General features: G+C 46.2%; 86 protein-coding genes (1 of these 86 running past the window's edge). 55 read left to right on the top strand and 31 right to left on the bottom strand.

Going from position 1 to position 115,343, the window contains the following annotated elements; genetic code table 11:
• The 7 genes from H6629_00430 to H6629_00400 form a co-directional block, all read right to left on the bottom strand.
• Window positions 1–1,358, bottom strand: the 5' portion of a protein-coding gene (locus tag H6629_00430) for an HAD-IIIC family phosphatase (GenBank protein ID MCB9066260.1). 478 nt of this gene lie to the left of the window's left edge; only the first 1,358 of its 1,836 coding nucleotides appear in the window; it begins with the start codon at window positions 1,356–1,358; its stop codon lies beyond the left edge, outside the window.
• A gap of 18 nt (window positions 1,359–1,376) precedes the next feature.
• Complete coding sequence (locus H6629_00425; GenBank protein ID MCB9066259.1) at window positions 1,377–2,315, bottom strand: class I SAM-dependent methyltransferase; 939 nt, start codon at window positions 2,313–2,315, stop codon at window positions 1,377–1,379.
• A 77-nt stretch (window positions 2,316–2,392) separates the two neighbouring features.
• Window positions 2,393–3,610 (bottom strand): SDR family oxidoreductase, encoded by a 1,218-nt coding sequence (locus H6629_00420; protein MCB9066258.1) that lies wholly within the window; start codon window positions 3,608–3,610, stop codon window positions 2,393–2,395.
• Window positions 3,610–4,611: a ketoacyl-ACP synthase III gene (locus tag H6629_00415; protein ID MCB9066257.1), complete on the bottom strand. Its 1,002-nt coding sequence runs from the start codon at window positions 4,609–4,611 to the stop codon at window positions 3,610–3,612. The genes H6629_00420 and H6629_00415 overlap by 1 nt, the downstream gene beginning before the upstream one ends.
• 102 nt (window positions 4,612–4,713) lie before the next feature.
• Window positions 4,714–5,403, bottom strand: a complete 690-nt coding sequence (locus H6629_00410) for an MBL fold metallo-hydrolase (protein ID MCB9066256.1) — start codon at window positions 5,401–5,403, stop codon at window positions 4,714–4,716.
• 19 nt (window positions 5,404–5,422) lie between these two features.
• Window positions 5,423–6,130 carry an SDR family oxidoreductase gene (locus H6629_00405; protein MCB9066255.1) on the bottom strand — a complete coding sequence of 236 codons (708 nt, stop codon included), beginning with the start codon at window positions 6,128–6,130 and terminating at the stop codon, window positions 5,423–5,425.
• Complete coding sequence (locus H6629_00400; GenBank protein MCB9066254.1) at window positions 6,130–6,444, bottom strand: hypothetical protein; 315 nt, start codon at window positions 6,442–6,444, stop codon at window positions 6,130–6,132. Before H6629_00400 ends, H6629_00405 begins: the two co-directional genes overlap by 1 nt.
• Before the next feature lie 432 nt (window positions 6,445–6,876).
• Here H6629_00400 and H6629_00395 point away from each other — a divergent pair, with 432 nt between their 5' ends.
• From H6629_00395 to H6629_00370, 6 genes are all read left to right on the top strand, one after another.
• A complete protein-coding gene (locus H6629_00395; protein MCB9066253.1) occupies window positions 6,877–7,131 on the top strand; it encodes a MerR family transcriptional regulator in 255 nt (84 codons plus the stop codon).
• A 9-nt stretch (window positions 7,132–7,140) separates the two neighbouring features.
• Entirely contained in the window at window positions 7,141–7,608 is a 468-nt protein-coding gene (locus H6629_00390; GenBank protein MCB9066252.1) for a WxcM-like domain-containing protein, read from the top strand.
• Window positions 7,589–8,710 (top strand): DegT/DnrJ/EryC1/StrS family aminotransferase, encoded by a 1,122-nt coding sequence (locus H6629_00385; GenBank protein MCB9066251.1) that lies wholly within the window; start codon window positions 7,589–7,591, stop codon window positions 8,708–8,710. Before H6629_00390 ends, H6629_00385 begins: the two co-directional genes overlap by 20 nt.
• Window positions 8,711–8,724: 14 nt before the next feature.
• Complete coding sequence (locus H6629_00380) at window positions 8,725–12,960, top strand: glycosyltransferase (GenBank protein MCB9066250.1); 4,236 nt, start codon at window positions 8,725–8,727, stop codon at window positions 12,958–12,960.
• Window positions 12,961–13,122: 162 nt separating this feature from the next.
• Window positions 13,123–13,644: a UpxY family transcription antiterminator gene (locus H6629_00375; protein MCB9066249.1), complete on the top strand. Its 522-nt coding sequence runs from the start codon at window positions 13,123–13,125 to the stop codon at window positions 13,642–13,644.
• Between the two features lie 35 nt (window positions 13,645–13,679).
• Window positions 13,680–14,633, top strand: a complete 954-nt coding sequence (locus H6629_00370; GenBank protein ID MCB9066248.1) for an SDR family oxidoreductase — start codon at window positions 13,680–13,682, stop codon at window positions 14,631–14,633.
• A gap of 69 nt (window positions 14,634–14,702) precedes the next feature.
• Here the strand turns inward: H6629_00370 and H6629_00365 are convergent, their stop codons facing one another.
• From H6629_00365 to H6629_00330, 8 genes are all read right to left on the bottom strand, one after another.
• Window positions 14,703–15,638, bottom strand: a complete 936-nt coding sequence (locus tag H6629_00365; protein MCB9066247.1) for a DUF1684 domain-containing protein — start codon at window positions 15,636–15,638, stop codon at window positions 14,703–14,705.
• Window positions 15,638–16,462 carry a rhodanese-related sulfurtransferase gene (locus H6629_00360; protein MCB9066246.1) on the bottom strand — a complete coding sequence of 275 codons (825 nt, stop codon included), beginning with the start codon at window positions 16,460–16,462 and terminating at the stop codon, window positions 15,638–15,640. Before H6629_00360 ends, H6629_00365 begins: the two co-directional genes overlap by 1 nt.
• Before the next feature lie 64 nt (window positions 16,463–16,526).
• A complete protein-coding gene (locus tag H6629_00355; protein ID MCB9066245.1) occupies window positions 16,527–17,174 on the bottom strand; it encodes a spondin domain-containing protein in 648 nt (215 codons plus the stop codon).
• A 34-nt stretch (window positions 17,175–17,208) separates the two neighbouring features.
• Window positions 17,209–18,396, bottom strand: coding sequence for an argininosuccinate lyase (gene argH, locus H6629_00350; protein ID MCB9066244.1), 1,188 nt, complete (start codon window positions 18,394–18,396; stop codon window positions 17,209–17,211).
• A gap of 148 nt (window positions 18,397–18,544) precedes the next feature.
• Window positions 18,545–18,856, bottom strand: a complete 312-nt coding sequence (raiA, locus tag H6629_00345) for a ribosome-associated translation inhibitor RaiA (GenBank protein MCB9066243.1) — start codon at window positions 18,854–18,856, stop codon at window positions 18,545–18,547.
• Window positions 18,853–19,797, bottom strand: a complete 945-nt coding sequence (locus H6629_00340) for a tyrosine recombinase XerC (GenBank protein MCB9066242.1) — start codon at window positions 19,795–19,797, stop codon at window positions 18,853–18,855. Before H6629_00340 ends, raiA begins: the two co-directional genes overlap by 4 nt.
• Before the next feature lie 289 nt (window positions 19,798–20,086).
• The gene (topA, locus tag H6629_00335) at window positions 20,087–22,363 is read right to left on the bottom strand and encodes a type I DNA topoisomerase (protein ID MCB9066241.1); all 2,277 of its coding nucleotides are present in this window, start codon (window positions 22,361–22,363) and stop codon (window positions 20,087–20,089) included.
• 8 nt (window positions 22,364–22,371) lie between these two features.
• On the bottom strand, window positions 22,372–22,845 hold the full coding sequence (locus H6629_00330) for a DUF494 family protein (protein MCB9066240.1): 474 nt from the start codon (window positions 22,843–22,845) through the stop codon (window positions 22,372–22,374).
• A gap of 393 nt (window positions 22,846–23,238) precedes the next feature.
• On the opposite strand from H6629_00330, the gene H6629_00325 reads away from it, so the two are divergent.
• A complete protein-coding gene (locus tag H6629_00325) occupies window positions 23,239–23,613 on the top strand; it encodes a hypothetical protein (GenBank protein ID MCB9066239.1) in 375 nt (124 codons plus the stop codon).
• A gap of 412 nt (window positions 23,614–24,025) precedes the next feature.
• Here the strand turns inward: H6629_00325 and H6629_00320 are convergent, their stop codons facing one another.
• The gene (locus H6629_00320) at window positions 24,026–25,423 is read right to left on the bottom strand and encodes a class II fumarate hydratase (protein MCB9066238.1); all 1,398 of its coding nucleotides are present in this window, start codon (window positions 25,421–25,423) and stop codon (window positions 24,026–24,028) included.
• A 120-nt stretch (window positions 25,424–25,543) separates the two neighbouring features.
• The gene (locus H6629_00315) at window positions 25,544–27,244 is read right to left on the bottom strand and encodes a lamin tail domain-containing protein (protein ID MCB9066237.1); all 1,701 of its coding nucleotides are present in this window, start codon (window positions 27,242–27,244) and stop codon (window positions 25,544–25,546) included.
• A 182-nt stretch (window positions 27,245–27,426) separates the two neighbouring features.
• On the opposite strand from H6629_00315, the gene H6629_00310 reads away from it, so the two are divergent.
• Window positions 27,427–28,122 carry an HAD hydrolase-like protein gene (locus tag H6629_00310; GenBank protein ID MCB9066236.1) on the top strand — a complete coding sequence of 232 codons (696 nt, stop codon included), beginning with the start codon at window positions 27,427–27,429 and terminating at the stop codon, window positions 28,120–28,122.
• Between the two features lie 34 nt (window positions 28,123–28,156).
• On the opposite strand, the gene H6629_00305 is transcribed toward H6629_00310, so the two are convergent.
• Complete coding sequence (locus tag H6629_00305) at window positions 28,157–30,604, bottom strand: Cache 3/Cache 2 fusion domain-containing protein (GenBank protein MCB9066235.1); 2,448 nt, start codon at window positions 30,602–30,604, stop codon at window positions 28,157–28,159.
• A gap of 238 nt (window positions 30,605–30,842) precedes the next feature.
• Here H6629_00305 and acnA point away from each other — a divergent pair, with 238 nt between their 5' ends.
• Entirely contained in the window at window positions 30,843–33,581 is a 2,739-nt protein-coding gene (gene acnA / locus H6629_00300) for an aconitate hydratase AcnA (GenBank protein ID MCB9066234.1), read from the top strand.
• A gap of 110 nt (window positions 33,582–33,691) precedes the next feature.
• Here acnA and H6629_00295 read toward each other — a convergent pair whose 3' ends face one another.
• The 5 genes from H6629_00295 to H6629_00275 all read right to left on the bottom strand — a co-directional run bounded on the left by H6629_00295 (window position 33,692) and on the right by H6629_00275 (window position 39,085).
• Window positions 33,692–34,189 (bottom strand): cyclic nucleotide-binding domain-containing protein, encoded by a 498-nt coding sequence (locus tag H6629_00295; GenBank protein ID MCB9066233.1) that lies wholly within the window; start codon window positions 34,187–34,189, stop codon window positions 33,692–33,694.
• A 32-nt stretch (window positions 34,190–34,221) separates the two neighbouring features.
• Window positions 34,222–34,704, bottom strand: coding sequence for a cyclic nucleotide-binding domain-containing protein (locus H6629_00290; protein ID MCB9066232.1), 483 nt, complete (start codon window positions 34,702–34,704; stop codon window positions 34,222–34,224).
• Between the two features lie 133 nt (window positions 34,705–34,837).
• The gene (locus tag H6629_00285) at window positions 34,838–35,719 is read right to left on the bottom strand and encodes a universal stress protein (protein ID MCB9066231.1); all 882 of its coding nucleotides are present in this window, start codon (window positions 35,717–35,719) and stop codon (window positions 34,838–34,840) included.
• Between the two features lie 295 nt (window positions 35,720–36,014).
• Window positions 36,015–37,427 carry a sigma-54-dependent Fis family transcriptional regulator gene (locus H6629_00280; GenBank protein MCB9066230.1) on the bottom strand — a complete coding sequence of 471 codons (1,413 nt, stop codon included), beginning with the start codon at window positions 37,425–37,427 and terminating at the stop codon, window positions 36,015–36,017.
• A 17-nt stretch (window positions 37,428–37,444) separates the two neighbouring features.
• A complete protein-coding gene (locus H6629_00275; protein MCB9066229.1) occupies window positions 37,445–39,085 on the bottom strand; it encodes a PAS domain S-box protein in 1,641 nt (546 codons plus the stop codon).
• Between the two features lie 292 nt (window positions 39,086–39,377).
• On the opposite strand from H6629_00275, the gene H6629_00270 reads away from it, so the two are divergent.
• Together H6629_00270 and H6629_00265 are read left to right on the top strand one after the other, a co-directional pair.
• Window positions 39,378–39,857, top strand: a complete 480-nt coding sequence (locus H6629_00270; protein ID MCB9066228.1) for a peroxiredoxin — start codon at window positions 39,378–39,380, stop codon at window positions 39,855–39,857.
• A 142-nt stretch (window positions 39,858–39,999) separates the two neighbouring features.
• Window positions 40,000–40,395 carry a hypothetical protein gene (locus H6629_00265; GenBank protein ID MCB9066227.1) on the top strand — a complete coding sequence of 132 codons (396 nt, stop codon included), beginning with the start codon at window positions 40,000–40,002 and terminating at the stop codon, window positions 40,393–40,395.
• A gap of 229 nt (window positions 40,396–40,624) precedes the next feature.
• Here H6629_00265 and H6629_00260 read toward each other — a convergent pair whose 3' ends face one another.
• Window positions 40,625–42,970 (bottom strand): DNA polymerase II, encoded by a 2,346-nt coding sequence (locus H6629_00260; protein ID MCB9066226.1) that lies wholly within the window; start codon window positions 42,968–42,970, stop codon window positions 40,625–40,627.
• 240 nt (window positions 42,971–43,210) lie between these two features.
• Here H6629_00260 and H6629_00255 point away from each other — a divergent pair, with 240 nt between their 5' ends.
• The 24 genes from H6629_00255 (at window position 43,211) to H6629_00140 (ending at window position 76,245) form a co-directional block, all read left to right on the top strand.
• Window positions 43,211–45,214, top strand: a complete 2,004-nt coding sequence (locus H6629_00255; protein ID MCB9066225.1) for a pentapeptide repeat-containing protein — start codon at window positions 43,211–43,213, stop codon at window positions 45,212–45,214.
• 816 nt (window positions 45,215–46,030) lie between these two features.
• Window positions 46,031–46,930 (top strand): polysaccharide biosynthesis/export family protein, encoded by a 900-nt coding sequence (locus H6629_00250; protein MCB9066224.1) that lies wholly within the window; start codon window positions 46,031–46,033, stop codon window positions 46,928–46,930.
• Window positions 46,927–48,492 carry a hypothetical protein gene (locus H6629_00245; protein ID MCB9066223.1) on the top strand — a complete coding sequence of 522 codons (1,566 nt, stop codon included), beginning with the start codon at window positions 46,927–46,929 and terminating at the stop codon, window positions 48,490–48,492. Before H6629_00250 ends, H6629_00245 begins: the two co-directional genes overlap by 4 nt.
• Entirely contained in the window at window positions 48,489–49,184 is a 696-nt protein-coding gene (locus H6629_00240; protein ID MCB9066222.1) for a CpsD/CapB family tyrosine-protein kinase, read from the top strand. The genes H6629_00245 and H6629_00240 overlap by 4 nt, the downstream gene beginning before the upstream one ends.
• A gap of 43 nt (window positions 49,185–49,227) precedes the next feature.
• Window positions 49,228–50,436 (top strand): DegT/DnrJ/EryC1/StrS family aminotransferase, encoded by a 1,209-nt coding sequence (locus H6629_00235; protein ID MCB9066221.1) that lies wholly within the window; start codon window positions 49,228–49,230, stop codon window positions 50,434–50,436.
• Between the two features lie 81 nt (window positions 50,437–50,517).
• Window positions 50,518–51,126 carry a sugar transferase gene (locus H6629_00230; protein ID MCB9066220.1) on the top strand — a complete coding sequence of 203 codons (609 nt, stop codon included), beginning with the start codon at window positions 50,518–50,520 and terminating at the stop codon, window positions 51,124–51,126.
• A 21-nt stretch (window positions 51,127–51,147) separates the two neighbouring features.
• Window positions 51,148–51,810: a PIG-L family deacetylase gene (locus tag H6629_00225; protein ID MCB9066219.1), complete on the top strand. Its 663-nt coding sequence runs from the start codon at window positions 51,148–51,150 to the stop codon at window positions 51,808–51,810.
• Window positions 51,811–51,826: 16 nt separating this feature from the next.
• Window positions 51,827–52,828: a methionyl-tRNA formyltransferase gene (locus tag H6629_00220; GenBank protein MCB9066218.1), complete on the top strand. Its 1,002-nt coding sequence runs from the start codon at window positions 51,827–51,829 to the stop codon at window positions 52,826–52,828.
• Window positions 52,829–52,890: 62 nt separating this feature from the next.
• The gene (locus H6629_00215; protein MCB9066217.1) at window positions 52,891–55,428 is read left to right on the top strand and encodes a polysaccharide biosynthesis protein; all 2,538 of its coding nucleotides are present in this window, start codon (window positions 52,891–52,893) and stop codon (window positions 55,426–55,428) included.
• A 31-nt stretch (window positions 55,429–55,459) separates the two neighbouring features.
• Window positions 55,460–56,536 (top strand): polysaccharide deacetylase family protein, encoded by a 1,077-nt coding sequence (locus tag H6629_00210; protein ID MCB9066216.1) that lies wholly within the window; start codon window positions 55,460–55,462, stop codon window positions 56,534–56,536.
• A 53-nt stretch (window positions 56,537–56,589) separates the two neighbouring features.
• Window positions 56,590–57,798 carry a glycosyltransferase gene (locus H6629_00205; protein ID MCB9066215.1) on the top strand — a complete coding sequence of 403 codons (1,209 nt, stop codon included), beginning with the start codon at window positions 56,590–56,592 and terminating at the stop codon, window positions 57,796–57,798.
• A gap of 197 nt (window positions 57,799–57,995) precedes the next feature.
• Complete coding sequence (locus H6629_00200; protein ID MCB9066214.1) at window positions 57,996–59,408, top strand: sulfatase; 1,413 nt, start codon at window positions 57,996–57,998, stop codon at window positions 59,406–59,408.
• Between the two features lie 86 nt (window positions 59,409–59,494).
• On the top strand, window positions 59,495–60,700 hold the full coding sequence (locus tag H6629_00195) for a hypothetical protein (protein ID MCB9066213.1): 1,206 nt from the start codon (window positions 59,495–59,497) through the stop codon (window positions 60,698–60,700).
• Between the two features lie 74 nt (window positions 60,701–60,774).
• The gene (locus tag H6629_00190; protein ID MCB9066212.1) at window positions 60,775–62,241 is read left to right on the top strand and encodes an O-antigen ligase family protein; all 1,467 of its coding nucleotides are present in this window, start codon (window positions 60,775–60,777) and stop codon (window positions 62,239–62,241) included.
• A gap of 55 nt (window positions 62,242–62,296) precedes the next feature.
• Complete coding sequence (locus tag H6629_00185; GenBank protein MCB9066211.1) at window positions 62,297–63,889, top strand: MOP flippase family protein; 1,593 nt, start codon at window positions 62,297–62,299, stop codon at window positions 63,887–63,889.
• Between the two features lie 88 nt (window positions 63,890–63,977).
• A complete protein-coding gene (locus H6629_00180; protein MCB9066210.1) occupies window positions 63,978–65,537 on the top strand; it encodes a right-handed parallel beta-helix repeat-containing protein in 1,560 nt (519 codons plus the stop codon).
• A gap of 107 nt (window positions 65,538–65,644) precedes the next feature.
• The gene (locus H6629_00175) at window positions 65,645–67,102 is read left to right on the top strand and encodes a VanZ family protein (GenBank protein ID MCB9066209.1); all 1,458 of its coding nucleotides are present in this window, start codon (window positions 65,645–65,647) and stop codon (window positions 67,100–67,102) included.
• Between the two features lie 2 nt (window positions 67,103–67,104).
• Window positions 67,105–68,154 (top strand): glycosyltransferase, encoded by a 1,050-nt coding sequence (locus tag H6629_00170; protein ID MCB9066208.1) that lies wholly within the window; start codon window positions 67,105–67,107, stop codon window positions 68,152–68,154.
• Between the two features lie 32 nt (window positions 68,155–68,186).
• A complete protein-coding gene (asnB, locus tag H6629_00165; protein ID MCB9066207.1) occupies window positions 68,187–70,082 on the top strand; it encodes an asparagine synthase (glutamine-hydrolyzing) in 1,896 nt (631 codons plus the stop codon).
• Between the two features lie 4 nt (window positions 70,083–70,086).
• Window positions 70,087–71,361 carry a VanZ family protein gene (locus H6629_00160; protein MCB9066206.1) on the top strand — a complete coding sequence of 425 codons (1,275 nt, stop codon included), beginning with the start codon at window positions 70,087–70,089 and terminating at the stop codon, window positions 71,359–71,361.
• 154 nt (window positions 71,362–71,515) lie between these two features.
• Complete coding sequence (locus H6629_00155; GenBank protein MCB9066205.1) at window positions 71,516–72,673, top strand: glycosyltransferase family 4 protein; 1,158 nt, start codon at window positions 71,516–71,518, stop codon at window positions 72,671–72,673.
• Window positions 72,666–73,505 (top strand): polysaccharide deacetylase family protein, encoded by an 840-nt coding sequence (locus H6629_00150; GenBank protein ID MCB9066204.1) that lies wholly within the window; start codon window positions 72,666–72,668, stop codon window positions 73,503–73,505. Before H6629_00155 ends, H6629_00150 begins: the two co-directional genes overlap by 8 nt.
• Window positions 73,505–74,713, top strand: a complete 1,209-nt coding sequence (locus H6629_00145) for a glycosyltransferase (GenBank protein ID MCB9066203.1) — start codon at window positions 73,505–73,507, stop codon at window positions 74,711–74,713. The genes H6629_00150 and H6629_00145 overlap by 1 nt, the downstream gene beginning before the upstream one ends.
• Window positions 74,714–74,793: 80 nt before the next feature.
• Window positions 74,794–76,245: an alkaline phosphatase family protein gene (locus H6629_00140; GenBank protein MCB9066202.1), complete on the top strand. Its 1,452-nt coding sequence runs from the start codon at window positions 74,794–74,796 to the stop codon at window positions 76,243–76,245.
• 90 nt (window positions 76,246–76,335) lie between these two features.
• Here the strand turns inward: H6629_00140 and H6629_00135 are convergent, their stop codons facing one another.
• The gene (locus tag H6629_00135; protein MCB9066201.1) at window positions 76,336–77,604 is read right to left on the bottom strand and encodes a glycosyltransferase; all 1,269 of its coding nucleotides are present in this window, start codon (window positions 77,602–77,604) and stop codon (window positions 76,336–76,338) included.
• A 166-nt stretch (window positions 77,605–77,770) separates the two neighbouring features.
• On the opposite strand from H6629_00135, the gene H6629_00130 reads away from it, so the two are divergent.
• The 5 genes from H6629_00130 to H6629_00110 all read left to right on the top strand — a co-directional run bounded on the left by H6629_00130 (window position 77,771) and on the right by H6629_00110 (window position 82,608).
• Window positions 77,771–78,313 (top strand): hypothetical protein, encoded by a 543-nt coding sequence (locus tag H6629_00130; protein MCB9066200.1) that lies wholly within the window; start codon window positions 77,771–77,773, stop codon window positions 78,311–78,313.
• Window positions 78,314–78,702: 389 nt separating this feature from the next.
• Window positions 78,703–80,769 (top strand): TonB-dependent receptor, encoded by a 2,067-nt coding sequence (locus H6629_00125; protein MCB9066199.1) that lies wholly within the window; start codon window positions 78,703–78,705, stop codon window positions 80,767–80,769.
• 22 nt (window positions 80,770–80,791) lie between these two features.
• On the top strand, window positions 80,792–81,940 hold the full coding sequence (locus H6629_00120) for a hypothetical protein (GenBank protein MCB9066198.1): 1,149 nt from the start codon (window positions 80,792–80,794) through the stop codon (window positions 81,938–81,940).
• Window positions 81,937–82,413 carry a T9SS type A sorting domain-containing protein gene (locus H6629_00115; protein MCB9066197.1) on the top strand — a complete coding sequence of 159 codons (477 nt, stop codon included), beginning with the start codon at window positions 81,937–81,939 and terminating at the stop codon, window positions 82,411–82,413. The genes H6629_00120 and H6629_00115 overlap by 4 nt, the downstream gene beginning before the upstream one ends.
• Window positions 82,414–82,431: 18 nt before the next feature.
• Window positions 82,432–82,608, top strand: a complete 177-nt coding sequence (locus H6629_00110) for a hypothetical protein (GenBank protein MCB9066196.1) — start codon at window positions 82,432–82,434, stop codon at window positions 82,606–82,608.
• Window positions 82,609–82,685: 77 nt separating this feature from the next.
• Here the strand turns inward: H6629_00110 and H6629_00105 are convergent, their stop codons facing one another.
• Complete coding sequence (locus H6629_00105; protein ID MCB9066195.1) at window positions 82,686–83,120, bottom strand: DUF3299 domain-containing protein; 435 nt, start codon at window positions 83,118–83,120, stop codon at window positions 82,686–82,688.
• Between the two features lie 231 nt (window positions 83,121–83,351).
• On the opposite strand from H6629_00105, the gene H6629_00100 reads away from it, so the two are divergent.
• Complete coding sequence (locus H6629_00100; GenBank protein ID MCB9066194.1) at window positions 83,352–84,617, top strand: argininosuccinate synthase; 1,266 nt, start codon at window positions 83,352–83,354, stop codon at window positions 84,615–84,617.
• Here the strand turns inward: H6629_00100 and H6629_00095 are convergent.
• The 3 genes from H6629_00095 to H6629_00085 form a co-directional block, all read right to left on the bottom strand.
• Complete coding sequence (locus tag H6629_00095) at window positions 84,614–85,954, bottom strand: sigma-54-dependent Fis family transcriptional regulator (GenBank protein MCB9066193.1); 1,341 nt, start codon at window positions 85,952–85,954, stop codon at window positions 84,614–84,616. The genes H6629_00100 and H6629_00095 overlap by 4 nt on opposite strands.
• Before the next feature lie 150 nt (window positions 85,955–86,104).
• Complete coding sequence (locus tag H6629_00090; protein ID MCB9066192.1) at window positions 86,105–87,952, bottom strand: HAMP domain-containing protein; 1,848 nt, start codon at window positions 87,950–87,952, stop codon at window positions 86,105–86,107.
• Between the two features lie 9 nt (window positions 87,953–87,961).
• Window positions 87,962–88,327, bottom strand: a complete 366-nt coding sequence (locus H6629_00085; GenBank protein ID MCB9066191.1) for a cupin domain-containing protein — start codon at window positions 88,325–88,327, stop codon at window positions 87,962–87,964.
• Between the two features lie 855 nt (window positions 88,328–89,182).
• On the opposite strand from H6629_00085, the gene H6629_00080 reads away from it, so the two are divergent.
• Window positions 89,183–91,540 carry a hypothetical protein gene (locus H6629_00080; GenBank protein ID MCB9066190.1) on the top strand — a complete coding sequence of 786 codons (2,358 nt, stop codon included), beginning with the start codon at window positions 89,183–89,185 and terminating at the stop codon, window positions 91,538–91,540.
• Between the two features lie 48 nt (window positions 91,541–91,588).
• On the opposite strand, the gene H6629_00075 is transcribed toward H6629_00080, so the two are convergent.
• Complete coding sequence (locus H6629_00075) at window positions 91,589–93,724, bottom strand: response regulator (protein MCB9066189.1); 2,136 nt, start codon at window positions 93,722–93,724, stop codon at window positions 91,589–91,591.
• A gap of 411 nt (window positions 93,725–94,135) precedes the next feature.
• Here H6629_00075 and H6629_00070 point away from each other — a divergent pair, with 411 nt between their 5' ends.
• From H6629_00070 to H6629_00020, 11 genes are all read left to right on the top strand, one after another.
• On the top strand, window positions 94,136–95,674 hold the full coding sequence (locus H6629_00070) for a YifB family Mg chelatase-like AAA ATPase (protein MCB9066188.1): 1,539 nt from the start codon (window positions 94,136–94,138) through the stop codon (window positions 95,672–95,674).
• Between the two features lie 207 nt (window positions 95,675–95,881).
• Window positions 95,882–97,600, top strand: coding sequence for a M1 family metallopeptidase (locus H6629_00065; protein MCB9066187.1), 1,719 nt, complete (start codon window positions 95,882–95,884; stop codon window positions 97,598–97,600).
• Window positions 97,597–100,008, top strand: coding sequence for a glycoside hydrolase family 127 protein (locus H6629_00060; GenBank protein MCB9066186.1), 2,412 nt, complete (start codon window positions 97,597–97,599; stop codon window positions 100,006–100,008). Before H6629_00065 ends, H6629_00060 begins: the two co-directional genes overlap by 4 nt.
• Window positions 100,009–100,243: 235 nt before the next feature.
• Window positions 100,244–100,795, top strand: coding sequence for a hypothetical protein (locus H6629_00055; protein MCB9066185.1), 552 nt, complete (start codon window positions 100,244–100,246; stop codon window positions 100,793–100,795).
• Window positions 100,796–101,989: 1,194 nt separating this feature from the next.
• Window positions 101,990–102,571 (top strand): hypothetical protein, encoded by a 582-nt coding sequence (locus tag H6629_00050; protein ID MCB9066184.1) that lies wholly within the window; start codon window positions 101,990–101,992, stop codon window positions 102,569–102,571.
• Between the two features lie 218 nt (window positions 102,572–102,789).
• Complete coding sequence (locus tag H6629_00045) at window positions 102,790–103,044, top strand: hypothetical protein (protein MCB9066183.1); 255 nt, start codon at window positions 102,790–102,792, stop codon at window positions 103,042–103,044.
• Window positions 103,045–103,112: 68 nt separating this feature from the next.
• Window positions 103,113–103,370, top strand: a complete 258-nt coding sequence (locus tag H6629_00040) for a hypothetical protein (GenBank protein ID MCB9066182.1) — start codon at window positions 103,113–103,115, stop codon at window positions 103,368–103,370.
• 452 nt (window positions 103,371–103,822) lie between these two features.
• A complete protein-coding gene (locus H6629_00035) occupies window positions 103,823–104,758 on the top strand; it encodes a hypothetical protein (GenBank protein MCB9066181.1) in 936 nt (311 codons plus the stop codon).
• Between the two features lie 458 nt (window positions 104,759–105,216).
• Window positions 105,217–106,224 (top strand): ABC transporter substrate-binding protein, encoded by a 1,008-nt coding sequence (locus H6629_00030; protein MCB9066180.1) that lies wholly within the window; start codon window positions 105,217–105,219, stop codon window positions 106,222–106,224.
• Between the two features lie 17 nt (window positions 106,225–106,241).
• Window positions 106,242–107,258 (top strand): ABC transporter substrate-binding protein, encoded by a 1,017-nt coding sequence (locus H6629_00025; GenBank protein ID MCB9066179.1) that lies wholly within the window; start codon window positions 106,242–106,244, stop codon window positions 107,256–107,258.
• 27 nt (window positions 107,259–107,285) lie between these two features.
• Complete coding sequence (locus H6629_00020; GenBank protein ID MCB9066178.1) at window positions 107,286–110,039, top strand: response regulator; 2,754 nt, start codon at window positions 107,286–107,288, stop codon at window positions 110,037–110,039.
• A 26-nt stretch (window positions 110,040–110,065) separates the two neighbouring features.
• Here the strand turns inward: H6629_00020 and H6629_00015 are convergent, their stop codons facing one another.
• Complete coding sequence (locus H6629_00015; GenBank protein ID MCB9066177.1) at window positions 110,066–111,442, bottom strand: zinc-ribbon domain-containing protein; 1,377 nt, start codon at window positions 111,440–111,442, stop codon at window positions 110,066–110,068.
• Between the two features lie 379 nt (window positions 111,443–111,821).
• Here H6629_00015 and H6629_00010 point away from each other — a divergent pair, with 379 nt between their 5' ends.
• Window positions 111,822–112,802, top strand: coding sequence for an NAD(P)-dependent alcohol dehydrogenase (locus tag H6629_00010; protein ID MCB9066176.1), 981 nt, complete (start codon window positions 111,822–111,824; stop codon window positions 112,800–112,802).
• 351 nt (window positions 112,803–113,153) lie between these two features.
• The gene (gene katG, locus H6629_00005; GenBank protein MCB9066175.1) at window positions 113,154–115,334 is read left to right on the top strand and encodes a catalase/peroxidase HPI; all 2,181 of its coding nucleotides are present in this window, start codon (window positions 113,154–113,156) and stop codon (window positions 115,332–115,334) included.
• Window positions 115,335–115,343: the final 9 nt, after the last annotated feature.

Below are 115,343 nucleotides of genomic sequence, written 5' to 3'. Positions count from 1 at the left end.
CGCGGAATACTCACGCCATCCGCCAGCCCAATGTCCGCAACCATCTCCAGATTTTTCAAATATTCATCGAGTGAATTCGCCGATGTTCGCAGTCGGTTGTGCTGCGCCTGGTCGCGATACATTTGGGTACGCTGTTTATCCTCACCGGAAAAATTTAGCGAATCAAAAAATGCCGCTGCACTCAGCGCGTTGCGCATCTGCGACGGCTCTTTGGGCACTTGCAGAACCGCAACTTCCGGCAACTGACTGCGTACCAGTTCACATTCGTATGGGCTATCATCAATAAAAACAAGGCTATCCAGCCCGATGTTTAAATCTGCTGCAATGCGCCGGATGTTGGTTACTTTGTCGTCCCAATTAATCTGCCACGTCGCCAGATGTTCTTCGCGAATGCGCATTTCAGGGTGATTGTGCAGCACATCGAGCACATCTTTTTCGTTGTTTTTGCTGCAAATGGTGAGAATCACGCCGCGCTGTTGCAGGTTCAGGATTTCCTGCTGAAAATCGCGGAAGCACGATCCGGGGAATGTTGTGCCGATGCGGATATTCTCTGCGCCATCCTCTCCAACGATGCCGCCCCATAAAGTATTGTCACAATCCAGCACCAGACATTTGCGGGTTTTGCCGGAAAGCGCCCGGAAAAATTTGCCGTATTCCTGCCCGAACGGCACCAGCGCGTGTCGGCTGAGCGGTGCTTTGGCGATATGCCAGTATCGCTCATCAAAAACATTTGCGCTGCCGATTCTCGCTGAAATTGCCATGAAATCGATCAGATATGCGTTGGAAAACCGGCTGACAATTTCCATTACTTCCAGATTTAGCAGTAAAATAGTATTGGTATGGTTTCGCCCGGATTGCCCGTCCAAAATGCCGAGCGTCGTAAATTGCGGCAGCGGAAAATTGTTGACCAGCACGGTCGCGTTGGTGCGTTCCGCCAAAATTTGCAGATAATTTTCAAATTCAGCCAATATTTGTCGGGTAATTTCGGCAACTTCTTTCCCGGAAAGCGTCAAAAATCGCTGTGCTATTGCCGGGGAAATATTGTCAAACCAGTTTGCCAAAATGATAAAATCCGGGTCAAATGCATACAATTGGCTGTCCGGATTGAGCACATCGCCGGCGATAGTATCGTAATTTCCGACGTAAAATTCAGGTTTCTGTCCGGTCGAAGCGATTTCGCAGGTGAGCACCGGCAGCAGCGGATCGATGGTAAAATTCCGCAAAATGGCAACTTTCAGCGGTTTCAGTTCCGCAAAAGCCGGATCATTTTTGAGTGCGTTCGCCGCCGCGAGATAATCGGTGTAACCGGCATCCGGTGCAAATCGTTTCCCAATTTGGGAGGTGTTCACTGATTCCATGTGTTTCTCCATCCAAAATTATTCCCGTCCAAAAATGCCGCAATAATTGATCGTCACGAGTTTCTTTTCCCATTCCGATTCGTCCACCGGATCCGCCGGGAGGGCCAGATCATCGACAATCGTCAATCCGGCATTGCGCACTAAATTTCTGATTTCATTGATGTTGTGGAAATGATACACGTGATCAACAGCCGGACAATTCGCACAGGTGGACATAAAAATCCGTCCGCCGGGACGAAGTAATTGATAAGCGCGTGCCATAAATCCCGGTGCATCGTCCACATGTTCGAGCACTTCGCCCATGATCAGGAAGTCAAATTTCCGGTCGCCGAGATCGGTTTTGAGGTAGTCGCCGTGGATAGCGTGCACTTCCGCCGGATTGATGTCAAATGTGCCGAGCATATCAGTCGCCAGTTCCAGCGAGGTTTTGCTGATGTCGATCCAGGTCATGTTCGCGCCGGGATAGCGATGCTTCACTTCCGTGGTGAACAACCCGTGACCAACACCAACTTCGAGGCAATCCGATACCGGAATTGTCGCGAGATGATCCTGAAAAAACGCAAACATCTGGTAATGATTTGGCCAGAACAGATACGAAAACAGCAGTCCGACGATGTATGCCCGCATTTTGCTGTCCTGCGAATACACATTTTCGTTGGCAGCACCGGCGTTTTCGGTTGGATAAACGCCCGTTTCCTGAAATCTGATTTGCAGGTGCAAAATTTCCTTGCAGGTGCAATTATACGATCGCGCGGCTTCCGCCCATTCTTCGTCGGTGGTCAGATAGCTCCGGCGGAGCTGTTTGCAGAGGTTTTCGGCGAAATCCCAATAGCGCTCATCCTGACGGTTGACAAAATTACGGATGCTCTTTTTCTGCAACGGATTTTGCGCGGAAACGATGTCCACAATTTTCGAGAAATTTGGGTAAACGTCCTGTTTTGTGGCAAATTCAATCATGACTAACTCGTTGTTTATATTGTGTTTTTTATTTACTGATTCTGGAGATTCCTGCCTGCGCAGGAATGACCGCTTTTTTACAGCATCACTGCGCCGCCGGATACGCGAATCGTTTCGCCGGTAATGTGTTGCGCCTGCTGGCTCAGCAAAAACCGGATTGCATTGGCAATGTCTTCCGGTTCCGCCAGTCGCCGCAGCGGCGATTGCATTTTGGCGAGCATCCGGGCTTTTTCCGGCAATCCGGCGATCATCGCGGTTTGGGTCATTCCCGGTGCGACCGTGTTTACGCGAATGCCTTTTGGACCCAGTTCCGCTGCCAGATTTTTTGCAAACGATGAAACAGATGCCTTCGCAACCACATAATCACTCTGGTTTATGGGCGGCACATTGTCCGATGCGATGGAGCCGAGCAGCACAATCGCGCCGCTTTTTGCGGCGATCATGTCCGGCAAAATGGCTTTGATGCAGTTGAACGCGCCCTTCAATTGCACATCGATTTGCCGTTGGAAATGCGCCCATTCCAGCGATTCGAACGGCAGCAGCGCGCTGCCGGATGCCGCGCAATGGACAATCGCGGTGATCGCGCCAAACTGCGATTCGGCTTCGCGGATCATCGCGGAAACCTGCTCCGAATCCGAAACATCCGTGCGAATAGCGATGGCTTTGCCGTCAGCGTCACTAATTTCCCGGACGAGCGAACTTGCGGCATCTTCTGCATTTGCATAATTTATGACAATGCGATGTCCGTCCGCAGCCAGCAGCTTTGCGGTCGCCGCACCGATTCCCCGGCTGCCGCCGGTGATCAAAATGGTTTGTGTGCCGTCTTCCGGCGTTGCTTTTTTCATTTTTATTTCCAGCATTTTCACGGTTGATTCGCCGGTGATCAGCGCTTTTCCTTGTTGATTTTCAATCGCGATTTTTAGCACCAGCAGGCGGTTCGCGGGCGATTTCTGCGCAACTTCCGCGCGGATGGTCAGCACATCGCCGACATACGCGGGGTTCAAAAATTGCAGCGATTGTCCGGTCCACAGCGCGCCTTTGCCGGGAATATACATGCCGATCATCGTGGAAATGAACGACGCGGAGAGCATCCCGTAAACCACCGGCTGGCGAAAACCGGATTCCTGCGCAAATGCGCTGTCGAGGTGCAGCGGGTTGTGATCGCCGGTGAGATTGGCGAACGCCTGCACGTCGCGTTCGGTGATCGTGTGGGTGAATTCCGCCGTATCGCCGACGCGAATATCTTCGAAATTTTTGAATCCCGCGATGGCGGTATGTTGCCGCGATTCGCTCATCAAAACCACCGGATCACGGTTGCGCCAAAGGTGAATCCCGCGCCGACGCCGGAGATGACCACCGTATCGCCACGTTTGATTTTTCCTGCAGTGACCGCATCGCAAAGCGCGATGGCCAGCGACGCATCCGCCGTATTCCCGATTTCCGCGACGTTTGTGTGTGTTTTGCTCATCGGCTGTTTCATTTTGCCCATCAAATATTCGATTAGTCGTAAATTTGCCTGGTGAAAAATGAAAAAATCGACGTCCGCAACGGTTTTACCAACCTTTTCGAGCGCCCGGCGAATCACTTTTGGCTGATATTGCACGACCTGTTTCCACACTTCCATGCCGTTCATTTCGTAATATTGCAGCCCGTCGTTGATGTTTTCCGGGCGCATCGGGAAACTGGAGCCGCCGCCCCTAAGCCGAACAGAATCATATACTTTTGCGTTTGTAAAAATTTCGTTCGCGATGATGCCGTAACCTTCCGGCACTTTGCCGAGAATGGCTGCACCGGCGCCGTCACCGAAATAAATGGCGGAATCGGGATCATTCCAATTGATGTATCGCGATTGCAGCGCCGTGCCGATCACCGCGCCATTTTCGACGGACGAATCCGCCAGCATCCGGTCGGAAACAACGCCCAATCCAACCTGAAAACCGGTGCAATTTGCCATAATATCGAATCCGCCGGCATTTTTTGCGCCGACCAGATCGAGCACTTTGCAGGCAACTGCGGGATACACATAATCGCCCGTGAAGGTGCAAACGACCAGTTGCGCGAGCGCTTCCGGCGAAATTTGCGCCATTGCGAACGCCTGATTGAGCGCGGCGGCGGACATGCCCGAAGCCGTTTCATCATCCGCAGCGATGAATCGGTTGCGCACACCGGTTTTCTGCTCGATGGTTTCGGCGGGAATGCCGGTGAGTTCCGCTACGGTTGCGTTGGTCATCGCTTTGGACGGGATGTATTTGCCCACACCGATTATCCCGACGCCGTATGTTCCTTTTTCCGTCATTTTATTCCAATTTTCTTGCCACAGATGCACAGAGAGCACAGTGTTCTTAAATGAAGATATTTTTCTCCGTGTTCTCTGTGTCTCCGTGGCTAATTTTTTATTTTAAAACTGTCCGGCGAATTCTGCAGTACGGGTTTCTGCGGAGAAATCGTTTGCCGCCAGCCATATTTTTGCTTCACCGATGGTCCACTGCGGACCGTGCCCGGGAAAAATTACGGTATCCGGCGATGCGTTTTCACAAATCGCATCGACCGAGCGCAGTAATGTTTCGCGGTCGCCGCCGGGCAAATCGGTTCTGCCGAGGTGATTTTTCATCAGCGTATCGCCAGTAAAAATGAAATTGTCGAACGCAATTGCCACGCTGCCGCGCGTGTGTCCGGGCGTGTGGATCACGGAAACAGCGTTTCCGCCAAACTCGATGGGCGAAATTTGATCGAACGTTTGACAATTTTTTGGCACATCGATGGTTTTGCCTTCGAACCGCAACGCATACAATGGCGCATGCCGGAGCAGCCGCAGATCATCCGAATGCAGCGTGCAGGGCAAATCGAATTCGCGGCAGATTTCCGCAGCCGCGCCCACATGATCGTGATGCGCATGGGTGAGCAGTATATGTTGCAAACTCGCACCGGTATTTTTCAGCGCAGCGATGATTGCTTGAGCATCACTGCCCGGATCAACCACAATTGCATGATTTGCGGGAGTGTGGCGAACGACATAACAATTCTGCCGCCATGCGCCATTCGGGATGGTGATAATTTCAAAATTCCCAATTGTGCTGAAAAAAGCCACGTTCAACTCCTTTTGACGGTCAACTGACCAGTCCCATTTGCAACACTTGTCCGGTGATGCACGCGCTTTCCGGCGCGATCAAAAATGTGATAACATTGCAAATTTCATCGATGCTCAGCGTGCGTTTCAGCGTGAGATCGTTCAACGCTTTTGCGATGACAGCTTCGCCGAGTGCGTCCACCGCATCGGTCATCACCATCGACGGTGCGATCACATTTGCCGTCACCCCAAATTCCGCCAATTCTTTCGCGAGAATTTTGGTGGTTTCAACAATTGCGCTTTTCGATGCGGCGTACGCCGACGTTCCAATCTGGTGTAATCCAACCGCCATCGACGAAACCGTGATAATTCGCCCGGATTTTTGGCGCATCATCACTTTTGCGGCTTCGCGTGCGGCGAAAAATGTGCCCATCACGTTGGTTCGCAAAACGTTATCGAGGGTTTTCCCCGGCGTCATTGTGAGGAGCAGGGTTGCGGGTGCGCTGCCGGCGTTGCAAATCAGCACGTCGATGTGCCCGAAATGCGATTTCACCGTGCGAATCCAGCGGGCAACGGCGGCTTCGTCGGTCACATCCACTGCGCTGTGGTGATAATTATCGTGTGCCAGCGTCGCGTCGCTGCGGCTGCATCCGGCAACCCGGAATCCTTTTTGCAAATAGAATTCAGCGATTGCCCGCCCCAAGCCTTTGCTGGTGCCGGTAATTGCCATGGTTTGCCCGTCTGTCATTATTCAGCGGCTTCCGTTTTTCCGGTGGCGTGACCAATGTATTTGGCGAGCGTGCCGGTGGTCAAATGCTTCGCATCCGCGTTAAAATCGTGGATTTCGCTGAGCACCAGCGCAAAATCCGGCGCATCGCCCTGGCTGACAACCCGGTCTTCCAATTCGGTGATGAACGTTACGAACCCGATGGAATCGAGCGGCGATCCCGCACCGAGCAGAATGGTGTTATCATCTGTAATAACGCGGTTTTCGAGCAAGCCAACCCGTTGCAGGCTGTCGAATGTATCCTGAATGATTTCGAGAATGAGCGGTTGTTCCATCTATAGAATCCTCCATAATTCCTGTTAAATCCGGTTGCTGCATGTTGCATTGCAGCGATTCATCCTGTTATTTTTGGAATCATTAACGACATACCTCAAAAGTATCTTGAACTATTTTTTTGAAAAACAGCATCGCACTCCGGTTGGGGAATTTGGTGAAAAATTGGTTGTTTTTGTTCCGAAATTTGCAAAACCAGAGCGTGAAATCGGATTCCGGTTCTCGGCAATCAAATCGACACCTGTTATTAAAGTGTTGTTATTATTTATCTTAGATAGCTGAGTATCACTACCGCGAATCGTTATTCTTCCGGTCGAAAAATAAAAATTCACGGATATGTCAGGGTGTGTTAAAGTCCCGCAAAAGTTCGCCGAATGTTGAAGAAAGTTAGAGTGAAAGGCCAATTTTTCATGGACGAAATTGTTAGGGTGACTATGAACGTTGATCAGGCAGAGTTGTTGAAGGTCAGGGAAGTTTGCGAATTACTGAGCATTTCACCGCACACGCTGCGCTATTGGGAAAAAGAATTTGAAGGCTACCTGAATCCGTATCGCAGTAAAGGCGGCCATCGCTTATACGACGATCATAACATACGGAAATTATTGGAGATACGGTTCCTTCTAAAAGAGGAATTGTATAGCATCAACGGTGCAAAAAACCGCTTAAATATTTCCGCGAGAAACAGATAAGAGGGTATCATGGAAGATATCAAAATTACATCTACACCCAAAACGGTCACGGTTCAAAATAGTTGTAAAATTGTTGATTTTCCAATTGTGCACGACCGGCGCGGGAACCTCACTTTTATTGAGGGACAGCATCACATTCCTTTCGATATCAAACGAGTGTATTATTTGTATGACGTTCCCGGCGGTGCCGATCGCGGCGGACATGCACACAAAGATCTGCATCAACTGTTGATCGCCATGTCCGGTAGTTTTGATGTGCATGTGGACAATGGCCATCGCCAGGAAACATACCACCTAAATCGTTCATATTATGGACTTTACATTCCCAACATGGTTTGGCGATATATCGACAATTTTTCATCCGGCTCGGTGTGTCTGGTGCTTGCTTCGGAATATTACGAAGAATCAGATTATTACCGTGAGCACGAAGAATTTAAACGTGCGATAAGGGAGCAAAATGGCAATACAGTTTACTGATATTCAACAAACTCACCTCGAATTGCAGGCTGAGTTAACCGCGGCATTCCAGCGCGTTTTGGCATCCAATTGGTTTATTATGGGGGATGAACTCGCCGCATTCGAAAAAGAGTTCGCTGAATGTTGCGGCGCCAGACATGCCATCGGCGTCGGCAACGGATTAGAAGCGATCAAGCTGATTTTGCGCGCATACAGCATTGGTCCGGGCGATGAAGTGATTGTCCCGGCGCATACGTTTATTGCCACATGGCTGGCGGTTAGCGAAGTTGGGGCAACACCCGTTCCGGTGGATGCGGATGAATTGACCTACAATATTAATGTGAAACAGATTTACGATGCGATCACGCCAAAAACCAAAGCGATCATTGTCGTGCATTTGTACGGACAGCCTGTGGAAATGGAACATGTTTGGCAACTCGCTAAAAAACATAAACTTAAGGTGATTGAGGATGCCGCTCAGGCACACGGCGCATGTTATCGGGATAAGCCTGTCGGTACGTTGGGCGATGCCGCAGCATTCAGTTTTTATCCGGTGAAAAACCTCGGCGCGCTGGGCGATGGCGGCGCCATTACCACCAACGACGACGCTTTGGCAGAAAAACTCCGGTTGTTGCACAATTATGGTTCATCCAAAAAATATGTGCATGTGGTTCAGGGAAATAACAGCCGGCTGGATGAATTGCAAGCTGCGTTTTTGCGCATAAAACTGAAGCGACTGGCGCAGTGGAACAAACATCGCCAGCAAATTGCGGCGTTTTATTTGAAAAATTTATTTGAATTCGAGCCGGAAATTTCGCTGCCATTGTACCCGGATTATTTGAAGCCGGTTTGGCATCAATTTGTCATCCAGAGCGAACGGCGGGACGAATTGCAGGAATATTTGAAATGGAACGGAATCCCAACGATGGTGCATTATCCCATTCCGCCCCATCTTCAGGAAGCATATAAAAATAAAATAAACAAGTCTTTACCGGTTGCTGAAAAAATTGCAAAAAGGTGTTTGAGCCTGCCGGTGCATCCCGCATTGAACAAAGCTGATATAACGTTTATCGCCGATAGCATCCGCAAATTTGTTGATATCAGGGACGAGATTTATCTCTAAAAAAGGAAACAGCGATGGAAAATCTGAAACTTACCAATGAACGATTCAACGACCTGAAGCAACAGGCCCGAAAAGCGTTGGCCAAACGTGATTACGAAACCGTGCTGAACAATATCGCCGGTGCGGGCATTGCTGCTTACGAAAAAATGCCGGGCAAATTTGCAGATGACGAGTTGGAAAAAATGCTGTCGGATTGCGCAAAAGGCATCCAAAAATCCGATGCGACACCATATTTTGAATCAGAAAATGCTGAACAAACCGATGTGTTGGTGCTTGCCACAACCATCGCGCACATGGGCGGGCATTCGGAAATGATCCGGCAATGGATTAGCATACTCACCGGTGACGGGCAAAAAACCGCGTTTTTCAGCACGGAAATGATTCATTCGCAGTTCACAAAAGCAGAAATGTGCGAATTGGTTGGCGATAAAAATTGTGTGGAATACGCCTCCAAACCTACCTTTGTCGGTCGATTTCATGAGTTGCATGCGTTTGTCCAACGTGTACAGCCGAAATTGATTGTACTGGTCATCAATCCGCAGGACACCATTTCGGTCGCGGTTTGTAATTTATTCAAAGGCAAAATCCCGATTATTTTTGTCAATCACGCGGATCACCTGTTTTGGCTGGGCAGCCGCGTTGCGGATACAGTGGTGGAGTTTCGCCGGCTCGGCGCTTATTATTCCCAAAAGTATCGCGGTGTAAACAGCGCTTGCCTGATCCCGTTGACATCCCAATTGGAATACAAACCGGGTGAGAAAAAATCCAACCGAACCCAGTTGGAGGAATTGTACGATATCCCCAAAAAATCGACGCTATCTTTATCTGTAACAACGACTTACAAGATATTAGGATCGGCGTGGTCGTATTGCGATTCGATCGTAAAATTACTGCGGCAAAACCGCGAGCATCATCATTTACTGGTCGTGAGCAGCGGCAAAGAGCATTTTGATAAATACATAAAAGGCAGCGGCGTTGAAGATCGTTTTCACATTTCCAACCTTCAGAAAAATCTGGTGCCGTATTATCAATCGGCGGATTTTTTGATTGAAGGATTTCCATACAAAGGGGGAATGGTTCGCAACGATGCTTTCAAAATCGGACTGCCTACGATTGTCATCGATTTCCCGCAAAGCCAGGAAAATACGGAAATACAGGGTTTACCGGAAGGATACCCGGTTGTTTCCAATGAACAAGAATTGCTGGAGCTGGCAACGCAATTTATTTGCGAACCGAAACTTCGCAACCAGTTTGGCAAACAAGTGAACGCTTTGTATAAAACGCATTTCTCCGAATCGCGGGTTCGCAGGCTGATTTTGACGGTTGTTCAGAAAGCCAAAAATGGCGATTTTCCAGATGCGTTTACCGAAACATCCGAAAGTTTTGTCACCGATTTCAACTTTTACCGGGAATTGGGTGTGCTTTCCGATGCGGATATGCTGTTTTACGCCGGGAAAAATACCGATGGGATCCAGTTGTTACAGCGATATTTTTCGCCGGATGACGATTCTGAAAATTATCAACATATTCTCCAAAAAATGAAATACAGCCACATCGATTTGCCATATGCGTTCCGTCCGATGTATCGGGCGGCGCTGATCGCAAAAGATGGCGGCGATTTAAGTAAAGCATTAGTGATGCTTGGCGAAATATCGCAACTGGTTCCGGAATTCGCACCGGCATATTTACAAACTGCGGAGTGTCTGTTTCAATCCGGCGAATCCGAAAAATCGCTGGAAGCAATCCAACTGTATGTTGAAAATTCTACCGGAAAACAACAAAAAACCGAAGCACTGTGCATTCAGGGCAGGTATTTTACGCGGGTTGAACAGCACGATCGCGCGATAGACGCATACAAAACCGCGCTCGCATTAATGCCGAATCAGCCGGAAATCATGTTTTGGCTGGCGGAATCGTATGCCAAAAACGGTGCCGCTGCAGAATGCAAAAAATTGGTCGGGGAAATTGCAATTTTACCGAATGTCCCGGAAGCAGTTGCGGCAAAAGCAAATGCGCTCGGAAATGCGCAGACAGCCAACGTAAATTGTGGCAACGAAACAGATAGCCCGGATGTATCGATCGTTATTCCACTGTTTAACAGAATAGCGTTCACAAAAAACTGCATTCAGACCATATTCTCATTGCCTCAGGAAAACACAACTTTCGAAATTATTCTGGTCGATAACGGCTCAACCGATGAAACGCCGCAATATCTGGATGAGGTTGTAAAACAGCATCCGCACATACGGGTGATCCGGAATCGGGAAAATCTCGGTTTTTCGCAGGCGTGTAACATCGGCGCAAAGGCTGCTGCGGGCAAATATCTCTATTTTTTAAATAACGATACGGAGCCGAAAGTTGGCTGGCTGGATCATCTGGCTGAAATTCTGGATGCCGATATCGATGTCGCCGCAGTTGGCAGCAAATTGCTGTTCCCGGATGGCACGTTGCAACACGCCGGCGTTGTCGCGGTGGATGATCGCAAAAGCGGCGATCCGCTGGCGCTGTATCACGATTATTACAAACAACCCAATAGTGATGCATACGCGAATATTTTGATGGAATATACCGCGCTCACTGCCGCCAGCTTGATGGTTCGCAAATCGGCTTTTCAACTGGTCGATGGGTTTGACGAAGGCTTTTGGAATGGGTACGAAGATGTTGACTTGTGCTTCAAATTGCGGATGCGCGGGTGGAAACTGGTGTATCAACCGAAGAGTGTGTTGGTTCATCACGAATCGCAAAGCGGCCCGGAACGTTTCGCGAAAGTGAACGAGAATGTTCGCCGGTTGCACCAACGCTGGCTAAATGTAGTTGCGCCGGATTATATCGTAACCGCGGGCGCGCATCCGGTGAAAACCGCAGATTTCCATGTTCAGCCGTATGTTTTGCCCAAAACGGTGCAATCCGCTTTATCAACGAAGAAAAACCCGCTCGTTTCGATTGTCATTTTAACATACAATCAATTGGATAAAACCAAACCTTGCCTCGCCAGCGTCGCGAAATTTACCCGTAAACCATACGAAGTGGTTGTGGTGGATAACGCCTCGACGGATGGCACACCCAAATTTCTGCGCAATTGGCAGCGGAAAATTAAACATCACAAAATTATGTTGAACACGGAAAACAAAGGTTTTGCCGGTGGTAATAATCAGGGTATTCGGTTGGCAACCGGTGAATATATCGTTCTGTTGAACAACGACACCATTGTTACCGAAGGCTGGTTGGAGCGATTGTTGCGCCCGTTTCAAAATGACGAATCTGTGGGGTTGGTTGGTCCGATGAGCAACTATGTTGCCGGGGCCCAACTGGAGCGCGGCGTCAGCTATCAAACAGATGTGGAATTACAGAATTTCGCCATCAATTACGCCAAATTATTTGACGGCAAAGTGCAATATGTTCATCGATTGGTGGGATTTTGTCTGGTCGTTAGCCGTGCGGTTGTTGAGGAAATTGGCGTGCTGGACCTGCGGTTCGGCAAAGGCAATTACGAAGATGACGATTATTCGCTGCGCGCCAGCCATGCGGGTTTTAAACTGGCGATTGCCAGAGATGTGTTTATTCACCATCATGGAAACAGTAGTTTTAAAGCAAATAATATCAATTACTTAAAATCGTTGGAAGAAAACCGGCAAATTTTTCTCGATAAATGGAAAGACCTGCAACGGCCGGAACAACTGCTGATCGATATTTTGCTGGAAGAAGCCGATTGGCGGTTACATTTGAATGAAACTGATGCAGCTGAAAGCGTGCTGTATCGCGCGTTCGAGCTTTCGCCGGGCAACAAAACTATCGCCGAAAAGCTGGAAAAATTGCTGGCTGCGCAGGAAAAATTTGCCGAAATGTTTGCGCTTCTTCAAAAATATGTGGTTGCCAATCCAACCGATCACGAGGCGTTTAATGCGTTGGGAATGATGCATTGGCAAAACAGCGCGATTACCGATGCGATTGTTGCGTTCCAAAAAGCGGTAGCAATTGCGCCAAATGTTGTGGATTATCAAAAAAATCTGGCGGATGCCTGTCTTTCGGCAGAACGGTTTGATGAAGGCATTCATTTGCTGTTGCAGTTGATCAAATCCTGCCCGTCAGATCCGGAATCTTATGAAAAACTGGCATCGTTATATGTGGAAGCTGGTCATTTGCAGTCGGCGTATGACTTGTTGGATCAGGCCCGGCAATATAATCCCCAACACACGCAGTTGAACGAATGGCTAAATTCTGTTCAGGAAGCGATGAATGCTACCGAGTAAATAGCGACTTTTTATTTCCAACAGCCCTATTAATTGCGATGGGTCAAATGGAGGCGGTTAAAAGTGATTAATTTTTGGCTTGATTAGCCATAAAATATCGACTAAATATGCAGCAAAACAAAAAACGGATATCACACGAATGTGTAAGGAAGGGAGCAATAAATGCCCTGGTATGCGCTATATACGCGCCCAAGACATGAGAAAAAAGTTTTTGAATTGCTGCAGGAGAAAAGGATAACATCATTTTTACCAATCACAAAAGAGTTGCGTCAGTGGAAAGACCGCCGGAAATGGGTGGAAGCGCCGCTGTTTAACAGCTATGTTTTTGTGAATATGGAATTGAAAGATAAAATTTTTGCACTTCAAACCCACGGTGTGGTAAAAATGATTGGATTCGGCGGCGAACCCGCGTCAATTCCGGATTGGCAGATTGATCAGCTAAAGCGATTGATCGAAAATACCGATACATTAAAACCTGAGCAGTATCTGAAAGTGGGTGATTATGTTGAAGTTAAAGAAGGTTCACTCGCCGGAATTTGCGGATATCTGCGGGAAATGCGGGGCGAATGGCGTGTCGCCATTTTGGTAGACGGCATTTTTCAATCCACCAGTTTTGTGGTCGACCGGATGAATGTCCGCAAATTAACCGCCCAGGAAATTGAGAAAATTAAGGAAATTTCGTAAACAGCAAATCGTAAACGTGTCGAAGAGGTATCAGGATGAACTATTTGATAACCGGCGGAGCCGGATTTATTGGATCGAATATCGCGGAAGAATTGGTCAAACGCGGTCACAAAGTCAGAATTTTAGATAATTTTTCCACCGGCAGCCGGGAAAATCTGGCTTCAATTGCCAATCAAATTGAAATTATGGACGGCGATATTCGCAGCTATCACAACGTTCGCGAAGCCGTGGACGGGATGGATTTCGTGTTGCATCAGGCTGCGTTACCCTCCGTGCCGCGCTCCATCAGCGATCCGATCGCATCCAACGAAGCCGGTGTAAACGGCACGCTGAATGTGCTTTACGCCGCCCGCGACGCCAAAGTGAAACGTGTGGTCTATGCCTCATCTTCATCAATTTACGGGGACAGTCCGAGTCTGCCAAAACAGGAAGATATGACGCCCAACCCACTCTCGCCGTATGCCGTTTCCAAATTGGCAGCGGAAAAATATTGCCAGGTTTTCGCCAATATTTACGGCTTGCACACGGTTGCGCTGCGTTACTTCAATGTGTTTGGTCCGAAGCAAAACCCGGATTCACAATATTCCGCAGTGATCCCCAAATTTATCAAAGCCATTCTGAATGGTAAACAGCCCGTCATTTATGGCGATGGCGAGCAAAGCCGTGATTTTACCTACATCCAGAACACCATCGAAGTAAATATTCGCGCAACGGAAGCCGATTGCCCGCCCGGCATCGTAATGAATTCCGCTGTTCACCAGCGCACCACACTGAATGAATTAGTTGTGATGATCAACGAAATTCTCGGCACCAACGTCGAAGCGATTCGTACGGAACCGCGTGCCGGTGATATCAAACATTCTTTCGCAGATATCGAGCGATTGAAAACGCATCTCAAATATGAGCCGAGTGTGCTGTTTGAGGAAGGCTTGAAGAGAACGGTTGCATGGTATAAAGAGGCTTACGAAACCGAAGCTGTTATTTCGTAAATAGTTGAAAATGATGAAATTAAAAAGCCGGGTTTTGCCCGGCTTTTTTTGTTTTATTTCGATTCAGAATCAGTGTGTGCCATGCTCATAATTTTTTTCACCGGCTGTAATTGCCAAATCCAGCTGGTTTTGTGAGGGGGGCAGGGGACAAGTTGCAAATTCCGTGAATGCGCACGGCGGACAATATGATTTGTTAAAATCGATAACTGTTTCGCCATTTTCATCCGGTCGGGGAACGTATAAAAATCTGCCGGCGCCGTAAGTGATCTCGCCATTCGTTTTATCGCCGAAAATCAGAAACCACTCGTCGTCATCCATGTCGCCAACCGGGTCTATCCGGTACGCCTTTCCGTCAATCTGAAATTCCAAAGTGCCGATACATTGGGTTGTATCTATTGTTCCCAAAATATTTGGGATTTCAATCGACTTTGGTGGATCGTAAGGTATCAGTCTAGCTGTCACCCGCCATTTATCATCTACTGGAAACCGTTCAATTTCCGTAAAATTAGCGATATTCTGGTGCTGACTGTCTTTTAAGCGGATGGCATATTTTTCGCCCCGTTTAATAATATACCAGTTCAGCGAACCGGATTCGAGTTTGGTTGGTTTGCCATCTGCATCGCTTTGCAACCGCATTTCCTGAACCGGCATATTTTCATATTTGACATCGATGCCGGGTAAAATTTTGATGTGCAATTCACCGTCGGTTAGCGTTATTACACCAATTTCCGCTGGCGCTTTTTCGGGAAAAACAATATCGTTTGATGGCGCAGCACCGATTGTTTGGGAGCCCTCTTTTAACCAGAAAAGTCCGGCCAAACTTAGCCATCCGTCAGGTTGGGTCAATCGCTCGATCCGGCCTTTATGCCATTCGTTAATTTCTGCGATATATGCGCTATCTACTTGTTTTTGTTCGCTTTGGCAGCTGTTGAACAAAAGGATAATGAATAGTGAAATAAAAAAAATCAGTACATTTTTTGTAGCTGCTGAATACCGTGTTTTCATCATTCTTCCTTTCGTGAGCAGTCCTCGCAAACCGTATCGGATGTTTTTTCTGTAGTTGAACTCAGGCGCACGGGATTTCCGCAGCCTTTACACAATGCGTATTGACCGCGCTGCAATTTGTGATCGACCGTAACGCGCTCGTCAAAAACAAAGCATTCGCCATCCCAAAGGCTGGCCGATTCCGGTATTTCTTCCAGATATTTCAGAATTCCACCACGGAGGTGATACACATTTTCGAATCCTTTGCGTTGCATAAATGCCGTTGCTTTTTCGCAGCGGATGCCGCCGGTGCAAAACATAGCAACTTTTTTGTGACGGGAAGGATTGAGCTGTTGCTCCACAAATGCCGGAAATTCTGTAAAATGTCCGGTTTTTGGATTGATGGCGCGTTTAAATGTGCCAACCTGAAATTCGTAATCATTGCGCGTATCGATAACCAGCACATCTGGATCGCTGATCAGCGCATTCCATTCTTCCGGCGAAACATAGGTTCCGGCCTCTTCCGGCGGATTGATTCCGGGAATTCCCATTGTCACAATTTCCTGCTTCAATTTGATTTTCAGCCGTTGAAAAGGCATTTCTGAGTGCAGCGATTCTTTGTGCTCAATATCCGCTAATCCGGGGATCTTTCGCAAAAAATCGAGTGTTGCCTCAATGCCTTCACGGTTTGCGGCAATGGTCCCGTTGATGCCTTCTTCTGCCAGCAAAATGGTTCCAAATACGCCGTTTTCGGAACAGAAGTCGAATAATTTTTCGCGTATTTCAAGATAGTCTTTTAGTGGCGTAAATTTGTAAAGTGCGGCAATTACAAAGTCATTTTTCATAAGTAAATTGTTCAATTCTAATGGTTTATAAGATAGTTATTTTGTGATTCTATTGTTTACTTTTTTAATCAATCCGGGTAAAAATAAAAGTGCCGATCGTGGGTGTTCCGTTCAAAAAATCAGTTTGCGAAGCGCTCAATAATGTAATTGGCATCGCTGGATTGGCATCCTCGTTTGCTGATCGATAGACAGCCCCGTTGTCTGTTCCGGCATCGTAAACCGGCAAATCGATGGAAATTTGCTCGACCCATTTCCCGTTTTCATAAAGATTCAGTCCACTAACGCCAATGAACCAATCCGGGCTGGGTGCCAGCATACTGACCGCCGTCACTTGCGAAAACCTCACGTCTATGTCAAAAATTATCGAATAGTTTATCGGTGTATCCAATCGCTCGCCGATAAAAATAGTACCGATATTTTCCATCGATTGTTGCGTTTTCGCGAATTCATTTAACAGATCCGTTGCACCCAATTCCGCCATTTCTTCAATGCCTGCAGAAGCCAGCTCGCCGGGATTCCACAAACTGATTGCGGCTGTGTGAGTGACGCCAAAAATAGGGGAGTAGTGTGCATTTGCGGGGTAATTGGTTGGGTGGGTTGCCATGCTCCAGGTCGAAACAAAATCCAGCTGATAGCGTGCGGATTGATAATTTACGACCGGATCCAGATTTTTCTCACAGGATAATATTGCTAAAAAAAACACAGCTAACATTTTGTTTTTCAATAAATTGGAAATCATTAAAGCCCTATTTTTTTCGATATTTCGCACCTACTGTGCGATACGCTTCGCGGAAAGGCATGCCTTTTTTTACCAGATTATACGCCGCCTCGGTCGCGTAAAGTTCCGGAGTCATTGCTGCACGGCAATTGGCTTCATTGATACGCAACTTTTCGATCACCAAAGTCATCATCTCCAGAGCATCCAGCGTAATCTGAAATGAGCGCATCACAGGACCTTTGGAGAGTTGCATATCGCGATGATATCCGGATATGAGGTTTGCCGCCCGCGATTTGATTTCTATTTCGTTCGCCTGAACCGTGTGATAGCAGCTTCGAACCAACTCGAGCACATCCGGGTTTTGCTTTTGCGGCATAATGGAACTGCCGGTGCAAAGCGCCTCCGGTAAATCGACACAGCCAAATTCCGGTAAACTGAGGAAAATGAGGTCTGTTGCCATTTTGTTTAAATCGATCATTACTTGTGATAAGGCATGTAATATGGTGCTTTCAAATTTCCCGCGACTGTTTTGTGCATACATCGGATTTTTTTGAATGCGGGCAAAGCCCATTATTTCTGTGGTGAGTTCACGATCAATATCGAGCGGAATACCAAACCCTGCACCAGTTCCCATTGGATTTTGATCCACCAGTTTCCGTGCAAATTTCAACAATCTGCGGTTGTCTTTCATCGAATCCACAAATGCGCTGCACCACATTTCAACTGATGCGGGCATGGCTTTTCGGGTGTGGGTAAATCCGGGCAATGGAATTTCGCCGTTTTCAGCAGAAATATTATTTATCGCAATTGTCAACTGTTTTATGGACGTGAGAATTCCGTCTAATTCTGCTTTGTAATAGAGGCGAAGCGCGGTTAGCACCTGATCATTCCGGGAGCGGGCAGTATGAATTTTTTGCCCTGTTTCGCCGAGTTGTTCTGTCAGGTAATTTTCGATTGCGGTGTGGCCGTCTTCCTGTTCTTTCTGAATAACAAATTTGCCATTTTCTACAAGATTTTCAATGTCTTTCAACGCTTTTTTTAACGATGTAACTTCGTGTACGGTTAAAATCCCAATCTTTCCGAGCATTTCGGCATGCGCTGCGGAAGCCTGACAATCATATTTGATCAATTTCAAATCCAGTATCGGATCTTCACCAACGGTGAAATTGACAATTCGCGCATCAATTTCTGCGCCTTTATCCCATAATTTTGACAATCCGCATTCCTTTTTGATGGAATTTACCGTTAATCGTTTCGTTACTACTAAGTTAAGCACCAAATATACCGAATAAATTCATTTTTAGACAACAAAAAAAGGGATGCAATGTTGCATCCCTTTTTGTTTATATCGTTAGTGAAATATATTATGCGCTGTAAATAATATCTTTTTCTTTTGCGCCACGTTTTGCTTTGTGGCGTTTCAACTGTCTTTCGGCTTTATCCAGCAATAAATCAAAAGACTTACGCAAGTCTTCAGAATATTCTTTAACAACAATCATGCTATGATCAACTTTGATTTTCAGCTCAACATAGCGTTGTTGCTTTTCCCATCCTAAAATGACCTCCGTATCGATAATATTCTCATAAAAACGGCTAAGTTTCTGACTTTTCTCCTCGATATAGCTTCGAAGATCGTCTTGAAGTTTAAACTTACGTGCCGTGATTGCTAAGTTCATAACGAACCCTCCTTTGATTCGAAATTGAGAGGTTGTTTGGTTTTTTCTGCCCTTGGGTGGGCTTTTTGATATACTTTTTTTAGTCGGTCTTTACTGACATGTGTATAAATTTGTGTTGTCGAAAGGTTGTCGTGCCCCAATAGTTCTTTGACGACCATAATATCTGCACCGTTATCGAGCAAGTGAGTTGCAAATGTGTGTCTTAATAAATGCGGGCTCAGATGCGATTGTTCGGAAAGTTGGCTCAAATATTTTTTTGTCATCTTCTGAACCGCTAAAGGATACAGTTTCTTACCTTTTCTACTAACAAATACTATCGACGGATCCTCAAAAAGATTTATTTCTGAAGAACGATTCTCGAAATAACGTTCCAAAGCTGCTTTGGCGTATTTGCCCAGTGGTAAAATCCGTTCTTTTTGGCGTTTACCCATAATCCGTAATTGTTGGTTTGCCAAATCCACTTGATCAAAACGCAAAGTGAGCAGTTCATTCAATCGTAAGCCAGAGCCATACAATAATTCGAGAATAGCACGGTCCCGCAATCCTTCGAAATCGTCATCCGGCGGGAGGGTCATTAATTCCCGGGCTTGCTCAATGCTGATCACCGTTGGCAGCAACCGTTCCTTACGTGGTGCGGATACGGCTGTTGCAGGATTATCTGTAACTTGTTGAGATCGTTGGAGATAACGAAAATATGATTTGATAGCCGAAAGCTTTCGGCTGATGCTTCTTTTGCTAAATCCGGATTTTAACAATTCTCCCATAAAATCGCGAATCAATCGATTGGAAATCAAATTGATATCCGGATTATCTACTTTTAAACGTCTCTCAGTATAATCGATAAATTGAGAAAGATCGTTTTGATACGAAGTTACAGTACTTTTGGAGTAGCGTTTCTGATGAGTGAGATAGTGTCTAAACTGGTCTAAGCCATTCCACATGTAGGAGGTCCCTTTTTCACTTAATGTTGTTGTTACCAACCTGACCTAAAAAGATTAATTAATGTAGGCTTTAGATTGGTTGCCCGTGGCTATTAATACCACAGAAAAGCAACAAAAGTGATGAGGGGACAAAGAAAAATTGAAGTAAGAAATTTATTCATTTGAAGATTCCCAAGTCTCCGTAAAGGCATCTTCCAGAAACGATGATTTTATTAAACACTCATCTGTATCATAATTAGGAGATCACTAAAAGTCAAGAGAAAACTTGATGATTGTGCAAAAAATGCCGTCACGAAGGTGATTCAACTTTCTGGCGATGTTTGCATTCCGGGCATTGCAGAAAAATACCATCTTTGCGCGTGGTTTTTTCTTCCATTAACGGATAATGACAATTTGGGCACTCGACTGCACGGGGTAAATTCCAAAGGGCGAATTTGCATTTTGGATAATTATTACAACTGTAGAATACTTTGCCGCGTTTGGAAGTGCGCTGAACAATTTCGCCGCCATCAACAGGGCAGGTAACGCCGGTTGTTATTGGTCGGGCATTCTTGCATTCCGGATAACGCGTGCATGCCAGAAATTCGCCATACCGTCCTTTGCGAATTGCCATTGGACTGCCGCATTTTTCACATTTTTCGTCCGTTGCGGTTTGTTCCACTTCTTCGGGGAGTGGTTTGGTGTTTTTGCAATCGGGAAAACCACTGCAAGCCAGGAACTGTCCATTACGTCCCCACTTTACCACCATCGGTTTACCGCATTTGTCGCACATTTCTTCGCTGGTTTTTTGCAGCGATTTTTTGATATTTTGAATTTGATCGCTAACATGATCCAACGTTTGTTTAAACGGTTGGTAAAAGCTGTCCATCGTTTCAAGATAGGATGCCTCATGTTGTTCGATTTTATCCAGCTCATTTTCCATTTCTGCAGTAAACTGAACGTTGAAAATATTAGGGAAGTGTTTAATTAACAATTCGTTAACCGTTCTTCCCAGAGCAGTTGGTACCAATGACCGATCCTGCTTTTCTACATAAGTCCGGTTCAATAAGGTGGAGATAATTGACGAATAGGTGCTCGGTCGCCCGATTCCCAATTTATCCAGAATTTTGACCAACGAACTCTCTGTGTATCTTGCCGGTGGTTTGGTGAAATGCTGTTTGAGCAGCAATTCAAGAAGATCGAGTATTTCACCTTCAGAAATTTGTTTGGGCAGATTTTCGGGGATTTGCTGATCGTCATCGTCGCTCTTTACATCATCGGGCGCAGACTCCTGATAAACAGATAAAAAACCGGGAAAAACCAGCACCTCGCCGGTTGCGCGGAATGTGTAATCTTTCGCAGCAATGATATCTATTGTCATTCGATCGGCAATGGCCGGCTTCAGTTGGCATGCAACAAACCGTTTCCAGATCAAATCGTAAATTTTAAATTGATCCGATGTGAGATATTTTTTCAGCCGTTGTGGTTCAAACTCAATGCCGATATAGGTTGGACGAATTGCTTCGTGAGCATCCTGAGCGCTTTTTTTCGTTTTGTAGAAATTGGGTTTATCCGGTAAATATTCTGCTCCGTAAGCTTGCTGAATATATTCACGAACCGACGTCAGCGCTTCGGGGCTGATACGGGTAGAGTCTGTTCGCATGTACGTGATCAGACCAACTTCGCCTTTGCCTTCAATGCTGATGCCTTCATATAATTTTTGGGCAGCCTGCATAATTCGGGAAGTGCTCATGCCGTATCGCCGGGCACCGTCTTGCTGCAATGTGCTGGTAATAAACGGAGGTAGCGAATGTTTTTTGACCTGTTCCCGTTTAATATTCTCAACAAGATATTCCGCGTTTTGAAGTTTTTTGTAATGTTGTTGTGCTTCGGCTTGAGTGCCGATTCGGAATTTTTCCGGATTTAGTGTTTTGCCGCCAATTTTCACCAACTTTGCAGTAAATTTTTCTTTGGAAACGGTTTCAAGATTTGCGGTAACACTCCAATATTCAATGGCTTCAAAGCCTTCGATCTCAACTTCGCGTTCACAAATGAGGCGTAAAGCGACCGACTGAACACGTCCGGCGCTCAAGCCTTTGTGAATGGATCGCCATAAAATCGGGCTGACCTGATAGCCAACGATTCGGTCCAATACGCGGCGAGCCTGTTGTGCCTGCACGCGATCCATGTCAATATCGCGTGGCTTTTCGATCGCACGCAAAACAGCTGGTTTGGTAATTTCGTTAAATTCAATTCTGCGAATATTGGTATTTACCTTGTTTATGCTGTCGGCGATAAAATACGCTATTGCTTCGCCTTCGCGATCAGGGTCAGTGGCGATCAATACATTACTCGCCGACTTTGCTTCAGATGTCAACTGTTTGATAATGTCATTTTTACCTTTGATAGCCGTGTATTCCGGTTCAAATCCATTATCGATATCAACACCCAATTTGCTTTTTGGCAGATCGATAATATGCCCGACAGATGCAGTCACTTTGTATTGATTGCCTAATATTTTATTGATTGTTTTCGCTTTTGCGGGAGATTCTACAACAACCAAGGTTTTACCGTTTGATTCGCTCATATTCCGTTTCAATTTAATTTGTCGTTACCCGGATAAAACACGGCATCTGTGTCAAAAGTTCCCAATTCCTTGCCAAGCAGAAATTGGCTGACAACGGTTTTAATATCATCGATGCCCACTTTTCCCATACCCATCAAAAAGCAGCGCTCGATAATTTGCTCGACTTTTAAAGCGTCGATCAATCCCAAAACCTGTAATTGTATCAGATAGCCATAAGCTTCTTTGGAGAAGAAGCTTAGCTCTTCCGGAATTAATATTCTAAGTGCCGGCGTTGTTGAACGGTCACGGCGTTTCCATCCTTGAAATGCTTTCATATCTAATGTATGTAATAGTTGTTCAAGTGCCCTGTGAATTTCTTTTTGAGAGAAGCCTTTTTTTAACAGGAGTTTTGATAATTCTTCAACACTCGACGTTTTGGAACGCTCCCGAACAAATATTTCTTCTATCAAAAATTCAATAATTTTTTCGATTCGTTCCTGCATTTAATAAACCCCATTATTTACCCGAGGCCAAATTTAAAGATTTGCAACGCAAATGCAACCGTTAAATTATACGGCAAAATTCCGTGTTTTTAATGAATTTCTAAAGATTCCAACTAGCCCGGTAAATTCAGGGTTATGCAATTTAAACATGCGCGAATCCTTATGACTTACGCCATTTCGCCATTTGCAAAAATGTATAATAAATGACAAATATTTGAATTTAGTGAATAATATGCGATATATATCCCAAAAAATAGTAAGATTATTATCAATATTTTATTTATCGAAATGTGAGAAACCGCACGCCAAAAAAATGGATAGCCTTTTTATTAGTTGATATTTTCATGAAATCGGAATTTTATGCAAAACTCAGTATTTTGACGGGTATATATTATGATGAATTCTTCGATTATTGCAGTTCGTCGCAGGTTTAATCCCGATTTTTGGGCGAAATCGATCCGCATGACAGGCGTTCTCACCTGGGTTTTCGTTGTGATTGCAACGATAGTTGCCATTTTCGGGAGTGCAATCGAACAATCTATTTCCAGTGAATGGTTAAATGCTACATTCTCCCCAAACTGGGATGCCGATTTACTGACAGCAGCACGCTGGATGATGCTATATCTCGGAACCCTGTTCCTCACCGGTTTTTTGATCACCAGTCGCCAAACTGCTCATAAAGAAAAAAAATATGCACCGTCGTTTCGCATGCTCAGTTGGTTGGCGATTGTTGGTTTATTTGCTCATATCGTCATTTTGGTTGTATAATTTCAGGAAAGTAGCGATGTGACATTGTTTTTCTGTCAAAAAATCCAGCCCACCACTTAAGTAGCAGGACAATTTTAATTTACAATAAATAGATTTTATAAGGTCTTCTCTTTTCCACAATCCATAAACCTGAATCCATAAATTACAATAGTTTAGGTGCCCGATAAAACATCGGGCATGATGTGCTCATAGCTGATTATTATTAGCTAGATCATATCTTAAAATAATAAAAATCGGCTAAAGGCTGTCCGGAATAGTTCGATTCTAAATAGTGCTGACGTCGAGATTTATATTCGACAGTACCCACAGGGAAGTGCGTTCGGTTTGGGTATAGGCGTTGGTAAAAAACCAAATATGTAAAAGGGCTGAACACTCAGGGATGAGCGTCAGCCCCTTTTTTTGTACTACTTTTTTAGCTCGGTTCGGTCATCGACCAGGGATCGAGTGCTTCATTCAGAGTTTTTTCATCAATCAATTGTTTCTCTTTGGCAACTTCCCGCACCGTTTTGCCTTTTTTGTATGCTTCTTTGGCAATCGCAGCCGATTGATCGTAACCAATGTGCGGCACGAGTGATGTGCACATTGCCAGGCTTTTCTCAATCATTTCGGTGTTGCGGTCAACATCTGCGCGGATGCCGGACACACATTTCTCGTTAAACACATTGATGGCGTTGCTCAACAGGGTGATCGATTCCAGCATGTTGTGCGCCATTACCGGCATCATCACATTTAGTTCAAAATTGCCGAACATCCCGCCGACGGCGATGGCAGCATCGTTGCCGATTACCTGTGCACAAACCATGCACATTGCTTCGGCGATAACCGGATTCACTTTGCCGGGCATAATTGATGAACCGGGCTGAACTTCCGGTAGCAAAATTTCGCCGATGCCGCAACGCGGGCCGGAACCTAACCAGCGAATGTCGTTGGCAATTTTCATCAAACTAACTGCGACGGTTTTTAATGCACCGCTGGCTTCCACATACGCATCTTTTGCGCCCTGTGCTTCGAAATGGTTATCCGCTTCGGTAAATTTTATGCCGGTTGTTTCGGAAACGCGTTTGCAAACGCCTTTGGCGAAGTCCGGATGGGTGTTGATGCCGGTGCCGACAGCCGTTCCGCCAATCGCCAATTCGGACAGGTTTTTACCGGTGTGTTCCAATCGTTTTACGCCGTGTTTGAGCATGCTGGCATAGCCGCTAAATTCCTGTCCCAACCGGATGGGTGTGGCATCCTGCAGGTGGGTTCGCCCGATTTTTACAATTTTATCAAATTCTTTGGCTTTTTTATCAAACGTTTTTTGGAGCGCTGATAACGCCGGAATGAGTGTCGTAACAATGCTTTCCAACGCGGCGATATGCATGGCTGTCGGAATCACATCGTTGCTCGATTGCCCTTTGTTAACGTGATCATTCGGGTGGATCGGAGAACGATCGCCGATTTTTCCGCCCAAAATTTCGTTGGCGCGGTTGGCGATTACTTCGTTGGTGTTCATGTTTGTGGATGTTCCGGAGCCCGTCTGGAAAATATCCAGCACAAATTGGGCATCCAGCTTGCCTTCCATCACTTCTTCTGCAGCCTGCATAATTGCTTTGGCAATTTTTTTATCCAGCCGTTTCAAATCCAGGTTGGTTTGGGCGGCGCTGTGTTTAATCATGCCCAATGCCCGGATAAATGCCCGTGGAAAACGATACCCGCTGATCGGGAAATTTTCGACAGCCCGTTGTGTTTGTGCGCCCCAATACGCATCAACCGGTACCTGCATTTCCCCCATCGAATCTTTCTCGATCCGGTAGCCCTTCTTCGCCATAATTTTCATCCTCCGTTTGGTTCGGTCATGTTGAATGTGGTGAAATAAAATGTCGTTAAATCGTTTGAAAATTACAACGCAGGTGCAGCAATTGAAAGTAGAATATCAAAATCAACCGTACTACCGTTTGAACAAAACAACGCTTTTCACAAATTCGCGGGTTATCCTTTTCTCTGTGTTAAGCATCTGAAAATATACAACATAGCTACCGATTGGCATTAATCTCCCGTCATCCGATTTGCCATCCCAGATAAATTGCCCCTGGCTGCCAACCGGTTCGTGATTGGCGATATGCCGGACCAGCCTGCCTTTCAGATCAAAAACACGAACGTTGGCGATAGCCGTTGCGACATCCAGCCGATAGCGAATGATCAAAAAGTCTTCAAATCCGTCGCTGTCCGGGGAGAATGGGTTAGGGGAGAAGTCGATGGATTCGCCCGTTGCAGTGAGATCGATTTGCACCGAATTGGTTGCCGCCGGCGTGCTGCCGGATGCCGCGACAGATGCCGCCCAACTGGTGGCAATTTGCCCGTTAAATTCGGGGCGAATTTTTTCCAGCGTGGTACCGCGATTGACATCGCGACCGAACCATTCTGATGTGTACGGCACAAAATCGTACGTCGCGAATGATGGCCCGAGCAATCGCAACGATTCGATATCGTTGTTCAAACTGGGAAATCCGCGAACGACGATCAGTTTTTCCACCGGAAAGTTGTATTGAAACGCGGCTGCCGAATCACCGGCGAGCACAACCAGTTCGCCTGGCGAAAGCCAACGATCTTCTTCGGAAATCAAAACGGTATCGCGGGAATCCGCAAAAAACAATCGCCGCAAATTGATCTCGCTGTTCCCGAAATTCGCTAACTCGACCCATTCGTCAAACCCGGTTTCCGGGGCAAACTGGATTTCATTAATTGCCAGATCCACCGCGCCGGGATCGTCCACAAAAATGGTTTTCACAATAATATTGTTGCTGCTGTCCGCATCGCCGGGCGTTGAAACTGCGACACCAAAATCCCATTCACCGAAACCGATGTTGCGAAAAGTGCCGTTCAGCTCGACCGAATCGCTGCTGGCAATCGGTTGCAATTGCGGATAATTCTCGACGATTTCCGCCGGCTCAACGGCGCCATTTTTATTCGTGTCAAAAAATGATGTAAGCGTATAATTATCAATTATTTGTTCACCCAAATTCTTCACCCGGACAGTGAACGGAAAATCGAGCCCCTGCACAAAATCGCCGGTTTGAAAATCGAACCGTGTGAGCGCAAGATCGATCGCTTTCGGGCTGACAGAATTTGTTGTTCCGGGCGTTCCGTGCAAGCTGCGCGAGTTTTCCCATTCGTTGGAAAGCGGGTTTCGCCGCTCATCGCTGAAGCCGGGCGAATTATCTGTGCTGTATCGATACGCATCGATCGTGTCGGAAAGGGCGTTGAGCAACACCACCGTTTCCGGTGCGCTATTGGAAAGCCCGTTCGAGCCGAATGTGGCGGTTTCAAATGTGAGCCGTAACGCCGCCGCGGGGATGATGCCTTCGTATGTCAGCGATGAATCTGCGATGTAATCCGGGTCCAGGATCACGGCAAATTGCTCGGGCTGCAAAGTAAACCCGAATCCCGGCAGCGAAACGAGCAAATCAACCGAAACACTATCGCCGATAAACCAGCCTTCGAGATTTACTGCAGTCGTTCCTGCGTTGAATAATTCCACAAATTCATCGGTTCGCTCTGCGCCAACGGGGTCGAACATGACTTCCGTAATGCGAATTTGCCCGAACAATGCGCTGCACATAAATAACAGAATAACGATGGTTCTGTTCATCGCTGTTACCTTTTCAAGCTATGTTGGATCTGTTCTGATTTGTCCGTAATGGATGGCAGAGTTTACCAAAAGCCGGGAAATTATCCAATAATTGAAACGAATAAATGTCAAAAAAATTCAGTTTTATTGCCAGATGCAGACGAAAAAGTGTATTTTATCGGGCGAAAACAATGGAAGGGATTATGACGCATTCGCCAAAATTACTGCTTTTTGATATCGACGGAACGCTGGTGAGCTGCGGCGGTGCCGGAAAACGTGCCATGCTCGCCGCCGCAGACGATGTGTTGAAAAAACCGCTGCGTCACGATTTTTTGCGATTTGCGGGAATGACCGATCGCTGGATTTTGCAGGAATTGCTCCGCGAAAACGGATTTCCGGAAACGGAAGAAGTGACGCATATTGACCAGATTCTGGAAAAATATACGATATGTTTGTCCGAAGAATTGTCCCGGAACGGCTCGGTTGCCGTGCTGCCCGGTGTTGAAGAATTGCTCGCCAAAACGCGCGAAAATGGCTTTTATTGCGGACTGGTTACCGGAAATATTCGATCCGGTGCGGCTCAAAAATTGGGTGCTGTGCGGCTGTTCGAGCATTTTCAGTTTGGCGCATTTGGCGATGATGCCATCCAACGAAATTTGTTACCGCCACTCGCCGTTGAGCGGGCGAAGGCGCACACCCGGATGCAGTTTGACAACCGCGATATTTGGGTGATCGGCGATACGCCCCGCGATATCGAATGTGGAAAAATCAACGGATTCCGCACGTTGGCCGTTGCCACCGGCGGCGCTGATTTCGATACATTAAAAGCGCACCAACCTGATGCGCTTTTAGCAGATTTTTCGGATGTTGCTACCTGTCTGGCGGTTTTCGGAGCGTAAGTTGAAGTCGTTTAAATATAACAAAAACAGTGATTTAAAAAGTCACAGTTTCACTGTTCTTGGCTGCAATTTGCCGGTTTTGATCGATCACAAATTTATCCAGCGCTTTGCTCAATTCTCCGGTCAATTCATTCAACCGGTTGCTGTTTTTCGAAACGTTGTAAACGCTTTGCTGCGATTCATTTGAAATCTGTTTGATTTGATCAATACTGCGGCTGATTTGCTCACTGGTGGTCGATTGTTCCTCATTTGCCGCGGCAATATGGCTCACCATATCGATAAAATCGTTGGCGCTTTTTACTATTTTTCCCAACGCTTCACCGGCGTTCCCGGCGAGAGAAATGCCGTTATTGACCTCAAATTCACCTTTTTTCATCGCATCCACTACTTCAAGTGTTTCGCTCTGAATTTTGGAAATTTTATCGGCAATCTCTTTGGTAGCGCGGGTGGTGCGTTCCGCCAGTTTGCGCACTTCGTCTGCGACAACTGCAAAACCTTTTCCCTGGTCGCCTGCGCGGGCAGCTTCGATGGCTGCATTTAGCGCCAGCAAATTGGTTTGGTCGGCAATTTCGTCAATCACCGAAACAATTTCACCAATCTGTGTGCCGGATTGTCCCAATTTCTCCACAGATTTAACGGAAGCTTTCACAATTCCGGCAATTTCCGACATTTTTTGAACGGTTTCCTCAACCACTTCGCCGCCGCGTCGGGCGAGCAACCCATTTTCTTTTGCAACATCGGCGGAACGGGTGGCATTTTTGGCATTTTCAACAATTGTTTGGGTCATTTGTTCGATGGCTACTGAAACATCGTGGGTTTGGTCGGTTTGCATATCCGCTGCTTTCGCGAGCTCCTGGCTGAGCAAATTCAGCTCTGTTGATGCGCTGGAAGTCGTTTGAACGGCGATTTGCATCTGTTTCATCATTTTGCGGATATTTTCGATGGATCGGTTGAAACCGTCGCTCAATCGCCCGATCTCGTCTTTCCGAGAAACTGGCAGATTTACGGTGAGGTCGCCATCGGCAAATTTATCCATTTGCGCCAGAATATTTTCCACACTTTCGGAGAGATATTCGTGTTGCTTTTCTGCCGCTTCTTTTGCGGCTTCTGCAGCTTGCGCGGCTTCTTTGGATGCTTCATTTTTTGCGTTTACTTCTTCCATCAGTTTTTGCAGATTTTCAACCATCCGGTTAAAAGATCTGGCGAGAAAACCGATTTCGTCATCCAGAACAATATTGAGTTTTTGGCTCAAATCGCCTTCGGCAACTTGCCGCGCAGCGTTGGAAATTTCCTGTATCGGTTTGCCAATTTTGTTACCGAGCGCGATGGATAAAATGACCGCAATCGTGAGCATAATAAAACTGATAATTATCGCGTATGTTGTCAGTCCGGAAAGCACTTCGTCGATAACTGTGCGGGAATGTGAGTAATCGTCTTCGTATGTGCTGGCGCCGATCACCCAATCCCACGGCTCAAAATAGGTAAGCGCCGCAATTTTCATCCGGGGTTCGGCTTCGCCAATATTTTTCCAGGGATATTGCTCCATTGCAACTTCGCCCGGTTTTAGCTGAACAGATTTGTTAATGATCGATTGAATGAAAAAATTGCCGTCGCTATCTTTTGCTTCCCAAATATCTTCGCCGTCGCGTTCGCCATTTTTCGACAAAATATAGTGCCCGCGATGATTCCCTTTTCCACCCAAAACATAGACATAGCCGGATTTCCCGACGACGATGTCCATAATGCCATTCCTCAGGCTTTCCACCGATTCCTGTTTGATACCAACATAAATAATTCCGATGATTTCGCCGGCAGTGTCGAACAACGGTTTATAAGCGGTTTGATACCAGGCGTTTACAACATATGCACGTCCGTAAAATGTTTCGCCACGCATAATCGTTGAGATTACCGGATTTGCCTGCCCGTCCGGATTTACCGCCGGTATAAACGTGCCGATCGCCCGGGTTTTATCCAGTTTTTCCACATTCGTGGCAACGCGCAGCATATCGCCCCGGTCATTCATACGTTGAAAAATAGTGCAGGTACCACCAACCATTTTCTTCACTTCGTCAACCACTGCAACAGGGGTGCTCAATTGGTTGATCTGGCCAAGCCATTTTGAGCCGGCCAGCATTTTGGGCAACAGAATTTGCGATTCGTTTTTTGTGAACTGGTTGACTGCCGTCCAGGAAATTCGTTCGTTCGAAAGCCGGATACCTCCGCTATTTTTCAACACATTTTCACTGACCAGCAAACTTGCTGTCAATTGTTGTTGAATTAGCGTATAAGCTGTTTCACAAAGATTGTAAACATCTTTACTGATTTGGGTGATGTTCTCTTTTGAGAATTTGCCAATCTCATTGTTCAGATTGTCAAATACATCATTTTTTTGGGAATAAATCATCAGGGTGATAATAACAGCCGGTAAAATCCCAATTGCTGATGCAAAAATTATAATTTTCGTTTTGATGTTCACCTTCATAAATCCAAGCTCCTTTTGGTAATTGATAGCATATAAATAATCGTAGTTTTGTTGCAATTGATTAAATTTTTTGTAAAGGAATAACTTCACTTTCCGCTAAAAAACAAAAATTGTGATGGTTAGGAATATGAATGCCCGGGAGAGGAAAATCAGGTTTTATTTATCGCAAACGTTAGTCGGAACAACGCTCAAAACAGATAAAACCACTTCCATTCACATGCAAAAATTATTATCTTTAATGCTAACCGATCAACAGAAAAATGAGGAGCGATTACTTATGGCGATTTCCAAAGATAGCTTTGGGGTGTTAGATCAACTCAAGGTTGGAAACAAAACATATCATTTTTGCAGCCTGAAAAAACTGGCAGCACAAAGTGGCGTCGATCTGGCAAAAATGCCCGTTTCAATCCGGGTGTTGCTCGAAAACATGCTGCGAAACGAAGACGGACGTCTGGTAAAAAAAGAAGATATTGAAACGGTCCAATCCTATCGTGCCGACAAAGTACCAGCCAAAGAAGTGCCGTATATGCCGGCGCGGGTGGTATTGCAGGATTTCACCGGTGTTCCGGCGGTTGTCGATCTCGCGGTTATGCGCGATGCCGTTAACGACCTCAATGGGGATCCCTCGCGAATCAACCCGATTGTTCAGGCCGATCTGGTGATCGACCACTCCGTTCAGGTTGACTCTTTTGGGGTTGACGAATCGTATCTGATCAACACCGAAAAAGAATTTGAACGCAACAAAGAACGCTATTCTGTCATGCGCTGGGCGCAGGGCAGTTTCCAGAATTTCAGCGTTGTGCCGCCGGGAACCGGTATTGTGCATCAGGTGAATCTGGAATTCCTCGCCAGCGTAGTGATGACGAAAGAAGTGGACGGTAAAACCGTCGCATATCCGGACACGCTGGTTGGCACCGATTCGCACACCACGATGATCAACGGATTGAGCGTACTCGGTTGGGGCGTTGGCGGCATCGAAGCCGAAGCCGTGATGCTCGGACAGCCATACTATATGTTGCTTCCCGAAGTTGTCGGTTTCAAATTAACCGGCGAATTGCCGGAAGGCGCAACCGCCACAGACCTCGTTTTGACCGTCACAGAAATGCTCCGCAAAAAAGGCGTGGTCGGAAAATTTGTGGAATTCTACGGCAAAGGATTGAGAAATATGGCGTTAGCCGATCGCGCGACAATTGCCAATATGGCACCGGAATACGGCGCGACGATGGGCTTTTTCCCGATCGACCAAATGACGCTGGACTATTTGCGGCTCACCGGTCGCCCGGAAGCGCAAATTAATCTGGTCGAAGCTTACGCAAAAGCTCAGGGCATGTATCGCACCGATGAAATTCCCGATCCGGTTTACACAGACACGCTGGAACTGGATATGAGCGAAGTTAAGCCGAGCCTCGCCGGACCGAAACGTCCGCAGGATCGCGTGTTGCTCAGCAACATGAAACCCGCATTTGAAGAATCGTTCGAAAAGTTGTATAAATCGCAGGTGAAATCGCAACGCGATACAGCCGTTAGCAGCAAATATCATGGCGAATCGTTTGATCTGAAAAACGGATCTGTCGTTATTGCTGCAATTACAAGCTGCACCAACACCTCGAACCCGACAGTAATGGTGGCAGCCGGATTGGTTGCCAAAAAAGCGTTGGATAAAGGCATCACATCCAAACCGTGGGTAAAAACCAGCCTCGCACCCGGTTCGCAAGTGGTGCCGGAATATCTGGAACGCGCCGGATTGATGGACGCACTTCGCGCACAGCGATTTAACCTGGTTGGGTTTGGTTGCACAACCTGTATCGGAAACAGCGGTCCGCTGCCGGAAGAAATTGACGCAGCCATCCGCGAAGGCGATCTGGTTGCCTGCTCCGTTCTCTCCGGTAACCGGAACTTTGAGGGACGTGTTCACCCGACGGTTCGCGCCAATTATCTGGCATCACCGCCGTTGGTTGTTGCATACGCACTCGCCGGAAAAGTCGATTTCGATTTCGCTACCGAACCGCTCGGCAACGACCAAAATGGAAACCCGGTTTATTTGAAAGACATTTGGCCAACCCTGAAAGAAGTTCGCGAAGCGGTGGAAAGATCGCTCTCGCCGGAAATGTTCAACGAAAAATATGGCGCAGTTTACGATGGTGATGAAAACTGGCGCTCGTTGCGGAACGGCAAAAGCCAAATTTATCATTGGGAAGAAGATTCGACCTATATTCGTAAACCCACTTTTTTTGACAATATGCCGTTGAAACCGGAAAACCCGGAAGACATTAAAGGCGCACGAGTGCTCGCATTACTCGGCGATTCAGTTACCACAGACCACATTTCGCCGGCAGGCGCCATCGCCAAAAATAGCCCCGCCGCCCGATATCTGGAAGCCAACGGTGTTGAATGGAAAGATTTCAATTCATTCGGCTCTCGTCGGGGCAATCACGAAGTAATGGTGCGCGGCACGTTTGCCAATATTCGCATCAAAAACCAGTTGCTGGACGGCGTGGAAGGCGGTTACACCGTGTATTTCCCGAATGGCGAGCAGATGTTTATTTACGATGCTGCAGTGCGCTATCAACAGGATGGCACGCCGCTAATCGTGATCGCCGGAAAAGAATACGGCACCGGATCCAGCCGTGACTGGGCTGCAAAAGGCACATTTTTATTGGGTGTAAAAGCAGTGCTGGTTGAAAGTTACGAGCGAATCCACAGAAGCAATCTGATTGGCATGGGCGTGTTGCCGCTGCAATTTTTGCCCGGTGACAGTTACGCCAGTCTGGGGTTAACTGGTCGGGAAACGTTTGATATCTCGGGTATTTCCGATGATCTCGCACCCGCCAAAAAACTGAACGTAACCGCAACGGCGGAAAATGGTTCGGTGAAAAAATTCCAGGTGCTTGCCCGTTTGGATACGGATGTTGAAGTTGATTATTATCGCAACGGCGGGATTTTGCAAACCGTTTTGCGTCAGATTATCAACAGCTAATAACCGAAACAATAAGCTTGCAATAAAAAAACCCGCTTTTTTCAAAGCGGGTTTTTTATGTTATTAACCCTTCAGCCAATTAAACCCTAAACCCTAATTGTATGGAAACACTAAAGGAGAGATTGCCATTTTTGGCGCTCGAGCACCGGTTCTTTATAAATATCGTAAACTTGCATCAATTTCAGGCGGGTAGATTGCAGGCGATGTTCCATCACCATTGCAATACGTCGCATCACGTTAAAACCAATTTCGTGATCTTCCTCGATCATTTTCAGCAAAAATTTGCCATCGATGTTCAATGCCGTGATTTCTTCTTCTGCGCGGGCATCAAAATGCCAGCGATGCGGCGGATACAGCCAGGACCATCCCAAAACATCCTGTGCATCAATGCGTTCAATATTTACCGGTCCGCGATTCGGTACATGAACTTCCAGCGAAACCATCCCGTTTAAAATCAAATAGAACTGGCGGGCATCTTCACCCTCTTTAAAAATAAATTGTCCGGCATTAAATTGTATAAATGAACTCCCTTCCGCAATTCTGTTGAGTTGGGAATCGTTAAATTCTTTAAAAAAAGGATGTTTGCTGAGGACCTCTTTTACAGTCATGTTACATCTCCTGGTGATTTAGCCGGTTTATGCTACAAATTGTTATGTTCCAGCAAATAGTGCATTTTATAAATATCCCAAAATTGAATACGGGTTGCAGACAGCCGTTTGGATACAATTTGCAAAATTCTGCGGCTGAAATTATACCCGATTTCATGCTGAAATTCGAACATTTGGCGCAGCTTAACGGCATCTAGCATAATGGTTTTACTCTCTTCCACTGCCTTTGCATCAAATTGCCAGTGATACGGCGGAATCAGCCAGGACCAGCCGAGCACTTCGCCATCGGTAATTTGTTGGATATTTACGGGGCTGTGTAATTTTGGATCGAACCCGACACTGACCAAACCGGTTTCGACAAGATAAAAATTGTCTGCATTGGTGCCTTGCCGAAAAATAATTTCGTTTTCAGAAAAATTTTTGTGTTCGGAAATAGGGATTAGTTTTTCGATAATATCATCGCTAAATCCTGATAAAAAGGGATGCTTTTTTAAAGCGTCATGTATGGTTTCCATAACCAACTCCCGGAAACGGCCTTAGTTGAATAAATTGTCATTCTATCGGGTAAATTTACCCGGGGATCAAAAATCGATTTCAACCCCCGGATAGCCCCCAGAAAGCCATTATTATTTGGCTCCCCTCAAATTTTCAGTTCGTTCTTTCGATAGTCAAAACCGGAGTTTTTGCTAATCTTACGACTCGTTCGGTTGTGCTGCCAATGAGATAATGATCCAGCCCGGTTAATCCGCGGGTGGCCATCACAATCAAATCGATTTCGTTGTTGTCTGCATAATCCACGATGTTGTGATAGGCCGATCCTTCCAAAATCAGGCAGGTTGATTTGTGTTTGTTTCCGGCAAATTCCTTCAGCCGGGTCATGCTGCGATCTTTCAATTTCGGATCCAGCGACAGCAGTGTTTCCGCGCCGCCGGCAAAATAGGACGGATGAAATTCGTTATAAATCGAATGCAGGTAAACCAACTCGGCATCGAAACGATTTGCCAGTTCTTTCGCATATTCGACAGCGTTTTTGGAGTAATCCGAAAAATCTACAGGCACCAGAATTTTGTCAATCCGAAACGGTTTTTCAAAATAGTGGGTGGTTAAAACCGGCACCGGCGAAAGGCGGACAACTTTTTCAGCAACGCTGCCATATACCCATTTTTTTAAACCGGTTCTGCCGTGTGTTCCCATTACTACAAGATCAACAGGGTTTTCCTTTACAAATTCCAGAATGGAATCGGCTGCGGAAAATCCGCGCAATACTTTGGTTTCCAGCTTCACTCCGTGTTCTTCGGCAGAGTCTGAATGTGCTTTGAGTAACTGACGCGAGTCATTCTCTTTTTCTTTAATGTATTCGCTGTATTCATGAAGTTGCAATCCGTTATCGCCTTCTTCATGAAACAGCAGAATGGAGTGCAGCAAGGTTATTTTGGCGTTGTATTGCGCCGCAATCAGGAATGCACTTTCGACAGCTTTGTCAGAGAACTTGCTAAAGTCTGTCGGCACTAAAATGTTGTTAAGCTTCATCACTGATTTCCTCCTGCAATATTATTGCTTCTGATACTATCTACAAATAACCTGCCAAAATAGATTTGTAGCGTTAAGTAAATGTATTTATTGAATATACGTAATGGAAAAATCGTGAGAATAGTAGCCACATTTCGTAGCAAAAACACTATAGAATAGGGCTTAAAGCAAATGTTTATAACGGTTTACCCGGGATGAAGGAAGGTGTGCAACAGGCGATTTGTGGCACCGGTTTTGCCAGTGCCAAATTGATCGCGGAAAAGATGTTTTGATTGATCGATGAAAATACGGTGTTTTAGCGTTTAGAGCGGCTCAGGCGGTTGTTCAAAGCGCGGCGGCTGATTCCCAGAATTTGTGCGGCGATCACCTGATTGCCGTCCGCACGGCGCATTGCCTCGTTAATCAGCATGTTTTCGGCGGTTTTGAGCGTGGGCAACTGTTCGGAAAAAATAATCTGGTGATCCACCGGAACCAAATCCGGGTTTTCCTCGGCAAATTCAATAGTGTGCCCGATTTTATCGCGGATGGATTCGATAGACAGCACATGCGATTTGTGCCGGCTGACAGCATCAAAAATGAGGCTTTCCAATTCGCGAATATTTCCGGGGAAATGATAGGTTTCCAACAGCGGATACAGTTCGCGGGGTGGGGTAGGTGTGGCTTTCCCTAAAATGGTCGATGATTTTTCGAGGAAAAAATCGACGAGCATCGGAATATCCTCTTTGCGATGCCGCAATGGCGGCACCTCCACCCGGTGGGTTTGTAAACGATAAAATAAATCTTTACGGAATTTTCCGGTTGTCTGAGCTTTTTCCAAATCGGCGTTGGTTGCGACAATTACGCGGGCGTCTGTCGGTTTGGGTGTATCGGAACCGATCGGATAATAACGCCCTTCCTGCAGCAGCCGCAGCAGCTTTACCTGTGATTCCATCGCCAGGTCACCAATTTCATCCAAAAATATCGTGCCCCGGGATGCCTGTTCAATCAACCCTTTCCGATCGGAATCCGCGCCGGTAAACGCTCCTTTTTTGTGCCCGAACAGCGTATCGGAAAACAGGTTGTCGTCCACGCCGGCAACGTTCACCGGAACAAATTCGCCGTGGCGCTTGCTCACTTTGTGAATGGCCCGGGCAATTAATTCTTTTCCCACACCGGTTTCGCCGGTAACCAGCACCGGCAGCGGACTGCGGGCAATGGCTTCGGCGTATTGGAAAATCTGGCGCATGGTTTTGTTGCGGGTGATGATTTCGGAAAAAGCGTCCGGATCGTCCAGTTTATCGGATAGCAGGTAATCTTTCAACATCTGGTTTTCGAATTGAACACTGCGTAACTCGATCGCTTTGCGGATGGTGGTTACCAGCCGCACGTCATCAACCGGTTTTATCATGTAATCGAACGCGCCGTCTTTCATGCAGCGCACTGCCAAATCCACTTCGTTGATCGCCGTTAAAATGATGACGGTTGTGTTCGGAAAATCTGTAACGACTTGCGGCAGCAATTCCCAGCCTTTCACATACGGCATGGTTAAATCTAACAATACGATGGAAGGGCGCAGCCTGGCGATCATTTCGATTGCTTTCCGGCTGTCGGAGCAGGTGTATGTGTTATCGATGCCCTGGGAATTTAGCGTAAATTCGGCGCTTTCCAAAAACTGGGTTTCGTCATCAATTAACAAAACGGGTTGATGCGGATAGGGTTGTTTTTTCATAATGTTGTCAATGGTTTCTAACTTTTTTCAGCCGTTACGGAAGCGTCAGTTTTGGTCATATCTCCGGTTTTTTCGCCCGGATGAACGGGCAATTTTACGGTTACCTTGGTTCCTTTATTCAATTCAGATTGGAAATTTAATGTACCGCCATGAGTTTTCACAATATTATAACAAATTGATAGCCCCAGACCAGTTCCGCCGGATGATTGTTTGGTGGTAAAAAACGGATCTGTAATATGGGCAAGGTTTTCCTGTGAAATACCGGTGCCTTCATCGCGAACACAAATGCTGACGATTAAATCTTTCGGGTGAAATTTTGTGGTAATGTTCAGTTTTTGCTGATTTTCGGTTAGTGATTGACAGGCGTTGGTCAATAAATTGATGATAACTTGTTCTAATTGCTGAGAGTTACCGCGAATTTGCGGGAGCTGCTCTCCGGGAATAAATGCAAAATCATCGGTTGTTTTTTTGATCAAATTATGAACAATTATGATGGCAGATTCAATAACTTCGTTGATATTTACGCTTTCGTTTAGCTCGCCGCTGTCTTGCCTCGCAAAATCTTTCAGGCTGCGAATAATCCTTTCGATGCGTTTCGCGCCCTCCGAAACACCGTCAATTAAGCGAGAAATTTTCTCATATGCCCGGCTGAACGGCATCCCGGCAATCACAAAATCGCCCTCGTTTTCGTAATGCGATTCCAATATCGGCGCGATGTCGTTCCATACTTTTGAGAATATTTTACCATTGAGCATGATAAAACTGGTCGGATTATTTATTTCGTGGGCAACGCCGGAAACGAGAATGCCCAAAGTAGCCATTTTGTCTGCCTGGGCAAGCTGTTGCTGGTGCAATTTTGCCTGCCTTTGTGCTTTTACCTGCTCGGTGATGTCTTCGCCGGAGCAAAGGATTCCGGTAACTTTCTGATGATCATCTCTTAACAACACGTTGCGCCAACTGATAATCCGCTCTTCACCGGATCGCGTTTTGATTAAATGATCGAAAGATTCATTTGTCGCCCGGTTATCGGTTAATATTTTCCGGTAGTGATTTCGGATAAAATCCCGTTTGTTTTCCGGAATACATTTGTCAAACCAGTTTTGTCCGATCAACTCTTTTTCGTCATATCCGACAATTGCGCAGCCGCGTTTATTGATCATTCCGATGGTTTCATCTTTATTGATAACCATCAAAATAACACCTGCGATATCCAGATATTCCTGAATACGGATTTTTTCGCGCTCAAGCGCTTTTTCGGTTTCTTTGCGAAGGGTGATATCAATAATAAAACTGAGGACAAAAACGCCTTCGTCCGTTTTGATCGGGCTGAGGCTGGCTTCAATGGGAAATTCCGATTTGTCTTTTCGCAAACCCACCAAATCACGCCCGACACCCATTATTCGGCGGCTAGGCGATTTCAGGTAGTTTGTGCGATGCGATTCGTGGTGATTGCGAAACCGCTGCGGTATTAAAATTTCCAGGGATTTGCCAATCAGCTCATTTTGTGAATAACCGAACATTTCGCCAGCGCGACGATTAACCAATATTATTGCACCTTTAGCATCTGTAATGATAATGCCTTCCGATGCAGAATCAATTAAGTTGCTGTACGTTAATTTATCTTCTATGAGTGTTTTGAACAAATTTTCACGATTCATATTGGATTACGTAAGTGCCGGTTATTTGGTTAGTGTTCAATTTTTGACTGAATGCATGCGTTGTAAATGGGAGCTGTCAGTCAGGAAAAAAAGTAAAATTGCTTTTAGATTGTTTCAAAAATCGGAAAAATAATGTATGTCAAAATGAACAAAATGTCAAAGGAAAATTGGCTATTCGCTAACGGTTCCAAACGAAAATGCTCACTTTTGAAATGGCTTGACATCGTTGGTTTCCAACGATAGTTTGAGTTCTGGTGTTTATTATCAAACTATGATTCTGAGGAGGTTTACCATGGAATTTCTGCCCAAAATTAATCAGCCGGCACCTGCGTTCACCATACCGGATGCGAACAATTCGCCCGTCCAGCTGTCTGATTTTAGCGGCAAATGGGTGGTGCTGTATTTTTATCCCAAAGATAACACGTCAGGATGCACGCTCGAAGCACAAGAGTTCAGCGCGGCGCTTCCGGATTTCGCAACATTAAACGCCGTTGTGATCGGCGTTAGCCCAGATAGTTGCCGGAAGCATACCAATTTCATCAAAAAATACGATCTCAAAGTGATGTTGTTGAGCGATGAAAGCCACGAAATGCTGGAAAAATATGGCGTTTGGCAGGAAAAATCGATGTTTGGCAACAGATATATGGGTGTCGTGCGATCGACCGTTTTAATTGATCCGAATGGCATCGTTCGCCAAGGTTGGGAAAAAGTTAAGCCGGAAGGTCATGCCGCCGAAGTGTTGGAAACGATAAAAACGCTAACACAATCATAACCTTTTTGAGAAAAAAATGAACAACATTGATGCGAAATTACTGAATTCAGAAGTCAACGGAATAAACCTGAAACCGGGAACATTTGCCGACCAGCTTGGCGACGAACCGGTGTTGCTGGTTTTTTTACGGCACTTTGGCTGACTGTTCTGCCGGGAAACGGTTGAAGATATCCGCAAAGCAGCGGAAAAAAATCCGGACTATCCCGATGTGCTCTTTTTTTATCAGGGCACTGTGGAAGACGGACAATCTTTCTTCGACCGATACTGGCCGGAGGCTCGGGCAGTCTCCGATATCCCGTTACATTTTTACCACGGTTTCGGCATTAAACGCGGTGGAATCATGGAAATTTTTTCGCCGATGTCGGTTGCCTGCAGCATTCGTGCAACCGCAAAAGGACACACCATTGGCAAGCCTGTCGGCGATCCGATGGTGATGCCGGGGCTTTTTTTGGTGAAAGGCGAATCGGTTTTGTGGACCCATAAATTCAACCACATCGGTGATCATCCGGATTTCGCCAAAGTTGCGCAAATTGTGTAACTGTGTGTTTTGAATGTGATTCATTGCCAAAAAAAAGAGATCTCGTCCGGCTGTATCAAAAAAGTTTAGGGTAGGATTTTTATGGAGAGAGCCGAACGAGATGATCTCTTGAAAAATTTTACAGCTGTTGATTTATACTATCGATGCTTGCTAATGGGAAATTAGTAAAAATTTTGGGTATTTTTTGAAAGCATTCCGGTGGGATGTTTTGTTTGCGTTGAAACGCCCGTTAAATTTTGAAATCCGGATCATCAAATAAAGATAGTTGAGCATCCTGACAAAGTTCTTCAAACGATTTGCCCTGCAAAATCAGCAGCGAATCTGCGATGGGACGAAGTTGTTTTTGAATATAATGCATATAATCGATGTCATGCGGACCGGTTTCCACCGGAACAGCCCCGTGCCGGCTCATCACGTATCGAACGGTTCGAACATCCCGAAACAGTTTTTCTGCCATCAAAATACGCGCAGCGCGAACCTGTGGCGTGGCGTTTTTGGAGTATTCGTCCGCGTGTTTTCGCAATCGTTTGTGATAAATCAATAGCTCATTTTTTTTGCCGCTGCGCAAATCGCGCAAATATTCCCGCAGCCACTGGGTGACCGGCATTTCTTTCAGCACCCGCCAATACAATTGATACTGAAAATCTTTCGCCAACGGTGTCCAGTCTGTCCGGACATATTCCATGCCCACAAATTCCAGTTTTTCAACGGATTTCTGGATGCGCAATCCGGCGTATCGTTTGCGGGCACCGCCTGTTTTTCCGCGAGCCATCGGCAGCACAAATTTTCGGTAATATTTTTCGAATTCAATTTCCATGTATGATTTTAGCGACATTTCCGAAATCCGCGATTGCCAGTAGGTATTCAATTCTACTGCCAGCTCGTTTCCCAAAATTTCCGGGTCGATCATTTTTTCGGGCGGAATTTTTACGAAAAGCGAATCCGTATCGCCGTAAAGCACCTGATATCCTTTTTCTTCCAGAAAATTTTTGCTGCCGATGAGGAGCCAGCGAGCCGTTTTGGTGACGGCAGTGGGCAAAACCGGATCGTAAAACCGGCTGGCATCCGATCCCATGACGCCGTAAAAGCTGTTCATCAAAATTTTAATGGCGTGTTGAAGATACGTATCACCTGCTTTTTTGGCGGCTGCGCGGCGCTCCATCAAATCCGAAATAACACTCTCCATAAAATGTTCCGTTCGGGAAAATTGATGTCCACTCGGCGTAACCAACGGATTAACATCGTTTAAAATTTTTGACAGTGGTTCGATATGAAATGTTTGCATCAGCGAAGGATACAGGCTTTTGAAATCCAGCAAAATAACGTGTTCGTGAATCCCGATAATCGGGTCCATTACGTAGCCGCCGGCGGTGTGCTCCATTTGCTGAACATCCGATTTGTTGGGCGCAACAAATCCGCGCCGATGGAGTCGCGGCAAATAAATGTGATCAAATTCCGCAGTTGAAATTCCCACATCTTTTAACAATAATCCGGTGATTTGAGAGCGGCGAATTTGCAGCTCGATCAGCCCGAGTTTTTGGAAAATTTCGGTGACAAGCACGCAATCTTCGAGATTGTAGGCTGCCAGCGAAACTTTGTCTTCCGCAAACATTCGGTCAATTTCGCGAATTTTATCGACCTCGGTTGAGAGCTGTTTTCCGCGATTCAACAACGTTTGCGAGACAGTTTCCAGACTGTAATCCACAAAACTGTAAAAGATAGAGCGCAGCATCGGCGGGCCGTCCAGCACTACGCGACCGGAAATATCGATCGCCATCAACCCGCTTTTTTGGCGGCGGCGAATGTGCACCGGCGTTTTGCTCCGGGCGATATCCAGCGAAAGTCCGTATTCCCGGCATTTGTTCTCCAAAAAGGATAGATCAAATCCGATAACGTTCCAGCCAATGATAATATCCGGATCACTTTGCCGGAACAGTTCGAAAAACCGGAGGAGCATCGTGCGTTCATCCGGGCAGAATTCCAGATAATCCGGGCAGTCGAGTGGTTTCGGGGAAACCATGAGCACTTTTTTCAACTCGTTCGTGTTGCCGGAAATGTGCATGGCAATGGAATACAGCCGTCCGGAATCAACGCCTGTTTCGATATCTATCGATGCAACCACTAATTTAGGGGTGACCTGGCAAGGCGTTAGTTTCGGGTTGTGAAATCGCAGTCGCCGCCCGGCCGATTCGGCGATGCCGCTAACGGTCACCTGAGCGTAGATAAATCGCTCCATCAAGTATCGGCGATCTGTGCGAATATCCGCCTCATATGTGGGAATACCGGCAGATGTGAGGATTTGCTCCGCTTTTCGGCATTCCCGCTGTGTGCGAAAATACAGCCCGTCCACAACTTTTTGATCAAAGTTGCTAAGTTGTAATTGTCGCTGTTGAATGGGAAAGGGGAAGGCTGGTAATTGTGAATCGCGAGGGACAAAAAAAACCGGTTTTTCGGTGTCGATAGTTATTTCCACCAGGCTGCCATCCCGGCAAACGCCAAAATATTGCAGAATATGGCGATTTCCGGCATCTTGCCAATCACTGGTGATGATAAAAATATCTGTTGTAACCTGCATAAGCCGTATCCTGAAAGTCCGAAATAACTGGTTTTACCGAAAGTTAATGTACGTAATGTTTAAATTAAGGTTCAAGCGATATTGCTTTTCAACGATAATTTAATCTGCGGTGTATTATATTTTTGAATTATCAGACTGTGAAACAGTTCACAGTGTCGCCATCGCAAATTTGGTAGTTTCAGGTGTTCTGTTAAGTGTGATGTGAAATTAAAAAAAGCCGAATGTCCAGGGAAGGAGATAATGGCTAACCAAGCTCACATATTATTGCTGCAAAATGGTTCCCGGGAGTGGAATCATTGGCGGAAACAGTTTCCTGAAATATCGCCCGACCTCCGAAATGCCGATCTATCTGGCTATTCCCTCCGCGGTTTCGATCTTCACGAAATCAATTTGCGATGTGCAAATTTGGCTAAAACCGATTTGCGCGAAGCCAATTTGCGCGGTGCGGATTTACACAGCGCCGATCTCCAAAAAGCAAATCTCGATAAAGCGAATTTAACTTATGCCACTCTGTCCTTTGCGAATTTGGCGCATGCCAGATTAAACGGGGCAAATTTGGGTGATGCAAATCTGGCGAATGCGAATCTGCAATATGCCGTGTTCTCCGGTGCTTTTTTAACCGGGGCGAATTTTAGCTGCGCGCAAATGAATTTTGCCGATTTATCAAAATCCTTTTTGCGCGAAGTAGATTTTGACGGGTATGATTTACGAAATGTCAATTTCCAAAAAGCGTTTTTGCGATCCGCCAGTTTCCGAAAAGCGAATCTCGAAAAAGCCGATTTCAGCGATGCTTTTTTGGTGCGGGCAAATTTTTTGCGAGCGAATTTACGCGAGGCAACATGTGTTGGCGCCAACTTAACTGAAGCAATACTGAATGAAGCAAATTTGGAACAGGCAAATTTAAATAAAGCAGAATTGGGGAAAGCAAGCCTGGTTTCAGCAGATTTGCGCGGTGCATTGCTCAATCATACGTTTTGGTTGGGCGCGGATATTCAATACGCAAATTTGGCACAAGCTGAAATTCGCAACGCATTTTTGCGCGGAGTGGATTTCAGTCAGGCGGAAAATATTACGGGTGTAGATTTTCGGGAGAGCGTGTTGCGCAACACCAATTTCAGGAATACAAAACTTACTGGTGCAGATTTTAGCCGCACCAATTTATCGAAAGCAAATTTGCATTCTGCTAATCTGGAAGCTGTGTTGTTTTCCGGCGCAGATTTATCCAGCGCAACACTCGCCCGAGCGAATGCTGATGGTGCCAATTTTCGCGGTGCAAATTTGAGCAAAATAAATGCTTCCAAAGCCAATTTTAGTGATGTGTGTTTGCAGCGTGCCAATTGCGCCGGTGCCAATTTTCAACATGTAAAATTCCTGAAAGCAGATTTGCGGTTCGCTAATTTGCAGCAAACCCAACTGGATCATTCCGATTTTAGTGATGCCTTAATCAGCGATGCTGAAATTGATGAAATTACTCTTTGCAGCCGGAACATATCCGGTGTTCGATTGGGAATCAACGGAATTTGGAATGAAATATCGGAAAATGGCGCAATCGTTTCAAGCGATCCCGCTCCGGGCGAATTGCCGGTGGGGCATGCCCGCGCAATCACGCGAATGCTCACTCGCGCACGAAAATTTAACGGCGTTGCAATGAGCATTGCCATTGTTGCGTTTTTATTGGCTTATTCGGGTGTGGAAAATGTGCAAATTCCATTATTGCAAAATTTAACAATCCATTTTACGGAGTTGGTTGGATGGGGAATGTTGGTTGCAGTGGTGTTAACAAGTCAGGTTTGGTCTTTTTTAACGGATGCTTTCAAAGGTGCTGGACAGCTCAGTAAGCCAAAAGCAATCGCATTAGTGGGCAATTTTCCGTGGCAATTAACTCGCCAGATTTCCGGCGGCAACTTGCGGCAAACCGAATCTTTGGTAAACCGGTTGGTTCAAACATTTTTTCCGTTGTTGTTTTTGGTGGTTGGTTTAAAAATCGATGTGCTATTGCGTTGGTGGTTTTTGCCGTTGCTATCTGTTCAAATTGTGTTTGCTGTTATGATATTTACGATTTCAAAGCGGTTCCAGCAGCCGTTTTTTGCAAAGCGCTATTTATCTCAGCGTTTGCTTTTGGAGCGCCTGATCAATTCTGTGAGCGCTGAAACCAAAGAAATTCTCGCGTTGATCCGGCTGTTCAGATCGGGAAAAGAGGCGTCCAATAAGTCCGATGTTGAATCGACAGTAATAAATAAATGAGCTTGACCTGTGTTTATAGCAGTTCATTTAATCAATTGTTTATGGTAACTATAGAGGAAAATCCAAAGTGAGTAGGAATAGTTTCGGCTGTTGTTGTAAAAGTTTTACGAAACAAAAGTCGCTTCTACTATATCTCTTTAATCAAATAAGGTTTAAGTTAGATCTTACCTTTAGGGGATATTCAGCGATAAAGCCTGCTCTGCTTTCGGTCAAACAGGGGAAATTACATCTGGTAAGATGTGGGTTTTTGACGTAAGGGGGCTTTAAATGATTGGGTGTGCAGGGCATTTGTTCGTCGATAATGTTGCTGAATTCTGCTCAATTTTACCACCCGGTCATTATTCAATTCGTTAAAAAGTGGATGCATTTTTTGCGATATCTTTTCGCAGAATATTTGTTTTTGCAATTAAACCCTAAAGGATTAGGTAGCATGAAGTGTATGGAAAACATTATTTATCAACGACTTAAGACTGTGAAAGGCAATACCGGAACTATAAGACACAGTGCTTCAAACATACTTCCTCACTCGCCTTCGGTTATCAATCCGAACTTTTACTTTCTATATCAAGATAGTATGCGACATCAATTTATTGGTTTAACAGAACAGCTTATCGATTTTCTGATGGGTATGGTTACTGAAATCAAAGCGTACCGACACACAAAAATATTAAAACGTAAATCGAAAAATAAATGAACAGTGAAATTAATGAAATGGGTATGCATAAATCACAAAACTCAGGGATGGGATAGATGAATTGGGTTAATCCGACAATTTTTCAAAGGAATGGCAAAGTCAGCGGAGTTCTGATTTTGGTTATGCTTTTGTCAATAGCTGTTTTTGGGCAAAGTGCTTCGTACCGGGTGCAAAAAGGCGACCGGTTGAATATTTCATTTTGGGAATATCCGGAGATGAATACGATCAGCACGGTCAGCCGCGATGGCGATATCGAATTGCCGATTATTGGCAGAATTAATGTTGCCGGTCTGATTATCAGTGAAGTACGCAGCACCATCGTTTCGAAAATGGCGATTTATAACAAACTGGTCAATCAGCTCAATATTGCGGTGGTGGAATACGGACAAAATGTTGTTTACGTAACCGGAAACGTATTGCAGCCCGGCAAATTTTCATTTGAAGAAATTCCGAATCTGTGGAATATCATTTTGGAAGCGGGTGGACCAAACCAATCGGCAACATTGGATAATATTTCAATTGTCCGGAACGATGGAAACGGTCAGGTGTTGACGGTGAATTTGGCGTATGCCTTGCAAAACGGCAAGTTAGCGGAATTGCCGAAAATTCGCCCGCGTGATACCATCAATATAAACGGACTTACACCGACCGGCGAAAACACGCCATCACCGCTGACAGAAAAGGCAGAAGTTTTTATTGTTGGGGCTGTTCAAACGCCCGGTCCGCAACGGTTCGAAGAAAACTTAAATTTGTTGGAAGCTATCGGGAGAGCCGGCGGCCCAACAGCAGATGCCAATTTGAAAAAAACAACTTATGTTGTTGTCGAAAACGGAAATACCCGCATCGTAAAATTGAATCTTAAAGATTATTTGACCAATCCCGGCACGCGGCCGGTGCCGATGCTCCGGCAGGGCAGCACGCTTTACATCCCGGAGAATCGACCCTCTCAATTGGTAACCGCCATTATTTCATCACTTATAACTGGCGCAATCGCAACTACAGCAATTTTGGTGACAAGATGAATATTTTTGATTCGCGAAATAATTTTGAATGGCGTGATTATCTGAAAATCTTTTTCCGGCGGAAATGGTTCTTTTTAGTTCCGTTTTTGCTGGTTATGGCGCTGGGCGTGTCATCCATTCTTTTTAAGGAAGGCACTTACGAGTCCTATTCGATTATTCAGATTCACTCCAGTCGTTTGCCTTCTCAGTTGAGCAAGCTGCTACCCGGTGTTTTGGGTGTGGATGGCTATCGTGACTGGAAAAAGCAAATACTCAGTTCAGATTACCTGACCCACACCATCAAAACGGTGGGGCTGGACAAAAACGAAGCCGTTATTTCCGAGGCGCTGGCAATGCAGGAAAACTTGCCGGACAAAACGCTGGATGAAATTGTTAACTTCCTGTTAATTAAGAAATTACGCGAAAAAATCAGCGTAAAACAATATCAGGAAAACATGGTTGAAATTCGTGCGCAAGCCAATAATTCGGAAGTTGCGCATTTGATTGTTAAAACACTGATCGAGTATTTCCGCGAAGATTTTTTGGAAAAAGAAGTATCCAACATTCAGAGTGCACTCAAATTCAGTGTAGAGCAAATCGAAGAATTTCAGCAAAAACTGAAAGAATCGGAAAGCCGTTATAATAGCTACCGCCGCAATGTGTTGGGAAACCAGGCCTCGGAGGAATTACTTACACCTGAATCCACACAGCGCATTCGCGATGCGATCGTTACATCCGAATTGACGATGCGGGAAAAACGTGACGATCTGATGCGCCTCAACGATCTGTTGCGGAGCTATAACCTTGGCAACAACATTCCGGTCAGCCTTTCGATAAACACACAAATAGTGGGTATCAACCAGAAAATTAATGAAGAAGCGCAGTTGCTCAAAAGATTTGCGCCGGGAAGTGCGGAACTGATGCGGGTTAGCCGTTCTATCAACATGGATCGGGAAAACTTGCGTTCGGAATTTGAAAAATATTACACTCGTCAATATGCATCAGCAGATCCTGGAATTCTTTCGTCAATGGCAAATAAAGCATTGGCATTACTGGATTTACAGATTTCCGAAAAACGCATTACCGCGCTTAATGATGTGCTGAATTCTTCCCGTCAGCAGACGACGCTCAATCAATCGCAGGAATCTGCATTGGAAAAACTGGAAGAAGAAGTCGGGTTGAACCGCGATATTTACAATCTGCTGCTGCAACAGGCGCAGGGCACGCAAATTGAAGAAGCGATGCAACGCGCCAATGCCGCCAGCCGCATTTCAATTATCGAACCGCCGACCAAACCGCTGGAGCCGGATAGCTCCGGAAAAAATATGTTGGCGCTGATCACAATGGTGGTTTCCATGGTATTGGGATTTGTGGCGGTTTATGTGCGGGAATATTTTGACGGCACGCTGCAAACTGTGGAAGAAACAGAAGAATTTTTCAATCTGCCGGTGTTGTGTGTGCTGCCATATCTTGAAAAAGACCAGATCAAAGATCGCAATAATACTGACCAAAAAATAAACCTGACGGAAGCCCGGAAAAAAGCTGCGGAATCCGGTCAACGGGTGGGAGAATTAAAACGATGAACAATAATACATTCAAAAATTTTTCATATTCGGATTCCCCGGGGAATGCAGAAATCGAACGGCTGGTTGCCAAACTGGATTCGCTGAGCAACGGCAAACGCACCCGCATTACCCTCGTTTCCAGCGCGCTGACTGGCGAAGGCAAAAGTACCATTGCAGCGTTGATCGCCCGTTCAACAGCTTACAAATTGAACACGCCGACACTGCTGATCGATTTTGATGTGCGTCGCCCGACGTTGCACAATATTTTTCAGGTTCGTCGGGAAAAAGGGTTGGTTGATGTGCTCAACCTCAATCTGACAATCCGCAACTGCCTGAAGCAAACATCAGTGCCAAATCTTGCGCTGCTCACCAGCGGGAAAACCGATGTTGACCCGAACGAGCTGCTCAAATCGGACAAAATCAAAGTGTTCCTCAAAGGGATGGGCACATATTTCCACAATATTATCATCGATTCGCCGCCGGTAATTCCGGTCAGCGATCCGTTGATTTTGGCAAAGCTGGTTGATCACATCGTATTGGTGCTCAAAGCTGGTCATACGCCGCGCAGCATTGTCAAGCGGGCGATCGATATGTTTGCGGATGTGAACGTGCAGGTTACCGGTTTGGTGATGAACAACATGCAAAATGTGATGCCGTATCAATATGATTATCGCTATTACGGATACAAATATACGCCAAATGGCAATTAACAACTTGTTATAACGTCAGGAAAAACAACACAATATGGCGACGATGCTAAACACTGAACGGAAAAAAGCTACCGAATTTATACCGTACTGCCAGCACAGTATTTCCGATGCGGAAATTGCGGAAATTGTAGACACACTAAAATCGGACTGGTTGACCAAAGGACCAAAAACCATCCGGTTTGAAAATGAGCTTGCCGAATATGTCGGCAGCAAACATGCGATTGCCGTAAGTTCCTGCACGGCGGCGCTTCACCTGCTGTTGCGTGCTTACAATATTGAATGCGGTGATGAAGTGATCACCACGCCGATGACATTTGTGGCAACCGCAGAAGTATGTGAATATCTTGGGGTTAAGCCCGTTTTTGTGGATATCGATCCCCATGATTTTAACATCGATCCGTTAAAAATTGAAGCGGCAATCACGCCGAGAACCAAAGCCATCATGCCGGTTCATTATGGCGGTATTCCCTGCAATCTGGATGCAATTTACGAAATTGCCGAACGGCACGGATTGCATGTTATCGAGGATGCAGCGCACGCCATCGGAACGATGTATCGCGGTAAAAAAATAGGCGGGATGGGGCGAGCTGCGGCATTCAGTTTTTATCCCACCAAAAACATGACTACCGGCGAAGGTGGCGCAATCACCACCGATGACGACGAGCTGGCCAACCGGCTGCGGGTGCTCAGTTTGCACGGTATTTCGAAAGATGCGTGGAAACGCTATAGCAGCGAAGGTCAGTGGTTTTACGAAATTCACGAACTTGGGTACAAATACAATTTTACAGATCTGCAAGCTGCGCTGGGATTGCAGCAGCTCAAACAGCTCGATGCATTCAACGAACGTCGGGAAGCACTTGCCGAACGTTATTTTAATGCGCTGAAAGATGTGCCGGGCATTCGTTTTCCGGAATATTATGCCCGATATTTTGATCAATTGCGCGGTACCGGCGAATACAATTGCTGGCATTTGTTTGTGATGATGATCGATCCTGATCAACTGACCATCGGGCGCAACGAATTTATCGAGTTGCTGAAAGCGGAAAATGTGGGCACCAGCGTGCATTTTATCCCGCTGCATTTGCAGCCGTATTATTTCAAAAAATACGGTTATCAGCCGGACGATTTCCCCAAATCAATGGATGTTTATGAGCGAATTATTTCCATTCCCCTTTATCCGCGGATGAGCGATGAACAGTTAGTTTATATCGTTGACACCATTCGCCAAATTGCGGAGAGTCATCGTAAGTAACATTAATACTTGACAAAGGATAATGTGTCGCAATCAACCAATCATTCGGAAGCCGTTCATTTGCTCAGAGGAGGCAAATTGATGGAAATGACAGACTTCGCCGTTGCGCAGGCGAATGCACCCTATTCATTGGCAAAAAATGTGATCGACCGGATTATTGCCAGCGTCGCTTTGCTGCTGCTTTCCCCGCTTTTTGTGGTGCTGGCTATCGCGGTAAAGCTGGAAAGCGAGGGCGCCGCATTTTTTTCGCATACGCGTGTCGGACTGAATGGGCGTTTGTTCAAAATGATCAAATTCCGGACAATGGTGAACAATGCGGACAAAATCGGTCCCGGATTAACCGCAAAAAGCGATCCGCGAATTACCCGGTTGGGCAGCATTTTACGTCGCACAAGTATGGATGAATTGCCGCAACTCATCAACGTTTTGAAAGGCGAAATGAGCCTGATCGGTCCGCGTCCGGAAATTCCGGAAATCGTGAAAACGTATTCTGCCGAACAACTGCGTGCGCTGGCTGTCAAGCCCGGCATCACCGGGTTATCGCAGGTGAACGGACGGGACGATTTACCGATCGACAAAAAGCTGGCGTTCGAAGTCCGCTATGTGGACAACTTCTCGCTCAGCCAGGATATTCACATTTTGTTAAAAACATTTCCGGCGCTGTTTAGCGGCCGTGGCAATCGTTGTTAGTGATATTTTTAAGGTAAATAAATGAAAATATTGATATTAGCTGCACATCCGGATGACGAGGTTTTGGGCTGCGGTGCCGCTGCTGCCCGTTTCGCAAAAGAAGGGCACAGCGTTACACCGGTGATCCTTTGCGAAAATGCAACCGTTCGTTACGCTGCGGAAATGCAGGAAAATCTTGAAAATTGGGCACGACAAAGCGCGCAAATACTGGGTATCGAACCGCCGGTTTTTGTGGGATTACCCGATCAAAAACTGGATACATTCACCGCGCTGGAAATGGCCCAAACCATCGAAAAAGTGCTGGCCGATCTGCAACCTGAAGTGGTGTTTACGCATCACGGCGGTGATATCAACAAAGATCACCGGGTGATTTTTGAGGCAACAATGGTTGCAACGCGTCCGCTGCCCGGCAGCAACGTGCATTCGGTTTATACTTACGAAACAATTTCATCGACAGAATGGGCGGCAACGGAATTCTATTCCCGGTTTACGCCCAATACATTTTACGATGTAACAGAAACCATCGCGAAAAAAGTGGAAGCGTTCAGCCAGTATCGGTCGGAAGTGCGGGAATATCCGCATCCGCGCTCGCCGGAAGGCATAGAAATTCGGGCAAAAGATTGGGGCGCCCGGGTTGGCGTTCGTGCGGCAGAGGCTTTTCAACTGGTTCGCAGCGTGTTGTAAATAAAGGATAATTAATATGTTAAAGAATCAAAAAAATATCCGGATCGCATTTGTTGGGGCGGTGGAAGAAGGCCGGGAATGTTTGCAGGAAATCATCAATTACGGCGGAAACGTGGTTGGCATTTTTACATTCACCGAAGAAATCGCGCTGAAAACATCCGGCGCGGTGGATTTTGAGGAAATTTCGATCGAACACAACATTCCGTTATTTCGCGTGAAAAGCACCAACAATCCGGATGCGGTTGCCCAAATGCGCGAGCTGAAACCGGACATCATTTTTGTCATCGGCTGGACGCGATTAGTCAGCGCGGAAATTCTGGAAATTCCGCGTTTCGGTTGCATCGGGATGCATGCATCACTGCTGCCGCGATTTCGCGGACGTGCACCGGTAAACTGGGTGATTATCCACAACGAAAAGGAAACCGGCAACACAGCCATGCAACTTAACGAAGGCGTGGACACCGGGAAAATGGTTGCGCAAAAAGGATTTCCCATTTCGATGGCGGATACTTGCCAAACCGTATATCACAAAGTTGCAAGAGCTGGGCGAGAAATGATTGTTGAAATTCTCGATGCGGTAAACGCCGGAAATTTGCCGTCTATTCAACAAAATGACGCGGAAGCAACTGAAATGCCCAAACGCCGTCCCGAAGATGGCATTGTGGACTGGCAAAAAGGTGCACTCGATTTGTTCAATTTTGTGCGGGCTTTGACCCATCCGTATCCGGGTGCGTTTTCGTATTTGCGCGGACGCAAGTTATTTATTTGGGAGGCGCGGATTGCGCATTACCCGCACCTGAAATCGCATATCAGCAATTGGGAAAACATCGAGCCGGGAACAGTGCTTGGCGTTTCCGATGGTGTTGTGGTGATGACCGGTAAAATGGAGTTGCTAACATTGCATCGTCTCAGTTTTGAAGAGGAGGAAGAATTGGGGTGGCGTGATTTTGTGAAAACATACAAAATTCAAGTTGGTGATGTTTTGGAGTCAGAAATAGAGGTAACGGTACAAGTTTAACTTATTTCAGCTGATTCATTCGCGAATTATGAACACTCACAAGGCTGAAACTGGAGCAAAAAATGTTGAAGAAACTGACAGATTTAATCGTATCGCTGCTCGGAATTGTTCTTTTATTACCATTATTTTTGACACTGTGCCTGATTGTCAAAATCAGCAGAAACCGTGCAGAATTTAACAGTGTGAAACGTGTCGGTAAAAACGAGAAGCTGTTCAAGTTATACAGATTCAAGGTTTATAGAAATCTCAAAAAGAAAACTGACAGCACGTTCAGCCGCCAACTGGATAGCATGTTGGAAATGATGTTGTATTTCAAATTTGATAAATGGCCAATTTTATTCAACGTTTTAAAAGGCGATATGAGTTTGGTTGGCCCAAAACCGGAAAAACCGGAATATTTGAAATATTACCAACCGGAGCAGAAATTGATTTTTTCGGTTCGCCCGGGCATTTGGCGACCGGATGGCTACATCAACGAATGGGACGATGACGATTCGTCTGAAAAACGCGGCGGCAGCTTGCGAAATGATTATGTAAAATACATTTTGCCTGCCAAAATAAAAGAAGAACTCGAATATGTCCAAAACCGGCAATTGGGCAAGGACATGAAAGTGTTTTTTCACTCGATGAAAATGAAATTTCATCGGGCGATTTATCAACTGGTTCGCGGCGACACCAGCGGCCACAATTTTATTTTGCCGATGGATATCATTTTACTCAGCCTGTCGTACCTCATTGCGTTCGAGTTGCGGTTCGATTGGCAAATTCCCCAAAACGAATGGGAGCTGTTTCTCCGCGGGTTGCCATTGGTGATTTTTTTGCGGGTTGTGGCATTTTACTATTTTGGCATTTACAAAAATTTGTGGAAATACGTCAACATTCGGGATTTAGTAAATATCATAACAGCTTGTTCAACCAGCGCAATAGTGATAGTTGCAGTGTTTTCTCTGTTGGGGATGGTTACGCATTCGCGCTCAGTATTTTTGATCGACTGGATGTTGAGTATTTCATTAATCGGTGGATCGCGTTTGCTTTTCCGCTTTTTCGATGAAACTTTTCGGGTGCCGCCGCGCCGCAGAACCAACGTGCTGATCATCGGTACCGGCGAGGTTGGCGTGATGCTGCTGAAAATGCTGGACATCAACGGCCGGGATAAATACGATGTGGTCGGTTTTGTAACCGATGACGTAAAAATGCACGCCCGAACGGTTCACGGATACAAAGTGCTCGGTGCGCGAGAAGATATTCCGCAACTGGCAGCCATTTTTCGGGTCGATGAAGTGTTGATTGCCGAACCGGAATTATCTTCCGATGAGATGAAGCGCATCATCAAATATTGCAAAGAAGCCAATTTGCGCCACCGGATTGTTCCGGCTGTGAACGATTTGTTGAGTGGTTCCGTCCATCTCTCCAAATTTCGTGACGTGGAAATATCCGACCTGTTCGGACGAAAGCCGGTTGAGTTGGATTTATCGGCCATCAAACAAAATTTGCGCGGACGAAAAGTGTTGGTTACCGGCGCCGGCGGCTCTATCGGCTCCGAACTTTGCCGGCAGATCGCCGAATTCCAACCGGCATATTTGCTGCTCATTGATAAAAACGAAAATTATCTGCACGAAATTCAGATGGAACTGGCGTCGCAATTTCCCAATCTGGTGTTGCACAGCAGCCTCACAACCATCACCAACGTTGAAAAGCTGGAGCGTGTTTTTCTGGAATTTAAACCGGAAGTGGTGTTTCACGCCGCCGCGCACAAACATGTGCCGCTCAGCGAAACGAACAGTGAGGAAGCCATTTGGAACAATATTTTCGGCACGCGAAATCTTGCCAATTTATCGGACAAATATGGCGTCAACAACTTCGTGATGGTATCTACCGATAAAGCGGTCAACCCGACCAGCATTATGGGTGTAACCAAACGTGTTGCCGAGCTTTACGTTCAGGCGTTGGGTCAAATTAGCAAAACGCGCTTTGTTACAGTTCGGTTTGGAAATGTGTTGAATAGCAACGGCAGCGTGATTCCGATCTTCCGGAAACAGATCGAAAAAGGCGGTCCCGTCACGATCACTCACCCGGATGTGGAGCGTTTTTTTATGAGCATTTCCGAAGCTGTGCAGCTCATTTTGCAGGCGTTTACCATGGGAAAAACCGGGGAAATTTTTATTCTGGAAATGGGTAAATCCATAAGAATTATGGAGATGGCAACTGAGCTGATTACCCAAGCTGGCTTCAAACCGTTTGATGATATTCCCATCGAAGTGGTTGGTTTGCGTCCCGGCGAAAAATTATTTGAGGAGCTCATCAGCGTTCATGAGGAATCGGTGGCAACTTCGCATTCGAGCATCAAAACGCTGCGCTCCAACTACGTGTATTCTGTGGATCAGATCAACACAAAAATAAACGCGCTGGAACTTCTGGATTATACGATTCCAACAGCGGAAGTTGCCTGCAAATTGAAAGATATCGTTCCCGAGTACAATTACACGCCGAATGATCAACCGAATGGGAAGAAAGCTGTGCCGCAGGTAAAGAACGGCACTAATGGTACCAAAATAAACGGAAAAACCATCACATTTACGGAATTCGAAAATCATTCTTAAAAGACCGGGAGGTCTGTTCAGGGAAATTTTCATGATAAAAGTTTTTGTTAGTTACATCCTTTATTATTCCGGTTTGTTGACAATTGCCAGATGGCTGCAGGCTTTTTTGGGGCAGCGGATTACGATTATCACATTTCACCGGGTGGGCGATCACGCGGTGGAAGACGGTTTGCCAACCCTTTACGTCACGCCGGAATCTTTCGAAAAAACCATTTCGTTTTTGATGAAAAACTATGATATTATTTCACTTAGCGAATATTCTTCACTGAAAACAAATGCCCGGCCGCTCCCGCCCAATCCGCTGATTATTACGTTTGACGACGGTTATCGCGATTGTTACATCAACGCGTTTCCCGTTTTGCAGAAACACCGGATACCGTTCACGATGTTTTTGCCCGCAAATATTTTCAACGGCGGAGTGGATTTTTGGTGGGATCGCCTGTATCACAGCTGTTCAGAAATGAGCAGTGCGCAAATCATCGCGAGTCTGGAGCAGGCGGCGGATGTGCATCCGGAGATGCAATCGCTCATCGTGACTGCGAAAGCGGAATCATCCGATAAATCGGAAATGGTGATCCATTTGATCGATAAACTCGGGGATTTTCCACCCGCAACGCGACTGCAAATTGTTAATACGATTGCCCAAAATGTGCACAAAGAATCTGCGATGGATAACCAAAATCGCAGCGTTGTCAACTTGCCGGAAATTCATGAGATGCTCCAAAGCGGTGGAGAAATCGGGTCGCACACCAAAAGCCACTGCTTTTTGGATACTGTTCCCACAGAGGAGGCAATTGCGGAAATTCAGGATTCCAAAATAGCGCTGGAACGATTGCTGAGCACCAAAATCCGGCATTTTGCATATCCCGCCGGTCGCTGGTCTCCGGAAATCCGCGATATGGTCGAAAACGCCAATTACAGCAGCGCATGTGTAGTTGCAGAGGACGTCAACAAAATTAATCAGGATTTATTCACGCTGAAACGACTGAGCATTTGTGAACCGTTGATCACCAAAGCCAACGGCGAATTTTGCAAGGCATTGCTGGCATCTCGATTGGTTTTGGCGGGATTTATCGCGTATGTTCATCGCCGCTGGCTTAATCAATAAATGGAATTTTTTCGCAAATCATTGATGATGATTCAAAAAGTAGAAAATAAAATATGACTTCAAAAACAGAACAAATCAGCCAACAGCACATTATTTCGAATTTTAATAATGTTGATCGGGGAAAAATAAACATCCTTTTTGTGATCGATTGGCTGCACGAGTTTGGCGGCACGGAAAGGCATTTGCACCAGCTGGTCAAATATCTGGATCACGACAAATTCCAATGTCACCTGATTGCGTTGAACGGTGATGTTGAATTTATCCACCGTTTTTTCACCCAGTTTGGCTGCAATTTCGTCCCAATTTTTTTGAAACGTATTTACACACCGCCGGCGTTGATCAAAGGATTAGACATTTTCCGGTTCATTCGCGAAAAAAATATCGATATCGTGCAAACATTCGGGATGGGGGCGGATAATTACGCCAGTATTATTGCGCGATTGGCAAAGACGCCGGTGGTGATTTCCAGTCGGCGGGATATGGGAACGTATCGCACGGGATTGTATAGCATAGCCGATCGCATCAGCCAGCAATTTATTCACGAATACATTTCTGTTTGCGAACGCGTGAAAGAGGGAATGCAGGTTGAGGGAATTGAGAAACAGCGTATCACCCGGTTGTATAACGGCATTGAGCTGGAAAAATGGCTGGAGGTTAAACCGGGAGATTTTTCAAAGCGGGAGCATTTGGACATTCCGAAAGATCATTTTGTGATTGGCAATGTGTCACATTTCCGCCCGGAAAAAGGACATCTGATTTTTTTTGAATCGATTCGCCAATTGGCGAAAGAAATACCGGCGCTGACAGTGATTGCTTTAGGTGCACCGGGACCTTATCGCGATGAAATGACGCGATTGGTGCAAAACGATCCGGTGTTGAAGCATATCGTTCGCATCACGCATGCCCGGGAAATCCGCGATTATCTCAGTGTTTTTGATGTTGCCTGCCTCACGCCAATCAGCAACGAGGGTTTTTCCAACGCTGTTTTGGAGGAAATGGCGTCCGGTTTACCGATCATTGCAACAGATGTCGGCGGAAATGCGGAAGCTGTTCTCGATGGGCAAACCGGCTACATTATTCCGCCGGGCGATTCAAACGCAATTACCGGTGCGATTCTCAAATTATACGAAAATCCCCAAATGCGCCGAAGCATGGGCGAGAATGCCCGCCATCGCGCAATCAGTGCATTCGATATGAAAGGGATGATCGAAAATTATCAAAATTATTATTTGGGGCTTCTCAATAAAAGCGTAAAGCTATGAAAATCAGTTGTTTAAAACATGATACCAGCCCTGCGCCTTCATGGCTCCGGGTGAAATGAATGCCTGCACTGCCGGTCTGGCGGTAATTGGTAATCACCGGCAAACCGGCTTTGTGTGCGTTCATAGAATCAAAAAATAATGAAAAATAATAGATTGAAAAAATCAGGGACGATAAACTTTTTGGAGATTTGCGGAAAATGAAAAAGCCGAATATCCTGTTAGTTTCGATTGATACGCTCCGTGCCGATCATGTGTCGAGTTACGGCTATCACCGGAAAACAACCCCAAATCTGGATCGATTTGCCGAAGAAGGCGCACGATTCAACAATGCTTATTCCACAGCCGTGTGGACGCCGCCGGCACATGCATCTATGCTTACGGGACTTTATCCTTCCGCACATAAAACGGTTGATTACAAGAGTTTAAGCCCCCGGATTCCCACCATTGCGCAAACGCTGAGCAAACACGGATATAACACTGTGGGTTTTGTGAACAATCCGGCTGTGGGTGCATTTGTAGGATTGGAACGTGGGCACCAAACGTTTCACGAAATCTGGAAAGGTGTAACGTCCAAAAATCTGGCGGTTCGCGGCGGTCATAAAATTTACCGGAAATGGCTGGAAGCGATTGGCAAAACCGATCAGGGTGCCCGGAAAACCAATTATCTGATCAACCAATGGCTCGATACGCAATACAACAAAAATGAACCGTTTTACATGTTTGTCCACCACATTGAGCCGCACAATCCGCTCAATCCGCCGCGCCCATTCCGCGATAAATTCAGCAGCAGTGTTTCCGGAGAAATTAATCCTGAGCGACTGGCAAAAATGGCGGATAATCCGCTGGCTTATTTTACTGACGAACTGAACGTTACCGATGCAGAAAATCAATCGCTGATCGATATGTATGATTGCGAAATCGCATACGTCGATCACATGATGGGCGAAACGCTGGATATTCTTCGTGAACGAAATATTTTGAATGATACCCTCGTGATCATCACCGCCGATCACGGTGAACATTTTGGCGAGCACGGATTGTATTCGCACGTTTCCAGTTTGTACGAGCCAATTGTTCACATTCCGTTCATGATACGCTATCCTGAACTATATCAACCGGCGACTTACGAAGTTCCGGTTCAGCATGTCGATATTTTTCCGACAATATTAGAATTGCTGGATATTGAAAAACCATTGCAGAACAGTTTACCCGGCAAAAGCCTGCTGCCCAAAAATGGTAAACCGAAAATCGCGGATGACCGACCGGTTTTCGCGGAATGGGAAGGGCGAATTCCCGAATATGTGAAAAACCGGTTGAAAGATTCCGGAGAATTTGCCAAAAAAGTGGAACGGTTTACCCACAAATTCAGCATGGTGAAAATAAAATCGCACAAATATATCTATTGGGAAGATGGCGTTGAGGAGCTATACGATTTATCAGATGACCATGCGGAACAAAACAATTTAGCTCCATCTGCAAAAGAGGTTTGCGAAACCATGCGTGAATTGTTGATGCAGAATTTATCTGTCCGGAAAAACACAGATAAAAATGAAGGAAATCAGGCTGACGATTTGGTAATGCAACGACTTAAAGATCTTGGATATATTTAAAAATTTCAAGGATTTGCCTGTCTTTTTTTGCTCAAGGAATTTGGCATATTACGAACCAAATGCGGAATCAATTAGGAGCAATGTTAATGTTCGGGAAGATGTATCGAAAAGGATTGGATATCTGGTTGCCCGGTTATTTGCGGCAAGTTTTTTCGAAAACGCCGCCGATTAATCCGGATGAACCGGTTCATATAATGGTGAGCGTTGTGGATCATTACGAACCTGGAAACGGTGGCGTTGATATACAGACAGCCACAGATCGGGTAACCGCGTGGGTTGAAAAATATCCCGAAATGGCATCTCGCCATTCGGATGCGGACGGTGTGATGCCGCAACACACATTTTTTTATCCGCCGCACTATCATGAGGCAGATCATTTGGAGCGCATCGTTCAACTTTCCCAACAAGGTTTTGGCGAAGTGGAACTGCATTTGCACCATAACCACCACCCGCCGTTTCCGGAAACGGACGAAAGTTTACGCCAGAAAATTGAAGCAACGCTGGATGAATATGCCCGTTTTGGTATTTGGGGTTCGGAAAACGGAAACCGCAAATATGGTTTTATTCACGGTAATTGGGCGTTGGATAATAGTTGTGGCGGTGAGCATTGTGGTGTAAACAACGAAATAATGATTCTTAAGGAGAGCGGGTGTTATGCGGATTTCACATATCCCGCACCGGATCGCTGCCAGCCGCGAATGATAAACACCATTTATTACGCCAAAAGCGTTGCCTTTGAACCCAAATCTCATGATATCGGGGAACCTGTGGAGTGTGGAAAAAAACCGTGGGGAGATTTGATGATTATTCAGGGTCCCAAAGGTGTGCGTTGGCGCGGTCGTCCGTTTGCCTCGTTGCCATGCATCGAAAGTGCAGAAATTGATCACACCAACCTGCCCACGCCGCGCAGAATTGACCACTGGGTAAAAACAAATATTCACGTTTCCGGAAAACCGAATTGGATTTTTATCAAATTGCATTGCCACGGCGCACCGGAAATTGATCACGATAGCCTGATCGGCAAAGCCGCGGATGAAATGTTCAGCCATTTGGAAAACCGATACAATGACGGTAAAAAATACCAATTGCATTATGTTACCGCCCGGGAAATGTATAACATCATCAAAGCTGCGGAAGCGTCAAAAACCGGTTCGCCGAATTTGTATCGGGATTATCTGATTCAAAAACCGGATTATCAGCCCAAAAACGGCGTTTTGAATGGACACACCAATTACAAAATTAAAATGTTTGAAACACAAAACCATTTGTCAGATGATACGAGAAATGACTGACCAAAGTGTGTGAATTATAAATTATCGAAATCAAAACTGCTGTTAATATTGAATTTAGTTGGTGAAGTTTTTTTATGGAAATAGGCATTGGTTTAACACAATATATACCGTTTATCGTCTATCTGGGATTTGTTAGCGTTCTATTGCTGACATTGCTTTACCGGATAGAGATCGGCATTTTCTTTGTTGTGCCGCTGTTGCCATTGCAAAATTTGCTGGACAGTATTGTGGAATTTCCCGGCGGGAAAGATTTTCTGGATTTGCTCTGTTTGGCAATGCTGATTCGGTGGTTTTACGATCGCAATGTTGGTGACCGGCGAACCATTGTCCGAAAAAAGCTTGGCTACACCAGCCGGATAATGCCGGTTCGGGAAACATCTATCGATGGTTCGCTGGACCGCAGAATTTTAGAAATCTTGATTATCATTATCGTGTTGTGGACACACCTGTCTTTGTGGCGGGGTTCATCGTTTCTCGGAACTGGCAACCCAATTACCGCAGGAAATCCCCGATTCATCACATGGAAAAATTTTGTGATGTTGCCATTGCTGTATTTTATTGTGGTTAACAACATCAAAGAAAAAAAGCATATCCAATATTTGTTGATTTTAATGGCTTTGTCCATGTTATTTATGGATCGAAATTTTTACAGTAACTTTTCATCGAAAGATCATTCCAGTTATAACGATAGCCTTCGCATTGCCGGCACATTTACCTATTTGGGACCGAACGAGCTGGCTGTTTTTTATGCTCAACACACCGCCGTAATTCTTGCATTATTAATGATAGACGATAACTTTCGACGAAAAATGCTGTTTTTGGCGACTACAGCTTTCAACTATTTTTGTCTGATGTTTCTCTTTTCCCGAGGCGGATATTTGGCATCTGTTGTCAGTTGGATGTTCTTTGGATTCATCAAAGATCGGCGTATTATTTTGGTGCTGTTTTTGTTTGTGCTCGGCTGGCGGCTGGTGGTGCCGGTATCTGTTCAGCAGCGCATCGATATGACGGAGCAGGAGGGCGAAATCGACCGGTCGATTGAACAGCGATACATCATGTGGGATTTCGCAATCGGCAAAATCAAAGAATTTCCCATTTTCGGCACCGGTTACAACACGACTCCGCATATGAATATCTATGTTGATCACGCCCGTAAAAGCCTTCACAACGGCTATATCGAAGTGACAATGGAACAGGGATTCGTTGGTATTATTATCTTTCTGGTTTTCTTTGGGCTCGGGATTGTTTATGCCTGGAGACTTTATACCATGACAGATGATAAGTTCTTGAAAGGATTGGGTTTAGGATTCGCGGGTTGTGTGCTGGCGGTATTAGCCGGCAACATTGCCGGCAGCTACTGGTTTTACATCAACGTATCCGGTTTCTATTGGGTAAATTTGGCGTTGGTTATGCGGGCGATTGATATGGTAAAGGAAGAAAAAAACGCCACGATTGACAAATCGGAACAAAACGCTTTTCCTCAACAATCTTCACGACAAAAATTTGTTCACCGATCCAGGCCCGAAGTTACCCGCGGCTGATTTTATTACAAGTTATTTGCGAAATACACCGAAAGCATGCAGGTTCGAACAGTATATGGTTGAAAATAAAGGAAATAGCACGGTTTTGGGCAGCATCCGGTGGAGCATCATCGGGCAGGCGCTTTCTCGTGTAATGATGATCGGTGTTTCGATTGTGCTGGCAAGATTGCTGGCACCGGAAGATTTTGGACTGATGGCAATGGCAATGGTGATCATCGGATTCATGGAAACATTTTACGAATTGGGCACCGGCAGCGCAATCATCCAAAAGAAGGAAATTTCTCAGGAACTGTTGAGCAGCCTTTTTTACATCAATATTTTTTTTGGTATTTTTTTGGCCATATTGTTTGGCTCAAGTGGGCATTTTGTTGCAGAATTATATCAGGATGATCGGGTTGCCCCAATTTTGCAGGTGATGGGGCTGGTGTTTTTCATCTCTTCATTTGGGTTGGTGCATCATGCACTGATGCGCCGGAATTTAAACTTCGACCGATTAACGATCATTGAAACGATAACGCTGGTTATCGATAGTGTCGTTGCCATTGTGCTGGCCGTGATGGGCTGGAGCGTTTGGGCGCTGGTTTATTCGTTGCTGGCAAACCGGCTGGCGTTAACGGTACTGCTGTTCGTTTCGGAAAAATGGCGTCCCGGTTTTCAGTTTTCAATCACAGAAGTGAAAACGGTGCTCAGTTTTACACTAAATCTCACCGGCTCAAAAATTTTCAACTACTTTTCGCGAAACTCGGATAAATTTATTATCGGGCGATTTTTGGGTGCCGCTTCACTCGGCTATTATTCGCTGGCATTCAAGTTGATCACATACCCCATTGAATTTGTGCAAACCGCGCTTGGGCGGGTATTGTTTCCCGCATTGGCGCGATTGGAAGATAATAAGTCGTTTAGAATTATGTATTTACGCGCCTGTGGCGCGATAGCATTATTGGTGTTTCCAATTATGGTTGGCATGGGAACACTGGCTGATCCGTTCATCAATGTCGTTTACGACAGCAAATGGGAACCTTCGGTTATCATTTTAATCATCATGTCGCCGGTGGGAATTGTGCAATCTATTCTCAGTACTGTCATTCATATTTATCTCGTAAAAGGTCGCACAGACCAGTATTTTGCATGGGCTTTTACATCCGGCGCGGTAATTGCTGTCAGTTTTGTCTGTGGGTTACCCTGGGGATTGCTCGGTGTAACAATTGCCTTCAGTTCAGCCATAATGTTGCTCGGCGCATTGGGATTCTGGATGCCATTCCGGCTGATCGAATTAAAAATGCGCGATTTTCTCAAAGTGCTGTCACCCTATTTTTTGATGTCCGTGGCAATGGCAGCCGCAATTTTTGTATGTAATTATTGGTTGAAAAGTATCGGTGCGAGTCAGTTTTGGCAGCTTTTGGCCGGAACAGCAACCGGCTTTCTGAGCTATTCAATACTGTGTTTGCTGGCGAAACCGGCGGCATTAGCGGATTTGATTCGATTGATGCCGACAGTTGTCCAAAAAAATCCGCTGTTCAAAAGCATCACCGATGCGAATATCCGAAGCGATGTTGCGGTTAGCGCAAATGGCAAAAAAAACGGCGACAATCTCATTTCAATAGATGAAACCCACCCGAAAAAGGAATTTCAAAACGGTGTTCGCTAACCGGTTTTCCGGCAGCTTTTGCACTGGAAATTCATAACAGGGATGACACCAAATTGTTCGTTCATGAAAATCGGGAGAGGTTTACGATATGTGTAATCGGTTAATAAAAACAATCTATCTAACAATATTTTGCATTTTAGCGGTTGTTCCGGCAATCGCGCAAAATGTGTATTTTATCTCGCCGGACGGCTCGGATGCGGCGTCCGGATCAATTGGGTCGCCGTGGCGATCCATCAATTTTGCTACCCAAAACACCCAGCCGGGCGATACCATTTACATGCGCGGCGGCAACTATGTGTATGACGAAGTTTGGATCAAACCGGGCTGGGGTGGCGCCAACGGGCTTTACAAAACCTTGGCTGCCTATCCCGGCGAAACGCCGGTGATGCTCTCGCAACTTACGGTTAATTGCAGTTATTTGCGGGTGGAAGGTCTGTTTTTTCAATTGCCGAAATCGATTCGGGTGGTTGATTGGGATTCGCCAAGCCTGCATGTTCATTTAATGAACAACCATTTCACCGGACCGCAACCGCGATATGGTGCTATTGAATTTCGCGGCAGCTACGGACTGATTGAGGGCAACACCATCGAAATTAGCGGCGACAATGGCGAATCGCAGGATCATGGAATTTACGTTATGTCCGGTGAAAACAATACGATACGCAAAAATACGGTTTCCGGTACCTTCGGTTACGGCATTCACCTTTACGATGAGTTGAAATCCAACGATGATCCGAACGTCCTCAAATATATCCGCAATGTGGTGGTCGAGGAAAATATTGTAAAAAATTCCCGCAAACGATCGGGAATGATTGTCGGGCGGCAACACAATGTCCGGGTGGAAAACGTAATTATCCGAAAAAATATTTTTGCCGGAAACAATCACGTTGGGTTGCTGATCCGACAGGTTGACGGCCTCATTGAAATTGTCAATAACACTTTTTATAACAATGGTTTACAGGCGTTGAATTTAGGTGAAGGAAGTGCCGATCCGGTTGTGCCTTCTGCCAAAATTATCAACAATATTTTTTACACAACCGGCAATAATTGCCGGGAACATTGCGATTGGTTTTCGGAATATTTGGTGGATGTGAGCAGCGGCGTCGGGCAAATTGAAGTAAATCGCAATTTGTATTTGCCGCTGTCCGATGGCATTCGTGGTGCGGAAGATGTCAGCCCGGTTTCCGCGGAGCCAATGTTCGCCAATCCGGCGAACGACAATTTCTCGCTGAAAGCGGAATCTCCCGCAATTGATGCCGGTATTCAGGTTGGGCTGCCATTTAACAACATTGCACCGGATCTTGGCGCCATCGAATTTTCCGAAAATGATGACGACGCCAATGCCCAAAATCCGCACGGATTCAATTTGGAGCAAAATCATCCCAATCCCTTTAATTTGAAAACGGCGATTAATTATCAAATTTTTGAACCGGGAAAAGTGAAAATTTCCATTTTCGATATGTCCGGGCAGGAGATTACCACGCTGGTAAACGAACCCAAAAACGAAGGTTTTTACACCGCATTTTGGGATGGAAAAAATACCAACGGGGATACGCTGCCGAGTGGTATCTACTTTTATCAATTGAAGTTAGCTGCGGAAACCGCCGCAGTTTCCCACTCGGAAAAGAAAATGGTGTTGATTAAATAAACGGGAATGGGGCTGCCACAATCGATCTTCACCATAAACTTATTTCTTCTGCAGAAAATCTCCGCTGGAATCGTCGGTTATTTTTCATTTACATCATTTTTTTGTTGGTGATAACCGTTTTTCCGTTCGATTTCCGGCTGTCGGAAGTGGCTGTAAAATTTGATTTTGGCTGGCGATATTTTGTCACCGGCACATCGCCCCGGCTGGTTTCGCTGATTTTTGATATTATTGCAAATGTTGTGGTTTTTATCCCGTTTGGCGCATTGTATGCGATTTCATTTTTGGATAAATGTCCGGAAAAAAGAGATCGCGCAACACAAGCTGCGCGATTAGGTTTTGCAATATCATTATCTGTGGAAATGGCGCAATTTTTTCTGCCGTTCCGTTTCCCGTCGATTGTCGATTTGCTGACCAACACCACCGGCGCTGCAATTGGTGGATTCATTCCGGTTGCAGTCACAAACCGGCTAACCGGATTCGGCATTCGCGATTTTGTTTCGAACCGGTTTTCAACTGCACGAATCGCAATTTGGACGGCAGTCGGATTGTTGTATTTCGCAGGTTGGATAGCGGTTTCGGTGTATTGGGTGAATCAGGTGAATTTCACAAATTGGGATGACAATTACACACTTTCAATCGGCAACGAAGCGACGGAAAATCGACTGTGGCGTGGCGATATTCGCGATTTGTATATTTTCGATTCGGCGTTTTCGGGCGAGACAGTGAGACATTTTTTTCGCACTCGCGAAGTGTATGAAACGCCGTTGATCGAACTGGATTTCCGGAGGTTGACTGTGGAATCGTTGCCATCGGCGGGCTGGCAACTGCGTTTGCCGGACAGTTTGCAATTCACCGAATCCGGTTTGCGGTTGAATGGCGGTTGGCTCACCGGTGATGCCAAAATGCAAAATTTGATGCCATCGCTACGGCTATCCAACGCATTTACAATCGTTGTGCGTTTGGACAGCATGCCGCTCAATCAGCACGGACCGGCACGAATTCTCTCTTTTGCGCCGGATGTCTATTCGTGTAACTTCATGCTGGGACAGAACTTCCGCTACCTTTGTTTCCGGTTGCGAACGCCACACAGCGGCAACAATGGCGATAACCCGATCGTCTGGCAATCGCATTTTTTTGAGGAAAATCAACCGATTGAAATCGCCGTAACGTTTGATGGCAACCATTTGTCTGTGTTCAAAAACGGAGAGTTGAGCGCCAGCGAGATGAAATTTGCGCCGGAAGCCGCGTTTTTTCGCCAATTTTTTCAAATTCAGGCCTCGCGTTTCAGCATTTTTGAACGACTCTTTTATTGGATGATTTTTTTACCAGTTGGAATTTTGTTTGTGCCATTATTGCGTTGGTTGCTAAAAAATACTCACCGGCCGTTTGTGCCGCTGCCGATAATATTGATGGTGCCGGTTACCACTTTTTTTATCGTGATGCAACAGTTTGCAGGATTATCGATTGAATGGCACAACGTAATTGTGAGCAGTTCTGGTTGGTGGTGTCGGATTCTTTATTCCGCCACTCAAACAGCTGAAAAACAAAATTATTTAAACGATTGAAAATGAACAACATAGAAGTTACAGTAATCTGCCCGATCCGCAACGAAGAAAAATTCATCGGTGACTGTATCGAATCTCTGGTGAACCAGACATTCCCGCTGGAAAAAAGCGAAATTTTGATTATCGATGGCATGTCCGATGACCGTACCCGCGACATTGTGGAATCGTATTCTGAAAAATTTCCGCAGGTGAAATTATTGGACAATCCCGGGCGAATTGTGCCGATGGCGATGAACATCGGGATTCGCGCGGCGCGGGGAAAATACATCGTGCGGATCGACGGACACGCCAAAGCAGATGCCAATTTTGTCCAGGCGAATGTTGATGCGCTGTCTGCCGGAAAAGCGGAATGCGTTGGTGGACCGATCATCAGCGTGAACGCATCGGAGACCGGAAAAGCGATAGCTGCGGCAATGTCGTCGTCGTTTGGTGTCGGTAATTCGCGATTCCGCACCACACAGGATCAGGAATGTTTTGTGGATACTGTTGCATTTCCCGGGTTCACCCGCAAATTATTTGAGAAAGTCGGGCTGTTTGACGAAGAATTGGTGCGTTGCCAGGATGACGAATTGAACTTCCGGATACGAAGTCATGGCGGTCAAATTTTACTCACACCAACGATTAAGTCATGGTATTACCCGAGATCCAGCCTGAAAAAATTGTGGCGGCAATATTTTGGCTACGGTTTTTGGAAAATTCGGGTATTTCAGAAACATCCCGGTAAAATGCAATTGCGCCATTTTATTCCTGCAACGTTTGTCGCCGGATTGCTGACGTTGGCGATTGCCGGATTCGCATTTTGGCCAGCGCATGCGCTGCTCGGTTGTATTTTGACGCTGTATTTCGGCGGTTCGCTGATGGCCGCGTTTCGAATTAAAGCCAGCCAGCCGGAACTGCCGCTGTGGAAATTACTGGTTTCGTTTTACATTTTGCATTTCAGCTATGGCTTTGGCTTCATCAAAGGATTGATTCAGTTTTTGCCAAACTGGTTCAAAAAAAGAGCGGAAAATCCGGCGGTTTTGCTGCCGGCAGAACCTTCGTCGAATCGATAATTTGATTCGAAAACCGGATTTGAGGAATTGATATGTGCGGAATTTGTGGCATTTACAACAAGAATAGTCAGCCGGTCGATCCCGATGTATTGCGTAGAATGAACGACGCAATGACGCATCGCGGTCCCGATGATTGGGGCATGGAAGTTGCTGAAAATATTGGACTTGCCATGCGCCGCCTCAGCATTATCGATTTGGCTGGCGGACACCAGCCTATCCACAATGAAGATAAATCAATCTGGGTGGTGCTCAACGGCGAGATCTACAATTACGGCGATTTGCGCACAAAACTGGAATCCCTCGGTCACACATTTTATACTCATTCGGATACGGAGTCGATCGTCCATTTGTATGAGGAATACGGTGATGATTTTGTAACGCATTTGCGCGGCATGTTTGGCATTGCGGTTTGGGATAGACGCCGCCAGCGCGTGGTGATTGCCCGCGACCGTGCCGGCATCAAACCTATTTTTTATTATCAGGATGACAGTCGGCTGCTTTTCGGTTCGGAAATGAAAGTATTGCTGCAACATCCGGCTGTTTCGCGCGATATCGATTACAGCGCACTGGATGCATATTTCACCAATTGTTTCATTCCCGCGCCGAAAACGGTGTTCAAAAATATCCACAAATTGCTGCCGGGACATTTGTTGATCGTTGAAAAAGAGCAAGTTTTCACTAAAAAATATTGGGAGCTCGACTACCAGATTGACGAGCAAATGACCTTCACTGAGAGTATCACAGAATTTCGTCGCCAATTTACCGAAGCTGTAAAATTACGTATGATAGCCGACGTGCCGCTCGGTGCATTTCTCAGCGGCGGCATCGATTCCAGCGCGGTTGTCGCAACGATGAGCGAGCTGTCCGATCGTCCGGTGAAAACCTTCAGCATCGGGTTCGAGGGCGAAGTTGGCGCTTTTGATGAAACCGAAGACGCTCGAAAAGTAGCTAAAATGTTCGGTGCCGATCATCAGGAATTTGTGGTAAAACCCAATGTTCGCGAAATCGCCCAATGGATGGCGGAATTTTACGATGAACCGTTCAGCAATTCGTCATCGATTCCCAATTATTACGTCTGCAAAGTCGCTCGTGAGCATGTGACCGTTGCGCTCAGCGGGCTTGGCGGCGACGAAATTGCCGTTGGTTATCCTCGCCACATGGGCATTTTGATGGCGCAATATTATCGTCAATTGCCCAAAATTCTCCGCGAAAAAGTATTACCCGCGGCAGTCGGTGCGTTACCCGATTCCGGTAGCGGCGGTCGCATTACCGAACGAATGAAGCGATTCGTGAAATCTGGAATTGGAGATATGTATAGCAATTATATGGGATACATGACTTATCTCGATCTGCCGGAAAAACAGCTGCTCTATTCCCCGGATTTTCTGGCCGGCGCGAATGGTTTCACTGGAAACTCGTTCAGGCAGTATTTTGAGCAATATGGCGATGCGCATCTGGTTAACCGTGCCGCATTCACCGATCTCAAAATTGATTTGCCGGAAAACCTGTTGGCGCTCACCGACCGAATGAGTATGGCCGTTTCGCTGGAAGTTCGCGTGCCGTTTCTCGACCACGAATTGCTCAAATTTATGGCCAGTGTGCCCGTCGCCTACAAATTAAAAGGGTTTAACACCAAAACCTTTCTCAAAAAAGCATTTGAAGGCACGTTACCGAATGATGTGCTTTATAAGAAAAAACAAGGTTTTTCGATTCCGCTGGCGCTCTGGTTTCGGCGCGAATTGAAGGATTTTGTGCTGGAAATTTTATCGAAAGAACGGGTGGAACGCACTGGCTTGTTGCAATATCCGGCGGTGCAGGCAATGTTGAACGAGCATTTTTCGGTGAAGGAAAATCACTACCGCACTATTTGGTCGATGATCGTATTTGTGCTGTGGCACGAAGCCAATTTCAACCACAGCCTCGCGTGATACGATGCTGCGTTTGTTCAAATTGCTTTTTGTGATGTTGCTGATCACCTGGTTTCCGTTCGATTTCGGGTGGCGTGGCGACGATGCATTTTTTTCGAGATTTGTGCGCGATTTCATTTTTTTATCCCCATCGATACCCAAAAATCTGGTATCGGATTTTTTGTTGAACATATTGTTTTTTTTACCTTTGGGAGCGATTGCATTTCGGGCGCAGTTGTTCCGTGAAAAAAGTTTGATCTTTGTCATTTTATTGGGAATCGGCGTTTCGATGTTGATCGAATTCGGGCAGATGTTTCTGCCGGACCGGTTTCCGTCTGTGCTGGATGTGCTGGCAAACGGTATCGGCTGCTGGGTCGGCGCAATGCTGGTTCAGCAAAATATGCTGCCGGAATTTCGACTTCCGAAAGCGCTGAATCGCCCAATGCTACCGCTCGTCATCGGCGTGATCTGGTTTTTGGCGATGACCATTTCGAGCCTGTGGCTCGTTTGGCAGACTGATCTGCAAATATGGCGCAGCGATGTGCCGTTGTTCATCGGCAGCGATGCGCAGGGCAACTGGCAATGGAACGGCGACATTTCAGATCTGCGACTGTTCGCCACAGCGATTCCGCCAAAGGACATCGGCACGGATATTCGCAGCGATTTTTCCGCCAATGTGCCAAAAGATTGGATCGACGCAGTGCGACAGGGGAACCAATTTTCGCTGAAAATGCGCATCGTTCCGGCGGATACGCTGCAAAACGGTCCGGTGCACATCGTTTCGCTGGCTGAAAATTATTATCGCGGTAACCTGATTATCGGGCAGCATTTTTCCGGATTGATGGTGAATTTGAACACCGGCACCAGTCAGCCGGGCGGTAGCAATCCGTTGCTCATTGCAGAAAACGTGTTGCAACCGGGAAAACCAACGCAAATTACTGTGACGTTCGATAGCAACATGCTCCGGCTTTTCGTCGATACTGAACAACGAGCTGCATTGGTTTTTGCACCGGCGGCGGTCGTTTTTGCGAATATTCGCTACGTGCATTCGCAAAATTCGGGGCCGTTGCAGTGGTTGTTTTGGGCGATTGTTTTTGTGCCGGTTGGCATCACTATCGCACTGTTTTTTAATAGCTTAAATCGTCAGAAAAAATGGTTGACCCAATTTGGTGTAATGTTAATTCCTGCCGCGATTTTCTGGCTGATTCTTTGTAGTTTCAGCCAATTTTCAATCGATTGGCAGGAATACGCCATCGCAACGGGGCTGTCCGTGATGGGTTGGTTAATCTCAAAAAAATGATTTTACCGCAAATTTTCACATGTTTTAGACAGGATTACAAGATTTACAAGATTTGAAAATAACGGCATAAAAAATATCCAGTTCATCCTGTTATCCTGTCAAACTAAATGTATGCTTTTTTAAGCGAATTCGTGGTGCAAAAAGGAAAAGGTAGTTGGGCAATTCTTCGAAAAAAAATGTGTTGTTGCTGCGCAGCGGTGTCGGTGTTTTTGGTGCGGAGCGCGTGGTGCTGGAACTGGCAAAAGGGTTGATGGACACGGAATATCACCCGTTTGTCGGCGTCATCCAAAATCAAGACCCGAATTCTACCGAACTGGCGAAAGCGGCAGAACGCGAGGGCGTGCCCGCAATTGTGTTCGAATGCGGCGGCGCGTTTGATGTCGGTACGATTCGAACCATTCGCGAATTTATTGCGGATAACCAAATTTGCCTGATCAATCCGCACGGATACAAAGCCAATTTTTACGGGCTGGCGGCAGCAGGTGTGGGCAAGTTGCCGAGCCTCGCCACTATCCATCCGTGGACCGAAACCGAGTACAGTTTTCGCGCAAAAATCTACACATTTTTGGATAAAACCTGGCTTCGTTTGGTGGATGAACTGGTTGCCGTTTCCGAAAATGTGCAGGAAATTCTCCAAAAAATGTTGCCGCAAAAACAATGTACGCTGATTTCCAACGGCATCGATGTTCAGCGATTTCAACAGGTTACGCCGGAGCAGCGATTGCAGTATCGCAAACAATTGGGTGTCGCGGAAAACGATTTGCTCATCGGCACGATCGGGCGACTGGTGCCGGAAAAAGGCTATCAATATTTTATCGAAAGTGCGGCGGCGCTGTCGCAGGAACTGCCAAATATTAAATTTGCGATAATCGGCGACGGTGAATTAAGGGAAGATTTGGTGTCCCAGACCCGGAAAAAAAATATCTCGGAACGAATGCAATTTTTGGGTGTCCGAAACGATATTCCGGAACTGATTGCCGCTATGGATGCGTATGTGTTGTCGTCTGTTTCGGAAGGGTTGCCGATGGTCGTTTTAGAGGCGATGGCTGCCGGAAAACCTGTTATCGCCACATCCGTTGGCGATGTCCCAAAAATAATCGCACATCGCAAAACCGGATTGCTGATCGAATCCGGCGATATTGCGGCATTGACCGCCGCGATTCGCGAATTGGCGGAAAATCCGCAAATCGCAACACTCATGGGCGAAAACGCCCGCAATTTTGTTGAACAATATTATTCGCTTGCTCATATGACATCGAAATATGTTGAACGGTTTGACGCGCTCATTAGCGAAAGGATGACAGATGTTTGAAATCCCAATTTTGGCTTATCATCACGTTGTGCCGGAACATTCTGATACAATTTTGCCGTGGGTTTACAATTCTCCGTTTCGGGTTACGGTCGATCAGTTCGATGCACAAATGCGATTCTTGACCGAAAACAGTTACCAAATAATTGGTTTGGACGAGCTTTGGCAACAGGTCCATGATAAAGAATCTGCTAAATTGGATCAATTAGCGAATAAATCAGTAGTAATCACTTTTGATGATGGCTGGAAAAATAATATCGATTATGCGCTACCGGTTCTGCAAAATTACGGCATCAAAGCCACGTTTTACATCATTAGCAAAGCGGTTGGCGAGCAGGAATATATGAGTTGGTCTGATCTCGAAAAAATGGCAGCAGCCGAAATGGATATTCAGTCGCACGGTCATCGGCATGTGGCGCTGGAACTGCTTTCTGATGACGAATGCCGCTTCGAGTTTGAGCATTCCAAACATTTGCTGGAATCGAATTTGGGGCACAAAATCAGCCATTTCAGTTTTCCGCTGGGTTTTTACAATCGCAAAGTGATCGACATCGCCAAAAAATATTACAAAACCTGCGCCACTTCGAACACCGGTTTTGTATCAAACCAATCGAATGTGAACGAATTGCCGCGTTTGATGGTTCGCCACGAGCATTCGCTCGATGATTTGCGGATGATTTTGGAACGCGACAAACAGCATCTCAAACACGAAATCCGCGTTCAAAAAGCCAAACGCACGGTAAAATCGATTATCGGGCTGAAAAATTATCTCCGGCTGCACGAATTCGTCTATCGCACGCCCTCAACGGAAATCAAGGAAACGGAGTCAGCCTGATGAAAATTCTGTTTCTCTCGACCGAAAATCCGTTTCCGGTCGATCACGGGCATCATTTGCGAACCTATCAAAATTTGAAAGCGCTCTCGTCTGCGCACGATGTTCACTTCATCGGATTTTACAACGAACCGATGAATCCGGCGGACGTCGAATCCGTAAAAAAAATGTGCAAAACGGTTGATTTTTATCAAATTAAATACAGCGGAAAAAGCCCCGCATTTTTGTGGATGACGTTAAAAAGCCAGTTTTCCGCAATGCCGGTTTCCATTCGAAAATACATCGATTCGCGGGTGGAATCGCGCATTCGCGAGCTGATTTCCGGCGACGGCATCGACCTCGTGCATTTCGATCTGCTGCACATGAGCGGTTATTTGACCACTACCGGCGATATTCCGTCCGTGCTGATCAACCACAATGTGGAGTGGATGCGCATTCAGCGATTGACGGAAATCGCCAAAAATCCCTTGCTGAAAATGATGCTCAAACGCGAAACCGAACGGCTGCGAACTTACGAAAACGCCACTTGCGAACGGGTGGATTGTTGCATCGCGGTGTCGGATGTCGATCAGCAAATGCTCGAACGCGATGCGCCGCGCGGCAATTACGAAATGATTCCTAACGGCGTGGATGCTGCGTTTTTTAAGCCGAACAAACATGTGCCGGATGTTAAACGGATGGTTTGGGCGGGCGGAATGGACGGGCTTTACAATCGTGATGCAGTGGATTTTTTTCTGGCGGACATTTGGCCGCTGATCGCGAAGGAAATAGCCGACGCCACCGCCGCATTTATTGGCAAAGAGCCGTCCGAACTGCTTCGGCAAGTTGCTGCGAAAGATTCGCGCATCACAGCCGTTGGTTATGTGGACGATGTGCGTCCGCATGTGGACGACGCGCTGTTTTTCATCGCGCCGTTGCGCGCGGGCAGCGGCACAAAATTGAAGGTGCTCAACGCGATGGCGCAGGGAAGGGCGGTGTTGACCACGTCCATCGGGGCGGAGGGGATCGCTGCAACGCCGGATTCGGAAATTTTAGTTGCCGATACCCCGCAGTCGTTTGCCCAAAAAGCGATTTGGCTGCTGCAACATCCAGAAAAAGCGCTAGAAATCGGCAATCGCGCCCGCACAGTCATCGAGCGCGAATACGATTGGGATTCGCTGGAAGCCAAAACACTGGCGATTTACGAGCGCGTGGCGAAACGGAAAGAATAGAATTATTTGTGAGGATTTGTGCTCATTTGTGACGAAGATAATCGCAAAAAATAGAGAATTGAAACAAGAGGTGAACATTAATGGGGCTGTTTAATTTTTTCAAAAAGAAGAAAAAAGTGTTTGTTATCGGGTTGGATTGTGCGGCACCGGAACTGGTGTTTCATCGCTGGCGCGATGATTTGCCCAACCTGCGAAAACTGATGACCGAAGGCGTTTGGGGCGAGTTAAGTTCTGCAATTCCGGCGATTACAGTTCCGGCGTGGAGCTCGATGCTGTCGTCCAAAGATCCCGGTGTGTTGGGCATTTACGGCTTCCGCAACCGCTCGGATTATTCGTACGACAAAATGTTTGTCGCCAACGGCGATTACGTAAAAGAGAAGCGGGTGTGGGATTATCTCAGCGCAGCGGATTTGCAAAATGTGGTGATCGGCGTGCCGCAAACCTATCCGGTAAAGCCGCTCAACGGACACCTGATTTCCGGATTTTTGACGCCTGATACCAACGCTGAATTCACCTGGCCACCCGCGTTCAAAAATGAGGTGCTAAATCTCGAACCGGAATACGATTTTGATGTCAAAAAATTCCGCACCAACGACAAAGAATGGCTGCTCAGCCAAATTTACGAAATGACCGAACGGCGCTTCAACGTGGTTGATTACTGCCTCAAAAACAAACCGTGGGATTTTTTCATGCTGATGGAAATCGGCACCGATCGGATTCACCACGGATTTTGGGATTACCACGATCCGCAGCATTTCAAATATCAGCCGGGCAGCGAATTTGAGAATGCCATTCACGATTATTACGTGTTCATCGATACGAAAATCGGGCAGTGGCTCAACCAGATCGATGAAAATACCGCGGTAATTGTCGTTTCCGATCACGGTGCAAAACGGCTGGATGGCGGTATTTGCATCAACGAATGGCTGTGGAAAAACGGCTATCTGGCATTCGAAAATGATCCGCCGATGGACAAACCGGTGTCTTTCGAAAAGCTGAAAGTAGACTGGAAACGCACCAAGGTATGGGGCAGTGGCGGCTATTACGCCCGTATTTTTTTCAATGTTGAGGGCCGCGAGCCGAACGGCATTATTCCGCAAAGCGAATACGAATCGTTCCGCGATGAATTTGCCGCGAAAATCCGCGCAATTCCCGATCACAACGGCAATCCGTTGCCAACCAAAACCTTCAAACCGGAGGAACTTTACAAAAAAGTGAACAACGTAGCGCCGGATTTGATGGTCTATTTTGGTGATTTGCTGTGGCGTTCGGTGGGCTCTGTCGGGCATGGCAGTTTTTACACGTTCGACAACGACACCGGACCGGATTCCTGTAACCACGCACAAAACGGGATGTTCATTTTGCACGATCCGGCAAACCCCGGAAAAGGGCAGGAAATTACCGGTGCTCAATTGATGGACATCGCGCCAACGGTGCTGGATTTGTTTGGTGTGGAAATTCCCGAAGATATGCAGGGCAGGGTGATCAGCCATCGCAAACCAAATCTGGATGTGGTTTACGATATGGTTTGATTGGTTGAAATTTGAAATTCGAAATTAGATATGTTTAGCCCGGTGCTTATTGCCGGGCTTTTTTTTTGACTATTGATCGGATTGATTCTGTCATTCAATCCTGAGATTCCTGCCTGACGCAGGAATGACCAATTGGCAAAGGTTTTTCTGGTCGCTGAGCGAAGCCGAAGCGTATCCTTGCGGCAGCTTACCACTCAATTTTGGCGGCGATAGCCAGCATTTTTGGATGCGATGGAACACCTGGTGCTCGTTGATCACCCGTTCGCGGGCTTTGCGAATCACCGGGTCACGCTTTTTGGGATGCCGTTGGTAAAAATCAATTTTATCGTTCATTTCATCGACGCTGCGGAAGCTGACAATTTCGTCCTCGGCGAACAAATCTGCCAAATCATCTTTCCAATCCGTGAGCAAAAATCCGCCGGAAGCGGGGATTTCATACGCCCGCAAACTGACCGCGCTGCCAAGCTGCTGGCTGGACAAACACAGGTTGATTTTCGCCATCCGCTGGATGTGTGGCGCAGCCGTCAGGTTGTGCACCGGCGGGTGAATTTTACCGGAGATGTTGGCTTTTTCCCAATCTTTATCGCCGAAAACATGGAAATAATCTGCGCGAACATGTTCCAAAAAATGACGGCGATACTGCTCGGTAGCCTCGCAAATCAAATAGCTGGCATAGTGAAAAAATTTGGCGGAAGTGGGGAAGTGGCTGCGTTGAAGTCGTTCTGCCTGCAATAATAAATCGTGCTGAAGTTCAGTAAAATCAATCTTTTTTGAGAGCTTTTTTGCCATTCGCGGATACTCCGGGCGCAACCGTGCCGCTTTCGATTTATTGAATGTGCTGCCGATAAACACCGTCGCATCTGCCAAATTTGCAAATTCTTCGTAATGATAATCCCGTGTCGGATCAACCGCCGTTGCGGAAGGCAAATGAAACACGTGCAAAAATCCGGTATCGCGAAGCGGCTGCAAATGCTGCTTTTCGTAAGTGAAAACCGCCGTGTTTGGTGTTGCATGCAGGTACGTATCCACCAAAATAAACCGGAAATCATCGAGATACCACATTAGCAGCGGAATGCGTAACTCATTGAGAATATTGACTATTTTGCCTTCCGGATCAAATCCGGCGTGGTTGATGCTCATAACACAATCCGGTTTGGTCATCAGCGCCGTTTTGAGGATGCTTTCCAGCATTTTGCTGGGATCGTTTTGCAGCACTTTCAAAACGGTAACGCGATGACCCAGTTTCTGCAGCGCGTCGATCGACTCTTTTTGCAGAAAATAATCATCATCCAGGTATAGAATGTTGTGGGTTGAATCGGCAAATTTTCGGTAAGAAAAGTGTTGTTTAAGGTTTTGCATGTTGCGTTCCGGTCAAGATTTAACAATGGGTTAGGTTTTAAAGATTCGTCTGGTTTTTGGTGAACTTTAGCGTCGGTAATTCCCGTAATTTTTTATCAAAACTCAATAAAGTTTTCCCGTTGGAAAAGTTGCAAATCAGCACCGAGTTTCGTAATTTTTTTGCCTTATGCGAAAACTGACCTTACTATTGCTACTGTTCGTTTTTCTTCAGCCATCGATTTATTTTGTGGTTTTCCGGGTGCAGCAATATCAGATCCGCAGGGAAATTAAATTAAAAATAAAAAATGGTGTGCCGGAAGACGAACTGGTATTGCTGAAACTCCACAAAAATGCGCCGGAAAAGCGCAGCAACCTGATGTTGTGGTTGTTCAAAAAGGAGATCCGGCTGGATGGCAAAATGTATGATGTTGTCCGGCAGGAAGAACACGGCGATACGGTTTGGCATTTTTGCATTCTGGATGAACAGGAAACAGTACTTTTCGCATCGTTGGATAATCAAATTCGACAGGAAATGAACCATAATCCCGCTAAAAACGAACGTAGCACAAAGTTGCTTCGTTCGCTGAGTTTGTGGTATTTGCCCGCAGAAACATCGCATAAAATTCAGGAATTTACTACACTGCCGGAGTTTCCGGCGTATTATTTTTTGCCAAAAAGTTGGGTTTCCGCCCCAAAAACACCACCACCCGAATGGTTTTTACAATCATAATTTACCCGGTTTTTATATCGCAAAGTGGGTTTCGCGAATGGCTGCGCAAACCATTTTGCAACCTTTTTATTGAAGAACCGCGTTTCTTTAGCGGATATTCAGTGGCAGAATTTTATTGCCCAAACGGGTTGTTTTAGCACCGGACTACGGATTTTTTGTCGGCTGATACTGCTTTGCCGATGGCAAAAATACCGGTGTCAACGGTGTCGGCGGAGTGATCCGCCCAATGTGGAAAACCTTATGTTTGGCAATGGATCTTTGCTAAATTGGCAACCGCAATCTCAACAATGAGGTGCACTTAAGGAGACAGAATGAAACTGGTTTATTGGATTGTTAACCTTTTATTTATAATGTGTTTACCGATATATTCACAAACGGAGATAGCTGAAATGGACAGTGCCGCAATTGCGGATTCGCTGTCTTATCAGGTGGACGATGTGGTGGTAACGGGAACGCGCTACGGCAAAAAAATCATCGATATTCCGTATCCGGTAACGCGGATGGATTTTCGCGAATTCCGGTACGAACGCAAAGCCGGCGTGAACGACGTGCTGTCGTCCGTGCCAGGGCTGTTTTTGCAATCGCGATACGGCAATCACGATGTGCGGATTTCCATTCGCGGATTTGGCAGCCGCTCCAATTCCGGCATTCGCGGCGTGCGTATTTTGCTGGACGGCATCCCGGAATCGGAACCGGACGGGCAAACCCGCATCGAGGCGATCGATTTCAACGCGGTCGGGCGCATCGAAATTGTGAAGGGCAACGCCTCCTCGCTGTACACCAACGCGCCGGGTGGCGTGATCAACTTCATCAACGATGTGGATTTTGATCGCACCTTTTTGGTGCAGTTCAACGATTTCGGGTCGTACGGTTTGCGCCGGAACGGATTCAAATATGGCTTCAAATCGCCGGCGTACACCTGGCTGATGACTTATAGCTATCACAATTCCGATGGTTACAGAAATCACAGCAACGACTGGTGGCACATCGTCAACACCGTTTTGGAAACGCGCCCGACTGATCGCACCAAACTGCAACTGCTCGGCTATTTTGTGGACGGACAAATTTTCCTGCCCGGCTCGCTCTCCAAAGCGGATTTTGAGGAAGATCCGTCGCAGGCAAACCAGCGCGATCTCGATCGCGGCACCAATCGCTATACCCGAAAGGGGCGGCTCGGTTTGCGATACGAAGTGGCACTGGATAAAGCGCGAAACAATGAACTGGAGATTACCGGATACGGCACCATCAAATATTTTGAGCGGGTGTCCAGCAACTTTCGGATTATCAATCGATACGGTTTGGGCGCCAGCGGGCGATTCATCAACCGCAGCGTTTTGGCGAACCGGAAAAATGAATTTTCGCTGGGATTCGATCTGCTGAACCAAACCGGACCGGTGGAATCGTATGTGAATCTCGGCGGGCAAAAAAGCGATATCCTCCAAACCCTGACGGACGAAACCATCGCAAATGTGGGATTTTATCTGCAAAACAATTTGAATCTCATCGAAAACCGCCTGGATTTGCTGCTCACCGGACGATACGATAAAGTGATTTTTGATGTAAAAGATCAACTGTTGGGTTCGCGTGGCGCGAAACGCCGGTTCGAGGAATTTACGCCGAAGGCGGCGCTAAATTACAAATTTACGCCGCTTATCGCGATTTACGGCTCTGTCGGGCGAAGTTTCGAAAGCCCAGCGGGGAATGAACTGGATAACTTCCCGACCAGCACCCAACCGGGAATTTTGCTCAATCCGGATTTGAAACCGCAGGAAACCACCAATCTGGAATTGGGCATCAAAGGCAATATTTTTCGTTCGCACGCCGCCGGATTTCGCTCAATGCTTTTCGAAGCGACATTTTTCCGCTATATTATTGATAACGAAATTGTGCCGTTCGAAGTGTTTTCCGATGTGTTTTTCCGGAACGCTGCCCGAACCATCCGCAACGGATTGGAGATCGGCGGAACAGTGGATGTGTATCGCGGATTGCACCTGAATGTGGCATATACATTTTCCGATTTTTCGTATGACAGTTACAAAGCACTGTCGCTCAGCGTCGGCAACAACGGCGCAATTACCAACGAAGAATCGGATTTTTCCGGGAATATTGTGCCGAGCGTACCGCGCCACAACCTGAATATCGCGCTGTCGAAATCGTTCAATCTCACGCCCGATCACGCATTTTTTGTGAAAGGCGGGATGTGGGATGTCAGCGGATTGTATGTTGATGACGCAAATTCAGAACAATCAGAGGGTTATCGCCTGTTTAACGCACTGATCGGACTCGATGTTTTCAAAAATAGTCCGTTCAACCTGCTGCTTTCTGCAGGCGTCAACAATATTACCGACGAAACGTATGTGGCGTTTGTGAATATCAACTCCGCACGGCAGGAATTTTACGAAGCCGGTTTGCCCAGAAATTTCTTCGGATCGATAAAATTGGGTCTGCAATTTTAACAAATAAACCATACGAGAGACAATGAATACTCTGTTCAGGTATCTGTTTTTATTGAATTTGGCGATTGTAATTTTCAATGTGAACGCTATTGCCCAGGTTAGCGAAAATTACCGGCTATACCCAAGTTCCGTTACCCAAACAGAGGTATTTGTAACCCGACATCCAACAAATTCGCAGTTGCTTTTTGCAACTGCGAATTCAATAACATTTGCACCGTTTTTTGTGAGTGAAGGCGTGTATGTATCCACCAATGGGGGAGATAGCTGGTTTGGTAGTGATACCTGCAAAGGCGAACCGATCGTTTTTCACGGTGGTGATCCGGGCATCGCGATCGACAAAAACGGCACATTTATTCTCACCCGGTTGGGAACGCCGCCATTTTCCGGCGTTTACGCCCATTATTCCACCGATAACGGCGCAAGCTGGTCCAACCAGATCACCATCACAACGGATGATATTGAGCGTGCAGCGATTGCAACCGATGCTTCGCCGGAAAGCCCGTTTTACGGACGCACCTACGCTGTTTTTGTGAAATTTGCATCGCCGTTTGCGGTGCACATTTCCCACACGGATGATGGCGGCGCAAGCTGGAGCACACCGCTGCGCATCAACAACCCCGCAAACGCCGGACGCGGTGCAGATATCACTATTGGTAAAGATGGCACAGTTTACGTCTGTTGGGCAGGCGTAACGAATACGTCCCCATTTGCGGAAATTCTGACCGGATTTGCCAAATCCAGCAACGGTGGACAAAACTGGACAGTTCAGGAAAGCGCGTTCGAAATGAGTGGCATTCAGGGGCAGCTTGCCCAAAAAGCGAACATCCGGGTGAACGGGCTGCCGCGCATCGAGATCGACAACAGCGGCGGCGCACGCGATGGCTGGGTTTATATCATCACCACCGAAAAAGGGCGGTTGCCTGCCGGCAGCGATCCGGATGTGATTTTGCGTCGTTCCGGCGATGGCGGACAAACATGGTCAGCCGGCATCCGCGTAAATCAGGATGCGCTGAACAACGGCAAAATTCAGTATTTTCCCGCGCTGCATGTGGATGACGACGGCGGATTAAACGCCATTTTTATGATGACCGCACCACAACCAGCGATTCCACCGGCGTTTTTCTGGCGCGATCGACCGATGGCGGCGACGGTTGGACGGAAATTGAGGTGAGCGATCACAATTTTAAACCGGTGCCGATTGGCGGTTTGGGCGCCGGATATCAGGTGATAATATTGATATTATTTCATCTGACGGGCAATTGCTGCCGATGTGGATGGACAATTCCAGCGGCACCTATCAAATCTGGACGGCCAAAAGTGGCTATCGATGCCGTTGGCATCGAAACGGGTGAAACTGCGGTTCCGACCGGTTTTTCGCTCGACCAAAATTACCCGAATCCGTTCAATCCGCAGACAAATATTCGCTATCGAATCGCTGAACATTCCTTCGTCAAACTAAGTATTTACAATATTTTGGGTGATCTTGTGAAATCGCTGGTGAGCGAAACGCAAGCCCCCGGGGAAAAAGTTATTTTGTGGGATGGCACCAATCAATCCGGCGCAGCAGTAGCCAGTGGATTTTACTTTTATAAGCTATCCGCAGGTGATGTTCAACAAACCCGGCGCATGTTACTCATCCGCTAATCAAACGAAAGTTCTCAAATGAAATATGAAAAACTGGATTTTCCGGCAGTCATCACTATTATTGGCGGCGCAATTATGGTGTTCAGCTTTTTAATTGCACAAATCGGTGAGCGGGTAAAATTTTACTTCTTTTTTACGGGGTTGGGACTGGGTTTGCTGGGTTTTGTGTTGCGGAAAATGCGGAAGCGGAAATAGCAAAACACAAAATTACAGTCTTGGTTAGCGTATTATAATTGCATGTTATAACATTTTTTGATAGTTAAGTTTTCCCGTTATTCTTCCATCGTTGCATCAACCAGCCGGTAGTACATGCCCATCGGGTCATCCGCCAGCAATTGCAGCGTTCCGCTGATGGTGATCGGATTATAGCTGAATTTCATCGATTTTGTGGCTTTTACTTCCACCATTGTTTCCGGTCCGCCCGGCAAACAGAAATAGCAGGACGCCACCGGATTTGCGCTCAAAATAAAATTTTTCTGCTTTTTTGCCTGATCGAGCGGCATCATGTAACCGCGTAATTTTACGGTTGTGCCATCCAGATTTTGAACATCCTGGCTGAATTTTGGCGCGAGCAGATTATTTTTTTCGATCACTTCCACTTTTGCGAGCACATCCCAACTCATCGGATCGCTGGTTTTGCTTTCTTCCGCAATGGCAAACCATCCGGAAATCAACAGCGCTAAAGTGAATATTCTCAAATGTTTCATGGCTTTCCTTTGTGTAAATCGTTCTCGTAATTTTCACGATTGAAATCGTGCGGTTCGATTGAAGCTGCGCCGGGAAATGCCCAAATTTGATGTTGCAACCCGGCAAATACGTCAACGATTTGACAATATCACACAAATTTGCCAAAAAATCAAGTTGTGAGAATTAGCGCTTTTCATTTTCATAAAAGCGTTGTAAACTGGCGTTTTATTTTAACCGAACGAGGAGAAAATATGTCAAAACCAAAAGTGATTTTAGCGTATAGCGGCGGTCTGGATACCTCTGTAATCCTGAAATGGCTGGCCAACAAAGGCTACGAAGTGATCTGTTTTGTGGGGAACATCGGGCAAACCGAAGATTTTGCGGCAGTTGAAAAAAAGGCGATGGCTACCGGCGCAACCAAAGTGTATGTGGAAGATTTGCGGGAGGAATTTGTCACGAAATACATTTTCCCGGCGCTGCGCGGCAACGCGATTTACGAAGGTCGCTATTTGTTGGGCACATCGCTGGCACGACCCTGTTTGGCTAAACGCCAGATCGAAATCGCTGAAAAAGAAGGTGCCGGTTTTGTTGCACACGGCGCGACCGGCAAAGGTAACGATCAGGTGCGTTTCGAGATGACCTGTTACGCGCTGAATCCGGGAATTAAAGTGATTGCCCCGTGGCGCGATCCCGAATTTCTGGGGCAGTTCAAAGGGCGGACAGATTTGATCAACTACGCCACAAAGCACGGTATTGCGATAACTGCAACCACAAAAAAGCCGTATAGCGAAGATGAAAATTTGATGCACATCAGTCATGAAGCGGGTATTTTGGAAGACCCGAAATTGCGCCCGGAAGAAAATGTGTTCAGCAAAAGCGTTTCGCCGATGGACGCGCCGGACAGCGAAACTGTGCTGGAAATCCATTTTATGGATGGCATACCTGTTGCCGTTATCGACCACACCAACGACATCACCCACGATTCGCCGCTGGAAATGTTCAATTATCTCAATAAAATTGCTGGCGAAAATGCTATCGGTCGAGTGGATTTGGTGGAGAACCGTTTTATTGGCATCAAATCGCGCGGGATTTACGAAACGCCCGGCGCAACGGTGCTTTGGGTAGCTCACCGCGATCTCGAAGGATTGGCGATGGACAAAGAAGTGATGCATTTGCGCGATATGATGATCCCAAAATTTGCCGAGCTGATTTACAACGGCTTCTGGTTTTCGCCGGAAATGGATTTTATCATGAGCGCATTCAACAAAAGCCAGGAATACATCGACGGCCGGGTGATGGTGGCGTTATATAAAGGAAATGTGCAGGTCATCGGGCGGGAATCGCCGACATCGTTGTATGACAAAGAATTGTCCAGCATGGAAGAAGAAGGCGGGTTTGATGCAACCGATTCGACCGGGTTTATCAACATCAATTCCATCCGGTTGAAAGCGCATAATTTGGTATTGCGTAAGAAACGCCCGTATAACTGGCGGGAAAATCTGGCGCTGAGAAGCTAATCAGCCAATCCGTATTTTTTCCGTTTGCGCCACAGTGTCGCCGGATCGATGCCCAAAATTTGCGACGCCTCGCTGACACTTTCGGTAATCGATAACACGTAATCAATTTGCCGCTTTTCCAGTTCTTCGAGGGAAAGCGGCTTTTTTTGTTGCGGCGAATCCGGATGAATTTCGTCCGGCAAATCCTGCAGCGAAATTTGTGATTGCCGGGTGAGCAACGCTGCACGCTGGATGGCATTTTCCAACTCCCGCACGTTGCCCGGCCAGCCGTAGCTGAGCAGCGCCAATCGCGCTTCCGGCTGTAAATCCGGGTTCGGGTTGGGCGAAAATTTCTGCAAAAAATGGGCGATCAGCACCGGCACATCTTCCGGGCGCTCCTGCAGCGGCAGCAATTTCAGGCGCACGGTGTTCAGCCGGTAAAACAGGTCTTCACGGAAATGGCCATTTTCCATCGCCTCGCGGAGGTTGCGATTGGTTGCCGCAATGATGCGCACATCCACTTTCCGGGTTCGGCTTTCACCGAGTTTCTCAAATTCGCCATCCTGCAAAATACGCAATAGCTTGGCTTGAACCGCCGGTGGCAACTCGCCAATTTCATCGAGAAAAATAGTGCCGCCGTTGGCGAGTTCAAATCTGCCCAAACGATCTTTTATCGCGCCGGTAAACGCGCCTTTCACGTGCCCGAACAATTCGCTTTCGAGCAGATTTTCCGGCAGCGCAGCGCAGTTTACCGTTACCAGCGGTTTGTGTGCGCGGGCGCTGTGGCGATGGATCATTCGCGCCAGCACGCCTTTTCCGGTACCGCTTTCGCCTTCAATTAAAATGCTCATATCCGTTTCCGCTGCCCGCAATGCGAGTTCCAGCAAATCGCGCATTTTGGGATTTCTGGTGATCAATTCGCCCTGTTCAGCCATTTGGCGGGCTTGTTCGCGCAGCTCGAAAACCTCTGTTTTCAGCCGGTGAAAATTGAGCATTTTTTGGGCAAAAATTTGCAATTCGAGATAGTCAAACGGCTTTTGCAGATAGTCGTGTGCACCATTTTTGATGGCTTCCACAGCGCTTTCGATGGAGCCGTGCGCGGTGATAATGGCCACTGTCGTTTGCGGCGCATGTTCGCGGAATGCCTGCAAAATCACCATTCCGTCGATCGGCGTCATTTTCAGATCGACAAATGCGAGATCAAATTGCGAGCCGGGAATGGCCGCCAGCGCGGCTTCCGGATTCTGAAATGCGCTGATGTCATGTCCCAAATCCTCAAGGCACATGCGCATGGTTTTTAAAATATTCGGCTCGTCGTCGATGAGCAAAATTTTCGCGGGTGATTGCGGTTTCGCCATGATTTTTTCAATCGTTTCGTTTTATTGTTTTGCCGTTTATTGACACGATGACAGAATTAACCGGATGTCGATTTATAATCATTATCGTAGAGATAATTCATGAATTGTCTCTACTGCGTTAACCCATTGTAAATATTCAATATAAAATATTCAATTGCCAATATTAACCGGCATCGTGAAATAAAATTTACTGCCTTTTCCTTCTGTGCTTTCCGCCCAGATTTGCCCGCCGTGAGCTTGCACAATTTCCCGGGCAATTGCCAATCCCAAACCGATATTGCCTTTTTCCGCATTCTGGAAATTTTTTACCTGCACAAATTTATCAAAAATAACATCGATGGCGGCTTCGGGAATGCCATTGCCGCTATCGGCAACGCAAATTTGCAATTTCTCCGGGAGCGCCGTTGCTGAAATAATAATTGTTCCGCCCGGCGGCGTATGCTGAACGGCATTTTCGATCAGATTTGTCAGCACGCGGGATAATTTTTGGGCATCGGCAAATAGTTGGGGGAGGGAAGCGGGGCAATCGGTTTGCACAAAAATTGATTTTTCATCGATGAGGAATCGCAGCGATTGCATTGCTTTTTCGAGAATTTGCGGGAGCGAAACCGGCTCCGGCTGGAGGATTGCCGCGCCGGATTCCAATCGCGACAGATCGAGCAGATCCGTGACGAGCAGCCGAAGCCGCTGGCAATCCTGCTTGGCATCGCTGAGCAATTCGCGCTGCGCCGCGTTCAGTTCGCCGCGGCTTTCGCGGGTCAAAATATCGATGGTCATGTTGATGGAAGTGAGCGGCGTTTTAAATTCGTGCGATATGGTTGCCATAAATTCCGATTTCATCCGATCCAGATTTTTAAATCGGGTGACATCCTGCAGCAAAGTAACCCGACCGAGAACCCCATTGCTGTGGTCGGGGATATCGATTTGGCGGGCAGCATAAAACAGCGTTTCGCCATCGCGCTGGATTTGCAACAGAAATTTGGGCATTTCGCCGGGTGCGGTGGCCACCGGTGTTTGGGCGGTTATCAACTCAACCAACGCAGCATCGGTGATCACCTGCCCAACCGGACGGTTCCGCCATTCCTCGCCGGAAATTCCCAGCACCAGCCGTGCGCGGTCGTTCATTAACGAAATGTGGTGGTTGGTATCCGTTACGATCACTGCTGCGGGAATACTGGTGACGATGGTTTCCGAACGTTGTTTTTCCTGCAAAATTTGTTGGATATTCATTTGCTCGTATTCGTGCAGTCGCTCGGTCATTTTATTAAACTCACGTCCAAGTTCTGCAATTTCATCATCTGTGGTGATGTCTATTTTTTGGTTGAGATATCCCCTGCTGATCCGGCGCACAGTTTCGGTAGTTTCTTTCACCGGTTTTAAAATACTGCGGGTAAACCACACGCTGGCGGCAATGCTGAGCAAAATTGCCAATGCTGCAATGCTGACAATCACTGCGGTGGCGTTCCGGGAAACCGCACGGGCGCGCACGTCTGCTTCGCGGATGGCGTTTTCATTCACCTGCTTTAGCCGGTCGCTCAAATCGCGGATAAATAAACTTCGGGGGATAATCACTTTTTCGTTAAAAACGGCGGCGGTTTGCGGTGTATCGCGCAGCAACAATTGCAGCGTATCGATTCGCGACAGATAGTCGCCGTAGACGATGCGCAGACTGTCCAAAATCATCGGTTCGCCGGGCAGCGCAATGCCTTCGATTGCCCGCTGATGCCAGTTCCAGAATTCGTTCCGGTAGGTTGCAAAATTGTTGAGTAGTGATGAATCGCCCGGTGTTTCGATGAAATTTACCACAGCACGATTTTGCTGCTCCAGCGCCAGCGCCATGTTTTCTGCGGCGGTCACATTCTGGTATTTTTCCTGCAAAATCCGATCGACCGGGCTGCCAAGCTGGTTGATGTGATAAATCGAAAACATCGCTATTGCAATGTTTATAGCGATAATCACCACATATCCCAACCCAATTTTATAACTCAGGCTTCGCATAATTTTCTATTATTCATCATCACGGTGAACAGTATTCGGGGAAAATGCGGGCAAACAAACTGCCACATATTCTGCACCGCCATCCGCCGGCGAACTGTATTGAACCCACTCGCCGCCCGGCACAATTATCGCCTGCCCTGCGCGAACGTCCATTTCGCCATCGGCGGTTTTTACCCGCAACATGCCGCTCAACACCACTGTGTATTCGTCAAATTCCGGGGTTTGGCCGGGTTCCACCCAGCCTGCGGGACTTTTCATTCGGGCAATGCTCACATCTGATGTTTTCGAATTTACCCGCCCGATGTATTCTTCGATGATTTTTGGTTTGTTGCCCGCCGCTTCAATAATCGTTGGTTTTTCAATCAAGGTTGCCATTTTTAGCCTTTTTGGGTGTTGGTGAATAATTGAGTTTGGTCATTTTTTTCGACTTTCGCGCTGTGTTGTCTGCAAAAATAACGATTGTTTGGTTTATCTCAAACAAAAAACCGGAAGAGAAATGAACCGTTCTGAACAGTGGTTCACTTTTCCCCAAATCACACTTTTTGATCCCGATGTTTGTTTCTGAATTGGGGAAAGGTTCAAGAAATCTCGGTTTTTTTCGATGATAAACAATTAGCTATGTCGAATTATTGGGAAAGATGTTGTGGTTAATGAATGCATTTCAAAATTTCATATACAGGTTTATTTTGGTTAGCAGTGAATCTGGCTTTTCTTTTTATATGAAAAAAAATCGAAAAGCGAAAACTGCGCACCCGAATTTTCTCTAAAAAGAGCAGAATTGGAAGAAAATAAGGTCAAATTGGATACGGCATTGCCGGAAGTCGTAAAATCCGGGAAAATAAAATCCAGATTTTTGGGCAAAAATGCGTCACGAAATACAAACACTGATGTGCGGTTAAACATTCAAAAACAATGAAAATGAAAGGCTTTTTTAGCTTGAAATTCAACATTTTTTCTACGCAATTTGTGATCACAAATCCCGTTAATATTCATCCAAGAAATACAAATTTCTGAACTGATGTGATCAAGTTAAGTGTATTAAAATACGATAGATTAGATATCCGCGTATTTTTAATCGAGATGTAATCGAATGTTAAAAGGAGCTTCATTTGGTCAATGTAAATTTCTTTGATAATGTGCTTGTGATCAAATGTTCGTGTATCAGTTAGGTTAATTTTGAGCGTTGTAATTAGAAGATACACTTTTATTCAAGGAAGGGTAGAAATTTCAATGATTCGCATACGGTTGGTAGTTGCATCGCTGTTATTGCTCTCATTTCATATTCTTGCTGCAAATTATGTTTGGAACGTTTCTTCGGGTGACTGGGGAACTTCGGGCAATTGGTCACCAAACGGAATTCCGGGAAGCAGCGATCAGGTCACTATTTCCAGTGGAACGGTCACTGTTTCCAGCAATCGATCCGTCGGCACCCTAATTATTACCGGCGGCACTTTGTCTTTGAGTAGCTCAAGAGTTCTCACGGTCAATAATTCAGCCAGTTGGAGTGGTGGAACTATCACCGGGAGCAGCAGCTCCAAAATATCTTTTGGAGCAAGCTGTTCGATGACAATTTTCGGTGCCGGCGAAAAAAGTATGAATTACCTCACATTTGAGAATTATGGTGATATCGTATGGCAGGATGCCGGCGAAATTAAAGTGAATTACGAAGCCCATTTTATCAACCGAAGCGGTGCCAATTTCAATATCGAAAATAAAACCCGGCTGGATTTTGTCGCAGCAACCAATGGCGGAAGACTGACAAACTATGGAACAATTACCAAAACTGGAAACACCGGTGGCAGTTATGATGAATCTCAACTTGACCCGACATTACTGAATTACGGCACGATCAGTGCAGAGGTCGGCATCATCCAATTTGAGCACGGCGATACGGGGACCGGGCTTGAGGGCACTTTTCATACGGAAAGCGGCGCGGTTATTTCCTTTGCCGATCGCCCGTTCATTTTTGACGGCGCAAACTTTACCGGTAATGGCACTGTCCAAATGATCCAGAGTAACACAAGACCTGTATTGACATCTACCGGTAGCGGCATGACATTCTCTTCCGGTACAACTTTTTTAATTGATGTGGAAGGTTCATCAGCATCGGAAGGCTATGTTGGCGGCGATGGCCCGATTATTATTAACGGCACATTCGAATGGCGCGCTGGCCGCATTTACGGATCGGGGAGTTTGGTTGTAAACGGCACATTTTTATATACTGCGACTACCAATAACCTTATGAGTCAACGAACATTAACGGTTAACGGTGATTCATATTGGACAGGGTTGAGCTCCAAAAGGTTGGATTTTGACAACGGTGCGTCAATCATTAATGGAGTTGGTGCAACATTTCATCAACAAAGCAATTCAACCTGGGAAGTGATTTCTGCCGGTTCCGGATCATTTATAAATAACGGCACATTCACGAAAGATGCCGGCGGTGGCACCGTAACCCTGCGGGTGGATGTCACGAATAATGGCACCATCAACGTTCAAGGCGGTGAGACCGTTTATTTCGACGAAGCATTTGTAAATGCCACAACCGGCAGCCTAACCGGTTCCGGATTGATCGATACCCACAAAGCGTCAACAGTAACGTTAAACGGTGGCTACAATCCCGGTGGATCGTCCGCAGCCGGAAATTTATCCATCAGTGGAAATCAAACCCTGTCTTCGAGTTCGGTTTGCACATTTGAAATCGGCGGCTCTACACAGGGCAGCCAGTATGATCATATAAATTCGTCCAGTACTTTTGCTGTTGACGGAACGCTGAATATATCGATCATCAACGGCTTCCAACCGCAAGAAAATGATGAATTTACGATCATTAACTGTTCCAGTCGCTCCGGTACTTTTTCCACCGTGAATATTCCGACTGATAATGGAAACCCGATTTTTGATGTTGTTTATAATTCCACCAGTGTAGTGCTTCGCGCCCTTTTCGACGTTTCACTGCCGGTCGAATTGGCGTCGCTGCGGGCAAACGGTGGTTTTCGCCAGGTGTTGTTGGAATGGACAACTGCCAGTGAAATCAATAACTTAGGTTTTGAAGTATATCGCTCCACTTCCGACAATGGCCCGTTTGAATTGGTCGCAACTTTTGTCACGGATCCCTCGCTGACCGGTGCCGGAAACAGCAATGTTTACCACGACTACGCTTTCAAAGATCTGCAGTTGGCAGACAATACCACCTATTTTTACAAGCTTGCAGATGTCGATTACAACGGTGTTCGCAAATTTCACAGCGTCATTTCCGCAACAACTGCTGATGACCAAAACCTGATTTCCGGTTTTGAACTGGCACAAAATTTCCCGAACCCGTTTAATCCGGAAACAACGGTTCAATTTTCGCTGCCGCAAAACAGCCGAATCCGCGTGACGATTTTTGATTTGTTGGGACGACCCGTTCGGCAGCTCGGCGACGGCGATTTTGCAGCGGGAGAGCACCAGTTAAAATGGGACGGAATCAATGATTTTAATCAACCGGTAAGTGGTGGTGTTTACTTTTTGCGGTTAGATGCTTTCGATCCGGAGAGTGGTTTTCTGAAATTTTCGAATACGAAAAAGATGACGCTGGCGCATTAAAATAATTCGCACTCCAATTTTTAAATCAAATAAAAACAATGGGGAACGTTATTTGGCGTTCCCCAAATATTTTGAAATGGTATTGAACAAATTGTCCGGTTTGAAAGGCTTGGTGATAAAATCGTTCATGCCGGTGTTCAGTACTTTTTCCCGAACTTCGGTGAGGGCTTCGGCGGTGAGCGCAATAATCGGCACCGACTTATTGTGCTCGGAATCCATGCTTCGAATTGCGGTTGTCGCCTGATAGCCATCCATTTCCGGCATTTGTAAATCCATCAAAATCAGGTCATATGTGTTATTTTGTACGCAATCAACGGCAATTTTGCCGTTTTCTGCAAAATCGAGCATCACTTCCCATTTTTGCAAAAAGCGTTCGGCAACCAGTCGGTTCACACGATTGTCTTCCACCAACAGCACTTTTGCACCTTTTAAACCGTGTCCATCTTGCCGGAAATTTAGTGCGGATTCAAAGTTGTCAACTTGCATTCCCACTGTTTTGCCAAAGTCGAGAGTGAAGTAAAACTCAGACCCTTTTCCGGGGATACTTTCCACAAAAATATCGCTATTTTGCAATTCCAGCAACCGTTTGGTGATTGTTAAACCTAATCCGGTTCCACCAAATTTACGGGTTGTGGCAGAGCTTTCCTGGGTAAAGCTGTTAAAAATATGTGGCAGGTTGTCCGGTGTGATGCCAACGCCGCTATCTTTTATTTTGAAAAATATTTGCACACGCTCTTTGTGGTTTTCTACACATTTAACATCAATATTTACAAAACCTTTTTCGGTAAATTTGATAGCGTTGCTGATAAGGTTGTTCAATATTTGGGTAAGCCGAACCGGGTCGCCGGTTACGTGTTTTGGCAGCGTCGGATCGGTTATGAGATTTAGTTCAATATTTTTTTCCTGCGCCTTTATCCCGGATGCCAGATACACACCTTCGAGCAATTCATGCAAACTAAAATCGATGTGCTCGATGATGATTTTCCCCGCCTCAATTTTGCTGAAATCCAGAATATCATTTATCAGCGACATCAGATTGTTCGCAGAAAACTGCAGCGTTTTCAAAAATTCCATCTGATCTTCGCGCGGGTTCCCCTGCAGTAACAAATACGACATTCCGATTACCGCATTCATCGGCGTGCGGATTTCGTGGCTCATGGTGGACAAAAATTCCGATTTGGTATTTGCCGCTTTTTCTGCAGATTCCCGTGCGGCAATCAGGTCATATTCCAACTGTTTTTGCCGGGAAATGTCTTCTGTTAAGCCAACAATCCGCAATATTTTTTCATTTTGGATTACCGGGAAGGTGCGGGTATGCAACCATTTGGTCACACCGCTTTTGGTTTTGATCCGGTATTCGATATCCAGAAACCCTTTTTGGGCAAATGTCGGGGATTTTATCGCTGCCGTAAATCGTTCGAAATCTTCAGGAATCACCAAAAAATCCGCGTAATCTTTTTTCTCCAAAAATGTGGTTGAAGGTATTTCATATATTTTTTCAAATGCTGGGCTGAGGTAAACCAACCGTCCCTTTTCCAAAACCCAAAAAATTTCATCGATATTTTCAGTGATATTTCTGAGCAATTCTGTTGAGCGCTGCAGCTCTTTGTTGAGCATTTCCTGTTCGGTTACCGCATTGTGGATTGTAAGACGTTGTTTTCGATTAAGATGCCGGTAAATCAACGCAAATGATTGGGCGGAAATTAACACCACCACAAAATTTTTGAACAGGAGATATTCTTGATAAGAAACATCCAGATTTGGAACCGCAAATAGAGAATAATCAGTAGCTTCCAGCAAAACAAACGCTGCCATCGGAAAAAAATAAGTGATAAACAACTCGTGCTTTTTTTCCAGATCAAATACAAACATGCTGCCAAATAGCATGGATACAAAGTTGAAATGAAATCCCGTTTCTGCGCCAAAAGTGGATGCGGAGACAAAAATATTGGCTATCAAAACGCAATAAAGAATCAGCTTTTTGGTGAGTAAATTGCGGATAAACCAGAGATAGGGCGTAATCAGATAAAACACTGACCCGATTACCTTGCTGAAAATTAATGCCGGATAGCCAAGTTTGATCGCGTTTATGGTGTCCGGCAAGGTGACACAGGCGACTATCAAGCTTGCGTAATTGAACAGGCGAATCGATTCGATTTCATTGTCAGGTGTACCTGGGGGCATTGAGAGGTTTTTTAACCGCTGGACAATAGATGATAAAATGGTGCTTATATTACTAATATTCATTGATTTAACTCAGTTGAAATATGTGATATGCAATTGCATGTTCCAACTCTGGTTTCGATTCCGCAACGCGCTGTAATTGAATTTGCCAAATCTAACTTCCTGACATTTTTCATTTCATCTCAATAATCGGATGCTAGGTGACACGCTTTAACGGTTCCGAAATTACGTTAAATAATTCTCAAATAATTTTTTGGTAGATAATGGATGCTAAAAAAAATCATTTTATGGGTTGAATATTTGGCTGAAAACGATAAATTCGGACACATTTCAAAATATTTTTCAAACAAATTGTTGCGACTATTGCAGTGACTCCCGGCGTTTTTTACCGGATGACGAAAAGGAGAATAAATGCTATCGAAAGTGAAATCTGCCGCATTAATGGGAATTGACGCCTATTTGGTGGAAGTGGAAACCAGTTTGGAACGCGGTTTACAGAACGTCGCGATGGTCGGATTGCCCGATTCCGCCGTTCGGGAGAGCCGGGAACGGGTGACTTCCGCCATCAAAAATTCCGGTTACGAGCTGACCCAAAAGCGAACGACCATCAATTTGGCGCCGGCAGATATTCGCAAAGAAGGTTCCGGTTACGATTTGCCGATTGCCATCGGTTTGCTGGCTGCCTATGGCGAAATTTCCGAAGCGCGGCTGCAGGATCACGTCATCGTCGGTGAACTGGCGCTGGATGGCGCCGTGCGCCCGGTGCACGGCGTGCTTTCCATCGCCTGGATGGTTCGCCAAATGGGCATGAAAGGATTGCTGGTGCCCACCGAAAATGTTCGCGAAGCCGCGATGATCAAAGAATTGGAAGTGTTCCCGATCGATAATTTGCGCCAGGCGGTCGATTTTTTGAACAGCGTGGAAGAAATCGCGCCGCACAACGTCGATCTCAACGAAATTTTTGAAGTGAGCCGCCACTATCAGGTCGATTTTGCGGATGTGAAAGGTCAGGAGCACGTCAAACGCGCGCTGGAAGTTGCTGCAGCGGGTGGACACAACATTATAATGGTTGGCCCGCCGGGCTCCGGTAAAACCATGTTAGCCAAACGCATTCCCACCATTTTACCGACGATCACTTTGGAAGAAGCGCTGGAAACCACCAAAATCCACTCCGTTGCCGGACTGCTGGAAAACAACTCGGCAATGATTGCCACCCGTCCGTTCCGTTCACCGCACCACACCATCAGCGATGCCGGGTTAATCGGCGGCGGCAAATTTCCCCGTCCCGGCGAGGTGAGCCTCAGCCATCACGGTGTGCTGTTTTTGGACGAGTTGCCGGAATTCAAAAAAAATGTACTGGAAGTAATGCGCCAACCGTTGGAAGACGGCAAAGTAACCATCGCGCGAGCGCTGCTGTCGATAACGTATCCCGCAAATTTTATGCTCGCAGCCGCGATGAATCCCTGTCCGTGCGGCTATTACACCGATCCGGGAAAGGAATGCAGTTGCGCGCCGCCGCAAATTCAACGCTATTTGTCGCGAATCAGCGGACCGTTGCTCGATCGGATTGATATTCAGATTGAAGTTCCCGCCGTAAAATATCAGGATTTGGCCGCCAAACAAAGCGGCGAGAAATCGACTGCGATTCGGGAACGGGTGCAAAAAGCGCGCGAAGTTCAGCAGCAGCGATTTGCCGGATCGGCACATTTGTTTTGCAATGCGGATATGCTGCCCCGCGAAATCCGCAATCACTGCAAAGTGGATGAACAGGGGCAAAATTTGCTGAAAATGGCCATCAACCAATTGGGGCTTTCCGCGCGGGCATACGACCGGATTTTGAAAGTATCACGAACCATCGCGGATTTGGCCGGTAACGCATCCATTTTGCCCGAACACATCAGCGAAGCGATACAATACCGCAGTTTGGATCGCACGTTGTGGACGGTTTAGGGGGATTTGAATTTGGAAAATCAGAAAGAAAAATAGGCTGCCAGATTACGGACTGACAGTGGATATCACCCAATTCCGGTAGCGCCATTTTTTTCAGTGTCCGAATGTAATTTGCCGGAGATGCAAATTTCCGGTGGGCACTCTTGTTTATTCGGGAAAAGCGGATTAATATTTCGAACCAAAAATAACCCGAATACAGGAGAATCCATGTTCCGAAAGCCTGCCTGTTTAGTACTGCTTTTGATTTGCCTCAGTAGTTTTGCCCAATCCGTTTTTGCCCAGCCATTTACCCGTGAAGATACGCTGCGCGGCACGCTGACGCCGGAACGCAGTTGTTTCGATGTGACGTATTACGATCTCGATTTGCGGGTTGATCCGGCAACCAAAACCATTCGCGGCAACAACGCCATCCATTTTCGCAGCACCGCTGCATTTTCCAAAATGCAGATCGAACTCCACCATTTGCTGAACATCGAAAAAATTGTGTTTTCGGACGGACGATCGCTGAAATACGATCGCGACGGTGACTTCATTTTTGTCCACATGCCCAAAACCATCGCCAAAGGCGAACAGGAATCGATTACCGTATTTTATGGCGGAACACCGCTGGAAGCACATCGTCCGCCGTGGGAAGGCGGCATCAGTTGGGATAGCGACAGCGACGGAAATCCGTGGATTGCGGTCACCTGCCAGGGGGATGGCGCCAATTTGTGGTGGCCGTTAAAAGATCACCAATCCGACGAGCCGGACAGCATGATGATCCGTATCACCGCGCCGCCGGGATTGCAAAATGTTTCCAACGGCAGGTTGCGCGGCACCACTGAGCTGGCGGACGGCTGGACGCGTTCCGACTGGTTTGTGTCAAATCCCATCAACAGCTATTGCGTAACGATGAATATTGCCAAATATGCCCATTTTCGGGAATTATACACCAGCAAAATCGATGGCGACACGCTGACGCTCGATTATTACGTGCTGCCGGAAAATCTGGAAAAAGCCAAAAAGCACTTTGCACAAGTGCACGGAATGATGGACGCATTCGAAAAATATTTCGGGAAATACCCGTTTTACGACGACGGATTCAAACTTGTCGATTGCTCGCACACGGGAATGGAGCATCAGTCTGCGGTGGCGTATGGCAACTGGTACATCGGTGGGTATCGCGGTCGTGCGCCGGCGGCGGTTGGACTGAAATTCGATTTTATCATCGTTCACGAAACCGCGCACGAATGGTGGGGCAATAATGTGACGTCGAATGACATCGCAGATATGTGGATTCACGAAAGTTTCGGCGCATACGCTGAGGCGCTATATATCGAAGAAATGTGGGGTTACGGCGAAGCGCTGAAATATATCAATGGCAAAAAACAGGGTGTGCTGAACGATATCCCGATTCAGGGCATTTACAACGTGCAAAAACGCGGCTCCGGCGATATGTACAATAAAGGGCAGTTGGTGCTAAACACACTGCGAAACGTGATTGCCGACGATGCGCTGTGGATCGAAATTTTGCGCGGGTTGCAACAGGAGTTTCGCTTGCAAAGTATCGACGCGGTGGACGTTTTCAACTACATTAACCAGAAAACCGGCAAAAATCTGGACAGCTTTTTTGCCCAATATTTCCAGACAACCGACATTCCGAAGCTGGAAATTATGCTCACCAAAATGGGCGATTCGCACAACATGCGCTATCGCTGGGTGGCGGAAATTGCCGCGTTCGATATGCCGGTAAAAGTGACCACTGCTCCGGGTAAATACGAATTCATCCACCCGACCACCGAATGGCAGAATATGGAAATCAGCAACGCGCTGGCAGCGGAAGATTTTCGCATTGCGGAAGATTTATTCTATATTGAAAGCAATATCCGCTGGACATATCTCTATCCGGGATTGGACGAAATTCGCAAAAAACAGGAGAATCGATGATTCGCTCGACCAAATGTGTTCTTTTCGCAATTGCAATATTATCAACGTTTTGGGGCTGTGAATCCACCAAAAAACGGGATTTTCCGATACAATCCGTAGCGTTGAATGACGTAACAATTTTGCCCGGGTTTTGGGGCGACAGGCTGGCGAGCAACCGGAACGTGACCATTCCGCATGCGTTTTCGCAATGCGAATCGCACGGGCTGATCGACAACTTTGCGATAGCGGCGGGACTGAAAACCGGCGAGCAGGGCGGCGTTTATCCGTTCGATGATACCGATGTGTATAAAACCATCGAGGGTGCAAGCTACTGGCTGACGCAATCCGATGACCCGGAACTGGATGCATATGTCGATTCGTTGATCGGGCTGATCGGCTCGGCGCAGGAACCGGACGGATATATTTACACCGCACTCAAAAATAAACCCGATTGGCTGACGCGCCGTTCCGGCGATAAGCGTTGGGCAAATCTCGCGTTTGGGCATGAGTTGTACAATTTCGGGCATTTGTACGAAGCCGCAGCCGCGCATTTTTGGGCAACCGGAAAACGCAATTTTCTGGATATCGCCATCAAAAATGCGGATTTGGTGGTGAGAACATTCGGTCCCAACGGCATCCAGCATCCGCCGGGACATCAGGAAATTGAAATTGGGCTGGCGAAATTGTATCGCATTACCGGGGAACAAAAATATCTCGATCTCGCCAAATATTTTCTCGATCAGCGGGGCGTTTTTGCCAACGATCGCAAATCGATGGGCGAATATGCACAGGATCACCAACCGGTGTTGGCGCAGGAAGAAGCGGTCGGACACGCCGTTCGGCAGGCATATATGAACATGGCGATGCTGGAAATTGCCGCACTTACCGGTGATTCTCGTTATCTGGAAACAAGCCTTAAATTATGGAATAATGTGGTTCAAAAAAAATTTTATATCACCGGCGGGCTCGGCGCGGTGGGCTTTGGCGAACGTTTCGGGCGGGCGTACGAGCTGCCGAATTTCAGCGCGTATCAGGAAACCTGCACGGCAATCGCCAACGTGATGTGGAATTTCCGGCTGTTCCAATCCACCGGCGATGGGCAATTTCTCGATGTGCTGGAAAAATCGCTGTATAACACGCTGCTGGCGGGCGTTTCGCTGCACGGCGATCACTTTTTTTATCCGAACGTGCTGGCCAGCAAAGGCTATCACGAACGCTTTGAGTGGATGGTTTGCAACTGTTGCATCACCAATATGAGCCGGTTTATGCCGGCGTTGGGGCAATATGTTTACGGCACAAACGGCAATTCTGTATTTGTGAATTTGTTTGTGAACAGCGCGGCAACACTTCCGGTTGGCGAAGCATCACTGAAAATTAGTCAACACAGCGATTATCCGTTCGACGGAAAAGTGCAGATTACTATTGAGAGTGCACCGACTGCGCCGATGGCGCTGCACATCCGCATTCCCGGCTGGGCGCAAAATGTAGCGTTGCCGGGTGGATTGTATCAATTTTCGAAAAACGATTCATTGCCGGTCACGCTGGCACTGAACGGCGAGTTGATCGATACGAAACTGGACAACGGTTTTGCGGTGATCGAGCGGCAGTGGAGCGGGGGAGAGGTGCTGGAATTGAATCTGCCGATGCCCGTTCGCAGCGTGCAGGCGAGTGAACAATTGACCGAAAACGCCGGGAAAATGGCGTTGCAGCGCGGTCCGCTCATTTATTGTCTGGAAGGTGTTGATCAGCCGGACGACAAAGTGCTGGACAAGTTGTTGCCGGAAAATGCCACATTCTCCGTTGAGCGACGGGACGATTTGCCCGGCGATGTGACCGCCATCCGCTTCACCGGACAACTTGCAACAATGGCAGCAGATGGCAAGCTGGATGCCTCGCAACCGGTTGATTTAACGGCAATTCCTTACTTTGCGTGGGCACATCGCGGGATGAGCGAAATGGCCGTTTGGCTGCCGGAGAAGCCGGAAAAAACATTCCCAAAAGGTGCGCCGTCACTGGCGCAGCAGGCGAAAATCGTCGTCGAAGGCGATGCCAGCGGTATTGCGGCGTTGAATGATGCGCGTCAACCCGCCAGTTCCCGCGACGCCAGAAACGGTTATTTTGCATGGGCTGAACGCCGCGATACGTTGCGCGTAGTATATGAATTTGACACGCCGCGAGCTTTTTCCGCATCGCAAATTTATTGGTTTGTAGATGTCGCAACCAATTATCAGGTGCCGGAAAAATGGCGGGTGCAACTGCTCGTGGAAGGGGAGTGGCACACCGCTTTTAATCCATACACTGTTTGGGAAAACGCGCCGGATCAGTTCAATAAAGTGATTTACGAAACCGTGACAGCGGATGCCGCAAGACTGGAGGTGTTCCCGAAAACCGGTGCAAATGCTGCAATTTTGGAGTGGAAAATTGATTGATCGGGGATAGTGGCAGGGCTTTGGCATGTGGTCGGAAAACCGATTTATTAAACATTGATAGCCAATCGTCTGTAGCCAAAGCACAGTTCTATTAAATACTTAGAAAAATGTTTGGCTGGGCGTATGCCAAACAAATTAACCAATTCTTGTATGAAGGGCTCAATTTTGATAACGTAAAGGATGGATCTGCCGACAATTCTTCTGATTTTCGATGTAATCATTAATCGTAAGGGCAATGGATGCGATACAAATCAATATTTTTTTGCTATTCATAAATTTGTTTTTTAGTGCTTTTGGGCAGGAACCCTCATCTGAACAACCGATTCTATTGGAAATAAGTTTTCATATTGCCAGTGATTTGGAAATGGTGAAAGATGGGTTACGCATGAAAAGTTGGATATCTGAAAAGGATATTAGGGAAGTAGTATTGCCGGAAGTCAACCGTATTTGGCAGTTTGCTAATATTCAATTTCAGATCGAACAGATTACAATTGATAAAACAACAAATCCACCAAACAAGTCCGGATTGATTGCTGGAATTGTGAGTGCAGAGCGGGATGAAAACGGTAAATCCGATTCGAAACGTATAAAAAAATTAAATAAATTGTTTAATTATGATCCGGTCAAACCAAGTTTAATTCACATATTCTTAGTGCCGTATTTAGGTGAAGCCTCGCAAGGTAACGCCAGCCCCGATTTAATCGTATTTATGTGGGATTATGGACAGATAAAAAACGAATGGCCGAGCACCTGTAAAAGCATTGCTCACAGAAACAATGCCGTTTAAAGTCGGTTCATTGAGTCGAACGATTGCACATGAATTAGGTCATATATTAGGTTTAAAACATCCCAATAAAGCAACCCAGCAATCATTTAACCGATTGATGGGCGGTAAATTCCGGATACTATTTTACGCAACAAGAGATTATCACAGCACAACTAACCGCATCCTCAATTGTGGCAACCTATTGATTAATAAAGATTTATATTAAGTAATTGGACAAAAATATTTGAAATTAATTAAGTTTTGTTTTGAAATGGGTAATGAGCCGAAAGAAACGATTTATCTCGCACCTGTCTGAATCCGAGATTCAGGCATTGGAACAAGGTTATAAAAATGGCAAGAGTCATACCTATCGCTGCCGCTGTAAAGCAATATTGCCTAGCTATCAACAATGGGAATGCTATGAGCTTGCTAATTTTTTAACACGGGTCCTGCAACCATTTGTAGCTAGTTGAAGCTTTGGGGAAACAGGTGGCATAGCTGCCCTTAGCGACAAATCCCGTCGGTGACGCCATTCTATTTTCAATGTCGATAGAAGTGATCATGTTAAGCTTGTCAATGAAGTCATTGATGATTCACCGCGAAATTTGAATAAAGTTTGCATTACCAACCTAAGCTCATCAAAATCTGTTTTATGCTTCAGTGACATCGAATGTCTTTCGCTGTAATCATCGTTTACTATTCGCTTACCAAATAATTTTACCTAAACTATATAAAATAAAATAGCTTACAGACAATTTTGAAAATTGGCGCGTGAATTGTATCACTTGTGTTTAGCGCATCAAAAAGGCATTCAATACAGAAGTTAACTGTTGATTAGCATCCGGTTTTGGGTTGTGCAACATGCAATAGTTGAGTTAAAAAGCTAAGCTAAATCATTTAATCGAAAATGAATCTATTGTAAATTTGAATAATACTTGTGCCACACAACTATTAATCTGAAAGGTATGTTATGAAAGCGCTCATTTTTCTATTGTTACCCATGCTTTTGTTCGCCCAAAACGGGGATTTTCCCGCAACCCAACCGCAAAACCCAAATCAAACTATTTCGCAGACGCAGGACCAGCCTCCAGCCAATGATAGCTACCGGTGGTCATTCGGGATTTTTATATCCCGTATTATTCGGGTGAAGTTTATTCTGGTGAAATTTATGAATATGGGAATGGGCTTTATTCACTTTTTTCTGTATCGAAAAGCATGACACTGATGGAAGGTCAGTTTAGTTATTCATTATCACAACGGTTTCGTGCGACGCTAAATGTGGGATATAGCACCGGATATGACGAAATCGTGACTGAATACCATAATCGATACGATGACCCGCTCAATAACTATGATTTCGGAGCAAAAATTTCAAACAACGACAAATTTCTCAATGTTGGCATTGGCGTAAAATTTTATCTGAAACGGGTGAAGCAGCAAACGGTTAGCCCGTATGTTTTGGCAGGTATCGGGAAACAATTTGCATTTTCCAGCTACAAGAACGAAGATCTATTTGTTGAACCGATTGAACCGGAAGGCTATTCATATTCAGATAATTTCGAAGAATTTATTGAAGATTTGAATTCGCCTGTTCTTGCAAATCTGGGATTTGGTGCGGAATACCTGTTTAATCCGTCGCTATCGGTTTTTTCGGCTATCCGGTTTAATTATATGAAACGGAGCGGCATTTTCGAATTCAGGGATACCTCTCCTGGCAGCACGAGAACAGGAACCCGTGAATTTAAGGTGAGTGAGACAACCACCCATATCGGATTGGGAATGAATTTTTATTTCTGATGTGATTCAACAGTAAACCGCACGGATGTTCTGTTTTTGAATTGGCACAGAGTTCGTTCCCGCTGGGTTTAATCCGGTGGGAATGAAATGAAATTTAATTGAATATTTGTTGTCGCAGCAATATCTTTCTTTTGCCCTGAAAATATTGCCCGAAATTTTTAGTGAATAGAGAACTTTTAATGAAGCTATCACTTTCCAGATTTGCTGGAATCCTGCTATTGTTAACGGTCTTCTGCGGTTATACATTCGGGCAAACCGCCATTCATATTAAAAACCAATCGATCATTCATGAGGAAATCCGGAACGTTTTTGAATACGGTATTCAGCTGCCATCCGGGAGCATTGTCAGCTATCGCGTTATCGCCAAAATTGTAACACGGGATTCAATTGCTGTCGCCCAAATTAGCAACGTTTTTCCAAATATTGAAATTGCTTCAGATATGGGTGGTTTATCCTTCGTTTTACAAATGTAAATTATCCACTGCGGACCGCAAATTATCCGAAAAAATATCTTTTTGAATCGGGTATCCAACTTGGCGTAATGACCGGCAGGGCAGAAAATTTTGTGGTGCAAGCCCATTTGATCCCGGCGAAACTGCCATTTCTGATCGGACAGTTAGATTATACGGCTGGCGTTTACAACACTACTGAATATAAATTTTTTGGCGAAGCGGTTTCGATCGGCATCGGCATAAATATGTATGACAAAAAGGGAAATTCAATCCACTGGATAACGGGATATTCTGAGAAACACATCAGTCGCTATTATAAATTGCCAGATGATGACGTTTTGATTTAAGAAATTACAAAGATACAATGAAAAGCACCAACTTTTATCTGATGGCACAATATCAGGTCAATAGAATTTTCGAGCCGTTTTTTTACCGGCGGTGTTAAAATCAATTTTAATACTATTGAAGTTGACGAAAAGGCAAACAAATTCCAACTGCTGGTCGGTATCGGTTTACGGGTGCTGTAATTTCATTTGAAACAAAAGGTTAACAGATGCAAAGCAATTCAATAAAATACTCTGGACGATTGTTTGTTTCGATGATTTTATTTATACATCTGGCGTTTGCGGATGATCCCCAGCGTACCAGCCAATCCCTTAGCTTGTTTCAACAGGGATTTAAAATTGAGGCGTTGAATAGCACCGGTTTTTTTTCGAATACGATATCAAACCCGTTTACGATTTCGGTGACCAATCCTGCGTTGATGGTTGATTACGAAACAATATCCGGTGGTATCGCGATGGAATACCGCAACCGGCTGGATTTGAATGATGATTTAACAATCGACCAAAACCTGGCATGGCTTCCACAGTCTTTTGGCATTGTAAAACCGTTTAATGATTTTCGAATTGGTTTGGGATTTAGCCGTCCATATACCGCTAATATAGAACTTGACGAAATACCGATTACCACGAATGGCAATAGCGACAGTTTAAGCACGGCAGCTTTTAAGCCGGTTTTTAAAACAGATATTTACAGTGCGGGATTTATGGCAGCAATCCGGTTAAAAAAATTTCCCGGCGTAGATCGTCAATTGAGCGCCGGATTTCAAACCAACCTGGATTTTTTTAACTACTCAGGTGGAATCCCAAGAGTAATTGTTACTGCCACAAATTTGGCTTTTCATTGGAAAGCAGGCTTGATTTATGATCACAACCGTCGAATCAGGTTCGGTTTAACCTATGAAAAAGGGGCAACAATCTCTGGAAATTATAACTATAAAGATTCATATGCACGGCTAACAACCGGCAATTCCAGCAGCGCGGGTTTCACACAAGTTCAAATTAACAATGCGTTTGAGTCAACACTTCCTGATAAATTTAATGCGGGTGTGTTAATAAAATTGTTTGAAAAAATGTGGATTACCGGGAATGCAATCACCGTTTTTTGGGGCCAAAGCAGCATGGGGATTGACAATACAGTTGGGTTTTCCGGTAACCTGATTTTTCCCTTAAGTCGCAAAACAACCCTGTCTATCGGGTTTTATCGCCCGGATCCACTATCGGATGATGAAAATTCATATCAGGCGGTAAAATATTTTTCTGCAGGCTTGAAACAGTTTATCAGTAACAATTTTCTATTCGATTTTGTAATTGTCGATAGTCAATCGGACAACGAAATTTACCGTGAGCAAACATTTATCAAAATGGGCATTCTGTTGCAGAAGAACCCGTAAACCGGTTTGGGAAGCCCAACCACACTCATTGAATCCAATCTCCCCGCACCAACCTTCAGTACGCTGAAAGTCAGAAAAAATGTTTCGTTAGACTGTAATTGCATGCTTTGTACCTCGGTTATCGATTAACGAATACAAGTTGGCAGAATCAATTGCCATTACTTACCGCCGGTTTTTTTGATCACTCGACTGAGCCTCAAATATCAGTTAACCCCATAACATTTTTTATGAAAAAATCAGATGGCGATACAGAATCTGCACAAACAATTAGGAATTAATAAGCATGTAAAGATCGGCCGGTTTAACTCGAATATTATTATCATTGTAATGTAGCCGGAAGGATTTGCACGATTGATAGATACGCGTTTATCCGATTCCGATTTTCGATTTTGTTGAAATCATCCCGATACCGGAATCATTTATAGTGATACAAATACAATATCAATAAGGTTTTTGATATGAAAAATAGTTTGTTAGTAAACAATATCCGTAAGTTGACCGTTGTTGCGGTGTTTTTTACCCAAATATTTTTGAGCGGATGTGCCGAAAAAACATTGGAAGTAACCACAAAGCATGTGGGCATTCTTTGCGGATTGGAATATATGTCTGCTACAGCTGATAGTTTTATAGATGAATTGGCGGAATTGGGGTTTGTTGAGGGAGAAAACATCGTTTTTGATTTTCAGAGAACCAATTTCGACATCGCGAATTATCAACAGATTTTGAAGCAATTTGTTGCAGATTCGGTGGATCTGATTTTTGTTTTCCCAACGGAAGCCACGCAAGAAGCTAAAAAAATTACCGAAGGAACCGGAATTCCGGTGGTTTTTGCGGTGGCGAACATTGAGGGAACGGAATTGGTGGACAATGTGCGCAATCCGGGCGGAAATGTTACCGGCATTCGCTATCCGGGACCGGATATCGCTATCAAACGTTTCGAAATAATGATGGAGCTGTTGCCGAATACAAAGCGGATTTGTATACCATATCAGCGCGATTATCCGATAGTTGCCAGTCAACTGAACGCGTTAAAGCCAGTCGCAGAAAAAGCGGATGTATCAATTTTTGAAATACCGGCTGCCGATGCCGCTGAAATTGAACAAAACTTCAATCAATTATCCCAAAACCGCTTCGATGCCATCTTGTTTCTGGCAGAGCCGCTAACCGTGGTGCCGGAGGCGTTCCGGGCTATTGGTAAATATGCGTCGAAAAACAAAATACCTGTAGTCGGTACAAGCGTGTTGGTCGAAAATTACACCACATTGTTTGGTGTAAATATTGATCCCGTAGCTACCGGTAAACAGGCGGCTCGATTGGCAGAGAAAATATTAAATGGCAAATCAGTCGGCTCGATACCGGTGCTTTCCTCCGAAAGCTATATCCAATTAAATTACAAAGCAGCAACGGAAATGGGGATCACTGTTCCCGAAGGTCTATTGAGCAGATCCGATGAAATCATCAGATAACGAATACAGGAATTAAAATGAGTTTTAAAGACCTCCGTTTAACCGTGCATACAATATTAGCTGTTATGTTTCTGGTGATGCCATTGGTTTTCTGCGGGTGCAGCCCGCAAAAATCGGATCAAAAAAGCTACAAAATTGCCATCGTTTCTGGAATAGAAACATTTGAGCAAATCATCCAGGGATTCACGGATGGCATGGCCGACCACGGCTACATCGAAAGTGAAAATGTTTTTTACAATTTTCTTCGCGTTAATCCCAAAAAACCGGAAGATGAGGTGAAAATCCGGCAAATAATAGCAGATAGCGTAGACCTGATTTTAACCTTTCCCACCGAAACCACCCTTTGGGTAAAAAAATTGACCCGCGAAACCAATATTCCCATCGTTTTTGTGATGGCGGGAATCGAAGGTAACGATCTGGTAGAAACCATTCCTCATCCCGGTGGAAATATTACCGGCGTTCGCTATCCCGGACCGGATATTTCGGTAATGCGGCTGGAATTGCTGCGCGAACTGGCGCCGTCCGTTAAACGTGTTTGGATTGCATGCGATTCAAATTATCCACCAAATAAAGTCGCCATCGAAATGTTGCATCGTTCCGTTGCTCAAACGGATATCCAATTGGAAGAAGTGCAAATAAACGGAATCGCCGATATTCAGGCGGATTTGGACAAACGTCGTGCTGCAAAAGATGTCGGTTTCGATGCTATTTTAATGATGCCAGATCATTATTCCCTTTCCCTTGTTGGTTGGTCGATGATTACAGCTTTTGCAGAGGAGTTCAAAATCCCGATAATCGGGAACGGAAACGGGTATTATAGAGAAAAAACCGTTCTCGGCTTTACGCCCGATCTATCCGAAATGGGAAAACAAGCTGTGCTGTTAGCAGATAAAATTCTACATGGCTCACCTGCAGGTGCGCTAATGGTTGTAACACCCATTTCCCGGCTGAAGATCAATTACAAATTGGCGCAACAGTATGGGCTGAAAGTTTCCGAAGGGCTGATCAGTCGTGCCGATGAAATCATCCGGTAACGGGTTTGGGAATTGAGGTAAAAAATAATGAAATCCAGAAGTTTAACAGTTACCCTTGCAATCGCTTTTTTGGGATTGAGTCTGATAGTTTTGTTTGTATCCATCGTTAGCGACATTTTTTTTAGCCTTAAAACCCAAAATATTGCCATAGCGGATAAACAGCAACGCATCGCCCAAAATGCGTCATTTATCGTAAAAAGTTTTGTTCAAGATAAGTTGAATTTGCTGGATGCAACTGTCTCATTAACCAATCTTTCCGCAAACGAACAATCTGAAAAAAAGCTGATTTTGGAACGGTTGTTGGGAAAAGAGCACTCTTTTCATAGCATAACGCTTTCCGATCCGCAGGGTAACGAAATTATCGGTGTTTCACGCCAATCAAAAATGGTTCCCATCAAAATTACCGAGGAATTAAGTTCTATTCAAATGCGTTTGCGGTTGGGAAAACCGTTCGTCGGTCAGGTGCATATTGATGAAATAACTTGCGAACCGATGTTGCTGGTTGGTGTCGCTGTAATAGATATTTTTGGCGATTTTACCGGCATGCTCATTGCGGAAACCAATCTAAAATTTATGTGGGATCTGGTTGGGAATATTCAGGTAGGAACGGATGGCGTAGCGTTTGTTGTCGATCGTGCTGGCAACCTGCTGGCGTTTGAGGATGTTAGCCGGGTGATGAGAGGAGATAAACTGACCAGCCTGCAGGCGGTCAAAAATTTTATACTCAACGATTATTTACTCAGGGACAATACGGAATTAACCTTTGGCAAAGGTATTCTCGATACCTACGTTTTTACCACGTACGAACCGCTGCGCACACCGGATTGGGCGGTAGTTATCGAATTGCCCTTAATTGAAGCATACGATCCGGTTATTCAAAAACTGAAATTATCGCTATTGAGCCTGTTGTTTATTTTTGTTTTGGCATTTGTTGCAGGTTTGTATTTGTCCAAAAGAATTACCAAACCGGTTATCGAATTGCGGGATGCCACCCTGGCCATTAGTCAGGGAAATTTGGATTCTCGAATTGAAGTTGTTTCAAACAATGAAATAGGGGAGCTTGCAGCCGGTTTTAATCAGATGGTAACCGACCTGAAACGGACAACCGTTTCCAGAGATGCATTGCTGGAAGAGATTTCGGTTCGTAAAAAAACAGAAGCCGCGCTCAGCCTGGCAAAGCAGGAAGCGGAACAGGCGTCGCAATCCAAAAGCAATTTTTTAGCCAACATGAGCCACGAAATCCGGACACCGATGAATGGTATTCTGGGAATGGCCGGTTTGCTGATCGAAACAGATTTAACCCTCCAGCAACGCCAGTTTGCCCAAACGGTGTGTAATAGCGCCAACGCTTTATTAACGGTCATCAACGATATTCTGGATTATTCCAAAGTAGAAGCCGGAAAACTGGAACTGGATATCGTCGATTTCGATTTGCGCAACACGCTGGAAGATTTGACCGATGTGCTGGCGATTCCCGCGCAAAAGAAACAATTGGAATTCTCCACAATTCTGCATCACAAAGTACCGGTCAACCTGATGGGTGATCCGGGACGGATTCGTCAGATTTTGGTGAATTTGGGCAACAACGCTATCAAATTCACGAATAAAGGGAATGTTTGCATTCGTTGCACAGCGGAATCCGAAAGCGAAACAGAAGCAACCATTCGCATCAGCGTAAGCGATACGGGCATCGGAATTCCCAAAGACCGGCTGGACAGATTGTTCAAATCGTTCTCGCAGGTGGATGCATCCACAACTCGAAAATATGGCGGCACCGGTTTGGGATTGGCAATTTCCAAACAGCTTGTGGAAATGATGGGCGGCAATATTGGTGTGGAAAGCAATCCCGGAAAAGGGTCGACATTCTGGTTCGTAATTACATTGCCAAAACAATCCGCGCAACCGGCGAAACAATTACCGACAAATAACCTGATTGCCCAAAAACACATTTTGATTGTCGATGGAAGTTCGCATAATCGCGCAGCGCTAAAAGAACAGCTATTAAGAATGGGATGTCGCGTAGCCGTTGCTGCGGACAGCCAGAAAGCACTCAACAAGCTGTCCGATGCTGTTCAAAAACAATCCCCGTTCGATATCGCCATGTTGGATTCCAAATTACCCAAAATCGATGGCGATTTGTTAAGCCGCAAAATTAAAATGATGGAGTCGACCAAATCTACAATATTAATTTCGTTAAGCCCCATCGGAAAGCAAGTTGATTCGCCGATGTTGGAAGATTACGGATTTACAGGATTCCTGAGCAAGCCCATCAAACAACAGATGATCATTAATTGCATCAACCGGGTTTTCGGAAAACCGTATGATAAAGCGGCAATTTCGCAGGCGTCCAAAACCGCTGCAACGCAGCCGGAAACTGCTACTTCCAATATCCCGCTGCGAATTTTGCTCGCGGAGGATAATCGTGTGAACCAAAAAGTGGCTCAGTTTACCTTGCGCAAATTGGGTTACGAAATTGATATTGTTTCGAACGGTGTGGAGGCGTTGTCGGCGATTCAAAATGATGTGTACGATCTGGTGTTGATGGATGTGCAAATGCCCGAAATGGACGGAATGACCGCCACCGCAGAAATTCGCAAACTGGATTCCGGGAAACGGCACATTCCCATCATCGCGATGACTGCCCACGCAATGAAAGGCGACCGGGAAAAGTGCATCGCCGCAGGGATGAACGATTACACATCCAAACCCATAAAACCCGCAGAATTGAAAGATAAAATCGAAAAGTGGGGATCAATCAGCAAAGCGATTTCCGTTGATTGATGTAATGGTTTGGCAAACCTGCCGAATTACCCTTCCGCATCCGTATCGTCATCCGTCGCCGTTCCTTCAGAAATTTTACCGGACAACACCCGCAGCACCCGGGCAATATGCTCCATAAAATTCTTTTCGTTCAGCACCGTTAATCCCCAAATATCAGTGAGATCCGCCGCCAGTTTTTCGTCCAACCCCAACACCACCAGCATTGCCTGATCGCGCGGGATGTTCATCCGTCTGCGCAAATCCGCATATTTCTGGATGTGATCCTGATAATTATTGGTTTTGCATTCAATCCATAACGGTTGCTTGTTCACCAGAAAAAGAATGTCCAACTCGTTGGCATCGCCGTTTTCTGAGGATATTTGGGGATTGACAACCGCATGATACGGCACTTTTACGATTTCCATTAAATTACAGATCTGGCGATAAACAAACCGTTCCAGCCAACCGCCGGTGAAAAAATTGACGACTTTGCCGTTCCGCTGCGGCGCAGCGGCAATGGTTCGGTTGCGCCGGTTATACGGATTCGACGATTTGTATTTGGATCGTAAAAAGGCGTATCGCGTTAGTTTGCAGCAATAATTCACAATTACGGAAATATCTTCCGGTTTATATTCCTGCAATTGGTAATGAAAATAATTGCCGGAATTGACATATCGTTTGATCACCTCGTAAACGCCGGATAGCACGTCAAACTTTTCGCCCAGTTCAATTGCCAGCCGGTCGTAAATACCATCCACATCTTGTGGGATACGCACATCCTTTAGCAAAAAGTTGTGTTCACTAAACCACCCGGCAAAAATAGCGAGATTGGTTTCATCAATCTCAATTGGTAGATCGTCGGTTTCGTTATCCGTATCGTTATCATCATCCGGATCTTTTGGAATTGCGGTGCCGGTGCTGCTGCTCAAATCGGCAAAAGATTCCACAAGTGCCGCAATATCGGCGCGTAACGCGGCGATTTGTTCATTGGTATCCAGATTGTTGATCAGCGAACGGATTTCCGCAACCTCCGATTGTAACCCCTCAACCACCTGACGCAACTCCACCAAAAAAGTGGGAATTTTACTGGTTGCCGGAGATTTGCCGTTGGTATGCGCCGCAGCAACTGCGGTTGCAGCAGGTTTTGTATCGGGTTTTTGAACGATTGGTGCAACCGGTTTTTGCGCTTCCAAACGGGGTAAGGTGGGCAATTGTTTCGGCTGGGTTGCCGCCGGTTGGTGTGATACGACAGGGCTTGCCACAGGGGTTTCCGTGGCTTTTTCCAATTCGCCTCGTGGCGGTATGTTTATCTTTTGCTGGCACTTACGGCAGGTAAGTTTTCCGCCGTGCAACGGGATTTTGGCTGATTCAATTTGATAGGTCGTTCCGCAATCGGGATTTTGACAGTCAATCTTCAGTAACATAAACCGCCCGTTTAATATTCAAAGATGCCGGAAAATGCTGTTTAATTACATGTCATTCAGTTACGACAGTGAGTATCTGGCTGGCATGTGAGTAACATATTTTCCAATTTTTATAATAAAAAAACAAGTGGTAAATACAAATTTATTCACCGCTTTGGGAATTTCTTAAAAATGCATCAACGGATGTGTGATTGATGAGATAGAGACGCTAAATAAAATTTGAATAACCGCTCATCCACTTTATCTTGAAACGCAACTTTTTTTTACTGCAACTTACCGTTGCAAAATTTCGAATCATTGGTTGGTGTTCACGATTTGCCTTGCAACAACAGTAAAAGCTGAAATATTAAATTTTATCAACATAACCAGAAGGAATAGTATGAAAGCGATTGTTTATGAGCGTTACGGACCGCCGGAAGTGCTGGTATCAAAAAATATCGATCAGCCGGTAGTGAAAGATAACGAAGTGTTGGTAAAAAATCTTGCAACAACTGTTACTTCGGGTGATTATCGGTTGAGGAGTCTGGATGTCCCGACCGGTTTCAAAATGATCACTAAACTGGTGTTTGGTTTCAACAGACCCAGAAAACCTGTTTTGGGGATGGAGTTTGCAGGGATTGTTGAAACGGTTGGCAAAAATGTAACATCATTCAACTGCGGTGACCGCGTATTTGGCACCAGCAATATGGGCGCTTATGCCGAATATCTCGCAATACCGGAAAAAGAACCGATCGCAACGCTGCCGAAAAATATGTCCTTTACAGAAGCGGTTGCCGTTCCGTTTGGGGCATTGTCATCATTGGTTTATTTGAGAGATTTCGGAAAAATTAAAGCGGGAGATAAAGTGCTGGTCAATGGCGCTTCCGGTGGATTGGGCACTTATGCGGTTCAGCTTGCCAAATATTATGGTGCAACCGTTACCGGCGTATGCAGTACTGCCAATGTCGCATTGGTGAAGTCGCTGGGTGCGGATGCCGTAATCGATTACACCAAAGAAGATTTTTCAACGAACGGCGAAACGTATGACATTATTTTTGATACCGTCGGAAAAATAACATTTGCGGGATGCAAGGCGTCTTTAACCTCAAACGGACGCTTTTTGCTGGCTGTTGCGGGTTTGCCGGACTACCTGAAGGTTCTCCGAACGGCAATTTTCAGCCGCCAAAAAGCGGTTGCAGGTGTTGCTGTTTTCAAAAAGAAAGACTTGATATTTGTTAAAGAATTGATTGAAGCTGGAAGAATAAAAGCAGTCGTTGACCGGCAATACCCGATAGCGGATATTGTTGCAGCGCACCGATATGTTGATAAAGGGCATAAAAAGGGTAGTGTTGTCATCACAATAGCGGAACCTCCAAAATAGCAAACGGTGAGTGAGTAAGTAGATGGTTATCACATAATTACCGGAATTTCTCCATCTACTGTTGAGCAATGAATGACCGAAAGATCAAGCCGAATCTTTCCGGGTACCTCCAAAACAATTCAAATTCCCAACGAAATGACACGGGTTTGTATGCGGCAAATCAGGTTTTCCAACGTTGCCGTGGTATGTGGTCAAACATATGAAATATTGAAAAACGGTGGATTGTGGGTAAGGGTTTTTTATATTTTACGGATTCAGATGTCAGGAAAAAAAGCAGAATATAAACGGCTCTGTTTGATCAATGCAGTATAGCGAAGTGCGTATTTCCAAACAAATAAAGGAGAATCACCCATGAGTAACAAAGGTAAATGCCCGGTAACCCATGTTGCCGGTGGCGGCACCAAAAACAGGGACTGGTGGCCAAACCAGTTAAACCTAAATGTTTTGCATCAGCATTCATCGTTATCCAACCCGATGGGCAAAGATTTTAACTATGCAAAAGCCTTCAAAAGCCTGGACCTTGCTGCAGTAAAAAATGATATTTATAAACTAATGACAACCTCTCAGGACTGGTGGCCGGCAGATTACGGACACTATGGCCCGTTGTTCATCCGCATGGCATGGCATAGTGCGGGCACGTATCGCATTGGCGATGGGCGCGGCGGCGCAGGTTCCGGCACCCAACGGTTTGCGCCGCTCAACAGCTGGCCGGACAATGCCAATCTGGACAAAGCGCGTTTTCTGCTCCAGCCGATCAAACGGAAATACGGCAACAAAATCTCCTGGGCCGATTTAATGATCCTCGCCGGTAACTGCGCCATCGAATCGATGGGGTTGAAAACATTTGGTTTCGCCGGTGGGCGGGAAGATGTTTGGGAGCCGGAAGAAGATATCTATTGGGGTGCAGAAGCCGAATGGTTGGGCGACAAACGCTACTCCGGTGAGCGCGATCTTGAGAACCCGCTCGCTGCTGTTCAGATGGGATTGATTTACGTTAACCCGGAAGGTCCCAACGGAAAGCCCGACCCGGTAGCTGCCGGACGCGACATCCGCGAAACCTTTGCCCGAATGGCAATGAACGACGAAGAAACCGTTGCACTCACCGCCGGCGGACACACCTTTGGCAAATGCCACGGTGCCGGTGATGCCGGGCTGGTTGGTCCGGAGCCCGAAGCCGCCAGCATCGAAGAACAGGGGCTTGGCTGGAAGAGCAGCTTTGGCAGCGGTAAAGGCGGCGATACCATCACCAGCGGACTGGAAGGCGCATGGACACCCAACCCCATCAAATGGGACAACGGTTACTTTGATATGCTGTTCGGTTACGATTGGGAACTCACCAAAAGCCCCGCAGGCGCCTGGCAGTGGCAGCCGAAAAACGTGGCGGAAAAAGACCTCGCACCTGCTGCACACGATCCCTCCAAACGGGTAACCACCATTATGACTACGGCAGATATGGCCATGCGAATGGACCCGGCATACGAAAAAATCTCCCGGCATTTCCACAAAAACCCGGAAGCATTTGCCGATGCTTTTGCCCGGGCGTGGTTCAAGTTAACCCATCGCGATATGGGACCGGTTTCCCGCTATCTCGGACCGGAAGTGCCGAAAGAAGAATTGATCTGGCAAGACCCCATCCCAAAATGCGACCACAAACTGGTGGACGACACAGACATTTCCGCACTCAAAGGCAAGATTCTCGCTTCGGGATTGTCCGTATCCGAGCTGGTTTACACCGCATGGGCTTCGGCTTCCACGTTCCGTGGTTCGGACAAACGCGGCGGTGCCAACGGTGCCCGCATCCGGCTCGCCCCGCAAAAGGATTGGGAAGTCAACCAGCCCAAACAGCTCGCCAAAGTGCTCGATAAGCTCGAAGGCATCCAAAAAGCATTTAACGCTGCACAAACCGGCGGAAAGAAAATTTCCCTCGCCGATATGATTGTGCTGGGCGGCTGTGCAGGCGTTGAGCAGGCGGCGAAGAATGCCGGACACAAGGTAACCGTTCCCTTTACGCCCGGACGTATGGACGCTTCGGCGGAACAAACCGATGTGGATTCTTTCGCGGTGCTGGAACCGGCAGCCGATGGTTTCCGTAATTATCTCAAAGCCAAATACTCGATTTCAGCGGAAGAACTGCTGGTGGATAAAGCCCAACTGATGACGTTAACCGCACCGGAAATGACCGTTCTGGTTGGCGGTATGCGCGTGTTGAATGCCAACTTTGGACAGACCAAACACGGCGTATTTACCGATCGCCCGGAATCGCTGACCAACGATTTCTTTGTGAACCTGCTGGATATGGGCACGACCTGGAAAGCCACCGCGAACGATGCGAACGTGTTCGAAGGTCGCGACCGCGCTACCGGCAAAGTCAAATGGACCGGCACCCGGGTTGACCTGATCTTTGGTTCCAACTCCCAACTGCGGGCATTGGCGGAAGTGTATGGTTGCAACGATTCGCAGGAGAAATTCCTGAACGACTTTGTTGCAGTCTGGAACAAAGTCATGAATCTCGATCGCTTTGACCTTGCGTAATTGCAGTAA

The organism is Calditrichia bacterium, from assembly GCA_020634975.1.
Taxonomy (GTDB): Bacteria; Calditrichota; Calditrichia; order RBG-13-44-9; family J075; genus JACKAQ01.
Note: the sequence above shows the minus strand (reverse complement) of the source record. Positions and strands in the feature narration are given on the sequence as shown.

Coding starts and splice junctions, on each gene's coding strand:
- H6629_00425 (MCB9066259.1), bottom strand. CDS start 2,315: ATGATTGAATTTGCCACAAAACAGGACGTTTACCCAAATTTCTCGAAA.
- H6629_00420 (MCB9066258.1), bottom strand. CDS start 3,610: ATGAGCGAATCGCGGCAACATACCGCCATCGCGGGATTCAAAAATTTC.
- H6629_00415 (MCB9066257.1), bottom strand. CDS start 4,611: ATGACGGAAAAAGGAACATACGGCGTCGGGATAATCGGTGTGGGCAAA.
- H6629_00405 (MCB9066255.1), bottom strand. CDS start 6,130: ATGACAGACGGGCAAACCATGGCAATTACCGGCACCAGCAAAGGCTTG.
- H6629_00400 (MCB9066254.1), bottom strand. CDS start 6,444: ATGGAACAACCGCTCATTCTCGAAATCATTCAGGATACATTCGACAGC.
- H6629_00395 (MCB9066253.1), top strand. CDS start 6,877: ATGAACGTTGATCAGGCAGAGTTGTTGAAGGTCAGGGAAGTTTGCGAA.
- H6629_00390 (MCB9066252.1), top strand. CDS start 7,141: ATGGAAGATATCAAAATTACATCTACACCCAAAACGGTCACGGTTCAA.
- H6629_00385 (MCB9066251.1), top strand. CDS start 7,589: ATGGCAATACAGTTTACTGATATTCAACAAACTCACCTCGAATTGCAG.
- H6629_00380 (MCB9066250.1), top strand. CDS start 8,725: ATGGAAAATCTGAAACTTACCAATGAACGATTCAACGACCTGAAGCAA.
- H6629_00375 (MCB9066249.1), top strand. CDS start 13,123: ATGCCCTGGTATGCGCTATATACGCGCCCAAGACATGAGAAAAAAGTT.
- H6629_00370 (MCB9066248.1), top strand. CDS start 13,680: ATGAACTATTTGATAACCGGCGGAGCCGGATTTATTGGATCGAATATC.
- H6629_00365 (MCB9066247.1), bottom strand. CDS start 15,638: ATGAAAACACGGTATTCAGCAGCTACAAAAAATGTACTGATTTTTTTT.
- H6629_00360 (MCB9066246.1), bottom strand. CDS start 16,462: ATGAAAAATGACTTTGTAATTGCCGCACTTTACAAATTTACGCCACTA.
- H6629_00355 (MCB9066245.1), bottom strand. CDS start 17,174: ATGTTAGCTGTGTTTTTTTTAGCAATATTATCCTGTGAGAAAAATCTG.
- raiA (MCB9066243.1), bottom strand. CDS start 18,856: ATGAACTTAGCAATCACGGCACGTAAGTTTAAACTTCAAGACGATCTT.
- H6629_00340 (MCB9066242.1), bottom strand. CDS start 19,797: ATGTGGAATGGCTTAGACCAGTTTAGACACTATCTCACTCATCAGAAA.
- topA (MCB9066241.1), bottom strand. CDS start 22,363: ATGAGCGAATCAAACGGTAAAACCTTGGTTGTTGTAGAATCTCCCGCA.
- H6629_00330 (MCB9066240.1), bottom strand. CDS start 22,845: ATGCAGGAACGAATCGAAAAAATTATTGAATTTTTGATAGAAGAAATA.
- H6629_00325 (MCB9066239.1), top strand. CDS start 23,239: ATGATGAATTCTTCGATTATTGCAGTTCGTCGCAGGTTTAATCCCGAT.
- H6629_00320 (MCB9066238.1), bottom strand. CDS start 25,423: ATGGCGAAGAAGGGCTACCGGATCGAGAAAGATTCGATGGGGGAAATG.
- H6629_00315 (MCB9066237.1), bottom strand. CDS start 27,244: ATGAACAGAACCATCGTTATTCTGTTATTTATGTGCAGCGCATTGTTC.
- H6629_00310 (MCB9066236.1), top strand. CDS start 27,427: ATGACGCATTCGCCAAAATTACTGCTTTTTGATATCGACGGAACGCTG.
- H6629_00305 (MCB9066235.1), bottom strand. CDS start 30,604: ATGAAGGTGAACATCAAAACGAAAATTATAATTTTTGCATCAGCAATT.
- acnA (MCB9066234.1), top strand. CDS start 30,843: ATGCTAACCGATCAACAGAAAAATGAGGAGCGATTACTTATGGCGATT.
- H6629_00295 (MCB9066233.1), bottom strand. CDS start 34,189: ATGACTGTAAAAGAGGTCCTCAGCAAACATCCTTTTTTTAAAGAATTT.
- H6629_00290 (MCB9066232.1), bottom strand. CDS start 34,704: ATGGAAACCATACATGACGCTTTAAAAAAGCATCCCTTTTTATCAGGA.
- H6629_00285 (MCB9066231.1), bottom strand. CDS start 35,719: ATGAAGCTTAACAACATTTTAGTGCCGACAGACTTTAGCAAGTTCTCT.
- H6629_00280 (MCB9066230.1), bottom strand. CDS start 37,427: ATGAAAAAACAACCCTATCCGCATCAACCCGTTTTGTTAATTGATGAC.
- H6629_00275 (MCB9066229.1), bottom strand. CDS start 39,085: ATGAATCGTGAAAATTTGTTCAAAACACTCATAGAAGATAAATTAACG.
- H6629_00270 (MCB9066228.1), top strand. CDS start 39,378: ATGGAATTTCTGCCCAAAATTAATCAGCCGGCACCTGCGTTCACCATA.
- H6629_00260 (MCB9066226.1), bottom strand. CDS start 42,970: ATGCAGGTTACAACAGATATTTTTATCATCACCAGTGATTGGCAAGAT.
- H6629_00255 (MCB9066225.1), top strand. CDS start 43,211: ATGGCTAACCAAGCTCACATATTATTGCTGCAAAATGGTTCCCGGGAG.
- H6629_00250 (MCB9066224.1), top strand. CDS start 46,031: ATGCTTTTGTCAATAGCTGTTTTTGGGCAAAGTGCTTCGTACCGGGTG.
- H6629_00245 (MCB9066223.1), top strand. CDS start 46,927: ATGAATATTTTTGATTCGCGAAATAATTTTGAATGGCGTGATTATCTG.
- H6629_00240 (MCB9066222.1), top strand. CDS start 48,489: ATGAACAATAATACATTCAAAAATTTTTCATATTCGGATTCCCCGGGG.
- H6629_00235 (MCB9066221.1), top strand. CDS start 49,228: ATGCTAAACACTGAACGGAAAAAAGCTACCGAATTTATACCGTACTGC.
- H6629_00230 (MCB9066220.1), top strand. CDS start 50,518: ATGGAAATGACAGACTTCGCCGTTGCGCAGGCGAATGCACCCTATTCA.
- H6629_00225 (MCB9066219.1), top strand. CDS start 51,148: ATGAAAATATTGATATTAGCTGCACATCCGGATGACGAGGTTTTGGGC.
- H6629_00220 (MCB9066218.1), top strand. CDS start 51,827: ATGTTAAAGAATCAAAAAAATATCCGGATCGCATTTGTTGGGGCGGTG.
- H6629_00215 (MCB9066217.1), top strand. CDS start 52,891: ATGTTGAAGAAACTGACAGATTTAATCGTATCGCTGCTCGGAATTGTT.
- H6629_00210 (MCB9066216.1), top strand. CDS start 55,460: ATGATAAAAGTTTTTGTTAGTTACATCCTTTATTATTCCGGTTTGTTG.
- H6629_00205 (MCB9066215.1), top strand. CDS start 56,590: ATGACTTCAAAAACAGAACAAATCAGCCAACAGCACATTATTTCGAAT.
- H6629_00200 (MCB9066214.1), top strand. CDS start 57,996: ATGAAAAAGCCGAATATCCTGTTAGTTTCGATTGATACGCTCCGTGCC.
- H6629_00195 (MCB9066213.1), top strand. CDS start 59,495: ATGTTCGGGAAGATGTATCGAAAAGGATTGGATATCTGGTTGCCCGGT.
- H6629_00190 (MCB9066212.1), top strand. CDS start 60,775: ATGGAAATAGGCATTGGTTTAACACAATATATACCGTTTATCGTCTAT.
- H6629_00185 (MCB9066211.1), top strand. CDS start 62,297: ATGGTTGAAAATAAAGGAAATAGCACGGTTTTGGGCAGCATCCGGTGG.
- H6629_00180 (MCB9066210.1), top strand. CDS start 63,978: ATGTGTAATCGGTTAATAAAAACAATCTATCTAACAATATTTTGCATT.
- H6629_00170 (MCB9066208.1), top strand. CDS start 67,105: ATGAACAACATAGAAGTTACAGTAATCTGCCCGATCCGCAACGAAGAA.
- asnB (MCB9066207.1), top strand. CDS start 68,187: ATGTGCGGAATTTGTGGCATTTACAACAAGAATAGTCAGCCGGTCGAT.
- H6629_00160 (MCB9066206.1), top strand. CDS start 70,087: ATGCTGCGTTTGTTCAAATTGCTTTTTGTGATGTTGCTGATCACCTGG.
- H6629_00150 (MCB9066204.1), top strand. CDS start 72,666: ATGTTTGAAATCCCAATTTTGGCTTATCATCACGTTGTGCCGGAACAT.
- H6629_00145 (MCB9066203.1), top strand. CDS start 73,505: ATGAAAATTCTGTTTCTCTCGACCGAAAATCCGTTTCCGGTCGATCAC.
- H6629_00140 (MCB9066202.1), top strand. CDS start 74,794: ATGGGGCTGTTTAATTTTTTCAAAAAGAAGAAAAAAGTGTTTGTTATC.
- H6629_00135 (MCB9066201.1), bottom strand. CDS start 77,604: ATGCAAAACCTTAAACAACACTTTTCTTACCGAAAATTTGCCGATTCA.
- H6629_00130 (MCB9066200.1), top strand. CDS start 77,771: ATGCGAAAACTGACCTTACTATTGCTACTGTTCGTTTTTCTTCAGCCA.
- H6629_00125 (MCB9066199.1), top strand. CDS start 78,703: ATGGACAGTGCCGCAATTGCGGATTCGCTGTCTTATCAGGTGGACGAT.
- H6629_00120 (MCB9066198.1), top strand. CDS start 80,792: ATGAATACTCTGTTCAGGTATCTGTTTTTATTGAATTTGGCGATTGTA.
- H6629_00110 (MCB9066196.1), top strand. CDS start 82,432: ATGAAATATGAAAAACTGGATTTTCCGGCAGTCATCACTATTATTGGC.
- H6629_00105 (MCB9066195.1), bottom strand. CDS start 83,120: ATGAAACATTTGAGAATATTCACTTTAGCGCTGTTGATTTCCGGATGG.
- H6629_00100 (MCB9066194.1), top strand. CDS start 83,352: ATGTCAAAACCAAAAGTGATTTTAGCGTATAGCGGCGGTCTGGATACC.
- H6629_00095 (MCB9066193.1), bottom strand. CDS start 85,954: ATGGCGAAACCGCAATCACCCGCGAAAATTTTGCTCATCGACGACGAG.
- H6629_00090 (MCB9066192.1), bottom strand. CDS start 87,952: ATGCGAAGCCTGAGTTATAAAATTGGGTTGGGATATGTGGTGATTATC.
- H6629_00085 (MCB9066191.1), bottom strand. CDS start 88,327: ATGGCAACCTTGATTGAAAAACCAACGATTATTGAAGCGGCGGGCAAC.
- H6629_00080 (MCB9066190.1), top strand. CDS start 89,183: ATGATTCGCATACGGTTGGTAGTTGCATCGCTGTTATTGCTCTCATTT.
- H6629_00075 (MCB9066189.1), bottom strand. CDS start 93,724: ATGCCCCCAGGTACACCTGACAATGAAATCGAATCGATTCGCCTGTTC.
- H6629_00070 (MCB9066188.1), top strand. CDS start 94,136: ATGCTATCGAAAGTGAAATCTGCCGCATTAATGGGAATTGACGCCTAT.
- H6629_00065 (MCB9066187.1), top strand. CDS start 95,882: ATGTTCCGAAAGCCTGCCTGTTTAGTACTGCTTTTGATTTGCCTCAGT.
- H6629_00060 (MCB9066186.1), top strand. CDS start 97,597: ATGATTCGCTCGACCAAATGTGTTCTTTTCGCAATTGCAATATTATCA.
- H6629_00055 (MCB9066185.1), top strand. CDS start 100,244: ATGGATGCGATACAAATCAATATTTTTTTGCTATTCATAAATTTGTTT.
- H6629_00050 (MCB9066184.1), top strand. CDS start 101,990: ATGACACTGATGGAAGGTCAGTTTAGTTATTCATTATCACAACGGTTT.
- H6629_00040 (MCB9066182.1), top strand. CDS start 103,113: ATGACCGGCAGGGCAGAAAATTTTGTGGTGCAAGCCCATTTGATCCCG.
- H6629_00035 (MCB9066181.1), top strand. CDS start 103,823: ATGGAATACCGCAACCGGCTGGATTTGAATGATGATTTAACAATCGAC.
- H6629_00030 (MCB9066180.1), top strand. CDS start 105,217: ATGAAAAATAGTTTGTTAGTAAACAATATCCGTAAGTTGACCGTTGTT.
- H6629_00025 (MCB9066179.1), top strand. CDS start 106,242: ATGAGTTTTAAAGACCTCCGTTTAACCGTGCATACAATATTAGCTGTT.
- H6629_00020 (MCB9066178.1), top strand. CDS start 107,286: ATGAAATCCAGAAGTTTAACAGTTACCCTTGCAATCGCTTTTTTGGGA.
- H6629_00015 (MCB9066177.1), bottom strand. CDS start 111,442: ATGTTACTGAAGATTGACTGTCAAAATCCCGATTGCGGAACGACCTAT.
- H6629_00010 (MCB9066176.1), top strand. CDS start 111,822: ATGAAAGCGATTGTTTATGAGCGTTACGGACCGCCGGAAGTGCTGGTA.
- katG (MCB9066175.1), top strand. CDS start 113,154: ATGAGTAACAAAGGTAAATGCCCGGTAACCCATGTTGCCGGTGGCGGC.